General features: G+C 70.0%; 85 protein-coding genes and 7 pseudogenes. 62 read left to right on the top strand and 30 right to left on the bottom strand.

Annotated features, from left to right (window positions below; genetic code table 11):
* A pseudogene (locus ACWD4J_RS12245) lies at positions 1-120 on the top strand (electron transfer flavoprotein subunit alpha/FixB family protein); the annotation flags it as partial.
* 97 nt (positions 121-217) lie between these two features.
* On the opposite strand, the gene ACWD4J_RS12240 reads toward ACWD4J_RS12245, so the two are convergent.
* Positions 218-1,402, bottom strand: coding sequence for a thiolase family protein (locus ACWD4J_RS12240; RefSeq protein ID WP_451395254.1), 1,185 nt, complete (start codon positions 1,400-1,402; stop codon positions 218-220).
* A gap of 144 nt (positions 1,403-1,546) precedes the next feature.
* Between ACWD4J_RS12240 and ACWD4J_RS12235 the strand changes: the two genes are divergently transcribed.
* The 4 genes and pseudogenes from ACWD4J_RS12235 to ACWD4J_RS12220 form a co-directional block, all read left to right on the top strand.
* Complete coding sequence (locus tag ACWD4J_RS12235) at positions 1,547-2,311, top strand: helical backbone metal receptor (protein WP_451395253.1); 765 nt, start codon at positions 1,547-1,549, stop codon at positions 2,309-2,311.
* Positions 2,312-2,479: 168 nt separating this feature from the next.
* Entirely contained in the window at positions 2,480-5,707 is a 3,228-nt protein-coding gene (gene icmF, locus ACWD4J_RS12230; RefSeq protein WP_451395252.1) for a fused isobutyryl-CoA mutase/GTPase IcmF, read from the top strand.
* The gene (locus ACWD4J_RS12225; RefSeq protein ID WP_451395251.1) at positions 5,704-6,222 is read left to right on the top strand and encodes a thioesterase family protein; all 519 of its coding nucleotides are present in this window, start codon (positions 5,704-5,706) and stop codon (positions 6,220-6,222) included. Before icmF ends, ACWD4J_RS12225 begins: the two co-directional genes overlap by 4 nt.
* A gap of 52 nt (positions 6,223-6,274) precedes the next feature.
* Positions 6,275-6,404, top strand: a pseudogene (locus ACWD4J_RS12220) (IS982 family transposase); the annotation flags it as partial.
* On the opposite strand, the gene ACWD4J_RS12215 reads toward ACWD4J_RS12220, so the two are convergent.
* Positions 6,398-7,381 (bottom strand): D-2-hydroxyacid dehydrogenase, encoded by a 984-nt coding sequence (locus ACWD4J_RS12215; protein ID WP_451395250.1) that lies wholly within the window; start codon positions 7,379-7,381, stop codon positions 6,398-6,400. The pseudogene ACWD4J_RS12220 and the gene ACWD4J_RS12215 overlap by 7 nt on opposite strands.
* Before the next feature lie 513 nt (positions 7,382-7,894).
* On the opposite strand from ACWD4J_RS12215, the gene ACWD4J_RS12210 reads away from it, so the two are divergent.
* The 6 genes and pseudogenes from ACWD4J_RS12210 to ACWD4J_RS12185 all read left to right on the top strand — a co-directional run bounded on the left by ACWD4J_RS12210 (position 7,895) and on the right by ACWD4J_RS12185 (position 14,178).
* Positions 7,895-9,247: an MFS transporter gene (locus ACWD4J_RS12210; protein ID WP_451395249.1), complete on the top strand. Its 1,353-nt coding sequence runs from the start codon at positions 7,895-7,897 to the stop codon at positions 9,245-9,247.
* Between the two features lie 30 nt (positions 9,248-9,277).
* Complete coding sequence (locus ACWD4J_RS12205) at positions 9,278-9,943, top strand: haloacid dehalogenase type II (RefSeq protein WP_451395248.1); 666 nt, start codon at positions 9,278-9,280, stop codon at positions 9,941-9,943.
* A gap of 45 nt (positions 9,944-9,988) precedes the next feature.
* A complete protein-coding gene (locus ACWD4J_RS12200; protein ID WP_451395247.1) occupies positions 9,989-11,383 on the top strand; it encodes an NAD(P)/FAD-dependent oxidoreductase in 1,395 nt (464 codons plus the stop codon).
* A 234-nt stretch (positions 11,384-11,617) separates the two neighbouring features.
* Positions 11,618-13,213 (top strand): PucR family transcriptional regulator, encoded by a 1,596-nt coding sequence (locus ACWD4J_RS12195; RefSeq protein WP_451395246.1) that lies wholly within the window; start codon positions 11,618-11,620, stop codon positions 13,211-13,213.
* A gap of 28 nt (positions 13,214-13,241) precedes the next feature.
* A pseudogene (locus tag ACWD4J_RS12190) lies at positions 13,242-13,514 on the top strand (sporulation protein); the annotation flags it as partial.
* Between the two features lie 208 nt (positions 13,515-13,722).
* Positions 13,723-14,178, top strand: a complete 456-nt coding sequence (locus ACWD4J_RS12185; protein ID WP_451395245.1) for a tellurite resistance TerB family protein — start codon at positions 13,723-13,725, stop codon at positions 14,176-14,178.
* Positions 14,179-14,264: 86 nt separating this feature from the next.
* On the opposite strand, the gene ACWD4J_RS12180 is transcribed toward ACWD4J_RS12185, so the two are convergent.
* Together ACWD4J_RS12180 and ACWD4J_RS12175 are read right to left on the bottom strand one after the other, a co-directional pair.
* Complete coding sequence (locus tag ACWD4J_RS12180; protein WP_451395244.1) at positions 14,265-15,197, bottom strand: M56 family metallopeptidase; 933 nt, start codon at positions 15,195-15,197, stop codon at positions 14,265-14,267.
* A 6-nt stretch (positions 15,198-15,203) separates the two neighbouring features.
* The gene (locus tag ACWD4J_RS12175) at positions 15,204-15,593 is read right to left on the bottom strand and encodes a BlaI/MecI/CopY family transcriptional regulator (RefSeq protein ID WP_451395243.1); all 390 of its coding nucleotides are present in this window, start codon (positions 15,591-15,593) and stop codon (positions 15,204-15,206) included.
* A gap of 200 nt (positions 15,594-15,793) precedes the next feature.
* On the opposite strand from ACWD4J_RS12175, the gene ACWD4J_RS12170 reads away from it, so the two are divergent.
* Positions 15,794-16,060 (top strand): GlsB/YeaQ/YmgE family stress response membrane protein, encoded by a 267-nt coding sequence (locus ACWD4J_RS12170; RefSeq protein ID WP_451395242.1) that lies wholly within the window; start codon positions 15,794-15,796, stop codon positions 16,058-16,060.
* Positions 16,061-16,193: 133 nt separating this feature from the next.
* On the opposite strand, the gene ACWD4J_RS12165 is transcribed toward ACWD4J_RS12170, so the two are convergent.
* The 3 genes from ACWD4J_RS12165 to ACWD4J_RS12155 all read right to left on the bottom strand — a co-directional run bounded on the left by ACWD4J_RS12165 (position 16,194) and on the right by ACWD4J_RS12155 (position 21,031).
* Complete coding sequence (locus ACWD4J_RS12165) at positions 16,194-18,008, bottom strand: ABC transporter ATP-binding protein (RefSeq protein WP_451395241.1); 1,815 nt, start codon at positions 18,006-18,008, stop codon at positions 16,194-16,196.
* A gap of 388 nt (positions 18,009-18,396) precedes the next feature.
* On the bottom strand, positions 18,397-20,193 hold the full coding sequence (locus tag ACWD4J_RS12160; RefSeq protein ID WP_451395240.1) for an acyl-CoA dehydrogenase: 1,797 nt from the start codon (positions 20,191-20,193) through the stop codon (positions 18,397-18,399).
* Positions 20,194-20,260: 67 nt separating this feature from the next.
* Positions 20,261-21,031 carry an SDR family oxidoreductase gene (locus tag ACWD4J_RS12155; RefSeq protein ID WP_451395239.1) on the bottom strand — a complete coding sequence of 257 codons (771 nt, stop codon included), beginning with the start codon at positions 21,029-21,031 and terminating at the stop codon, positions 20,261-20,263.
* Between the two features lie 290 nt (positions 21,032-21,321).
* Between ACWD4J_RS12155 and ACWD4J_RS12150 the strand changes: the two genes are divergently transcribed.
* Positions 21,322-22,257 (top strand): peptidoglycan-binding protein, encoded by a 936-nt coding sequence (locus ACWD4J_RS12150; RefSeq protein WP_451395238.1) that lies wholly within the window; start codon positions 21,322-21,324, stop codon positions 22,255-22,257.
* 97 nt (positions 22,258-22,354) lie between these two features.
* On the opposite strand, the gene ACWD4J_RS12145 is transcribed toward ACWD4J_RS12150, so the two are convergent.
* From ACWD4J_RS12145 to ACWD4J_RS12135, 3 genes are all read right to left on the bottom strand, one after another.
* Positions 22,355-23,539, bottom strand: coding sequence for an NADH:flavin oxidoreductase (locus ACWD4J_RS12145; RefSeq protein ID WP_451395237.1), 1,185 nt, complete (start codon positions 23,537-23,539; stop codon positions 22,355-22,357).
* Positions 23,540-23,692: 153 nt separating this feature from the next.
* Positions 23,693-24,607, bottom strand: coding sequence for an SDR family oxidoreductase (locus tag ACWD4J_RS12140; RefSeq protein WP_451395236.1), 915 nt, complete (start codon positions 24,605-24,607; stop codon positions 23,693-23,695).
* 23 nt (positions 24,608-24,630) lie between these two features.
* Positions 24,631-25,407 carry an SDR family oxidoreductase gene (locus ACWD4J_RS12135; protein ID WP_451395235.1) on the bottom strand — a complete coding sequence of 259 codons (777 nt, stop codon included), beginning with the start codon at positions 25,405-25,407 and terminating at the stop codon, positions 24,631-24,633.
* 79 nt (positions 25,408-25,486) lie between these two features.
* Here ACWD4J_RS12135 and ACWD4J_RS12130 point away from each other — a divergent pair, with 79 nt between their 5' ends.
* From ACWD4J_RS12130 to ACWD4J_RS12115, 4 genes are read left to right on the top strand one after another with little or no spacing between them, the layout of a single operon-like run.
* Positions 25,487-26,242: an enoyl-CoA hydratase family protein gene (locus tag ACWD4J_RS12130; RefSeq protein ID WP_451395234.1), complete on the top strand. Its 756-nt coding sequence runs from the start codon at positions 25,487-25,489 to the stop codon at positions 26,240-26,242.
* Between the two features lie 23 nt (positions 26,243-26,265).
* A complete protein-coding gene (locus tag ACWD4J_RS12125; RefSeq protein ID WP_451395265.1) occupies positions 26,266-27,114 on the top strand; it encodes a CoA transferase subunit A in 849 nt (282 codons plus the stop codon).
* Positions 27,111-27,881, top strand: coding sequence for a CoA-transferase subunit beta (locus ACWD4J_RS12120; protein WP_451395233.1), 771 nt, complete (start codon positions 27,111-27,113; stop codon positions 27,879-27,881). Before ACWD4J_RS12125 ends, ACWD4J_RS12120 begins: the two co-directional genes overlap by 4 nt.
* The gene (locus ACWD4J_RS12115; protein ID WP_451395232.1) at positions 27,878-28,942 is read left to right on the top strand and encodes an NAD(P)H-dependent flavin oxidoreductase; all 1,065 of its coding nucleotides are present in this window, start codon (positions 27,878-27,880) and stop codon (positions 28,940-28,942) included. Before ACWD4J_RS12120 ends, ACWD4J_RS12115 begins: the two co-directional genes overlap by 4 nt.
* A gap of 56 nt (positions 28,943-28,998) precedes the next feature.
* Here ACWD4J_RS12115 and ACWD4J_RS12110 read toward each other — a convergent pair whose 3' ends face one another.
* Genes ACWD4J_RS12110 through ACWD4J_RS12095 form a run of 4 tightly spaced genes read right to left on the bottom strand, consistent with a single transcriptional unit; the run spans position 28,999 to position 32,800 of the window.
* On the bottom strand, positions 28,999-30,156 hold the full coding sequence (locus tag ACWD4J_RS12110; protein ID WP_451395231.1) for an acetyl-CoA C-acetyltransferase: 1,158 nt from the start codon (positions 30,154-30,156) through the stop codon (positions 28,999-29,001).
* Positions 30,157-30,200: 44 nt separating this feature from the next.
* Positions 30,201-30,788: a TetR/AcrR family transcriptional regulator gene (locus ACWD4J_RS12105; RefSeq protein WP_451395230.1), complete on the bottom strand. Its 588-nt coding sequence runs from the start codon at positions 30,786-30,788 to the stop codon at positions 30,201-30,203.
* A 51-nt stretch (positions 30,789-30,839) separates the two neighbouring features.
* Complete coding sequence (locus ACWD4J_RS12100) at positions 30,840-31,634, bottom strand: SDR family oxidoreductase (protein WP_451395229.1); 795 nt, start codon at positions 31,632-31,634, stop codon at positions 30,840-30,842.
* Positions 31,631-32,800, bottom strand: a complete 1,170-nt coding sequence (locus ACWD4J_RS12095) for an acyl-CoA dehydrogenase family protein (RefSeq protein WP_451395228.1) — start codon at positions 32,798-32,800, stop codon at positions 31,631-31,633. Before ACWD4J_RS12095 ends, ACWD4J_RS12100 begins: the two co-directional genes overlap by 4 nt.
* A 316-nt stretch (positions 32,801-33,116) precedes the next feature.
* On the opposite strand from ACWD4J_RS12095, the gene ACWD4J_RS12090 reads away from it, so the two are divergent.
* From ACWD4J_RS12090 to ACWD4J_RS12080, 3 genes are read left to right on the top strand one after another with little or no spacing between them, the layout of a single operon-like run.
* Positions 33,117-34,286 (top strand): acyl-CoA dehydrogenase family protein, encoded by a 1,170-nt coding sequence (locus tag ACWD4J_RS12090; protein ID WP_451395227.1) that lies wholly within the window; start codon positions 33,117-33,119, stop codon positions 34,284-34,286.
* A complete protein-coding gene (locus ACWD4J_RS12085) occupies positions 34,286-35,275 on the top strand; it encodes an acyl-CoA dehydrogenase family protein (RefSeq protein WP_451395226.1) in 990 nt (329 codons plus the stop codon). The genes ACWD4J_RS12090 and ACWD4J_RS12085 overlap by 1 nt, the downstream gene beginning before the upstream one ends.
* 16 nt (positions 35,276-35,291) lie before the next feature.
* Positions 35,292-36,371, top strand: coding sequence for an acyl-CoA dehydrogenase family protein (locus ACWD4J_RS12080; protein ID WP_451395225.1), 1,080 nt, complete (start codon positions 35,292-35,294; stop codon positions 36,369-36,371).
* Between the two features lie 31 nt (positions 36,372-36,402).
* On the opposite strand, the gene ACWD4J_RS12075 is transcribed toward ACWD4J_RS12080, so the two are convergent.
* From ACWD4J_RS12075 to ACWD4J_RS12060, 4 genes are all read right to left on the bottom strand, one after another.
* Positions 36,403-37,425: a TolB family protein gene (locus ACWD4J_RS12075; RefSeq protein ID WP_451395224.1), complete on the bottom strand. Its 1,023-nt coding sequence runs from the start codon at positions 37,423-37,425 to the stop codon at positions 36,403-36,405.
* Positions 37,422-38,690, bottom strand: a complete 1,269-nt coding sequence (locus tag ACWD4J_RS12070) for an MFS transporter (protein WP_451395223.1) — start codon at positions 38,688-38,690, stop codon at positions 37,422-37,424. Before ACWD4J_RS12070 ends, ACWD4J_RS12075 begins: the two co-directional genes overlap by 4 nt.
* Before the next feature lie 5 nt (positions 38,691-38,695).
* Positions 38,696-39,583, bottom strand: coding sequence for an alkaline phosphatase family protein (locus ACWD4J_RS12065; RefSeq protein WP_451395222.1), 888 nt, complete (start codon positions 39,581-39,583; stop codon positions 38,696-38,698).
* Positions 39,584-39,894: 311 nt separating this feature from the next.
* On the bottom strand, positions 39,895-40,116 hold the full coding sequence (locus ACWD4J_RS12060; protein ID WP_451395221.1) for a type A2 lantipeptide: 222 nt from the start codon (positions 40,114-40,116) through the stop codon (positions 39,895-39,897).
* Between the two features lie 489 nt (positions 40,117-40,605).
* Here ACWD4J_RS12060 and ACWD4J_RS12055 point away from each other — a divergent pair, with 489 nt between their 5' ends.
* A complete protein-coding gene (locus ACWD4J_RS12055) occupies positions 40,606-41,826 on the top strand; it encodes a GAF domain-containing protein (RefSeq protein ID WP_451395220.1) in 1,221 nt (406 codons plus the stop codon).
* A 116-nt stretch (positions 41,827-41,942) separates the two neighbouring features.
* On the opposite strand, the gene ACWD4J_RS12050 is transcribed toward ACWD4J_RS12055, so the two are convergent.
* Entirely contained in the window at positions 41,943-42,782 is an 840-nt protein-coding gene (locus tag ACWD4J_RS12050; RefSeq protein WP_451395219.1) for a helix-turn-helix transcriptional regulator, read from the bottom strand.
* Between the two features lie 176 nt (positions 42,783-42,958).
* Between ACWD4J_RS12050 and ACWD4J_RS12045 the strand changes: the two genes are divergently transcribed.
* The gene (locus ACWD4J_RS12045) at positions 42,959-43,660 is read left to right on the top strand and encodes an alpha/beta fold hydrolase (RefSeq protein WP_451395218.1); all 702 of its coding nucleotides are present in this window, start codon (positions 42,959-42,961) and stop codon (positions 43,658-43,660) included.
* A gap of 563 nt (positions 43,661-44,223) precedes the next feature.
* Here the strand turns inward: ACWD4J_RS12045 and ACWD4J_RS12040 are convergent.
* From ACWD4J_RS12040 to ACWD4J_RS12030, 3 genes are all read right to left on the bottom strand, one after another.
* A complete protein-coding gene (locus ACWD4J_RS12040; protein ID WP_451395217.1) occupies positions 44,224-44,601 on the bottom strand; it encodes a nuclear transport factor 2 family protein in 378 nt (125 codons plus the stop codon).
* A 63-nt stretch (positions 44,602-44,664) separates the two neighbouring features.
* The gene (locus ACWD4J_RS12035) at positions 44,665-45,414 is read right to left on the bottom strand and encodes an SDR family oxidoreductase (protein ID WP_451395216.1); all 750 of its coding nucleotides are present in this window, start codon (positions 45,412-45,414) and stop codon (positions 44,665-44,667) included.
* Positions 45,415-45,868: 454 nt separating this feature from the next.
* Positions 45,869-48,355, bottom strand: a complete 2,487-nt coding sequence (locus ACWD4J_RS12030; RefSeq protein WP_451395215.1) for a hypothetical protein — start codon at positions 48,353-48,355, stop codon at positions 45,869-45,871.
* Positions 48,356-48,865: 510 nt separating this feature from the next.
* Here ACWD4J_RS12030 and ACWD4J_RS12025 point away from each other — a divergent pair.
* The 4 genes and pseudogenes from ACWD4J_RS12025 to ACWD4J_RS12010 form a co-directional block, all read left to right on the top strand.
* A pseudogene (locus tag ACWD4J_RS12025) lies at positions 48,866-49,255 on the top strand (alpha-amylase); the annotation flags it as partial.
* An 87-nt stretch (positions 49,256-49,342) separates the two neighbouring features.
* Positions 49,343-50,563, top strand: a complete 1,221-nt coding sequence (locus ACWD4J_RS12020) for a metallophosphoesterase (protein WP_451395214.1) — start codon at positions 49,343-49,345, stop codon at positions 50,561-50,563.
* Between the two features lie 228 nt (positions 50,564-50,791).
* Positions 50,792-51,247 (top strand): annotated as a pseudogene (locus ACWD4J_RS12015) (formylglycine-generating enzyme family protein); the annotation flags it as partial.
* A gap of 33 nt (positions 51,248-51,280) precedes the next feature.
* Positions 51,281-51,460, top strand: a pseudogene (locus ACWD4J_RS12010) (MmyB family transcriptional regulator); the annotation flags it as partial.
* Positions 51,461-51,587: 127 nt separating this feature from the next.
* On the opposite strand, the gene ACWD4J_RS12005 reads toward ACWD4J_RS12010, so the two are convergent.
* The gene (locus tag ACWD4J_RS12005; protein ID WP_451395213.1) at positions 51,588-52,607 is read right to left on the bottom strand and encodes an aldo/keto reductase; all 1,020 of its coding nucleotides are present in this window, start codon (positions 52,605-52,607) and stop codon (positions 51,588-51,590) included.
* A gap of 27 nt (positions 52,608-52,634) precedes the next feature.
* A complete protein-coding gene (locus ACWD4J_RS12000) occupies positions 52,635-53,534 on the bottom strand; it encodes a helix-turn-helix transcriptional regulator (protein WP_451395212.1) in 900 nt (299 codons plus the stop codon).
* A 305-nt stretch (positions 53,535-53,839) separates the two neighbouring features.
* Here ACWD4J_RS12000 and ACWD4J_RS11995 point away from each other — a divergent pair, with 305 nt between their 5' ends.
* From ACWD4J_RS11995 to ACWD4J_RS11950, 10 genes are all read left to right on the top strand, one after another.
* Positions 53,840-54,067 (top strand): hypothetical protein, encoded by a 228-nt coding sequence (locus tag ACWD4J_RS11995; RefSeq protein ID WP_451395211.1) that lies wholly within the window; start codon positions 53,840-53,842, stop codon positions 54,065-54,067.
* Entirely contained in the window at positions 54,064-54,510 is a 447-nt protein-coding gene (locus ACWD4J_RS11990; RefSeq protein WP_451395210.1) for an MFS transporter, read from the top strand. Before ACWD4J_RS11995 ends, ACWD4J_RS11990 begins: the two co-directional genes overlap by 4 nt.
* Before the next feature lie 7 nt (positions 54,511-54,517).
* A complete protein-coding gene (locus tag ACWD4J_RS11985) occupies positions 54,518-55,507 on the top strand; it encodes an MFS transporter (RefSeq protein ID WP_451395209.1) in 990 nt (329 codons plus the stop codon).
* Positions 55,507-56,391, top strand: coding sequence for an aldo/keto reductase (locus tag ACWD4J_RS11980; RefSeq protein ID WP_451395208.1), 885 nt, complete (start codon positions 55,507-55,509; stop codon positions 56,389-56,391). The genes ACWD4J_RS11985 and ACWD4J_RS11980 overlap by 1 nt, the downstream gene beginning before the upstream one ends.
* 39 nt (positions 56,392-56,430) lie before the next feature.
* A complete protein-coding gene (locus ACWD4J_RS11975) occupies positions 56,431-57,498 on the top strand; it encodes an NAD(P)-dependent alcohol dehydrogenase (protein WP_451395207.1) in 1,068 nt (355 codons plus the stop codon).
* A 137-nt stretch (positions 57,499-57,635) separates the two neighbouring features.
* A complete protein-coding gene (locus ACWD4J_RS11970) occupies positions 57,636-58,007 on the top strand; it encodes a DUF2255 family protein (protein ID WP_451395206.1) in 372 nt (123 codons plus the stop codon).
* A gap of 41 nt (positions 58,008-58,048) precedes the next feature.
* Entirely contained in the window at positions 58,049-59,083 is a 1,035-nt protein-coding gene (locus ACWD4J_RS11965; protein ID WP_451395205.1) for a zinc-dependent alcohol dehydrogenase family protein, read from the top strand.
* On the top strand, positions 59,080-59,484 hold the full coding sequence (locus tag ACWD4J_RS11960) for a nuclear transport factor 2 family protein (protein WP_451395204.1): 405 nt from the start codon (positions 59,080-59,082) through the stop codon (positions 59,482-59,484). The genes ACWD4J_RS11965 and ACWD4J_RS11960 overlap by 4 nt, the downstream gene beginning before the upstream one ends.
* Positions 59,485-59,675: 191 nt before the next feature.
* Positions 59,676-59,834, top strand: coding sequence for a hypothetical protein (locus tag ACWD4J_RS11955; RefSeq protein WP_451395203.1), 159 nt, complete (start codon positions 59,676-59,678; stop codon positions 59,832-59,834).
* Positions 59,812-59,949, top strand: a complete 138-nt coding sequence (locus tag ACWD4J_RS11950) for a hypothetical protein (RefSeq protein ID WP_451395202.1) — start codon at positions 59,812-59,814, stop codon at positions 59,947-59,949. The genes ACWD4J_RS11955 and ACWD4J_RS11950 overlap by 23 nt, the downstream gene beginning before the upstream one ends.
* 70 nt (positions 59,950-60,019) lie before the next feature.
* Here ACWD4J_RS11950 and ACWD4J_RS11945 read toward each other — a convergent pair whose 3' ends face one another.
* Together ACWD4J_RS11945 and ACWD4J_RS11940 are read right to left on the bottom strand one after the other, a co-directional pair.
* Positions 60,020-63,394, bottom strand: coding sequence for a pyruvate carboxylase (locus ACWD4J_RS11945; RefSeq protein WP_451395201.1), 3,375 nt, complete (start codon positions 63,392-63,394; stop codon positions 60,020-60,022).
* Between the two features lie 196 nt (positions 63,395-63,590).
* On the bottom strand, positions 63,591-64,478 hold the full coding sequence (locus ACWD4J_RS11940; protein WP_451395200.1) for a LysR family transcriptional regulator: 888 nt from the start codon (positions 64,476-64,478) through the stop codon (positions 63,591-63,593).
* Between the two features lie 74 nt (positions 64,479-64,552).
* Between ACWD4J_RS11940 and ACWD4J_RS11935 the strand changes: the two genes are divergently transcribed.
* From ACWD4J_RS11935 to catC, 24 genes are all read left to right on the top strand, one after another.
* Positions 64,553-65,215: an RraA family protein gene (locus ACWD4J_RS11935; RefSeq protein ID WP_451395199.1), complete on the top strand. Its 663-nt coding sequence runs from the start codon at positions 64,553-64,555 to the stop codon at positions 65,213-65,215.
* Between the two features lie 17 nt (positions 65,216-65,232).
* On the top strand, positions 65,233-65,907 hold the full coding sequence (locus tag ACWD4J_RS11930; RefSeq protein ID WP_451395198.1) for an RraA family protein: 675 nt from the start codon (positions 65,233-65,235) through the stop codon (positions 65,905-65,907).
* On the top strand, positions 65,904-66,530 hold the full coding sequence (locus ACWD4J_RS11925; protein WP_451395197.1) for an RraA family protein: 627 nt from the start codon (positions 65,904-65,906) through the stop codon (positions 66,528-66,530). The genes ACWD4J_RS11930 and ACWD4J_RS11925 overlap by 4 nt, the downstream gene beginning before the upstream one ends.
* A complete protein-coding gene (locus ACWD4J_RS11920; protein WP_451395196.1) occupies positions 66,527-66,931 on the top strand; it encodes an aminotransferase class I/II-fold pyridoxal phosphate-dependent enzyme in 405 nt (134 codons plus the stop codon). Before ACWD4J_RS11925 ends, ACWD4J_RS11920 begins: the two co-directional genes overlap by 4 nt.
* A 30-nt stretch (positions 66,932-66,961) precedes the next feature.
* Positions 66,962-67,912, top strand: a complete 951-nt coding sequence (locus ACWD4J_RS11915; protein WP_451395195.1) for an AraC-like ligand-binding domain-containing protein — start codon at positions 66,962-66,964, stop codon at positions 67,910-67,912.
* A 176-nt stretch (positions 67,913-68,088) separates the two neighbouring features.
* On the top strand, positions 68,089-70,017 hold the full coding sequence (locus ACWD4J_RS11910; protein WP_451395194.1) for a primary-amine oxidase: 1,929 nt from the start codon (positions 68,089-68,091) through the stop codon (positions 70,015-70,017).
* Positions 70,010-70,489 carry a hypothetical protein gene (locus tag ACWD4J_RS11905; RefSeq protein WP_451395193.1) on the top strand — a complete coding sequence of 160 codons (480 nt, stop codon included), beginning with the start codon at positions 70,010-70,012 and terminating at the stop codon, positions 70,487-70,489. Before ACWD4J_RS11910 ends, ACWD4J_RS11905 begins: the two co-directional genes overlap by 8 nt.
* A 51-nt stretch (positions 70,490-70,540) precedes the next feature.
* Positions 70,541-71,125: a TetR/AcrR family transcriptional regulator gene (locus tag ACWD4J_RS11900; RefSeq protein WP_451395192.1), complete on the top strand. Its 585-nt coding sequence runs from the start codon at positions 70,541-70,543 to the stop codon at positions 71,123-71,125.
* 341 nt (positions 71,126-71,466) lie between these two features.
* Complete coding sequence (locus ACWD4J_RS11895) at positions 71,467-72,948, top strand: APC family permease (RefSeq protein ID WP_451395191.1); 1,482 nt, start codon at positions 71,467-71,469, stop codon at positions 72,946-72,948.
* Positions 72,949-73,030: 82 nt separating this feature from the next.
* The gene (locus ACWD4J_RS11890) at positions 73,031-73,501 is read left to right on the top strand and encodes a nuclear transport factor 2 family protein (protein ID WP_451395190.1); all 471 of its coding nucleotides are present in this window, start codon (positions 73,031-73,033) and stop codon (positions 73,499-73,501) included.
* 49 nt (positions 73,502-73,550) lie between these two features.
* Positions 73,551-73,847: a hypothetical protein gene (locus tag ACWD4J_RS11885; protein WP_451395189.1), complete on the top strand. Its 297-nt coding sequence runs from the start codon at positions 73,551-73,553 to the stop codon at positions 73,845-73,847.
* A 6-nt stretch (positions 73,848-73,853) separates the two neighbouring features.
* Positions 73,854-74,516, top strand: coding sequence for a response regulator transcription factor (locus tag ACWD4J_RS11880; RefSeq protein ID WP_451395188.1), 663 nt, complete (start codon positions 73,854-73,856; stop codon positions 74,514-74,516).
* 35 nt (positions 74,517-74,551) lie between these two features.
* On the top strand, positions 74,552-76,066 hold the full coding sequence (locus tag ACWD4J_RS11875; protein ID WP_451395187.1) for an ATP-binding protein: 1,515 nt from the start codon (positions 74,552-74,554) through the stop codon (positions 76,064-76,066).
* Between the two features lie 115 nt (positions 76,067-76,181).
* Positions 76,182-77,342 carry an acyl-CoA dehydrogenase family protein gene (locus ACWD4J_RS11870; RefSeq protein ID WP_451395186.1) on the top strand — a complete coding sequence of 387 codons (1,161 nt, stop codon included), beginning with the start codon at positions 76,182-76,184 and terminating at the stop codon, positions 77,340-77,342.
* Positions 77,343-77,373: 31 nt separating this feature from the next.
* Positions 77,374-77,742 (top strand): hypothetical protein, encoded by a 369-nt coding sequence (locus ACWD4J_RS11865; protein ID WP_451395185.1) that lies wholly within the window; start codon positions 77,374-77,376, stop codon positions 77,740-77,742.
* On the top strand, positions 77,739-79,013 hold the full coding sequence (locus tag ACWD4J_RS11860) for an aromatic ring-hydroxylating oxygenase subunit alpha (protein WP_451395184.1): 1,275 nt from the start codon (positions 77,739-77,741) through the stop codon (positions 79,011-79,013). The genes ACWD4J_RS11865 and ACWD4J_RS11860 overlap by 4 nt, the downstream gene beginning before the upstream one ends.
* Positions 79,003-79,527, top strand: coding sequence for an aromatic-ring-hydroxylating dioxygenase subunit beta (locus ACWD4J_RS11855; RefSeq protein WP_451395183.1), 525 nt, complete (start codon positions 79,003-79,005; stop codon positions 79,525-79,527). The genes ACWD4J_RS11860 and ACWD4J_RS11855 overlap by 11 nt, the downstream gene beginning before the upstream one ends.
* Positions 79,524-80,303 carry an SDR family NAD(P)-dependent oxidoreductase gene (locus tag ACWD4J_RS11850; RefSeq protein WP_451395182.1) on the top strand — a complete coding sequence of 260 codons (780 nt, stop codon included), beginning with the start codon at positions 79,524-79,526 and terminating at the stop codon, positions 80,301-80,303. Before ACWD4J_RS11855 ends, ACWD4J_RS11850 begins: the two co-directional genes overlap by 4 nt.
* A 45-nt stretch (positions 80,304-80,348) precedes the next feature.
* Positions 80,349-81,302 (top strand): PDR/VanB family oxidoreductase, encoded by a 954-nt coding sequence (locus tag ACWD4J_RS11845; protein WP_451395181.1) that lies wholly within the window; start codon positions 80,349-80,351, stop codon positions 81,300-81,302.
* A 58-nt stretch (positions 81,303-81,360) separates the two neighbouring features.
* The gene (locus ACWD4J_RS11840; protein ID WP_451395180.1) at positions 81,361-81,885 is read left to right on the top strand and encodes a flavin reductase; all 525 of its coding nucleotides are present in this window, start codon (positions 81,361-81,363) and stop codon (positions 81,883-81,885) included.
* A 105-nt stretch (positions 81,886-81,990) separates the two neighbouring features.
* Positions 81,991-83,175: an amidase gene (locus ACWD4J_RS11835; RefSeq protein ID WP_451395179.1), complete on the top strand. Its 1,185-nt coding sequence runs from the start codon at positions 81,991-81,993 to the stop codon at positions 83,173-83,175.
* A complete protein-coding gene (locus ACWD4J_RS11830) occupies positions 83,172-84,275 on the top strand; it encodes a mandelate racemase/muconate lactonizing enzyme family protein (protein ID WP_451395178.1) in 1,104 nt (367 codons plus the stop codon). The genes ACWD4J_RS11835 and ACWD4J_RS11830 overlap by 4 nt, the downstream gene beginning before the upstream one ends.
* A 37-nt stretch (positions 84,276-84,312) precedes the next feature.
* Positions 84,313-85,170 (top strand): catechol 1,2-dioxygenase, encoded by an 858-nt coding sequence (gene catA, locus ACWD4J_RS11825; RefSeq protein WP_451395177.1) that lies wholly within the window; start codon positions 84,313-84,315, stop codon positions 85,168-85,170.
* Between the two features lie 91 nt (positions 85,171-85,261).
* Complete coding sequence (gene catC / locus ACWD4J_RS11820) at positions 85,262-85,540, top strand: muconolactone Delta-isomerase (protein ID WP_451395176.1); 279 nt, start codon at positions 85,262-85,264, stop codon at positions 85,538-85,540.
* A 177-nt stretch (positions 85,541-85,717) separates the two neighbouring features.
* On the opposite strand, the gene ACWD4J_RS11815 is transcribed toward catC, so the two are convergent.
* Entirely contained in the window at positions 85,718-87,163 is a 1,446-nt protein-coding gene (locus ACWD4J_RS11815) for an aldehyde dehydrogenase (protein ID WP_451395175.1), read from the bottom strand.
* Between the two features lie 268 nt (positions 87,164-87,431).
* On the opposite strand from ACWD4J_RS11815, the gene ACWD4J_RS11810 reads away from it, so the two are divergent.
* Positions 87,432-89,138, top strand: a complete 1,707-nt coding sequence (locus tag ACWD4J_RS11810; protein WP_451395174.1) for an acyltransferase — start codon at positions 87,432-87,434, stop codon at positions 89,136-89,138.
* Positions 89,139-89,509: 371 nt separating this feature from the next.
* Here the strand turns inward: ACWD4J_RS11810 and ACWD4J_RS11805 are convergent, their stop codons facing one another.
* Both ACWD4J_RS11805 and ACWD4J_RS11800 read right to left on the bottom strand, forming a co-directional pair.
* Positions 89,510-89,659, bottom strand: a complete 150-nt coding sequence (locus tag ACWD4J_RS11805) for a hypothetical protein (RefSeq protein ID WP_451395173.1) — start codon at positions 89,657-89,659, stop codon at positions 89,510-89,512.
* 554 nt (positions 89,660-90,213) lie between these two features.
* Positions 90,214-91,281, bottom strand: a complete 1,068-nt coding sequence (locus ACWD4J_RS11800) for a substrate-binding domain-containing protein (protein WP_451395172.1) — start codon at positions 91,279-91,281, stop codon at positions 90,214-90,216.
* A gap of 581 nt (positions 91,282-91,862) precedes the next feature.
* Here ACWD4J_RS11800 and ACWD4J_RS11795 point away from each other — a divergent pair.
* Complete coding sequence (locus ACWD4J_RS11795) at positions 91,863-93,368, top strand: arabinofuranosidase catalytic domain-containing protein (protein ID WP_451395171.1); 1,506 nt, start codon at positions 91,863-91,865, stop codon at positions 93,366-93,368.
* 81 nt (positions 93,369-93,449) lie between these two features.
* On the opposite strand, the pseudogene ACWD4J_RS11790 reads toward ACWD4J_RS11795, so the two are convergent.
* Positions 93,450-95,278: pseudogene (locus tag ACWD4J_RS11790) on the bottom strand (putative PEP-binding protein); the annotation flags it as partial.
* Positions 95,279-95,526 lie beyond the last annotated feature (248 nt).

Raw genomic sequence — 95,526 nt, 5'->3', positions numbered from 1 at the left:
GTGGCGATCAACAAGGACGCCGAGGCCCCGATCTTCGACCTGGTCGACTACGGCGTGGTCGGCGACCTCTTCGAGGTCGTCCCGCAGCTGACCGAAGAGGTCACGTCCCGCAAGGGCTGACAGCCACCACGGGCCGATCGACGACATCGCCGCCGGCGGCGGATACAGCCGGGGCGGGGCCAACGGTGGCCCCGCCCCGGCCTACGGCGAACCGGACTCACCGCACCCGTCGGAAGAGCGCGGCCAGCGCCTGCCCGCCGCCGATGCACATCGTGACGACCCCGAGCTCGAGGTCCCGACGGAGCAGGTCCTTGGCCACCCGCAGGGACAGGATCGCGCCGGTCGCGCCCACCGGGTGGCCGAGCGCGATCGCGCCGCCGTAGGGGTTGGTCTTCTCCGGGTCCAGCTCGGCGTCGCGGATCACGGCGACGGCCTGGGAGGCGAACGCCTCGTTCAGCTCGATCGTATCGATGTCGCTGGGTGTGGTGCCGGTCTGCGCGAACAGCTTCTGGAGCGCCAGCACCGGCGCGTAGCCCATCAGTTCGGGCTCCATGGCCGCGGTCGCCACGGCCTCGAGCGACACCAGGCCGGTCAGCCCGCGGTCCCTGGCCACCGACTCCCGGGCCAGCACCACCGCGGCGCCGCCGTCGTTGATGCCCGAGGCGTTGCCCGCGGTGACGGTGCCGTCCTTGGTGAACGCCGGCCGCAGCCTGGCCAGCGTCTCCAGCGTGGTGCCGGGCTTGGGGTGCTCGTCCTCGGTCACCGTGAACGGCTTCCGGCCGCCGACCTCGACCGGCACGATCTCCTCGGCGAACGCGGCCTTCGCGGCCTCCGTCGCCGCGCGCCGCTGGGACTCCACCGCGAACTCGTCCTGCTGCAGGCGCGATACGTCGTACTTCGCGGCCACGTTCTCCGCGGTGACGCCCATGTGGATGTCGTTGAACGGGTCGGTCAGCATCATCACGGTGCCGTCCACCAGCTTGCGGTCGCCGAGCTTGTAGCCCGAGCGCGCGCCGAAGTCGTAGAACGGCATCCGGGTCATCGACTCGTCCCCGCCGGCCAGAGCAAAGTCCACCCCGCCCCAGCGCATCTGCATCGCCGCAGACCAGATCGCCTGGAGGCCGCTTCCGCAGAGCCGGTTCACCGTGTAGGCGGGCACGTTCCTCGGCAGCCCCGCCGCGATCGCCACGCGGCGGGCGTTGTAGGCGTCCGGGCCGACCTGGCCGATGCAGCCCATCACGACTTCGTCGATGTCCTCGGCGGCGACGCCTGCGCGCCGCAGCGCCTCCTTCGAAGCGGTGGCGCCGAGCTCGAAGCCGGGCACGTCCTTGAACACCCCGCCGAATCCCCCGACGGGGGTCCGGGCCCCGTCGAGGATGACGATCTTCTCTGCATCAGCCATGTCTGCACCCAATCTGCGCGCCGTCCGAGAGCCGACGGCGGCGAGAGTTGACGGTCTCACGCGGAACCACGGAATACTAGGACGTCCAACTACCGGACTGCCACGACAGATCCGTCACACCGAGGGAAACCGAGGGAAGCTGCAATGCCGCCGCTGCACGACGACATGGGAACCGCCGTGGACCTGGCTCATCCGCCGCGACGGGTGGTGTCCCTCGTACCGTCGCTGACGGAGGCGATCGCCGCCGGCCGTCCGGACATCCTCGTCGGGGCGACCCAGTGGTGCACCCATCCCGGCGACCTCGACGTGGTACGGGTGCGCGGCACGAAGAATCCGGACCGTGACGCGATCGTGCGGCTGCGACCTGATCTCGTGATCGCGAACAAGGAAGAGAACCGCGAACTCGACGTCGCACGGTTGCGCGCCGCGGGGGTGCCGGTGTGGGTCACCGTCATCGAGACCGTCCCACAGGCCCTGGACTCGCTCGAGCGGATGTTCACCGAGGCTCTGGACACCTCGGTCCCCGACTGGCTCGTCGCGGCGCGAGCGCTCTGGTCGGGCCCGCTTCGCGACGTCGCCGCCACCGCGGCGGTCCCGATCTGGCGGGACCCCTGGATGGTGGTCGGGAGGTCCACCTTCACCGGCGACCTGCTGCGCCGGGCCGGCCTCGCCAATGCGTTTGCCGAGCACCCGGACCGCTACCCGCACAGGGCACTGGAGGAGATCGACCGGCCGGACGTGGACGTCGTACTGCTGCCGGACGAGCCGTATGTGTTCAGCGAAAACGACGGCCCGGAGGCGTTCCATCGCGTGCCGACCCGACTGGTGAACGGCCGGCTGATCACCTGGTACGGCCCGTCGCTGCTGCCGGCGCACGACATGCTGCGGCAGCTCGTGGCGACGCTGTGAGCACCGCCGCAGCACCGGCAGCCGACAAATAGGACACCCTCACTCCTCCCCTGTGCTTCTACTCACACCACCACCCCGCAAATTACTAGGACGTCCTACTATCAATTAGTAGGACGTCCGACTATCTCTCCAACTAGCTCTTTGCCGACGTGTTTTGGGAAGGCCTCCATGAGCGATCTGCACCGTCCCGTGCATCCTGTCCGCCTGGTCACTGCTTCTGCCCTGTTCGACGGACACGACGCGTCGATCAACATCATGCGGCGGATATTCCAGTCCCAGGGCGCCGAGGTGATCCATCTCGGGCACAACCGGTCGGTGCAGGAGGTCGTGGACGCGGCGCTCGAGGAGGACGTACACGGGGTGGCGGTCTCGTCCTACCAGGGCGGGCATGTCGAGTACTTCGAGTACCTGGTCCAGTCGCTGCGCGAGCGGGGAGCGGAGCACATCCGTGTGGTGGGCGGCGGCGGGGGCGTGATCGTGCCTGAGGAGATCGCCCGGCTGCGCAACAGCGGGGTGACCATTTTCTCCCCCGAGGACGGCCAGCGTATGGGCCTCGCCGGGATGGTCAACTCAGTGGTGAAGGACTGCGACTTCGACCTCTGGGACAGCAAGCCGACCGATGCCCCCGCCGTAAGCGCCGGCGATCGGTTCGCGGTGGCCCGCGCCGTCACCGGCGCCGAACTCGGCAAGCTGCCCGCGGACCTGCTGGGACAGGTACGCGCCGCCGCGGCGTCCCGGGTCACCCCGGTCCTGGGCATCACCGGCACCGGCGGCTCCGGAAAGTCGTCACTGACCGACGAACTCGTGCGCCGGTTCCGTGTCGACCAGCAGGACAAGCTGCGGATAGCGGTGATCGCGGTCGACCCGACCCGCCGCCGTGGCGGCGGCGCGCTGCTCGGCGACCGGATCCGCATGAACTCCCTCGACGGGGACCGGGTCTTCTTCCGGAGTCTGGCCACCCGCGGCAGCCACGAGCTGCCCGAGCACCTGTCCGATGTGATCGACGTGGTCAAGGCCGCCGGGTTCGACCTGGTGATCGTGGAGACGCCGGGCATCGGCCAGGGCGATGCGGCGATCGTGCCGTTCGTCGACGCCTCGATGTATGTGATGACGCCGGAGTTCGGGGCCGCCTCGCAGCTGGAGAAGATCGACATGCTCGACTTCGCGGACGTCGTCGCGATCAACAAGTTCGAGCGGCGCGGGGCCAAGGACGCGCTGCGCGACGTGGGCCGCCAACTGGTCCGCAACCGTGAGGCGTTCCACAGCAGGCCCGAGGAGATGCCGGTGTTCGGCACCTCGGCGGCGACGTTCAACGACGACGGGGTCACCGCGCTCTACCAGCATCTGAAGACCACCCTGGCCGAGAAGGGGCTGCGGCTGTCCGAGGGCACGCTGCCGCGCGTCGACGTACGCCACTCCTCCGGCATCCAGCAGGTGGTGCCCGCGGACCGGGTCCGCTACCTCGCCGAGATCACCGAGACGGTCCGCAGGTACCACCACGAGACCGGGCGGCTCGCCGACGCGGCCCGGCGGGTCCAGCGCCTGGATGTCGTCAGGGGCGAGCTCGTCGAGGCCGGGTCCGACCCGGGGGACGTGGATTCGCTGCTCGAGGGCGCCCGCAAGCAGCTTCCGCACGACATCACGGAGCAGATCGAGAACTGGCCCGCCGTCGTTGCGTCCTACTCCGGTGACGAGCAGGTCGTGAAGGTCCGCGACAGGGAGATCCGCACCAAGCTGACCCGGGAGTCCCTGTCGGGCAACAAGGTCCCCCGCGTGGCGCTGCCTGCGTTCACCGACCACGGGGAGCTGGTCCGGTTCTGGCGTCGCGAGAACCTGCCCGGCTACTTCCCGTTCACCGCCGGGGTCTTCCCGTTCAAGCGCGACGGCGAGGACCCGGCGCGGATGTTCGCCGGCGAGGGCGATCCGTTCCGCACCAACCGGCGGTTCAAACTGCTGTCCGAGGGCCAGCCGGCCACGAGGCTGTCCACCGCTTTCGACTCGGTGACGCTCTACGGCCGCGACCCCGGCGAGCGTCCCGACATCTACGGCAAGGTCGGCACGTCGGGCGTCTCGGTCGCGACGCTGGACGACATGAAGGCGCTCTACGACGGCTTCGACCTGGTTGCGCCGACGACATCGGTGTCGATGACCATCAACGGCCCAGCGCCCACCGTGCTGGCGTTCTTCCTCAACACCGTCATCGACCAGCAGGTCGAAAGGTTCCGCGATGCCGAGGACCGCGCCCCCTCCCCCGCCGAGGCGGCCGAGCTGCGCGCACGCGCGCTGACGAACGTGCGCGGCACGGTGCAGGCGGACATCCTGAAGGAGGACCAGGGCCAGAACACCTGCCTGTTCTCCACCGAGTTCTCCCTGCGGATGATGGCCGACATCCAGGAGTGGTTCATCGCCAACAAGGTTCGCAACTTCTACTCGGTGTCCATCTCGGGTTACCACATCGCCGAGGCGGGTGCGAACCCCATCAGCCAGCTCGCCTTCACGCTCGCCAACGGCTTCACCTACGTCGAGGCCTACCTGGCGCGCGGCATGCACATCGACGACTTCGCGCCCAACCTGTCGTTCTTCTTCTCCAACGGCATGGATCCCGAGTACTCGGTACTGGGCCGGGTCGCCCGCCGGGTCTGGTCCGTCGCGATGAAGGAGAAGTACGGCGCCAACGAGCGTTCACAGAAGCTGAAGTACCACGTGCAGACCTCCGGCCGCTCCCTGCACGCGCAGGAGATGGACTTCAACGACATCCGCACCACCCTGCAGGCACTGATCGCCATCTACGACAACGCCAACTCACTGCACACCAACGCCTACGACGAAGCCGTCACCACTCCCTCCGAGGAATCGGTACGACGCGCGCTGGCCATCCAGCTCATCATCAACCGCGAGTGGGGCCTGGCGATGAACGAGAACCCGCTGCAGGGCTCGTTCATCATCGACCAGCTCACCGACCTCGTCGAGGAGGCGGTGCTCGCCGAGTTCGACCGGATCAACGAACGCGGCGGCGTGCTCGGCGCGATGGAGACCGGCTACCAGCGTGGCCGTATCCAGGACGAGTCCATGCTGTACGAGCAGCGCAAGCACGACGGCTCACTGCCGATCATCGGCGTGAACACCTTCCGCCGGCCCGGCGGCGACACCGAGCCCCAGGCGCTCGAACTCGCCCGCGCCACCGAGACGGAGAAGGAGTCCCAGCTGGGGCGCGTCCACGACTTCCAGAACGCGCACAGCGAGGAGGCCGGGCAGGCGATCGCCCGGCTGAAGGATGCCACCATCAACGGCGACAATGTCTTCGAGGTCCTCATGGACGCCGCCAGGGTCTGCTCGCTGCAGCAGGTCACCGAGGCGTTCTTCGAGGTCGGTGGCCAGTACCGGAGGAACGTGTGACAAACCAGATGAACCAGCTGCCCATACCGTCGTTCGACCAGGTGATGGAGCTGCCCGCCTGGATGAACGCCACCGTGACACCGGACTTCATCGACCAGAACGGCCACATGAACATCCGCCACTACCTCGAGCTGGACGCGCGCAGCACCTCGCTGCTGTGCGAGGAGGTCGGCATCGACGACAGTTACCGGGCGAACCGGCGCATGGGCGTCTTCACCGCGGAGCATCACCTGCGGTACTACAGCGAGATGCACGAGGGCGAGAAGCTCTCGGTGCACACGCGCGTGCTGGCGAGGTCGTCCAAGGCGGTGCACATGATGGCGTTCCTCCTCGACCGCACGCATGACCGCCTGGCCAACACGCTCGAGCTGGTGCTGGTCCACGTCGACCTGGACACCCGCCGGGCGACTCCCATCCCGGACGACATCGTCGCCGGGTTCGACTGCCACATCGCCGAGGACTCCCGCCTCGGCTGGCCGGCACCTGTCTGCGGCGTCATGGGCGTCAGGAGCTGACCCACCGCACTCGACCGCAGCAGACAGGCGAAGGGCGCCCGTGGGCCTGAGTGTGACTTCCGACCTGGACGCCCTTACTGGCGGCACTGTACGTGTTCATCGACGACCATGTGACTCCCTGTCACCGGATCGGGCGACCGCCAGAGCCGGCGGATGCGGAACTGTTGTGTCGGGCCTACGCCCCAGCGCAGGACTCCCTCACATAGCCGCGCTCCTTGTCGACGACGTTGCGCAGGGGGCGGCCCTCCTTCCTACGGGTCAGGTTCTCCAGGAACAGGTCGGCGAGGTCGTCGCGCCAGCCGGTGACCTCGCCCGCCGTGTGTGGGGAGACGATCACACCCGGCATGTCCCACAAGGGCGAGCACGTGGGCAGCGGCTCGTGTGCGAAGACGTCCAGGGCCGCCCCGGCAAGGCGCCCGTCGGCCAGGTGACGGACGAGTGCCTCCTCGTCGACGAGTCCGCCCCGGCCCACGTTGACGAGCCGGGCGCCCGGCTTCATCGCGGCGAAGACGGATGCGTCGACCATGCCACGGGTGGCCGCGGTGAGCGGCGCAGCCAGCACCACGTAGTCCGCTTCGGCCAGCGCCGGGCGCAGGCCGGCCGGGCCGTGCACCGTGCCGAAGTCGGGGTCGTCCTCGCGCCGCGTACGTCCTGCGCCGCTCACCCGCATGCCGACGACGCGCAACAGGCGGGCCACGGCACGGCCGATGGGTCCCGTACCCCAGACCAGGACGGTCCGTCCCGCGATGCGCTCGCTGTCCCGCGGCCGCCACTCATGGCGCCGCTGGTGCTCCCACGTGCCTGGGAAATCCTTGGCCAGGGCGAGGATGAGTCCGAGTACGTATTCGGCGATGGGCTGGTCATAGACGCCGCGTGAATTGGTCAGCACCACGCGGGGGTTGTCGACCAGGGCCGGGAACAGCAGGGAGTCGACCCCGGCGGCGGCCACATGGACCCAGCCGGGTGCCCGCGACGGGTCCTCCGGCCAGGCCGCTTCGACGGCCTGGGTGACGGAGTGCCAGCAGAAGAGGACATCCGCGGTGGGCAGGAGGAGCGGCAGTTCCTCCTCGGTGGCGTAAACGGTGTCCGCGAACCGTTCGATGCTCGCGGCGTTGGGCGGCAGTTGGCCGCGGTGCAGGACGACGAGCCGGTCAGCCACGGCGGTCCGCCGCGGGGATGGCGACGTATTCGTGGTCCAGGGACGTCAGGCGTGCGGCCCGGCGCAGGGGCTCGGACAGTTGATCCATACGGCTGCTCTCCCGCGCGAGACGCTACGAGTTGGGCGGTGGGACGGGACGTCTCTCACCCTGTGGGCGGTTCAGCGGGAGGGTCAACGGCCACGTTGTTCGTCAGCGAGGGTCTCTGTGGACGGTGTGTCAACCGGACAGCGGCCGCAGAACAGACTGTCCATTGCGCGTTGCCCAAGCGAACACCCTGTTCATTGACGGTGGCCGCGCGCTGAACCAAGGTGATGGCCAACCCCGGACCGCCTCACCCGGCCACCCGGTGAACACCGGCGCGGCGGCCCCGGTGACCACCGGTCCGTACCGCGTACGGCCGGTCCGTACCGCGTACAGCGCTGTACGCATCCCAATGCTTGACGCAACTCAGCCTCCGCTCCGGTCCCCCTGCCGGCGCGCCCCCCGCATCCCGCGTCCCCAGGAGCTCAAGCATGTCCGTCACCTCAGCCACCGGAGGCGCGTCGTCACTCGACGACGCGCCCGTCACCCCCTTCCACCGCCGGATCATGGCGGTCGCCATGGGCGGCCCGTTCTGCGACGGCTATCTGCTCGGCGTGATGGGCGTCGCCCTCGGCCTCATCACGTCCGCGCTCCACCTCGACGCCCTGTGGACCGGCCTGATCGCGGCCTCCGTGCTGGTCGGTGTGTTCCTCGGCGGGGCGGTCTTCGGACCGATCACCGACCGGGTGGGCCGCCATCTGATGTACGTCCTCAACCTGGCCGCCTTCGTGGTCTTCTCGGTGCTCCAGTTCTTCGTCACCGAAGCCTGGCAGCTGCTGGTGCTGCGGCTGCTCATCGGCATCGCCATCGGCGCCGACTACCCCATCGCCTCCGCCCTCACCACCGAGCTGGTGCCCCGCCGGATGCGCGGCCCGGCCCTGTCCGGCCTGGTGCTGGCCTGGTGGGTCGGGTACGGCGTGAGCTTCTGGGTGGGCTGGGCGCTGACCGGACTCGGCGACGACGCCTGGCGCTGGATGCTGGCCTCCGGCACGGTACCGGCACTGGTTTTCCTCTTCTTCCGGGCCGGCATCCCCGAGTCGCCGCGCTGGCTCGCCTCACGCGGCCGGATCGACGAGGCGAAGGCCGTCGTCCGCAAACACCTGGGCCAGGCAGTCAGCGACGACGAGCTGCTCTCGGAGACCCGGCAGCAGCAGCGTGGCGGCTCCGGCCTCGGCAACCTCGTCGAGGTCTTCAGGCGCGGCTACACCGTCCCCGTCGTCTTCTGCTCCGTCTTCTGGATCTGTCAGGTCGCGCCCGCTTTCGCGGTCCGCGCCTTCCAGCCGCAGATGCTGTCCGCCTTCGGGGTGGAGAGCACCCACGCCTCCAGCGCGGTGATCACCACCATCGCGGTGGCGGGCATCGCGCTCGGCCTGGTGGTCGTCAACCGCATCGGCCGCCGTCCACTGCTGATCAGCACCTTCGTGTGCATCAACGCCTCGCTGATCGCACTGGCCGTGCTCCCGCTGCACTGTGCCTTCCTGGTGGTGGCCCTGTTCGCGGCCTTCCAGTTCTTCGAGGCGGCGGGCAGCGGACTCCAGTTCGTCTACCCGAGCGAGCTGTTCCCGACCGATCTGCGGGCCACAGGCGTGGGCATCGCCACCGCCATGAGCCGCGTCGGATCCGCCAGCTCCACCTTCCTGCTCCCGATCGTCACCGCCGACCTGGGGGTGCGCGGCACGCTCGGCATCGCCGTCGCCATCACCATGGCGGGCCTGATCGTGTCGTACGTCCTCGCCCCCGAGACCAAGGACCTGGACCTCGCCGAGGCCAGCCACCGCTCCTGAACGCCCTTCCCACCCCGAGGAGTTCACTCCATGCGTAAGCTCGTCAGCTTCGACTGCTACCGCACCCTCATCAACTTCGACACGCAGGCCGCCACACACGAGATCGTCAAGGACCGGCTGGCCGAGATCGGCGTCGACCCGCGGCAGTTCCACCACGACGCGTACGTCATGCGCTTCCAGGGCGTCCTCGACGAGTACCTCCCCTACCGCGAGGTCGTACGCCGCACCCTGCGCAACGTCATGACGCTGCACGGCCTGGAGTACCGGGACGAGGACGGCGAGGCCCTGATCGAGGCCATCAAGAAGTTCAAGCCGTTCCGCGAGGTCCCGGACGCGCTGCGCCGCCTCAAGAGCGAGTACGACATCGCCATCCTCTCCAACAGCGAGGACGACCTCATCCAGTACGCGGTCGACGAGCTCGGCGTCGAGTGGGACTACGTCCTCACCGCCGAGCAGGCCGGGGCGTACAAGCCGATGCCGCAGGCCTTCGAGTACCTGATGAAGGCCACCGGGCGCGGACCGGAGGACATCATCCACACGGCCCAGGGCTGGGAGTACGACATCATGCCGACGAAGCGCTACGCGGGCATGCGGCGGATCTGGGTGAACCGGTACGGCTTCCCGGGCTCGGCCGCCTTCCAGCCGTACGAGGAGATCAAGGACCTCTCCGAGCTGCCCGGCCTGCTCGGCGTCTGACCCCCTGGTCACCCCGCCCGCCCAGCCGCCGTGAAAGGACACTCCGTGAGCGCGACCACGCTCGGCCATCCCGGCCCGGTCAACGGCCGGATCTCCCACTGGTTCACCGAACTCCCCGCACCACGGCCCGCGTTGCCCGGCGATCGCGATGCCGATGTGTGCATCGTGGGCGCCGGACTGACCGGACTGTGGACGGCGTACTACCTCAAACTGGCCGACCCCGCGCTGCGGATCACCGTCCTCGAGGCCGAGTTCGCCGGGTTCGGCGCCTCCGGCCGCAACGGCGGCTGGGCGTCGGGGCTCGTGCCCGGCGCCCGCGACCGGCTCGCCGGGCAGTACGGCCGCGAGGCGGTACTCGACTACCAGCGCGCCATGAACGAGGCCGTCGACGAGATCATCGCCGTGGCCGAACGCGAGGGCATCGACGCCGACATCGTCAAGGGCGGCACCCTGCGTGTCGCCCGCACCCCCGCACAGGCGACGCGGCTGCGCCTCAAGACCGAGGCCGACCACGAGTGGGGCATCCGGGAAGCGGTGATGCTCACGCCCGAGGAGGCCGCCGACCGTATCCGGATCGACGGGATGACGGCGGCGGCGTGGACGCCGCACTGCGCCCGGCTCCAGCCCGCCGCCCTGGTCCGCGGGCTCGCCGAGACGGTCGAACGGCTCGGCGTGACCCTGTACGAGAAGTCCCCGGTCACGGCCATCGAGCCCGGACGCGCGGTCACCGCGCACGGAACCGTCAGGGCTCCCGTCGTGCTGCGCGCAACCGAGGGCTTCACCGCCTCGCTCAAGGGGCTGCGCCGTGCGTGGCTGCCGATGAACAGCTCGATGATCGCGACCGAGCCGTTGCCGGAGGAGGTGTGGGAGGAGATCGGCTGGGCGGGCCGCGAGACGCTGGGCGACACCGCGCACGGGCACATGTACGCGCAGCGCACGCCGGACGACCGGATCGCGATCGGCGGGCGCGGCGTCCCGTACCGCTTCGGCTCGCGCACCGACGACGCCGGGCGAGTCGACGAACGTACGATCGGCCAGCTCACCGAGACGCTGTACGCGATGCTGCCGCAGACGTCCGGGGCCCGCGTCGATCACGCGTGGTGCGGGGTGCTCGCGGTGCCCCGCGACTGGTCGGCGACGGTGGGCCTCGACCAGGCGACCGGGCTCGGCTGGGCCGGCGGGTACGTGGGACACGGCGTGACATCCACGAACCTCGCCGCCCGCACACTCACCGACCTCGTACTCGGGCGTGACACCCGGCTGACCCGGCTGCCCTGGGCAGGGCACCGGCCCGGTACGTGGGAGCCGGAGCCGCTGCGCTGGCTCGGAGTGCGCGGGCTGTATGTCGCGTACCGGCTGGCGGACCGGCACGAGGCGGGCGGGCGGACCCGTACATCGCCCATCGCCACGGTCGCCGATCTCATCGCCCGGCGGCCCTGACGGGTCGGTTCTCCCTGACGAGTCGGTTCGTCTTTTCGCCGTAGGCCGCCTGTGTGTTGGCCGCTGCGGAGTCGACGTGGTTGCTCGCGCAGTTCCCCGCGCCCCATTCGGAACGCTGACCGCACCGCCTCTGAGCAGCGCAATCACCCCTTGCGCTGCCTCTACCCCACCCCTCAGAGTGGTCCGGTCAGCGTGCCGGACCGGTCGGCACGACGTGTTAGTGGAGCTTGCCCCATGCCGTTCCTCACGGTCGCGGACGTGCTGCGGCTGCCCGTCATCACCGCCGGCCTCCCGCGAGTGGCGGCGGGCGAGGGGCAGTTGTCCCGCACCGTCCGCTGGGTCCACGTCACCGAACTGCTCGACCCCGCCTCCTTCCTGGAAGGAGGCGAACTCGTCCTCACCACCGGCATGCCGTACCCGGCGGACCCTACCCAACTACGCGCTCTTGTCGACCAGTTGGCCGACGTGGGCGCGGCGGGGCTCGTCGTCGAGCTCGGCCGCCGCTACCAGCACGCGCCGAGCGACCTGGTCAGCGCGTGCCGGGAACGCGATCTCCCGCTGATCGTGCTGGCACGCGGGGTGCGCTTCATCGAGGTCACCCAGACCGTGCACGCGCTGATCCTGGACGCGCAGGGTGAACTGCTGCGCCGCGCCCAGCAGGTCCACGAGCTGTTCACCTCGCTCACGCTGCGGCGCGCTGAGCCCGAGGAGTTCGTCCAGGCGGCGGCGGACCTGACCGGCTGCCCGGTGGTCCTGGAGAACCTGGTCCACCACGCGGTGATCAGCCGCACCGCGGGGCACCTCGACGGGAACGTGCTCGAGGCCTGGCCGCGCCGTTCTCGCACCGCGCCGACGCCGGACCGGGCCGCAGCGAGCGGTCCCGAGGGCTGGCTGGTGGCTCCGGTCGAGGAGCAGGGGCAGCGGTGGGGGCGGCTTGTGATGCTCCCCCAGGCTTCCGGTCCGCCCATCGGGCCCGAGCACACCGTGATCCTGGAGCAGGCGGCGACCGCCCTCACCCTGGCCCGGCGGACAGGTCATTCCCGGTGGGACCGGCGCGCCCACAGCTCCGTCCTCCTCGATATCCTCCACTGGCGTTACCGGAGCCGTACCGAGGCCCGGCTCCGTGCCGAGGCGCTCGGACTGCCCACGACCGGCCATCGCCTGATCCCGTTGATCGTCGACCATGGACGGACGGCACTCTCCGGAGCGGACCTGGCGGACCACCTCGCCGCCGAACTGCACACCGCCGGCGTCAAGGCGCTCATCGGCGAACTGGACGCGGACCGGACGGGGTTGCTCCTTGCTTTGGCCCGCGCCACCGCCTGGCGGCCCGTGGTGGAGCGCGTCGGCCGGGCGCTGCACGAGACGTTCGGCAAGGACGTCGTCGTCGCGGTCGGCACGGGAGTCACCGAACTCAGCCGGGTGACACGGTCGTTCCGCGAGGCCGAGGAGATCGCCGACGCCATCGGTCCCGCGTCCCCGTCCCGCCCGTTCCATGTGTCGTCCGACATCGGGCTGCCGGAGCTGCTGTACTCGCTGCGCGACGACATCCGGCTGCAGAAGTACGTGGAACGGCAGCTCGGACGCCTCGTCGAGCACGACGAGCGAAACGGCAGCGACCTTCTGAAGATCCTGCGCGAATACCTTGCCGCGGCAGGCAACAAGTCGATAGCCGCCAAGCAGGCCGGACTCTCCCGGCAAGCCTTCTACCAGCGCCTTCACACCATCGAGCGACTTCTCGGCGCGGACTTGGAATCCGGCGCGCACCGCGCCCAGCTGCATGTGGCGGTCACCGCGCTGGATCTGCTGAACGGGGTGGATCCGGGCTGAGGAACGGGAGCGGCGCTCCCCGGGTCTGGTCGACGGCTGGATCCGGCAGCTGGTCGAGCACCGGGCGTCGTACGGCTCTCATTCCGCGTACGGGCACGGCGCCCCGCACACCGGCGGGCACGGCCACCACGAGCACGACGGGCACCACCGCGGCGAGCACCACTCCGGCCCTGGCATGGGTACCGCAATCGCCGCGGGCGCGGCCGGACTCGCGGTCGGCGTCGTCGGCGGCATGGTCGCTGCCGAAGTCGTCGACGAGATCGGCGACTTCTTCGAAGGCGACGAGGGAGGCGAGGGCTGAGAGTCCAGGGGCGGGCCGTGAACAGGCTCAGCCGCTGAACCGCGGCGCAGGAGGTGACCGGCGCCTTCCGGCTCGCCCTGCCGGCAATCCCCCGGAAATCGCGGGAACTTATGCGCCGAGCCGCTAGTTTCTACGTTGTTGTAGAAGTTTTCGGGCTCGGGCCGCCGTCAGGGTGGGCCGGCCTTCGATCGACCGTTATGGAGTTCTCATGGCCCTGTGGGACCGCATCAAGGAGTCCGCATCGACGATGCAGACCCAGCTCGTGGCGAAGAAGAACGACCTGAAGAGCGGCGCGTTCCGCGACGCGAGCATGGCGATGTGCGCCCTCGTCGCCGCCGCCGACGGCACGGTCGACCCGTCGGAGCGGCAGCGGGTGGCCCAGCTGATCGCGACGAACGAGGTACTGCAGAACTTCCCTGCCGACGATCTGCGCCGTCGCTTCGAGGAGAACCTCGACAAGCTGACCGCCGACTTCGCCTTCGGCAAGGTCAGCGTCCTGCAGGAGATCGCCAAGGCCAAGAAGAAGCCCGCCGAGGCCCGCGCCGTCATTCAGATCGGCATCGTCATCGGGGGCGCCGACGGCGACTTCGACAAGACCGAACAGGCCGTCGTCCGCGAGGCCTGCTTCACCCTCGACCTGCCGCCGCACGAGTTCGACCTCTGATCACGCTGCGACACCGTGCCGGGCGCGCCGCTCACGGGGCCGCCCGGCACGCTGAGGCCCCCCGCCTCGCCCGCCGCCCTGCGAGCTCACAGCGGCGTCGCCGCGTGCAGGATGAGCACCATCGTCACCGCCGAGTTCGCGGAGGACAGCGCGGATACGGCGGTCCCCGCGGCGGCGCCCCAGGCGGCCAGGCCCACGGTCGTGAACACGGAAGGCCAGCTGCGCACCGGAGGCGCCTGGCAGAGCAGGGCGGCCACCCGGCGCGGCACCGGGCCCGGCGCGGCGAAGCCCGCGAGCGTCGGTGCCGGGGTGCCCTGGGAGACGAGTGCCGCCTTGCCGATCGCGCACGCCACGTCCCTGCGGCTGCCGACCGTCTGGGCCGCATCCTCGTCCGCCCACCGCTCAGCCGTGTAGGACACAGCCGTACGCAGCGGCAACAGGAACGGATTGGCGCGTGCGGACAGCTGCACGGCGAGCAGGAACCGATGATGCCGGGCGGCGAGGTGGGCGCGTTCATGGGCGAACAGGGCCCGGCGCTCGGCCGGTTCGAGGCAGGACAGCAGAGCGGTGGTCACGACCACGCGGTCGCGGCGTCCTCCGGGCAGCGCGTAGGCGTACGGCGCCTCATCGGGCAGTACCGCCACCTCCGCGCCCGGCAGGCCCGCCAGGGCCCGGTGGGCGAGGCGGCGGACCCGCCCATGCCGCCACAGCGCCCTGCCGCAGGCCAGCAGCACCACCAGCAACGCGGGAATGGCCGCCTTCCCGGCGACCTCGTCGTACGGCACCGCCTCGCGCACCTCGGGGTCCGACCAGGCGTCGGGCAACGGGTTGCCGGGCAGCTGTGCCGTCCCGACCACCATCAGCAGCGCCAGGCACACCGTGCTGCACACCGCCATCACCACGGCCACGCCGGTCAGCAGCCGCGTCGCGGTCCGCGGATGCAGCCGCTGCTCGGCAAGGCGCGCGATCGGCCATGCCGTCAACGGCAGGACCAGCGGCAGAAAGACGAAGACCCCCATGAGGCTTCAGTCTTCCCCTTCGCCCCTGGCCTGACCCAGCAGTTCCCTCAGGAGCCGCTCGTCGTCCGGTTCCAGGGAGGTGAAGAAGCTGGCAAGCACCGCTTCCCGGTCGCTCTCGGCGTCCAGTACCTTGCGCATCTTGCGGGCTGCCAGGCCCGCCTGGTCCGACGCGGGAGTCCACACGAAGGACCGTCCCACCCGCTCGCGGGTCACCGCGCCCTTGGCGTGCAACCGGGTCAGGATCGTGATCACGGTCGTGTAGGCGAGGCCGCCGCCCAGGCGTTCCTGCACCCACCCCGCGCTCGCCGGGACGTCCGCATCGCGCAACGCGGACAGCACGAGCGCCTCGAGCTCGCCCTGGCCCCGCCGCCGGGGACGTTGCCGGTGGTCCGTCACGCCCTGTCTCCCTTCCGGTCACTCCGAATTCACGGGAGTCCCATCGTATAGACGCTCCACGGCCGGTCACCGCCGGCCGCAGCCCCCATCGCCGCAACCGAACCCCCATCACAGCATCTACAGAACTGTAGAAGATACGCTGCCCGGACGGGTACTTCCATGCCCCGCCAACGGCATCGACACAAGGAGAGACGTAAGACATGGGCGTCATCGCATGGCTGGTTCTGGGGCTTCTCGCCGGGGCGATAGCCAAGGCAATCCTGCCCGGACGTGATCCGGGCGGACTCATCGGTACGACGTTCATCGGCATCGCGGGGGCCTTCCTGGGCGGCTGGCTCTCCGCGCGGTTCCTCGACCGGCCGGTGCAGCGGGAGTTCTTCGACGCCGCGACATGGGGTTCGGCCATCGTGGGCGCACTGGTGCTGCTGATCGGCTACCGCATCCTCTTCGGCAACTCCCGCGACTGAGCCGCCACGTCGCCGCGACCGCCCTCACTCAGCCATATATGGCGCGGCCGCTTCCCAGCGGCCGCGCCGCCCGCCCCACAGCGCGAGCATGGCTGCGGGCGGCGGCTCGGCCGCGCCCGCAGCGCAAGCGCGTTCAGTGCAGGTCCACCCGCGCGGGGCTGTCGTCGAGGAAGCCGCCCGACTGGTGCTGCCACAGCTTCGCGTAGGCGCCGTCCGACGCGAGCAGCTCCTGGTGCGTGCCCTGCTCGATGATCTGCCCGCGGTCGAGCACGACGAGCTGGTCCATGCCTGCCACCGTGCTCAGCCGGTGCGCCACCACGAGCGCCGTCCGCCCCTCCATGAGCCGCCACAGCGCCTCCTGGACGAGGATCTCGCTCTCGGAGTCCAGCGCGCTGGTCGCCTCGTCGAGCAGCAGGACCGGCGCGTCGCGCAGGATCGCCCTGGCGAGGGCGACCCGCTGGCGCTGGCCGCCGGACAGCTTGACACCGCGCTCGCCCACCATCGTGTCGAAGCCGTCCGGCAGCGCGTCGGCGAACTCCGTGACGTGCGCCGCCTCGGCCGCACGGCGGATCTCGGCCTCGGTGGCGTCCGGCCGGGCGAACGCGATGTTCTCCCGCAGCGTGCGGTGGAACATCGCCGGGTCCTGCGGCACGTAGGAGATCAGGCTCCGCAGGTCGGCCTGGCGCAGCCGGCTGATGTCCTGACCCCCGATCAGGATCCGGCCTGCGTCGATGTCCGTCATCCGCAGCAGCAGCCGGGTGAGCGTCGTCTTGCCGCCGCCGGACCGGCCGACGAGACCGATCTTCGTCCCGCTGGACACGGCCAGGTCGAGGCCCTCGAAAAGCGGCTTCCCGCCCCCGTGGGCGAAGGTCACCTGCTCGAAGCGGACGTCGGCGGCCCCAGGCAGCAGCGGCTCCGGGGACGCCGGGTCGACCACGGTGGGCGGTGACCTCAGCAGTTCGGTGAACTGCGCGGCCTCCGTCATCGAGCTCTCCAGACGGCGGTAGATCTGGTTGAACTCGAACATGATCCGCGTCGCGTTGGAGTAGTACGTGAAGGCGACGATGATCGCCTCCACGCTGTGCGCGCCCCCGCTGAGAGTGACCGCGAGCAGCAGGCCCAGCGCGTTGGTCAGCACGGACATCGGCGCGACCAGCGTGTCGATGCGCAGGTTGCCGTAGTCCCACGACCGCAACGTGAGCCGCCGCGACGTCGCGACACGGGACCGGTGCTCGGCGGCCTCGCGTTCCTCCGCGGCGAACGCCCGGACCGTGTCCATGTTCATCAGGCTGTCGGCGACGTGGCCCGACACCCGTGCGATCGCCTCCTCGCGCTGGTCGACGAGCTCCTGGCGGCGACGGATGAGGGGCCCCACGCACAGCGCCGTCAGCGCGATCATCGTCATGAGCCCGACGACGAGCAGCGGCTCGTAGCGCCACAGCACCACCGACCCGAACAACAGCGGCACGAGGCTGCCCACGACCTGGAACGTCAGCGTGTCGACGAACTCCTCGAAGCGGGAGGCGAAGCTCAGGACCCGCTTGGTCAGCGACCCGGCGAAGTTGTCGTGGAAGAACGCGGCGTCCTTGGCGAACAGCTCGTCCATGCCGATCACGTACAGGTTCTCGATGCCGCGGGCATCAAGGCGGTTCAGGCAGTGGAAGCCGATACGCCACAACAGCTCCGCGAGCAGCAGTACGCCGGCGAAGCCGAGGACGTAGGGCAGCGTCGCACCGATGGCCATACCCGCATCGTCGGCGATCCGGCCGACGAGCTTCGCGACGACCAGCGGTGCGATGTAGTTGATGCCGGTGGAGCCCAGCGCCGGCAGCAGCATCGCCGGCACCGTCAGCCACCGGAGCCGGGACAACTCCCGTCCGTAATATCGAAGCGCGAGGAGCACCGAGCCCTTGCCAGGCCGGCCCTCGCGCGATTCAGGCGATCCCATCACAACCCTGTGTTGTCGTGCGGCAGCCCGCCGCGTGCTTCTCCCGGGACATACCGTCGCCCTCGATGTCCGTGTGGAGCTTCGGTTCGAGTGAGTGCCCTGCTCGGGTCGTCCTCCGACAGGCGGGGCACGACGACGGAGCCCCCCGCGCAGCTCGCGGCGACGCAGGTGTGCGAGTACGGGGAGGCCAGGAATCGCAGTGTCCCGCGACGGCGTCCGCCGGGTCCAAGCGTTTTTCTCGGCCGGCGGCACTCATGCGCCCGTCGCATGAGTGCCGGCGCACCGGCCGTCGAGCACCGCGACGGGTCGGTCGTCTACGGCCTCGACCGTGCGGGGATGTGCCCGCCTTCCTGCAGGGATGGGGATGACAGGAAGGCGGGCCGGTGGATCAGAACCACTCGGGCCGGCTGTCCGCCGCGGTGCGGTCCAGACTGTCGAGGAGGTCGAACTGCGGCGCCGTCCGAGGAAGTTCCACCCGGAAGAAGTAACGGGCCGCCTGTCGCTTGCCCTCGTGGAAGTCGTCCGCGTCGTCCCCCAGCGCGAGGAACTGCTCCAGCCAGATCCAGGCCAGCACCACGTGGCCGACGGCCTCCAGGTAGACGGAGGCGTTGGCCAGGGCGGTCGCCGGATCTCCGGTCGACCAGAGCTTGACCGTGGTCCGCTCGACACGGGCCGCGGCCTGCTCCAACCGGGTGGCGAGCTCCGCCACCTCTCCGCCGACCGCCGTGGCCCGGGCGGCGGTAGCCGCGAGCGTCTCAAGGAGGAGCCGCAACCCGGCGCCGCCGTTCATGACGACCTTGCGGCCGAGCAGGTCCAGTCCCTGGATGCCGTGGGTGCCCTCGTGGATGGGGTTGAGGCGGTTGTCCCGGTAGAACTGCTCGACGTTGTACTCACGGGTGTAGCCGTAGCCGCCGTGCACCTGGATGGCGAGGTCGTTGGCGGCCAGGCACCACTGCGACGGCCAGCTCTTGGCGATGGGCGTCAGGACGTCGAGCAGCAGCCGGGCGCGGGCGCGCTCGGGCTCCTGTTCGGCAGTGCGCTCCACGTCGAGCAGGCGGCTGCAGTAGAGGCTGAGCGCGAGGGCGCCCTCCACGTAGCTCTTCTGTGCCAGCAGCATCCTGCGTACGTCGGCGTGCTCGATGATGGGGACCTGCGGGGCGCCGGCGTCCTTGCCCGTCAGCGGGCGGCCCTGCGGGCGGGTGCGGGCGTAGTCGAGCGCGTGCAGATAGCCGGTGTAGCCGAGCGCCGTGGCGCCGAGTCCGACGCCGATGCGGGCCTCGTTCATCATGTGGAACATGTACGCGAGCCCGTGGTGGGCCTCGCCGACCAGGTAGCCCACCGCGCCCGGGGCGCCGCCCGGGGTGTGCCGGCCCTCGCCGAAGTTGAGCAGGGTGTTGGTGGTGCCGCGGTAGCCCATCTTGTGGTTGAGGCCGGCCAGCACCACGTCGTTGCGCTCGCCCAGGGTGCCGTCCGGCCCGACGAGGAACTTGGGCACGATGAACAGCGAGATGCCCTTCACGCCCGCCGGACCGCCGGGGATCTTGGCCAGCACCAGGTGGACGATGTTCTCGCTGAGCTCGTGGTCGCCGCCGGAGATCCACATCTTGGTGCCGGTGATCCGGTACGTACCGTCGTCCTGCGGCACCGCCCGGGTGGTGATGTCGGCCAGCGAGGAGCCTGCCTGCGGCTCCGAGAGGCACATGGTGCCGAAGAAACGGCCCTCGATCATGGGCCGGACATAGGTGTCGACCTGCTCCTTGCTGCCGTGCGCCTGGAGCAGGTTGGCATTGCCGACGGTGAGGAACGGATAGGCGGCGGTGCCGACGTTGGCGGCCTGGAACCAGGCCATGCAGGCGTTGGTGACCACGCTGGGCAGCTGCTGCCCGCCGACCTCGTAGTCCATGGCGGCGCCGGTCAGGCCGGACTCGGCGAAGACCCGCAGGGCCTCCTTGACCTCCGGGATGATGTGCACCCGCTCGCCGTCGAAGCGGGGCTCCTCGGCGTCGTTCTTCTTGTTGTGCGGGGCGAAGTGCCGGGTCGCGATGGCCTCGCTGAGGTCCAGCACCGCGTCGAAGGTGTCCCGGTCGTGGTCGGCGTAGCGGGCGCGGCGGGTCAGGGCCGTGACATCCAGCCAGTCGTGGAGCAGGAAGTCCAGGTCGCGGCGGGAGAGCAGCAGGGAGTCCATGGGCGCGGTTCCGATCGGGGAGGGCGGCGGAGACGGGAACGGGTGCGTGGTCGTGTCCGGGGGCGGATCAGACGGTGGTGCCGATGCCGCCGTCGACGGGGATCACGGCGCCGGTGACGTACGCTCCGGCCCGGCTGGACAGGTAGACCGCCACACCGGCCATGTCGTCAGGGCGTCCGATCCGGCGCAGCGGAGCGGACTGGGCCACGGCGTCGCCGTGCGCCTCCAGGGTGGCGGCCATCATCTTGGACTCGAACGGGCCGGGCGCGATCGCGTTGACCGTGATGCCCTGCGGGCCGAGTTCCTTGGCCAGGACCCGGGTCAGGTGGTGCAGCCCGGCCTTGCTCGCCGCGTAGGGGTAGGTGCCCAGCGGGCTGACGTGCAGGCCGTCGATGGAGCCGATGTTGATCACGCGTGCCGGGTCGTCGTGGGAGCCGGCCTTGCGCAGCTGCGGCAGCAGCGCCTGGGTCAGCAGGAAGGGGCTGCGCAGGTTGAGGTCCATCACCTTGTCCCAGCCGCTGACCGGGAACTCGTCCAGGGGCGCGCCCCAGGTCGCGCCGGCGTTGTTGACCAGGATGTGCAGACCGTCCTCCCGTTCGGCGATCTCCGCGGCGAGCCGGTGGCACTCCTCCTCCCGCGACAGGTCCGCGGGCAGTGCGATGGCCTCGCCGAGCGCCGAGAGCTCGCGCACGGCCTCTTCGCAGGCCGCCGCCTTGCGGGAGCTGACGTAGACCCGGGCACCGGCTTCGACCAGACCTCGGGCGATCATCAGGCCGATACCACGGGAGCCTCCGGTGACCAGGGCGGCTTTGCCGGAGACGGAGAAGAGTGAGGTCACGGGGGACTCCAGGGGCGGTGATCGGGCAGGCGGGCGCAAACCCAACCGGATACTAAGCGGTTGCTTAGCGCACGTCAACCGGTCCGTCTTCGGCGCCGGCGGTCCGCCGACCCGGCTCACGGCGGGCGAAGAAGCACGGCGGCGGAACCACTCACGTCCCTTCCGTCATCTTGCTCAACAGCCGTAGGCGTGAAGGCGATCGGGCAGCGCTCTCCTTGATCGCTGTTCTTGATCGCTGTTCTTGATCGACCTGCGGACCCTGTGAGAACACCAAGCCCTGGAGGCAGCAGTTGACCACCAAGACAGGACCCCAGCGTTTCCCGGGCGCGAGCCGTGCCAACTGGTACCAGGACGACTTCGGCGGCGACGCGATGGAGGTCAATGTCGTCGTTCTGCACACCACCGAAAGCCGCACCCTGCCCGGCTACGACGGTGGCTCCATGGCCCCGAACCTCACAGCGGTGCCCGACCTGGGTGCCAAGAAACTGAAGTGGTACCAGCACTTCGACATCGAGACCTCGTCCAGAGCGCTGGTCAACCTGCCAGGCGGCGTCGAGACGAACACCCTCAACGTGTGCCAGATAGAGATGGTCGGCACCTGCGACCCCAAGACGCACGCGAAATGGCAGGCCGCCGGCCAGGACCACATCTACTGGCCGGACGCCCCCGACTGGGCGCTGCAAGGCATAGCACGGTTCCTCGCGTGGATGCATGAGGAGCACGGCGTTCCGCTGTCCGGCCCGAAGCAGTGGCCGCCGTACCCGGCGTCGTACGGGAACGCCGACGGCCAGCGGATGACCGGCGCCGAGTGGACGGCGTTCAAGGGCGTGTGCGGGCACATGCACGTGCCCGAGAACGAACACGGCGACCCGGGAGCGATCGACTTCTCCAGGATCGTCAAGTACGCCAAGGCCGAACTGGATCTCGGGGACGACGCCCCGCAGGACCCCACACCCTCGACACCGTCCAAGCCGTCCACGCCGTCTGTCCCCGCCTTCCCCGGCCGCAAGTACTTCCAGGACGGGGCCTCGAACAAGTACGTCCTCCAGCTCGGAAAGCAGCTGGTGAAGCGGGGCTTCGGCGACCACTACAAGGTGGGCCCGAGCAGCACATGGGGCGACGCCGACCGGCTGAACGTGCGGGACTTCCAGAAGTCCCGCACGGAGCTGCGCGGCGACGCCGACGGTCACCCGGGCCCGCTGACCTGGCGCCTGCTGTTCTCCTGAGACAGAGGGTCTCCTGAGACAGGGGGTCTCCTGAGACAGGGGGCGCCGAGCCCCCGTCGGAGTCACAGCCCGACGGGGGCTCAGTCGGCCACAGCCCTCAGGTCGCCAGTGGGCAATGGGTGCCGGTGTAGATGGTGGGCATGCAGCGGTTGCAGTGGATGCACTGCGAGGTGGTGTCCCGGTCGCGGGCGATCCGCGCGATCAGGTCCGGTTCGCGCAGCAGCGCCCGTCCCATGGCGACGAACTCGAAGCCCTCCGCCATGGCCTGATCCATCGTCTCCCGTCTGGTGATGCCGCCCAGCAGGATCAGTGGCAGGTCCAGCGCCTCGCGGAACCGCCGGGCCGACTCCAGCAGGTACGCCTCCTCGTACGGATAGCTGCGCAGGAACCGCTTGCCCACCAGCCGGATGCCCAGCCGCTGGGGCCAAGGGAAGTTCGCCGCGAACTCCTTGACCGGCGCATCGCCGCGGAAGAGGTACATCGCGTTCAGCAGGGAGCTGCCCACGGTGAGCTCCAGCGCGTCGACCGAGCCGTCGTCCTGGAGCCAGCGGGCGACCTGGAGGCTCTCGTCGATCCCGAAGCCACCCGGGACACCGTCCTCCATGTTGAGCTTGGCGGTGATCGCGATCCGGTCGCCGACCTCGTCGCGGACGGCCCGCGCGACGCCGCGGGCGACCTTGGCGCGGTTGGCGAGGCTCCCGCCGTAGCCGTCCTTGCGGCGGTTGAGCAGCGGGCTGAGGAAGGCGCTGGACAGGTAGTTGTGGCCGAAGTGGAGCTCCACGGCGTCGAATCCGGACTCGATCGCGAGGCGTGCCGCGTCGGCGTGGGCCCGGGTGACGCGGGCGATGTCCGCCTCGGTCGCCGGCTTCGTCACGCGCATGCTGATCCCGTTGAACAGGCGGCCCGGCGCCAGCGCCGGCAGTCCGTTGGACTTGGCGTCGGCGACCGGCCCTGCGTGCCCGATCTGGGCGGAGACGGCCGCGCCCTCGGCGTGGATCGCGTCGGTCAGCCGCCGCAGCCCCGGCACCGCCTCGGGCCGCATCCAGATCTGACGGCGTTCGGTACGCCCCTCCGGCGCCACGGCGCAGTAGGCGACGGTCGTCATGCCGACGCCTCCGGCGGCCGGGCGCCGGTGGTAATCGATGAGCTCGTCGGTGACGAGGGCGTCCGGCGTCACGCCCTCGAAGGTGGCCGCCTTGATGATCCGGTTGCGCAGGGTGAGGGGGCCCAGGCGGGCCGGTGCCAGCACGTCGGGGACGAGCGGAGCTGCAGAGTCGCTCATGGAACCTCCCGCTGTCGGGTCGGGTGTACGTGGTGTCGAGCCGGCGGTACGTGATGTCACGTCAGGAGCAGCAGGACGTGTCGAGTCCGAGGTGCGCGGTGCCACTGCAGGCGCCGCAGGCACCTATGGCGGGCTCGGCAGGGCCGACGGCTCCTACCGCGCCCCGTACACCGGCTGCGGCGGCTCGGACTCGGCGAGCAGCTTCAGGGCCGTATCGCCCGCCTCCGCCGGGGTCCAGCGGGCGCCCTTGTCCACGGTGGGGCCCGGCCGCCAGCCCTCCATGACGGTGATCCGCCCGCCCTCGGCCTCGAAGACCCGGCCGGTCACCCCGGCCGAGGCCGCGGAGCCCAGCCAGACGACGAGCGGGGAGACGTTCTCCGGAGCCATGGCGTCGAAGCCGCCGCCCTCGGGCACGGCCATGGTCTCGGCGAAGGTCTGCTCGGTCATCCGGGTCCGGGCGGACGGGGCGATCGCGTTGACCTGGACGCCGTAGCGGCCCATCTCGGCTGCGGCGACGAGGGTCAGGCCGACGATCCCGGCCTTGGCGGCGGAGTAGTTGCCCTGGCCGACGCTGCCGAGCAGCCCTGCCCCGGAGCTGGTGTTGACGACCCGGGCCTCCGGCCTCCGGCCGGCCTTCGCCTCGGCGCGCCAGTGCGCTGCTGCGTGCTTCAGCGGCAGGAAGTGGCCCTTGAGGTGGACGCGCATGACGGCGTCCCAGTCGTCCTCGTCGAGGTTGACGAGCATGCGGTCGCGCAGAAATCCGGCGTTGTTGACGAGGGTGTCGAGGCGGCCGAAGGTGTCCAGCGCGGTGGCGATGAGGGAGGCCGCGCCCTCGGCGGTGGCGATGTCGCCGCCGTGGGCGACGGCCTCGCCGCCGGACGACCGGATCTCGTCGACGACCTTTTGCGCGGGCCCGGCGTTCCCTCCGCTGCCGTCGAGTCCGACGCCCAGGTCGTTGACGACGACCCGCGCGCCCTCGGCGGCGAAGGCGAGGGCGTGCGCGCGCCCGAGCCCGCGACCCGCCCCGGTGACGACGGCGACGCGTCCGGTGCAGATTCCGGTGGTCATGGGTGTGTGCCCTTCCTTTGGCGTCAGTTGTTGACGGTGGCGGCGTCGAGGAACGCCGGGCGCTCCCCGCCTCCGTGGACGTGGAGGCTCGCGCCGCTGATGTACGAGGCCCGGTCGGAGGCCAGGAAGACGCAGGCGTCGCCCACCTCGGCGGGGTCGGCGAGCCGGCCGAGCGGCACGGTGCTGCCGATGGCAGCGATGCCGTCCTCGTCGCCGTAGTGCAGATGGGACAGTTCGGTGCGGACCATGCCGAGGACGAGCGTGTTGACCCGCACCTTCGGCGCCCATTCCACGGCCATGGAGCGGGCGAGGTGCTCCAGGCCCGCCTTCGCGGCTCCGTACGCCGCGCTGCCCGGTGACGGACGGGCCCCGCTCACGCTGCCGATCATCACGATGGACCCGCCCGCGCTCTGCCGGCGCATCACCTCGTACGCGGCGAGCGAGGCGGTCAGCGGCGCGAGAAGGTTCAGCTCGACGACGCGGGCGTGCCGCTCGGCTGCGCCGTCGCCGAGCATCCGGAAGGGAGTCCCTCCGGCGTTGTTGACCAGGGTGTCCAGCCGCCCGTACTCGCTGTGCACCCGGGCGAAGAGCCCGCCGACCGCCTCCGTGTCGCGCAGGTCGACGGGGAGGAAACGGGCCACGCGCCCCGCCGCCTCGACAGGCTTGTCCGGGGGCCGTCGAGCGCAGGTCACGACCTGCGCGCCGGCTTCGAGCAGGGATCGGGTGATGCCGGCGCCGACGCCCCGTGTGCCGCCGGTGACGACGGCGACGGAGCCGGACAGATCTATGATCGCTGCCACTTCGCACCTCCCGCAGCGCGTTGTCCGCTGCTACCTTGCGACCTAACAAATGTTTGGTGGAAAGGTAGCTGATCCGCTCATGGGTGTCTCCACCTCCGCCCCGGAAGAGGGCATCGCGGTCGTCACGGTCGACTTCCCACCGGTCAACGCCCTCCCCGTACAGGGCTGGTACGACCTGGCCGCCGCCGTGCGCGCAGCGGGGGCCGACCCGAAGGTGCGCTGCGTGGTGCTCGCCGCCGCGGGTCGCGGCTTCAACGCCGGCGTCGACATCAAGGAGATGCAGCGCACGGACGGGCACGGCGTCCTCATCGGCGCCAACCGAGGCTGTTTCGAGGCGTTCGCCGCCGTCTACGACTGCGAGGTCCCGGTGGTCGCGGCCGTGCAGGGCTTCTGCCTGGGCGGCGGCATCGGCCTGGTCGGCAACGCCGACGCGATCGTCGCGAGCGACGATGCGACGTTCGGCCTGCCGGAGCTGGACCGGGGCGCGCTCGGCGCGGCCACCCATCTGGCCCGACTGGTCCCCCAGCACCTGATGCGCACTCTGTACTACACCTCGCGCACCGTCACCGCCGAGGAGCTGCATCGGCACGGCTCGGTGTGGGGGGTCGTCCCGCGCGAGCAACTGATCGACGCGGCGCTTGAGTTGGCTCGCGAGATCGCCGCCAAGGACAGCTACCTCATCCGTCTCGCCAAGGCCGCGATCAACGGAATCGACCCGGTGGACGTCCGCCGCAGCTACCGCTTCGAGCAGGGCTTCACGTTCGAGGCGGGCCTCAGCGGGGTCGCCGACCGTGTGCGCGACACCTTCGGCAAGGAGAAGGAGCGGCAGTCGTGAGCAGGAACAGCGGGGGCAAGACGATGACCGCCGACGAGGTGGTCGGCCGCCTCGAGAGCGGCATGACGATCGGCATCGGCGGCTGGGGCTCGCGGCGCAAGCCGATGGCACTGGTGCGCGCACTGCTGCGCTCGCACGTCACCGACCTGACCGTCGTCTCCTACGGCGGCCCCGACGTCGGGCTGCTCGCCACGGCAGGGAAGATTCGCAGGCTGGTCGCGGCCTTCGCCACCCTCGACTCCATCCCTCTCGAGCCGCACTTCCAAGCCGCCCGGCAGCGCGGCGCGTTCGAGATGACGGAGCTGGACGAGGCCATGTTCATGTGGGGCCTGACCGCCGCCGCCCACCGGCTGCCCTTTATGCCGATCCGGGCCGGCCTCGGCTCGGATGTGATGAGCGTCAACCCGTCCCTGCGCACGGTCACGTCCCCGTACGAGGACGGCGAGGAGCTGGTCGCGGTCCCCGCCTTGCGGCTGGACGCGGCACTCGTGCACCTCAACCGGGCCGATGCGCACGGCAACGGCCAGTACCTGGGCCCCGACCCGTACTTCGACGACCTGTTCTGCGAGGCTGCCGACGCCGCGTACGTGTCCTGCGAGCGGATCGTGGACACCGCGGACCTGCTGAAGGACTCCGGACCTCAGTCGCTGCTGGTGAAGCGCGCGTTCGTGACCGGCGTCGTGGAGACCCCGAACGGCGCGCACTTCACCTCCTGTGTCCCCGACCACGACCGCGACGAGGCCTTCCAACGCGCGTATGCCCAGGCGGCCCGCGACCCCGAGGCCTGGCGAGCCTTCACCGGGCGGTTCCTGTCCGGCGACGAGGACGCGTACCAGGCCGCCGTGACGGCGTTCCACGAGGAGGAAGCGTGAGCAGGGGGACAACGACGGCGACGCGGGCCGAGTACTGCGTGGTGGCGTGCGCCGAGGCCTGGCGGGACGCAGGCGAGGTGCTGGCCAGCCCCATGGGCACCGTCCCCACGATCGGGGCCCGGCTGGCGAAGCTCACCTTCTCGCCCGACCTGCTGCTGACCGACGGCGAGGCGCTGCTGATCGGCGACGTGCCCGCGGTGGGCACGAAGTCCCAGGTGGTGGAGGGGTGGCTGCCGTACCGCCAGCACCTGGCGATGGTGGCCACCGGGCGACGGCACGTGATGATGGGGGCCAGCCAGCTCGACCGTCACGGCAACCAGAACATCTCCTGCATCGGCGACTGGGCCCGGCCCAGGCGGCAACTCCTCGGGGTGCGCGGCGCACCCGTCAACACCCTCAACAACCCCGCGAGTTACTGGGTGCCGCGGCACTCGACGCGGGTCTTCGTCGAGAAGGTCGACATGGTGTCGGGTGTGGGGTACGACCGAGCCGCCGCGGCCGGCCCCTCCGCCAGCCGCTACCACCGCATCCCGGACGTCATCAGCGACCTCGGCGTCCTCGACTTCGAGACCCCGGACCGGACGATGCGGCTGCGCTCGCTCCACCCCGGTGTCACGGTCGAGCAGGTCGTCGAGGCCACCGGCTTCGCGCTCACGATCCCCGACGAGGTGCCGTACACCCGCGAGCCGACGCCCGAGGAACTGCGGCTGATCCGCGAGGTGATCGACCCGGACGGGCTGCGCGACCGCGAGGTGCCGGCGCCATGAGCGACGTCACCATCGCCACCCCGCTCACCGAACTGGTGGGCGTGCGCCACCCCATCGTCCAGACGGGCATGGGCTGGGTGGCGGGCCCCCGTCTCGTCTCCGCCGTCGCGGCCGCCGGGGCGCTGGGGATCCTCGCCTCCGCCACCATGACCGTCGAGCAGCTCCGCTCCGCCGTACGGGAGGTGAAGTCCCGTACGGACGCGCCCTTCGGGGTCAACCTGCGGGCGGACGCCGGGGACGCCGCGGAGCGCGTACGGATCATCGTCGACGAGGGCGTGAAGGTCGCGTCGTTCGCGCTCGCGCCCTCCCGGGAGCTGATCGGGCGCCTCAAGGACGCGGGTGTCGTCGTCATCCCGTCCATCGGCGCCAGGCGGCACGCGGAGAAGGTCGCCGCGTGGGGCGCCGACGCCGTGGTGGTGCAGGGCGGGGAGGGCGGCGGGCACACGGGGAACGTGGCCACCACCGTGCTGCTCCCCCAGGTCGTGGACGCCGTGGAAATCCCGGTCGTCGCGGCGGGCGGGTTCCACGACGGGCGCGGCCTGGTAGCCGCGCTGGCCTACGGCGCCGCGGGGATCGCCATGGGCACCCGCTTCCTGCTCACCTCCGACAGCACCGTCCCGGACGCGGTCAAAACGAAGTACCTGGGCGCGGCGGTGGGGGACGTCACGGTCACCACCAAGGTGGACGGGCTCCCGCACCGGATGCTGCGCACCGAGCTGGTCGACGCGCTGGAGCACTCGGGCCGGGCAGCCGCGCTGCTGCGGGCCGTCCGCCATGCAGCGGCCTTCAAGCGCGAGACCGGCATGAGCTGGGCACGAATGGTCCGCGACGGGCTGGCCATGAAGCACGGCAAGGAGCTGACCTGGAGTCAGGTCCTGCTGGCCGCCAACACCCCGATGCTGCTCAAGGCCGCGATGGTCGACGGCCGCACCGACCTCGGCGTGATGGCCTCCGGCCAGGTCGCGGGACTCATCGACGATCTGCCGTCGTGCACGGAGCTCGTCGACCGGATCATGGCCGAGGCGCACGTTGTGCTCCGGAACCTGCCCCTCAACGGCTGACGGTCCGTGCCCGCCCGCGGTCAGCCAGCAAGCCGGCCGCGGACGGATGCCGTGTCTCAGAGGCGCTCGATGATCGTGACGTTGGCCTGGCCGCCGCCCTCGCACATCGTCTGCAGGCCGTACCGCCCGCCCGTGCGCTCCAGTTCGTGCAGCAGCGTGATCATGAGCTTGGCGCCGGTGGCGCCCAGGGGGTGGCCGAGGGCGATGGCGCCGCCGTTGACGTTGACCTTCTCCGGGTCGGCGCCGGTCTCCTTGAGCCACGCCAGCACCACGGACGCGAACGCCTCGTTGATTTCGACGAGATCGATCTCGTCGAGCGTCATCCCGGACTTCTTCAGTGCGTACGCGGTCGCCGGGATCGGCGCGGACAGCATCCGGATCGGGTCCTCGCCGCGCACCGAGAGGTGGTGGATCCGGGCCCGCGGAGTCAGCCCGTGCTCCCGTACGGCGCGTTCGCTCGCGAGCAGCATGGCGGAGGCGCCGTCGGAGACCTGCGAGGAGAGGGCGGCCGTCAGCCGGCCGCCGTCCATCAGCGGTTTGAGGCCGGCCATCTTCTCCAGGGTGGTGTCGCGGCGCGGGCCCTCGTCGGTCGTCACATCCCCGTACGCGACGAGCTCCCGGTCGAAGCGGCCCTCGTCGATGGCGCGGATCGCGCGCTGGTGGGAGCGCAGCGCGTACTCCTCCATGTCACGGCGGGATATGTCCCACTTCTCGGCGATGAGCTCGGCGCCGTGGAACTGGTTGACCGCCCGGTCGCCGTAGCGGGCCCGCCATCCCTCGGAGCCTGCGTACGGGCCCTCGGTCAGCCCGAGCGGTTCGGCGGCCTGACGGCTGGCGTAGGCGATCGGGATCATCGACATGTTCTGCACGCCGCCCGCGACCACCAGGTCCTGGGTGCCGGACATCACTCCCTGGGCAGCGAAGTGCACGGCCTGCTGCGACGAGCCGCACTGCCGGTCCACGGTGGTGCCCGGCACCTCCTCGGGCAGCCCGGCGGCCAGCCAGCAGGTGCGGGCGATGTCGCCGGCCTGCGGGCCGACGGTGTCCAGGCAGCCGAAGACGACGTCCTCGACGGCCGCCGGGTCGGCGCCCGAACGCTCCATCAGCGCCTTCAGCACATGGGCGCCGAGGTCGGCCGGGTGCACGGCGGCGAGGCCGCCGTTCCGCCTGCCGACCGGGGTGCGTACCGCTTCGACGATGTATGCCTCGGCCATGGCCACTCCTTCTCGATGTCTCCAGTGTCATGCGCGAAGAGCTGTCATTCGCGGAGCGCGATGCCCTCCAGCACCATCGACAGGTACTGGCGGGCGATCTCCTCCGGGCTGTGCTGTCCGCCCGGCCGGTACCAGGACGCGGCGACCCACACGGTGTCGCGCACGAAGCGGTACGTGAGGCGGATGTCCAGGTCTGCGCGGAAGATCTTGGCGGTCACGCCGCGCTCGAGGGTCCCCAGCCACGCCTTCTCGAACTTCACCTGCGACTCGGCGAGATAGCCGAAGCGCGGCTGGGTCTGGAGGTGCTTGGACTCCTTCTGGTAGATGGCGACCGCGGCGCGATGCCTGTCGATCTCCCGGAAGGACTCGGTGACGAGGGCCTCGATGGTCTCCCTGGGGCCGAGCCCGGCGGCGAGCACGGTGTCGTACCGGCCCCACAGCTCGTCCAGGAAGGTGGAGAGGATCTCGTCGAGCATCGACTCCTTGGAGTCGAAGTGGTAATAGAGACTGCCCGCGAGCATCCCCGCCGCGTCCGCGATCTTGCGGACGGTGGTGGCGTTGTACCCCTGTGCGGCGAACACCTCGGCCGCCGTGGCCAGGAGTTCCTCGCGCCGCTCGGGTGACGGGCTCATCGCGGTCTTCTTACTGCTACTGCTGATTTTCGGCACCTGGCCATTCTTGCCTCACGCGTGCTGGCTGCTGACGGACAGGACCTCGCCCGTCATGTACGAGGAGTAGCCGCTGGCCAGGAAGACGATGACGTTGGCGACCTCCCACGGCTCCGCGTAGCGGCCGAACGCCTCGCGGGATGTCAGCTCCTGAAGCAGTTCGGGCGTCGTGACCTTCACCAGGTGCGGGTGCATGGCCAGGCTCGGCGACACGGCGTTGACGCGTACCCCGTACTCGGCGGCCTCCAGCGCGGCACAGCGGGTGAGGGCCATGACCCCGGCTTTGGCGGCGGCGTAGTGCGCCTGGCCCTGCTGCGCGCGCCAGCCGATCACCGAGGCGTTGTTCACGATGACGCCCCCGCCGCCCGCGGCCTTCATACGGCGCAGGGCGGCGCGGGTGCAGCGGAAGGTGCCGTTCAGGGTGACGTCGAGGACCTTGTTCCACTGCTCGTCGGCCATGTCGACGAGGTCGGCCGTGCCGCCGAGACCGGCGTTGTTGACGACGATGTCGAGGCGTCCGTGCAGCTGCTCGGCCAGGTCGAACAGCGCGCCGACCTGCGTCTCGTCGGTCACGTCGCAGGGCAGCGACGCGACCCGGTCCGTACCGAACTGTGCGGCGAGCTGCGCCTCGGACTCCTTGAGCCTGCGGGCGTGGGCGTCGGAGATGACCACGCTCGCGCCCTCCTCCAGGAGCCGCTTCGCGGTCGCGCCGCCGATGCCGGCTCCCGCGGCGGCGGTGATCACGGCGGTGCGGCCGGCGAGCAGGGCGTGGCCGGGAACGTACGGCGGGGGCGTGACCGGTGCGCTCACGGGCGGGCCTCCTTCGGCAGGCCGAGCACCCGCTCGGCGATGATGTTGCGCTGGATCTCGTTCGATCCGGCGTAGATGGTGTCCGAGCGGGAGAAGAGGAAGAGCCGCTGCCAGTCGTCGAGGTCGTACGGCTCTCCCGCCGCGAGCATCCCGGCGGCGCCGCACACGTCCATGGCGAGCTCGCCGAGCTCGCGGTGCCAGGTCGCCCAGAAGATCTTGCCGATGGACGCCTCCGGGCCGGGTGCCCCGGCGGCGACACCCTCGAGCATCCGCAGCGCGTTGCAGCGGATGATCTCCAGACCGATCCAGGCCTGCGCGATCCGGTCGCGGATCAGCGGATCGGCGGCCGCGCCGTTGCGCCTTGCCAGCTCGATGACCGCCTCCAGCTCGCGGCGGAAGCCGACCTGCTGGCCGAGGGTGGACACACCCCGTTCGAAGCCGAGCGTGGCCATGGCGACCTGCCAGCCCTCGCCCGGCGCTCCGACGATGTTCGACACGTGGGTGCGGGCGCCGTCGAAGAAGACCTCGTTGAACTCGGAGGTGCCGGTCAGCTGGGTGATCGGCCGGACCTCCACACCGGGCTGGTCCAGTGGCACCAGCAGATAGGACAGCCCCTGGTGGCGCGCGGACCCGGGTGCGGTGCGGGCGAGCACGAAGCACCAGTCGGATTCATGCGCGAGTGAGGTCCAGATCTTCTGCCCGGTGACCACCCACTCCTCGCCGTCGAGCTCGGCCCGGGTCCGTACGCCTGCGAGGTCCGATCCCGCGTCCGGCTCGCTGTAGCCCTGGCACCACAGCTCCTCGACGGCGACGATCGGCGGGAGGAAGCGCTCGCGCTGCTCCGGGGTGCCGAATGCGATAAGGGTGGGCCCAAGCAGCTGCTCGCCGATGTGGTTGACGCGCGCGGGGGCGTCCGCGAGGGCGTACTCCTCATGGAAGGCGACCTGCTGCTCGAGCGTGGCGCCACGGCCGCCGTACTCCTTCGGCCAGCCCACACAGGTCCAGCCCGCGGCGGCCATGTGCCGCTCCCAGGCGAGGCGTTCGGGATACGCCTCGTGTTCCCGTCCGGGGCCGCCGCGCCCGCGGAGGGCGGCGAACCCGCCGGTGAGGTTGGCCCGCAGCCATGCGCGGACCTCGGTGCGGAACTCCTCCACGCTGCTGCTCATTGGGCGGCTCCGGACACATCGCGACGGACGGACTCTCGACCTCTCGACTCCTCGAACTCAAGGCCCCTCGGCCTCCCGACTCCTCGGCCTCTCGGCGGCGGGACGGCTCGGCCGCCTCGACGGCCGAGGGCCCGCACGCTAACCTACCAAACAATTGTTAGGGAAGGAGGGGGCGGATGTCTGCTGCCCGCACGACGTCCACGGCACCGGTCCGATACGAAAGCCGCGGCCCCGTCGCAGTCGTGACGATGGACCGGCCCGATCACTGCAACGCCCGCGCGATGACGGAGGCCGGTGCGAAAGGGGCCGGGACCTGATGGACCTGGATTTCACGGCGGCACAGGACGCGTTCCGCGCCGAGGCCCGCGACTGGCTCGCCGCCCACGTACCCGCCACGCCCCTGCTCTCGCTGGAGACCGCCGAGGGCTTCGCCGCGCACCGGGAGTGGGAGCGCACGCTGTTCGCGGACCGCTGGTCGGTGGTCTCCTGGCCCGCGGACCACGGTGGCCGGGGCGCCTCGGTCCTGGAGTGGCTGATCTTCGAGGAGGAGTACTACGCGGCCGGTGCGCCCGGGCGCGTCAGCCAGAACGGCATCAACCTCCTCGCTCCCACCTTGTTCGAGCACGGGACCGGGGAGCAGCGCGCCCGCATCCTGCCGCCGATGGCGAGCGGCGAGGTGATCTGGGCCCAGGCCTGGTCGGAGCCGGAGGCGGGATCGGACCTCGCCGGCTTGCGGTCCACCGCCGTACGGACCGACGGCGGCTGGCTGTTGAGGGGGCAGAAGACCTGGTCGTCGCGTGCAGCGTTCGCCGACCGCGCCTTCGGCCTCTTCCGCAGCGACCCGGACGCCGGCAAGCCGCACCACGGTCTGACGTACCTGATGTTCCCCCTCGACGCGGACGGCGTGACCGTACAGCCCATCAGGCGGCTCGACGGCAAGCCGGCCTTCGCCGAACTCTTCCTCGACGACGTCTTCGTGCCCGACGAGGACGTCATCGGCGAGCCGGGCCAGGGCTGGCGGGTCGCGATGAGCACGGCGGGAAACGAACGCGGGCTGACCCTGCGCAGCCCCGGACGCTTCATGGCCGCCGCCGACCGGCTGACCGCCCTGTGGCGCGCGCAGGCGGACCCTGCCGACAGCGCCCTGCGCGACCGGGTGGCCGACGCGGCGATCGGCGCCCGCGCCTACCAGCTGTTCACCTACGCCAACGCCTCCCGCATCGCCGCAGGGGGTTCCATCGGCGCGGAGTCGAGCCTCAACAAGGTCTTCTGGTCCGAACTGGATATCGCCCTGCACGAGACGGCCCTTGACCTGCTCGGCCCGTACGGCGAACTCGCCGACGTCGCCGAGGAGGCACCCGCGCACGGGAGTTGGGCCGAGGGGTACACCCTCTCCCTCGCCGGGCCCATCTACGCCGGCACCAACGAGATCCAGCGCGACATCATCGCCGAGCGGCTGCTCGGCCTGCCGAAGGGACGCCGGTGATGCGGTTCCTCCTCGACGACGAGCAGCGGGAGTTCGGCCGCACCCTGGACGGCATGCTGACGGCGGCCGACACCTCCGCGGTCGTACGGGCCTGGGCGTCCGGGGACACCGCTCCCGGCCGTGCCCTGTGGGCGCGACTGGCGGAGACCGGGGTCTTCGCCCTCGCCGTCCCGGAGCAGCACGACGGCCTGGGCGTACTATCGGTCGAACTGACCGTCGCCTTCACCGAACTGGGCCGTCACGCCGTACCCGGCCCGCTGGTGGAGACCGTGGCCGCGGCCGCCCTCCTGGACCGCCTCGGCGACGCGGCGGCGGCCGCCGCCTGGCTGCCCGGCATCGCCTCCGGCAAGACCGCCGCCTCCCTGTGCCTGCTCTCCCCCGGCAGTCCGTACGCCCTGGACGCCGACGCCGCCGACGCGGTCTTCGTGGTGGATGGCGACACCGTACGCCTGGCGGAGTCGGCCGGCCCCGTTCAGCCGTCCGCCGACCCGGCGCGGCGGCTGTCCCGGCCGCTCGGCGGCACCGTCCTGACGAAGGGGCCCGAGGTCGCCGCCGCAGCCGCGCACGCGGCGGATGTCGCCGCCCTGACCACGGCGGCCCAGGCCCTCGGGCTGGGCCGCACCCTGCTGGCACGCACGGTCGAATACGCGAGGCAGCGCACGCAGTTCGGAGTCGCCATCGGCTCGTTCCAGGCAGTGAAACACCGTCTGGCGGACGCGTTGATCGCCTTGGAGTTCGCCCAGCCGCTGATCCACGCCGCGGCACTGGCTTTTGCGGCGGACGCCGCGTCCACCGGCCGGGAGATCGCCGCGGCGAAGGTGAGCGCGTGCGAGGCCGCGTACACCGCCGCCCGCACGGCCCTGCAGCTCCACGGAGCCCTCGGCTACACCGAGGAACTGGACCTCTCCCTGTGGATCCGCAAGGCCCGCGCGCTGCGATCCGCCTGGGGCACGCCCGCAGTCTGCCGCGCCCGCGTGCTCGCCCCCTGACGGAAGGAGCAGATGGATGAGGCTGACGGAGGAGCAGGAGCAACTGCGGTCCGCCGTACGGTCCTTGCTCGGGCGTCACGAGGGCGCGGCGGCCTGGCGGCCACTGGCCGAGCAGATCGGCGTGGCCGGGCTCGCCGTTCCGGAGGAGTACGGCGGCGCGGGCTGCGGAGCCCTGGAGGTCCATGTCGTCATGGAGGAGTTGGGACGGGAGCTGAGCCCGGTGCCCTGCCTCGGGTCCGCGGTGCTCACGGTGCAGGCACTGCTCGCCTCAGGCGACACCGCGGCGTGCACGGAACTGCTGCCGCCGCTCGCCGAGGGCCGGGCGGTGGGGGCCCTGGCATGGGCCGAGCAGGGATCCTGGGACCCGGCGGCGATCCGGGCCGAAGCCGCGCCGGCCTCCGGACCGGGCGGGACCTGGCGGATCAGCGGTACCAAGGAACACGTCCTGGACGGAACCGGGGCCGAGGTGCTGCTCGTGGCCGCCCGGACCGGTGCAGGGATCTCGCTCTTCCACGTGGCCGCGGACGGAGCGGGAGTACACCGCGAGGCGGTGGTCACGATGGACCAGACGCGGGCGCAGGCACGCGTGGTGCTGGACGGGGCCGCGGGCCGGCTCATCGGCGAGGAGGGCGACGGCGGCCGGATGCTGCGGCACGTCCTGGATGTGGCCTGCACGGCGCTGGCCGCCGAGCAGGTCGGCGCGGCCGAACGCTGCCTGGAGCTCACGGTCGCCTACGCCAAGGACCGTGTGCAGTTCGGCCGGCCCATCGGCTCCTTCCAGGCCCTCAAGCACCGGCTCGCGGACGCGTACGTGCTGGTGGAGTCCGCGCGCTCGGCCGCGCTCGGTGCGGCCTTCGCCGCCGCCGCGGGCTCGCCGGAGCTGTCCCGCTCCGCAGCCATCGCCAAGTCCGCCTGCTCGGAGGCCTTTTCGACGGTGGCGGGCGAGATGATCCAGCTCCACGGCGGCATCGGCATCACCTGGGAGCACGACGCCCATCGCTACTTCAAGCGCGCTCACGGCACGGGCCGCCTCTTCGGCCCGCCGGCATGGCACCGCGGCCGCCTGGCGGCAGATCTGGGCCTGACACCGGCCTGACCGCGCAATCCGCCCAGCGGCGGCACGGCGTTCATCCCAGATAGGCAGGGGCGAGGGCGGAGGCCATCATCCGGCGGGCCGCGCCGGTGCCGTCGGCGGGGACGCTCCACAGGTCCGAGCCGTAGTCGCCGGGCAGGGCGTAGACGAGGGTCGAGTCGTCCGCCCACAGCGCCTGGTCGTCGATGTTGCGCTGCTCGGCGGTCGCGGTCTCCTTCATGGTGCGCAGATCGAGGACGTACAGCCGCCAGGGGGCGTCGGGTGAGGCCCCCTCGACGCGTTTCTTGTACGCGATCCGGGTCCCGTCGGGCGAGAGCGAGGGGCATTCGACGTTGCGGTGCAGCGTGGTGAGGGTGCGTTCGGCGACATCGCCCCGGACGAGGTAGGTCTGGCCGCCGGTCGCCAGTGTGGCGTAGAAGCGGTTGTCGTCGGCGAAGGTGACACCCCAGATGTTGGTGTCCGCGGCGTGGTAGGGCTTGCCGTCCTTGATGACGCGGAAGGTCTCCAGGTTGTCGTTGATCGCCCAGGTGCGGGTGTCGACGATGGCGGTGCGGGTGGAGAAGTGCGTGCCGGCGTACGAGTCTCCGCTGACGAAGACCGTCCAGGCGACCATGTGGCCGGAGGGCGAGACCCGCGCCCGGGTGGGGATGCCCGGTGCCGGGAAGCGGTGCAGCTCGTGCAGGTGCGAGTCGAGCACCACCGCCCGGTAGGTGTCCTCCAGTGCACCGTGCACCGCCTGCAGGCAGATCCCCGTACCGGCTGCCGCGTGGAAGCGCAGGCACTTGACGCCCGACACGGTGCGCGGCCCCTGCGGACGGCCGGCGGGCACGGTGGCGATCTCGTCGCGGTGCGGGCCCCAGGCCAGGTTGCGGAACAACAGCAGACGGCCGGACGTCGGCCGGAGCGAGACGGCACCGGCCTTCACGGTCGGGCCGTTCGCCTGCTGCTCGTCCCGCATGCCCGACCGATGGGCGGCGTGCAGCACCGCCCCGGTACCGACCGCCCCGAGCATCAGGACAGCGGTCAGCAAGATCACCAGGCGGGTGGTTCGGGTCATGCGGACACCTCATCGGCACTTCGGAGGACGAACGAGGCCGCGACGGCGCTGACGGCCAGCGCGGCGGCGGTGACGGCGAGCGCGGTCCGCCCGCCCCACAGGCTCCAGGCCGCGCCGAACGCGAGCGAGCAGGCGAACCGGGCCAGCGCCTGGCCGGTGCCCACCAGCGCCTGGCCGGCACCCTGGTGCTGCGCCGGGACGGCCCCGGCGGTGGCGGCCGCGAGCACCCCGTCGGTGGCCGCGTAGAAGGAGCCGTGCAGCACCAGGACGGCGACCACGGCCGGGACACCGTGCCACGGGGAGAGCACCAGGCCGTAGCCGAGGAGCAGGACGCCGTGGCCTGCCAGGAAGAGCCTGCGGCGGCTGACGCGGTCGGCAAGCGCGCCGAGCGGGACAGCGAGCAGCAGGAAGACGGCGGCCGTGCCCAGCGGCAGCAGCGGGAACAGCTGGGCGGGCACGCCCTCTTCGCGCTGAAGCAGCAGATAGAGGAAGGAGTCGCTGACGGTGGTGAGGCCGAGCAGGGCGGCGCACAGGGTGAGCCGGCGCAGCTCGGGGCGGCGCAGCAAGCCGAGCGAATCGCGCAGGGCCGGCCGGGCCGGCTCGGGCAGGCGTACGGCACCGGCCGAGTGGATGTGGCGGGGCACGAAGAGCACCAGCACCAGGACCCCGAGGGCGGCGACGCAGCCGCTGATGGTGAAGACCGCGTCGTAGCCGTCGACGGTGGCCCGCAGTACGGCGAAGGCGACGAGCGGGCCGAGCAGCGCGCCGGTGGTGTCCATGGCACGGTGCACGCCGAACGCCCGTCCCCGATGCTCGGGTTCGGTGGCCAGCGAGATCATCGCGTCCCGTGGTGCGGTGCGCAGGCCTTTGCCGGTGCGGTCGGCCGCGAGCACGGCACTGATGACGGGGAGGGTGTGGGCGAGCAGCAGCAACGGCTTGCACACGGCCGACAGGCCGTAGCCGAGGCCTGCCACCACCTTGTGCCGCCGGCCTCCGCGGTCGGCGAGGTGACCGCCGGCCAGCCGGACCAGAGCGCCGACGCCGTTGTTGATGCCGTCGAGCAGCCCGAATCCGAGCGGCGACAGGCCGAGGCCCGCGACCACGTAGAGCGGCAGGACGGCCGTGACCATCTCCGAGGAGACGTCCGTGATCAGGCTGACCGCACCCAGGGCCAGCACGGTGCCGGGCACAGCGGCCGGCCGCCGCCCCGGACGGGAGTCCGGGACGACGGCGGCCTTGGTGCTGCGGGAGTCCGCGAGATACACGGGCGTCAGTTCCAGATGCCGGAGATGTCGGATGCCGACGCGGCGTTGCCCGCGTGCGCGGTCAGACCGGCCAGGTCCTCGACCGTGCGCAGGACGTTGTAGTGGTTGTAGGTGGTGGAGCTGGAGCTGCCGGGCGTGACGTGCTGCCCGTAGAAGACGGTGGGGATGCGGTTCCCGGACTGCTTGTTGTCCTCGTCGAAGGTGACGGCGAGGATGCTGTTGTGGGTCTGCGCCCAGGTGGCGTAGGCACCCAGGTTGTTCTTGATCCAGGTGTCGCCCGTGGAGACCGAGCAGTCGTGCATGTCGCTGCACAGGTTCGGCGTGACGAAGGAGACCTTCGGCAGGGTCGTGTAGTCGGTCGGGAACTGCGCGAAGGTCTTCGCGGTGCTCGTCGGCACGTTGGAGAAGCCGAACCACGGGTTGTGCTTCTGCGCGTAGTTGCCGCTGCTGCAGGTCGTCGAACCCTGGCTCGGCAGCGACTCGTTGTAGCTCGCCCAGGTCTTCCCGGCGGCGATCAGCTCGGAGGCGAGGTTGGGCGCGGAGATGGAACCGACCGAGACGCAACTGTCGTCGGTGCGGCCCTGGTTGGAGCCCGAGAACAGCATGTAGTAGTTCGGCTCACTGGGGTGGGTGAGGCCGTACGACTGGGTGAGGTTGGCGCCACCCGCCTTGAGGGTGTTGTTGATGTACGGGGCGCTGGAGCTGCCGATCACCTGCGAGTAGGCGTGGTTCTCCATCACCACGACCACCACGTGGTCGGGGGTCGGAAGGGCGGCGGCCTGAGCCGAGCCCGCGGTGGCCCACAGGCCGATCGACGCGGCGGTGAGGGCGGCAGCCCCGGCCAGTGCGGCGAGGGGACGTCGGTTGCGCTTGGGAGCCTTGACGGCGGTCATGACTGTCCTCCGGACAGAAGTGACGGGTGTGGGGGGCGGGGAGCGCCGTAAATCTAGAAGCCGCCACGTGCACGCGTCCGCACGTCGTGAGTGAAGAACAAGAGAACGATGGCTCTGCCAGGCAAAGCCCAGGTCAAGCAGTCACCAAGCCGCTGTAGTGCACTGCACTGCACTACACCGAAAATACCGCTTGGCCCGGACCCTGTGAGGTCCGGGCCAAGCGGCGGTCTGCCGGTGCAAGGAGGAACCGGCAGACCGCGGTCACTGCTCGTGCCTGTGCCGCGTCGCGGCGCACGATCGGTTCGATCCGCTCACAGGGTCGGGATGAGACCCGTGATGGCCGAGGTGTCGATGCCACCGGAACCCTGGCCGGTCAGAGTGAGCTCGGCCGGGACGAGACCGCTGACGCCACCGGAGACCCAGGCGCCCTTGCTGTCGATGCCTGCGGAGAGCCAGGCGCCGTCTCCGCCGGACACGTTGTCCAGGTCGGTCTCGGAGATTTCCTGCGTCGCAATCTGGGGGATGGAGCTCATGATGTGAGGTTCCCTTCACGTGGCGTTGAGCGATGGATACGGCCCGCCCGGCCGACAGGCGTGCACACGGTGCAGGCCGCGGTAGCGGGAGTCGGCGCAGCGCCAAGTGCCCGGTAACGGCACCTTTCGTACGACTTCCGCGCCGCGAAAAGGAAAGCATGCGCGCTACCTGCAAAGCCAACGAAGCCGTCTCCGCTTGTGAAGCGTTTCGCTGCCGGAGTGCACAATGTGCTGGCATATCCATGAACTTGTAGCCGGTTCTTCACCCGAACGAAGGTGTACTTTCCGCGAGCTTTGCAGCCCGCCGTAGCGAACAAGGCAAACCACCCCAAGGGAGTTGCCGACTGTCCCAGTGTGGCGGGGAGACTCGGAGAGAGTGTGCCGTCAGCGTCACCTGTGTGCAGATTCGCTGCAGGCTTGCCGGCCCAGGCCGCCCGAAGCCGCACCGGGAATGCCTGAGTCGTCGTCAGCTGACGGCAGGGGAGGGACATGTCACAGCGCAGTGACCTCAGGCGTCGCAGGGCCGAGCTGGAGGACGAGTGGTCCCGGTGGGTGCCTTGGATGAAGACGGCCCGCTGGTCCCCGGCCGGTGCCGGGGCTCTGCGGTCCGAGGTCTCCGAGTCGTGGGTGCGCTCTCTCGTCAGCGTCGACCCCGCCCGTGACAGCGCGCCCGTCTCCGACGGCGACGCGCTGCGTCAGCGCTGGGCGGTCTCACCGCTGCGCCGGCCGGTCGACGACCTGGCCGACGAGCTGCGCAGCATCGCCGAGGACGCGGGATTCGTCACCGCTGTCACCGACGAGTCGGGAACCATTTTGTGGACGTGCGGCGGCCGCACCATGCGGCGCCGGGCGGAGCAGGTCGACTTCGCGCCGGGCGGGCGCTGGGACGAGGAGGCCATGGGCACCAACGCCCTCTCGCTCGCGCTGCGCACCGGCCGTCCCAGCAGCGTCTTCTCCGCCGAACACCTGGTGACGGCGCTGCACGGCTGGGTCTGCTACTGCGCGCCGGTCCACTCCCCCGACGGACGGATCCTGGGCGTGCTCGACCTGTCCACGACCTGGGACCGCTCGCATCCGCCGGCCGTGTCCACGGTGCGGACGCTGGTGTCCACGATCGAGGCCAGGCTCCGCACCGAGCTGCCCGGACAGGGCCACCGGGACGCCGCCCCGGTCCGGCTGACCTGTATGGGCGCGGAGGAAGCCGCCCGCGAGGGCCGGCTGCTGGCGCTGCGTCCGCGCCAGCTGGAGATCCTCGCGCTTCTCGCGCTGGAGCCGAACGGCCGAGGGTGCGGAGTTGGCCGTGGTGCCGCTGGGCACCGAACTGGCCAAGGACCCGGCCGTGACCGGTGCGAAGGCCGCCAAGCCCGGCACAGACCGCCGTTACGGGACTGCCCGTGCTCCCCTGATTCGTCTGGTGCCCGCCGAGCGCGCGCCCGCGGCGCCCGCCGGAGTGGATGCGGTGCGTTCCGCCCGGCGGGCGCCGGCCGACGCGGACGGGCAGGAGCGACCGTTGGCGACGCGCTCCTCCTCCACACGTTCCGTATCCGCCACAGCTGGTACAGCAGCGCGAACCGGCTTTCCTGGTCGGCGACCGGGTGTCGAACGACTCGCACCACAGCTGACTCCGCGGCGCTGGCGGGGTGCCTCCGGTTCACAGCATCGGGCGGGCGATGGCGTCCGGCCCGGAGCGGCACGTGTGAGCGAGGCTGACCGCCGAGGCTAACGACGCGGGGCCGCGCCGGGACCCGACCCCGGTCCCAGGTGACCTCGGAAGATTGGCCTAAGCCTCGTCACGCGTTTCCGTTGCCGACGCTGGATACGCGGGCTCAAGGGGTGAGCTGCTGGTGCCCTATGACGGAGAGCAGTTCGAGCTTGCTGTGGCTCTCCGTGCCGGGGCGGGTGGTCAGCACCACCAGGATCTGGGCGCGGTTCTCGGTGAACAGGACCTGGCCGTCGACATCGATACGGCCGAGTTCGGGATGAACGACGGTCTTGCTCTCGTCGTAGCGCTGGGCAACCTCCTGGAGATCCCACAGCCGGACGAACTCAGGGCTGTTTTCCTGGAGTTCGGCGAGGATCCGAGCGGCTCGGGAGACATCGCTGCCGGATGCCAGTGCGGCCCGCAGGCGGGCTGCCTGGGCGCGGCCGTGGCGTTCGTGATCTTCCTCGGGGTACACCAGGCGCTCGGCGGGGTCCAGGAACCAGCGGTAGTAGGCGCTGCGGGCCAGGCCGCTGTGGCGGGTCTGGTCGCCGAGCAGCGCGATGCCCAGCGGGTTCATCGCGAGCGTGTCGGCCATGTCGGTCACCACCAGGGCCGGGGAGTCGTCCAAGCGGTCCAGGACCCGCATCAGCGTCGGGCTGACGTGCTCGGAGCGCTGGAGGCGGGCCGGGGCGTTGTGGCCGATGAGGACGAAGAGATGGTCGCGTTCGTCCAGGGTCAGCCGCAGCGCCCGGGCGAGGGCGGCGGTGATCTGGATGGAGGGCTGCGGGGCGCGCTGCTGTTCCAGACGGGTGTAGTAGTCCGTGGACATGCCGGCGAGCTGGGCGACCTCCTCGCGGCGCAGCCCCTGGGTGCGCCGGCGCGGACCCTCGACCAGCCCGACATCGCGCGGGCGCAGCGACTCACGCCGCCGACGCAGGAATTCCGCCAGTTCCTTCTTGTCCATACCCACCATCGTCGCCGCTTCCCGCCCAGCTATCCAGAGACCGCCGATCCATGGATAAACCGTCCTCTCCCGCCCGCCCGCGGCGCTTGTACGGTCGACGCCGCGGGCGCTCACAGCGATATGAGCCACGTCACACCGCCGACGACCCAGCCCCCACCGAGTGAACGGAAGAACGGATGACCATTTTCAGCGATCACAGCATCGAGCTTTCACGGCTTACTTTTCATTATCGCGAGGCGGGTGATCCGGATGCGCCGCCAGTCGTTCTTCTGCACGGACTCATGTACGACGCGCGAGACTGGGACGAGATGGCGAGCTTTCTCGCCGAGCGCTATCGCGTCCTCGCCCTCACTCAACGCGGCCATGGCGAAAGCGCCTGGCCCGGTACGTATTCCTTCGAGCTGGGGTCCGGTGATATCGAAGCGTTCACCGATGCGCTTTCACCAGGCCGCTTCACGTTGATCGGCCACTCGATGGGCGCACGGGCCGGATGCATCTTCGCGGAGAAGTGGCCTGAGCGGATTGAGCGGATGGTGTGGGAAGACACCGCTCCCATCGACGTGGACTTCCCGGAAGATTCCGGAGAAGTGCCCGGTGCCGTGCCTTTCGATTTCTCTGCGGCCACCTCGCTGGTGCACCAGATCCACAACCCCGATCCGTCCTGGTGGAACGACCTTCCCAAGATCACCGCCCCGACGCTCATCATCGGAGGAGGGTCCACCAGCTACACCCCCCAGGAAGGACTGGCTGAGGCTGCTCGCCTCCTCCCTGATGGCCGGCTGGAGACGATCGAGGGCGCCGGGCACATGGTTCACCGTACTCGCCCAGAGGAATACAAGGAGCTGCTGCGGAAGTTCCTTGTGGAGAACGGAAAATAGAAGATCTTTCGCCGACACGGAGCCGACGACCCACCCTCTCGCTGAACGACCTTCTCAGTACCTGGTCGACAACATGTTCCCCGTCGACTGCCCCTAAGAAGCCACTGCCCAGGCCGTCGACTCTCTGTATGCCCTGCCGCTGAGAATGTGGTCGACATCGCGGTGCACGCCGAATCGCCCGTTCCTATAGCGGAGCTGGTGGAGGTGACGGGCCGGTGGTGCGCGGATTTCGCGGTTCGCGGGGATCGTCGCGAGGATCGAGGTACCCGTCCACTACGAGCCGGCCGGGCATGACCGGTTCTGGCACAGCAGCGACGAAACAGTCGCCGCCTTCGGGAAGGCTTTCACCGCTGCCCCCTCGGTGACCGCGCGGCGCATCCCGGGCGGTGGCCACAACACAGCCCGATGCGGTCGGGAGAGCAGGCGGGGCGGCGGAGCTGAAGCTGCCGGAACAAGCTCAGCGACATCGCTGAGCACGGTCAGGACATCGTCGTAGGAGCCGTAGGCCTCTGCGCAGAGGACTCAGGTTCTTGGATCGGGGCCGAAGCAGGCGAACTCTGTGGTCACTTGACCTGTATGACCCGCTTGGAAATCCGCCATCCGTCATCGGTACGCCGCAGTTCGTCCGCGTAGACGACGCTGGCGACGGTGCCGCCGTTCACGACGCCCAGGCCCTTGGAACGGACCCGGACCTCGTCGCCCGGCCCCTCCGACACGACGATGTTCGTCGTGTGATGAGCGCTCGCGTGCCCGTCGGCACTCAGGACGGAAGTGATCGCGTCCAGTCCGACGACCGGCTCGAAGTCGAACACACTTCCGTCCCAGACCGCGTCCTCGGTGAGGACTTCACCGAGGCGGCCCAGCTCGTGGTCGTCCATGATGTGGCCCCACAGCGCCAGGACCCGTGCTATTTCGACGGTGTCTTCGTTGGTGATTTTCACGTCGGCCCTTCCTGTCTCTGACTGTCTCTGCACGGATTGAGAACGAATTGGCCGGGACGTCCCTCAGCGACCGCTGAGCATGGCGAGGGCCTCGTCGTAGGAGCCGTTGGCCACCGCGTCGCGAACGAACCGGGCACGCTCCACGACAAGCTCCTTGGCGTCGGGCTTCTCACGCAGCAGGCCGAGGGTCTCGGTGAGGAAGTCCTCCAGCGGCATCGAGCTCTCGTCGTCCTGCTGGCCCAGCAGGGTCGTGCGCACGCCCGGCGGGGCCACCTCGATCACCTGAACGCCGGCGTCCGCCTGCGCGAGCTGCACGCGCAGGCTCTCGGAGAAGGAGTGCAGCGCGGCCTTGGTCGCGTTGTAGGTCGGGGTGATCGGCAGCGGTACGAACGCCAGCGCGGAGGTGACGTTCATGACGACCGCGTCGTCCTTGCCCAGCAGCTGCGGCAGGAAAGCGTACGTCATCCGGATCGTGCCGAGCAGGTTGACCGTGACGTGGTCCTCGGCGACCGGGAGCGAGGCCGGGTCGAGGAGGTTCTCCCGCAGCATGATGCCGGCGTTGTTGACCAGGATGTTCAGCTCCGGATAGCTCCGCGCCACCGTCTCGGCGACGCGGGCGATCGACGCCGGATCGGCAACGTCGAGGACGAGCGCGTCGATGCCCGGGTGCTCGGCCGTGATCTCGTCGAGGAGCTCCTTGCGCCGCCCGGCGACGATCACCTTGTTGCCGGCCTCGTGCAGACGCAGGGCCAGGCCGAGCCCGATGCCCGAGGTGCCGCCGGTGATCAGGATCGTGTTGCCGGTCATCTTCATGGGGGATCTTCTCTCCTTCGCTGGCTACGGGCCGGTGAGCGCCCGCAGCCTCGACCGTAGGAGCGCCTGCGCAGGGGCGGGAGAGGAAGGTTTATCCATGGATCGGCGGTCCGTGCCTGATGAAGCCCGGATTGCCTGCCTGTCACGCAGTACGAGGAGCTCAGCGCACCGCGCGGCCCAGCGACGTGATCACCGCCCAGCCGGGCCTGTCGGCGGTGCGCGTCAGACTGGTGCTGCTCCATGCGGCCGCCGACCAGATCGTGGCCGCCCGCGGCATAGCCCCGACCGAGGCACGAAAGACTGAGCGGCGGCGGGGCTCGAGTTCACACCTGGACCGCGGCGCAGGAGCGGCTGATGCCTGCCTGCTCCGTCAGGCAGCGTCGAGCCATGGCCCGTGCCGGACGGCCCAGCGGCCGCCCGGCACGGGCGCTATCGACTCCGGGAGAAGGACGGTTCACTCACCGGCGGCACACACATCGCCCTGCGGACCGGGTACGTCGGCGGCGTCGCCGTCGTCCTCGACAACGGTGAAGGTGCCGAAGGCGTGGCTTCCCATGACCGCGTGGGACGGGTTGGTCGCCGATACTTTGAACGAGGTCGAGGCCGAGGCGCCCGCCACGGTGTCCCCGTACGTCGGGACCGGAACAGCGACGCAGGTACGGCCCGGTGCGAAGGTCACCGCCTGCACCGTGTCACGGGCCGTGCCGACGGCGGCGCCGAAGACGCTGACGTACGCGGTGACGGGGCGGTTCTGCGGCTTCGAGAGGGTCACGGCAACCTGCGCGGTGCCCGGCCCGTCGCCCTCAGCCACGGTTGCGGGGACGACGTCCACGGTGGCCTGCCGCTCGGGCACGCGGGCGCCGGTCGACGGGCTCTCCGCGGTCAGATCGGAGAGATAGACACCACCGGCCGGGGTGGCGCCGGTGAGACGGATCTCCCTGATGTTCTTCACGTCCACATGCTCGGCCAGCGTGGCCACGGGCACGTTCACCTGCTGCAGGATCACCTTGCTCAGCCACGGCGACGTGGTGCCTGGCAGGCGGCTGACGGCGGCGGGGTTGAGCGCGGAGACCGGCGACGACCAGGTGCGGCCACGGCCGTCCACGACGGTGAAGGCCAGGTCGGTGGAGTGTGCCACGTGCTCGTCGGCGGCTGTCTTGAAGGTGAGCCGGACGCTGTGGCTCAGGTCCCGGTCCTTGTTCGGCACGGCGACCGAGACGCCGCCGCCCTCCGTGTCCCAGGTGAGGTGGAGCATGGAGGAAGAGGGGATGTTCCACGCCCACTGTGCGGGCGACCAGTGCGGTACGGCGGCCTCGTTGAGCCCCGTCGAACAGAACGGCAAGGTCTGCGGAAGGGTCACGCCGCCGGTGCCACCCATGCTCGCGCAGATGGTGGAGGTGGCGCCGCCGACGGTCGAGACGACGGGGTCCGCGGCCTCGAAACTGGCCAGGTCGGTGCGGTCACGCTCCGGCTGAGTGGCCGCGGAGGTGACGGTGGCGAAGGACGCCACGGACGGGGCGATCACGTTCTCGCCGTCGAACAGAGGCAGGAACTTCTGTTCCCCGCCGAGCACCATACGGAAAAAGCCGGAGATGTACGCGGTGCCGACCGCGACCTGTTCGTTGGGTGTGAGCCGGGTGGTGTCGGCCGCCTCCGGGTCGCATACCGGGTCGCTGGTGGCCGGTGCGTAGGACCAGTCGTCACTTGTGCCCGAGGGCCAGCCGCCGGGCGTCCATATCGTGTTGAAGTAGTTGTGGTTCGCGCCCTGCACCAGCACCGCCGAGCGGAGCACGTTGTCGTCGAAGGAATGGCGGGAGTCGTCGACGATGTGCTGCCCCATCAGGTTCTCCACGTCGCCGTCGCAGTACGGCAGTACGGTGGCGGTCACTGTGTTGGGCAGGGAGAACCGGTCGTAGTCGACGGGGGCGAGCGGCAGCACGGCGCGGATGCCGAACTGCTCGCGCACCGGGCGGGCATCGTTCAGGGTGGCGGCGGCGACAACGCCCTCACCGCCGCGGGAGTGCCCCATGATTCCGACGTTGTTCAGGTCGAATTGGCCCACCAGGTCGGCCGAAGACAGACCATGCCCCGCCAGAGCGTCCACGAGGCTGACGTCCCTGTCGGTGAACGCGTCGTGACGCACGGCGGATCTGCCCTCGTCGGCCTCCTTCAGCAACTGAAGTGTGTCGAGGACGAGTTGGCCGCGCGCTTGGGCGCCGTAGTCCGCGGCGCGCTGGTTGTCGGTGGCGTTGATGGCGTTGGCCGAGATGGAGACCACCGCGTAGCCGTTGCTCGCGAGGGCGCGGGCGGGTGCGTCGTAGCCGAGGTAGCTGGGTATCGGGTTACGGTCCTCGGTGCTGTCCGGCGAGGTGCGGCAGGGCCAGCCCGCCGGGTTGGAGCGGCCCGATCCGTAGCAGGAGCTGTGGCGGCCGTGCAGGAACACCACGACGGGGTGGTCCCCGCCGCCCGTCGGCAGGTAGATCTTTCCTTCGAGCTCACCTCGGGTGCCCCCGATGTTGAGCAGTGGGACCGCCTCGTCGCCGTATGCGTAGATGCCCTCCTTCACCACGTACGGACCCGGCGCGGCGGGGTCGGCGGCCAGGGTCTGCGGGGTGGCGGGGAGTTGGGTGACGGCGCCGTCCGCGGTGGCTTCCTGTGGCCCGGGAGCGTCGGCGGTGACGCTCTGTGCGGTCACTACGGAGGGGTCGGTGGTGACGAGGCTGAGCCGCATGCCGTCGGCCGACTCGGTGGCGGGGCCGAGGGATGTCCCGTCGGCGGTGAGCGTGGGCGCGTCGGCGGTGGCGGGGAGCGGCTTCGGCAGGTCGAGGGTGACGCGGAAGCCACCCGCGACACGTTCGACCTTCCAGTTGTCATGCGGTGCGGAGGCGGCAGCGGCTGGGCTCTGCGGCAGGCCGAGGGCGGCCAGGCCGGCCAAGGCCAAGGCCGCAGCGGCGCGCGCGGTACGTCGGGGGGGGCTTGACAAGGTTGGTGTCCCTTACATGCTGTGCGGTGAATTGCGGACCTGCGTTCGATGCCTGGCACAGTAGGAACGCCGCGTTTACTCCCGGAGTCGATCTTGTTTCTGGCGTATCCCGCAGTGAGGGAAGTGATTTCTTGAGGTGACCCATCCCGCTTTGCCCTGATATCCACGGCGAGTTCAGTAGCTCGTGTACGAGCAGATCGGCCGCGCCTCCGGCAGCCGCGATGCGTGGCGCCGACCGAAGGTGAAGTACGTCAGCGCCCCGGAACGTCACCACCGAGAGCCTCGCGCGCATCTCCCCGTACCCGACTCAGCACATCCGGCGCTTCGGTGAATGCTCCACGCACGAACTCGGCCTCCAGCCCGAGGCGTACGACCCGCGCCTTGACACCGACTCAGCCTGCTGCGCGGCGACGCACCACCCGGACCCCAGGGGCATTGCGTGACGGAGATCGGCCAGGTTCACCAGGTTCCGACGACGTACAAGCCGCCCTGGACCAGTACCACTACGAGGAGACGCAGGGACCGGCGGGCCAGCCCACGTCGGACAACGCCTTCCTGAGCGGCAACAGGTACCACACTCCCGACCACAGCCGGTTCAGCGGCATGGACATCATCGACATGCGGATGCACAACAACTTCAGCTACGCGTCCAACGCCTTCAACAACGGCAAGGACTCCGACGACGCCACCTACAACGTCGTGTACGTCTACAGCCACGACTACGGCCTCAACAAGTCCAGCACCCGCTACAGCGGAGGCACCGACGCCTGGGCGGAGAACATGTCGCTGATGTGGCCCTTCCGCGGCATCCCGACCCTCTACTACGGGTCCGAGATCGAGTTCCAGGCCGGCAAGCAGAGGCCGCGCCCATGAACGCCGGTCCAGCCGACCCGAGGGCGACCGGATACAGTGCGCGAGACGGCAGCCTGGTCAGGGAGGGGAAGCGTGACCGCCACCAGCAACATCCGACCCGCCGACGGTGAAGCGCGACCGCCGCGGCAGAGCCGACTGCACCGCCTGATGCGCTACATCCCCCTGATCGCCCCCGTCCTGCTGTGGGCCGTGCCCTGCTGGGTGCTCCTGCACAGCGGCCAGCACTGGCCGCTGCCCGTCACCCTGGTCGGCACCGCCCTGTTCACCCTCGGCCTCATCGGTATGCCGCTCGCGATGGTGCGCGGCCACGGCCGGCGCCAGCAGGACCGGGCGGCGATCGTCGGTGACACTCTGCTGGGCACCAGCTGGGTTCTGTTCACCTGGTCCGTTCTGCTCGGGGTCCTGTTGCGGCTCGCCCTGACCGTGGCCGGCGTCGGCGAGAGTCAGGACCGGGCCCGAATCGTCACTTGGGCCGTCCTCGGCGTAACCGCCGTACTGCTCGGCTGGGGGTACGCCGAGGCGCGCCGCGTGCCACGCGTGCGCCGCCTCGACGTGAAACTCCCGCGACTGGGTGCCGGGTTGGACGGCATCCGCGTCGTCCTCATCACCGACACCCACTACGGCCCCCTCGATCGCACTCGCTGGTCGGCACGGGTGTGCGAGAGGGTGAACACCCTGGAAGCCGACCTGGTCTGCCACACCGGCGACATCGCGGACGGCACGGCCGAACGCCGCCGCGCCCAGGCCGTCCCACTCGGTACCGTGCGGGCCACCCGGGCCCGTGTATACGTCACCGGCAACCACGAGTACTACAGCGAGGCCCAGGGCTGGGTCGACCTGATGGACGAGCTGGGCTGGGAGCCGCTGCGCAACCGCCATCTGCTGCTCGAACGCGGAGGCGACACCCTCGTGGTCGCCGGCGTGGATGACGTCACCGCCGAGTCCTCCGGCCTGGCAGGCCACCGCGCCCACCTCGCCGGAGCCTTGAAAGGCGCCGACCCCGACCTGCCCGTCCTGCTCTTGGCACACCAGCCCAAGTTCGTCGACCGGGCGGCAGCCGAAGGCATCGACCTCCAACTCTCCGGCCACACCCACGGCGGCCAGATCTGGCCCTTCCACCACCTGGTCCGCATCGACCAGCCCGCCCTCGCCGGCCTCAGCCACCACGGCGCCCGCACCCTCCTCTACACCAGCCGCGGCACCGGCTTCTGGGGCCCGCCGTTCCGCGTCTTCGCCCCCAGCGAGATCACCCTGCTCGTACTCCGCTCTCCGCACCTGCCCACCTCGCCGTAGCACTGGGCGGGCCGACACCCCCGCTTGGAGGTGTCCTCAAGCTGAGGGGTGCGGCGGCAACAGACGACCAGGCTCGTCTCGCCGAGGACAAGATCCGGACCATTCCCGCGCCGACGGCTCCAACGAGCCATACGTGGCCAGTCTGAGTCTCGGGGCCGACTCGAGGGCCGGGGGCCTTCGCGCGGTGGGGCCCGTCTCGCCTCCGGCTGTGCGCCGGTTCGCCCTTGAGCGTGGGCGGGCCGCCGCCTGCCCACCGAAGCCGAATGGGAGTACGCGGCCCGCGGCGGTCTCGAAAGCCGCCGCTTCGTCTGGGGCGACGAACTAACCCCCGAAGGGCGGTGGTCGTGCAACATCTGGCAAGGTCCGTTCCCCTACGCCAACACGGGCGACGCCGGCTGGCTGGCGACCGCGCCAGTACGCACGTACCCGCCCAACGGTTTCGGCCTGTACGAGGTCGCCGGGAACGTGTGGGAGTGGTGTGCGGACTGGTTCGCCCCCGACTACTACGCGCACTCCCCCGCCACCGACCCCCAATGCCCCCGCAACGGAGAGCGCCGCGTCATGCGCGGCGGCTCCTACCTGTGCCACCCCTCCTACTGCCACCGCTATCGGGTGGCCGCCCGCTCGGCCAACACCCCCACCTCCAGCAGCGGCAACTGCGGGTTCCGGACGGTCAGCGCGTGACAGGGCGCCGCCCTGGGATCACCGGGTCGGCCCCACGAGGCCGTCGGAGACATCACCCTCGCCTACGAGGGCCTGGAGATGGCGGCCGAACCCGGCCTCGCCGTCACCATCTACACCGCCGAACCCGGCTCACCCTCTGAAGAGGGCCTGCGCCTGCTCGCCTCCTGGGCCGCGACACAGGAAGCCCTCGCCGGGTGGCCGCGAGAGAACTGACCTCCCTCCCCGCGGCGCACCCGCAGCCTCGGAAAGTGGCGACGCCTCTTCCAGGGAGCCAGAGCCGGCAAGGAGGCAGAGGTCATTCCGGAAGCGATCGGGCCCCGGGCCTCCGGGGCGGATCGTGTCAGCGTCGCCGCTGGTCAGCCCGCAGCTCGAAGTCGCCGTAGCTGTTGTCGACCGGGTTGACCGTGACTCCGGGGGCGACAATCTCGTCGATGGCGTCGAGCACGTCGGAAGACAGCGTGACGTCGGCGGCGGGCAGGAACGCCTCCAGCTGCTCCATGGTGCGCGGGCCGATGATCGCCGAGGTGACGCCCGGGTGGTTGATGACGAAGGAGACGGCCAGCTCGATCAGTGTGAGGCCGGCCTTCTCCGCCAGGACGGCGAGCTGTTCGACGGCGTCGAGCTTGCGCTGGTTGGCGGGGGTGCTCATGTCGAAGCGGGCCTGGGGGCGCGCCGCGGAGGCGGGGCCCTCGGAGGCGTTCTTGCGGTAGCGGCCCGAGAGCCAGCCACCGGAAAGCGGACTGTAGGTGAGCGTGCCCATGCCGTGACGGCGCACGGTGGGGAGCACATCCTCCTCGATGCCCCGGACCAGGATCGAGTACGGCGGCTGCTCGGTCACGAACCGCTCCAGGTGCCGCTCCCGCGAGGTCCACTGAGCCTCGACGATCTGGGAGCCGGAGTAGGACGAGGAGCCGATGTAGCGGACCTTGCCCTGGCGCACGAGGTCGGTGAGGGCGCCGAGGGTCTCGGCCACGTCGGTGTCCGGGCTCGGGCGGTGTACCTGGTAGAGGTCGATGTGATCGGTGCCCAGGCGCCGCAGGGAGTTCTCGACCTCGCGGATGATCCAGCGCCGCGAGCCGCCTCGCTGGTTGGGGTCGTCCTGGTCCATCGGCATGAAGAACTTGGTCGCGAGGAAGACGTCGTCGCGGCGGTCCTTGAGCGCCTTGCCGACGATCTCTTCGGACACGCCGGCGGAGTACACGTCAGCGGTGTCGACGAAGTTGATGCCCGCGTCGAGGGCGCGGTGGATGATCCGCACCGAGTCCGCTTGGTCCTCGTTGCCCCAGGGGCCGAACATCATCGCGCCCAGGCACAGCGGGCTGACCTTGACGCCGGTGCGGCCGAGTGGTCGGTATTGCATGAAGTGGTTCTCCTCGATCGATGGTGGTCAGTCGTTCCGGGAGGGCACGACGGTGCCGGCGCCCGCCCAGCTGGCGAGCAGGCCGAGTGCCTCCCGCTCCCGGGAGTCCGGTTCGGGCGTGTAGAAGTTGAGGCGGAGGCCGGGGTCGGACGGCAGGTCCATCGCCTCGTAGGGCAGGGCGAGATCGCCGACCAGCGGGTGGTGCAGGTGCTTCACGCCGGAGCGGTGGAACTTCACGTCGTGGCGTGCCCACCGGCGGGCGAAGTCACTGCTCCTCGTCGTCAGCTCTCCGATCAGATCGGTCAGCGCCTTGTCGTGCGGTGCCCGGCCCGTCTCGGTCCGCAGGAAGGCCACTGCGTCGTCGGCGCCCTTGTCCCAGTCGACCCAGAATTCCCTGCTCGCGGGGTCCAGGAACATGAAACGAGCGCTGTTGACCGGCCCGCGCTGGGCGAACAGCGGTGAGTCGAAGACGGGGGCGTACAGCGCGCGGCCCAGCCCGTTGGAGGCCAGGATGTCGAACCGTGCGTTGCGGACGTACGCCGGTACGTCGGTCATGGAGTCGAGCAGCCGCAGGATCGTGGGCCGCACCCGGGAGGCGGTCACTGTTGGCCGCTGGCCTGAGGGAGTGGCCGCGCGGGCCAGGTCGTAGAGGTGGGTGCGCTCGGCCTCGTCGAGCTGCAGAGCATGCGCGAGGGCTTCGAGGACCGAGTCTGACGCTCCACTGAGGTTTCCGCGCTCCAGCCGGACGTAGTAGTCCACGCTCATGCCCGCCAGCAGAGCGACCTCTTCACGGCGCAGGCCCGCGACACGGCGTTTCCCGCCGTAGACGGGCAGCCCGGCCTGCTCTGGAGTGATTCGAGCGCGCCGGGTGCTCAGGAACTCGCGGACCTCGGCGGCCAGGTTCTTCTTCTTGTCACTCTCAGCCATGGTCAGACCTCGGGAGCTTGATGGGCAACGCGTCGGCGGGCGTGCCTTCGGACCGGTCGGCGTCGAACGTGGGGTGGGTGAAAGCTTTGGCATGGGCGGCCAAGGGCACGGGGACCTCCTCTCGCTCGGGCGGTGTGGATCTGGCCTGCACCCTCACGGTAGGTGCGTCGGCGAGCGCCTGCGAGGTACTGCCATTACCTGGAAAAGGAGTGACTCCCACCTGCGCGTCCGCCCGCGGTTGTCTGGAGAAGGCCAAGGGCTGCAAGTCCTCGATGGGCCCGATGAAACCGACCTGAAGGAACACCGTGCGCGCAGCACTCATGTACAAAGCCGGCGACGTCCGCGCCGGGCATGGCGCCGACCCGTACCTCAAGGAAACGCAAGGCCCTGAAGGTGCTGGTGCGGCTGTGAACAGGCAGCCTGTGATCAGCACGGCGGAAGCCTCCGCGCGCCTCGGCGGCGCATCGTCCGCCGCGTGGGCGATCACCGGAACCGACGGCGGGACGCTGACGATGGGGCTGGTGACGCGATGACCACCACCACACAGCGCGTGGCGGCACCTGCGGCAGCGCGATCCCACGGGACTCCGGTCCACGCGACGCTGATCCTTACGATCATCTGCGTCAGCTACTTCATGGTCATCCTCGACAACTCGATCGTCTTCACCGGGCTGCCGCAGATCCGCTCCGACATGGGATTCTCCGAGACCGGCCTGTCCTGGATCACCAACGCCTACGTCCTGGTCTTCGGCGGACTGCTGCTCCTGGGGGCCCGGGCCGGTGACCTGTTCGGACACCGCAGGGTGTTCCTGCTCTCCCTGGTCGTCTTCTCACTGACCTCGCTCCTGGTGGGCGCAGCGCAGACCCAGTGGTGGCTGATCGGCGCCCGCGCGCTCCAGGGCATCGGGGCTGCGGTGCTGGCCCCGTCCGCGCTGTCCCTTCTGACGCGCAGCTTCGCTCGAGGGCCGGGCCCGTAACCGGGCGATGGCCGCCTACAGCGCCGTCGCCGGTCTCGGCGCCGCTTTGGGGCTGGTCGTCGGAGGTCTCGTAGCAGATCTGGTGTCGTGGCGGGCCGGGTTCTTCCTCAACGTCCCGATCGGCGTCGTGATGATGGTGCCGGCCCTGCGGTTGCTGCCCGGGACCGAACGCCGGCAAGGCCGCTTCGACATCACCGGGGCAGTGCTGGCGACACTGGGTTCAACCGCGCTGGTTCTCGGCATCGTGGACGCCGCCGACTTCGGCTGGACCGCCCCCCTGACCCTGGTGCCGCTGGTGGCCGGCGTGTTGATGCTCGGGCTGTTCGTCCGCGTGGAGCGGCGGGCCGCGCAGCCGATCGTGCCGCTACGGCTGTTCGCCGGCCGGGAACGCAGCGGCGCCTACCTCACCCGGATGCTCTACATGGGCGCGATGATGGGCTTCTTCTTCTTCACCGCGCAGTTCGTGCAGAGCGTCTACCACTGGACACCGCTGCAGGCCGGCCTCGCGTTCCTGCCGATGACGCTGGTCAACTTCGTTCTCGCTGTCCAGGTCCCGCGGCTGCTGGAACGGGCGGCCCGGCCGCTCGTGCTCCTGACCGGGGTTGTCCTGACCACGGTGGGCATGGCGTGGCTCAGCCGCCTCGGCCTGCACACCCCCTACCTGACGGGCGTGGCCCTGCCCATGGTGCTCATCGGCGCCGGCCAGGGCCTGACGCTGGCCCCGCTGACCTCCAGCGGCGTCGACGGCGTCGCCCCCGCGGACGCGGGGGCCGGCTCGGGCCTGGTCAACACCGTGCACCAGATCGGCAGCGCACTGAGCCTGAGCGTCCTGACCGCTGTCGCCGCCTCCGTCTCCACCGGGCACTCGGCCGCAGACATCGCCGCCCGCTCGGGAACGGCCCTGACCGGCTCCGCCGTCCTGCTCGCGCTGGCGGTCGTGACCGTCCTCGCCCTCATCGTGCCCGCACGGGCTACTCACAACGAAAGGTCCCTGTGATGCAGACCCTCACCCTCAACAACGGCGTCGAGATGCCCGCCCTAGGACTCGGCGTCTTCCAGACCCCGCCCGACGAGACCCAGGCCGCTGTCAAGGCCGCGCTCGACCTCGGCTACCGGCACATCGACACTGCCGCCGCCTATGGCAACGAACGCGAGGTCGGCCAGGCCCTCGGCGACTCCGGAGTGCCGCGCGACGAGATCTTCATCGAGACGAAGATCTGGATCAGCGACTACGGCTACGACGAGACCCTGCACGGCTTCGAGAAGAGCGCCGCAAAGCTCGGGGTGGACCGGATCGACCTGCTGATCCTGCACCAGGCCCTGCCGTCCGATTTCGACAAGACCCTCGCCGCCTACCGTGCCTTGGAAAAGCTCCTGGCCGACGGCAAGGTGCAAGCCATCGGCGTCAGCAACTTCATGGTCGACCATCTGACCACGCTGCTGGACGCCACCTCCGTCGTGCCGGCGGTCAACCAGCTGGAGATTCACCCCTACTTCCAGCAGCGTGCCGTGCTCGAATTCGACGACCAGCACAACATCCTCAACCAGGCGTGGTCCCCGATCGGAGGGATCACCTTCTACCCGGGCTATGGCGAGGACCGCAAGAGCGTCCTCGAGGACCCGGCCGTCACCCGCATCGCCGAGGCGCACGGCAAGAGCCCGGCCCAGGTGCTGCTGCGTTGGGGTCTGCAGCAGGGCCGCTCGGTCATCCCCAAGTCCACCAAGCGCACCCGCATCGCCGAGAACATCGACGTCTTCGACTTCGAACTCACCGCAGACGAGCTCACTGCCCTGGACGCGTTGGAGACCGGCCGGCGCGGCGGCCCCGAACCCGAGAACGTCACCCTCGCCGCCTACGGCCGCGCCATCCCCGAAGCCTGACCCGCCCCCCTCAGCACAACTCCGCTCGAAGGATTCACCGTGTCCACCACCGTCAAGGCGTTCGGCGCCCACGACGTGCGTCAGCCGCTCGTTCCCCTCACCATCGAGCGCCGCGACGTCGGCCCCCACGACGTCAAGCTCGACATCTTGTACTGCGGCATCTGCCACTCCGACATGAACTTCGTCGGCGGCGAGTTCGGCCCGCTGCCGACCAGCCCGCTCGTTCCCGGCCACGAGATCGTCGGACGGGTCACCGAGACCGGATCCGAGGTCACCCGCCACCAGGTCGGAGACCTCGTCGGCATCGGCTGCATGGTCAACTCCTGCCGTCAGTGCGAGAATTGCCGGGCCGGGCAGGAGCAGTACTGCCTGGGCGGCCACACCCTGGTCTTCGGCAGTCCCGACCCCGTGGAGCCCGGCGCCCACACCCAGGGCGGCTACGCCGAGGCCATCGTCGCACCCGAGGACTTCGTCGTCCGCGTTCCCGACACCCTCGACCCGGCCGCCGCGGCGCCGCTGCTGTGCGCGGGCATCACCGTTTACGCGCCGCTCAAGCGCTACGGCGCCGCGCCGGGCACCAAGGTCGCGATCGTCGGCCTCGGTGGCCTTGGCCACCTCGGCGTCAAGATGGCCAAGGCCATGGGCGCCGAGGTCACCGTCCTCTCGCAGTCCGACCGCAAGCGCAACCCCGCCGCGGCCCTCGGCGCCGACCACTACGCCGTCACCGGCGACGGGTCCGCCTTCACCGACCTGGCCAACACATTCGACATCATCCTCAACACCGTCAGCGCACCGATCTCCCTGAAGAACTACCTGGGGATGCTGCGTCTGCACGGCACCATGGTCAGCGTCGGTGTGACCACACAGCCGATGCCGCTCGATGTCTTCCCCCTGTTGCAGAACGGCCGCGCCTACGCGGGCTCGCTGTTCGGCGGCATCGCGGAGACACAGGAGATGCTCGACTTCGCCGCCGAGCACGGCGTGAGCGCCGACATCGAACTGATCGGCGCCCAGGACATCAACACCGCCTACGAGCGGATCCTCGCCTCCGACGTCCGCTACCGGTTCGTCATCGACGGAGCGACCTTCGCCCAATTGAAGGCTTGAGCCACCGTCCTGGGGGTGGTCTGCCCCAAGGCAAACCACCCCCAGGACGCCCGGCAGATGCGGCGAACGCGGACGCCGGCCCAGCACCGTCCTCGGACACCCACCCCGAGGCCCGTGACCAGCCTGGAGGAATGACCATGACGCACTGGAACGACACGGACCTGACCAAGGTCGGTGCCGCGGAAGAGCTGGACCTGGAGTCCGAGCGCGCCGACGGCACCCTGCGCGACCGCGTGACCATGTGGGTCGTCCGCGTCGGCGACCACCTCTACGTCCGCTCCGTCAAGGGCACCGCCGGCCCCTGGTACCGGGGCACCCAGTCCCGCCACCAGGGCCGCATCGACGCCGGCGGCGTACAGCGGAACGTCACCTTCCGCGAGGCCGATCCCGCAGAGCACGCGGCCGTGGACGCCGCCTACAGGGAGAAGTACGGGCGGTACACGAGCATCGTCGAACACGTCCTGACCGACCGGGCCCGCGAGTCCACCCTGCACCTCGAACCACGCTGACCCCTCCTGCCCGCCCCTATCCCCTCCGAGGAGATCCGCTCATGCGAGCCACCCTGATGTACGCGGCCCAAGACGTACGCGTCGAAGACGTCGCCGACCCCAAAATCCAGCAGCCGACCGACGCCGTCGTGCGGATCGTGCTGTCCTGCGTCTGCGGCAGCGACCTGTGGCCCTACAAGTCCCTGGCACCCACAGACAACCCCCGCCACATGGGCCACGAGTTCCTCGGCGTCGTCGAGGAAGTTGGCTCCCAGGTACGCACCCTCAAGCCCGGCGACGTCGTCGTGGCCCCCTTCGTCTGGGCTGACAACACCTGCGCGTACTGCCGCGAGGGCCTGCAGACCTCCTGCCCGCACGGCGGACAGTGGGGCGTGAACGGGGTCGACGGCGGACAGGGCCAGGCCGCCCGCGTTCCGCAGGCCGACGGCACCCTGGTGAAGATGCCCCTCAGCGAGGACTCCGAACTGCTGCCGGACCTGCTGACCCTCTCCGACGTCCTGTGCACCGGCTACCACGCCGCCCACACCGCCGGCGTACAGCGCGGCGACACCGTCACCGTCGTCGGCGACGGCGCCGTGGGCCTGTCCGCCGTCATCTCCGCCCGGCTGCTGGGCGCCGAGCAGATCATCCTGATGGGCCGCCACCGCACCCGCACGGACCTGGGCCGCGACTTCGGCGCCACCGACGTGGTCGCCGAGCGCGGCGACGAAGGCGTCGCCAGGGTCCGCGAACTGACCGGCGGCGAAGGCACCCGCAAGGTCCTCGAATGCGTCGGGCTGAAGGACGCGCTCGTGCAAAGTTTCGGCGTCGTACGCGACGGCGGCACCATCAGCCGGGTCGGGGCGCCCCAGTTCACCGACGTGCCGTTCGGGTTCGCCGACTTCATGCGCAACATCACCCTCACCGGCGGCGTCGCACCCGCCCGCGCCTACATCGAAGAACTGATGCCCCACATCCTCGACGGTACGATCCGGCCCGGCCGCGTCTTCGACCGCACCGTCAGCCTGGAGGACATCGCCGACGGCTACCAGGCGATGAACGACCGCGACGCCCTGAAGGTGCTGATACGCCCGTGACCGCCCGCAAACCGAACACTGAACCGGCTGCAACCGCCGGTCACGCCGGGGCGGTCTTGGCGTACCGCGCCTACCTCCAGGCGATGGCCGAGGACGACGCTGAAGCCCTCGACGCCCTGCTCGGCGACGAATTCACTTTGACGCATATGACCGGCTACGTGCAGCCCAAGGCCGAATGGCTTTTCCAGATGCGCGGCGGGCAGTTCGTCTACCACAACATCGAGGAGAAGGGCCTCGATGTGGACACCGGCGGCGCCGGCGCGGTCCGGCTGGTTGGCCGCACGCTGACCGACGCGACGGTCTACGGCACACGCGCCGAGTGGCGGCTGCGTCTGGCCGTGGACTTCGCGCAACACGACGACACCTGGACTGCTCTGCGGACCGTCGCCACCACCTGGTGACCGCCCCTCCCCTCCGTACCCAGCCGCGGCAGCCGCCCACGCTCCCGGCGCCTTGGACGGGGCCTGCGACGAGGCGAACATGCCGCTGGACCAGGAACCGGCACACGTAGGCGAAGACCTCGCGGCAGTTCGCAGCCGTTCTTATGCCCCCCCGTGACACCACGAGCTCGAACTGAGGGAGGAGCTGAGGGGTGCACAGCCTGGAGTTCGTCGTCATCCTCGGTCTCGCAGAGCTGACGGGCGGTGTCCTGGCCCACAGGCTGCGGGTGGCGGCGCCCGTGGTGCACCTGACCACGGGAGTCCTGCTCGGCTCTGTGCCCTCTCTGCGTGAGGCAGAGCTACCCCCGTGACGTGCTGCTGCTCGTCTTCCTGCCGTTGCTCCTGTACTGGGAGAGCGTGACCACCGCGCTGCGGGCTATCCGCCGGGACCTGCGCGGCCGCCGCTCGCGACCAGTGCCGAAGTGACGGAGTGATCTCGCGGGCCGGCGGGGCAGGACACCCAGGTGTCCTGCCCCGTGCTGCCGCGCGATGCGGATCAGCCGATCTCGACGAGGAGGTCGCCGCCCTCCACCTGCTGGATCTGGTTGATGGCCAGCCTGGCCACCGTCCCGGCCTTCGGTGCGGTGATCGCGGCCTCCATCTTCATCGCCTCGATGGTGGCCACCGTGGCCCCGGCCGCCACCTCGTCCCCCTCGGCGACCGCGAGCGTCACCACTCCGGCGAAGGGCGCGGCGACATGGCCGGGGTTGGCCCGGTCGGCCTTCTCGGTCACCGGGATGTCGGAGGCGGCCGCGGTGTCGCGTACCTGGATGGGGCGTAGTTGGCCGTTCAGGGTGGACATCACGGTGCGCATGCCGCGTTCGTCGGCCTCGCCGACGGCCTCCAGCTCGATGAGCAGCCGGACGCCGGGTTCGAGGTCGACGGCGTACTCCTTCCCGGGACGGAGCCCGTAGAAGAAGTCCTTGCTGTCCAGCACGCTGGTGTCGCCGAACGCCTGACGGTGCGTCTCGAAGTCACGCGTCGGCCCGGGGAACAGGAGCCGGTTGAGCGTCCCGCGGCGCTCCTTCGCGAGCCCCGTACGGTCGTCCGCGGAGAGTTCCTGCGGGGTCTTGGGGTCGGCGCGGCCCTCCAGCGCCTTGGTGCGGAACGGCTCCGGCCATCCCCCGGGCGGGTTGCCCAGCTCGCCGCGCAGGAAACCGATGACGGAGTCGGGGATGTCGAACCTGTTCGGTGTCGCCTCGAAGTCCTCCGGGGACACCCCGGCGCCCACCAGGTGCAGCGCGAGGTCGCCGACCACCTTCGACGAGGGGGTGACCTTCACGAGCCGGCCGAGGATACGGTCGGCGGCGGCATACATCGCCTCGATCTCCTCGAAGCGCTCGCCGAGGCCGAGCGCGATCGCCTGGGTGCGCAGGTTGGAGAGCTGTCCGCCGGGGATCTCATGGTGGTAGACGCGACCGGTCGGCGAGGCAAGGCCCGCCTCGAAGGGGGCGTAGACCTTGCGGACGCTCTCCCAGTACGGCTCGAGGTCGCCGACGGCCTGGAGGTCGAGGCCGGTCGGCCGCGCGGAGTGGTCGGTCGCCGCCACGATCGCCGACAGCGACGGCTGCGAGGTGGTGCCCGCCATCGACGCCACCGCGCCGTCCACCGCGTCCGCACCCGCCTGGATCGCGGCGAGGTAGGTGGCGAGCTGGCCGCCCGCGGTGTCGTGGGTGTGGATGTGCACCGGCAGGTCGAACTCCCGGCGCAGGGCCGATACGAGCGTCGCGGCCGCCGGGGCGCGCAGCAGCCCCGCCATGTCCTTGACGGCCAGGACATGGGCGCCCGCGCCCACGATCTGCTCGGCCAGCCGGAGGTAGTAGTCCAGGGTGTACAGCCGCTCGGACGGGTCGGACAGGTCGGAGGTGTAGCACAGCGCGACCTCGGCGACGGCCGTTCCGGTCTCGCGCACGGCGTCGATGGCAGGCCGCATCTGCTCGACGTCGTTGAGCGCGTCGAAGATGCGGAAGATGTCGACGCCAGTGGTGGCGGCCTCCTGCACGAAGGCGTCGGTCACCTCCGTCGGGTACGGGGTGTAGCCCACGGTGTTGCGGCCGCGCAGCAGCATCTGCAGGCAGATGTTCGGCACGGCTTCGCGCAGTGCCGCGAGGCGCTCCCAGGGGTCCTCGGCGAGGAAGCGGAGCGCGACGTCATAGGTGGCGCCGCCCCAGCACTCCAGGGACAGCAGCTGCGGCAGGGTCCGCGCCACCACCGGCGCGACCGCGAGCAGGTCCTTCGTACGGACCCGGGTGGCGAGCAGCGACTGGTGGGCGTCCCGGAACGTGGTGTCGGTGACGCCGATGGTCGGGGACTCGCGCAGCCACCGGGCGAAACCCTCCGGGCCGAGTTCAGCGAGGCGCTGGCGGGAGCCGGCGGGCGGCTCCGCGGCCGGCAGCGGTGGCAGTTTGGTGATCGGGTCGAGCAGCTCCGGCCGCTCACCGTGGGGCTTGTTCACCGTGACGTCGGCGAGGTAGGTGAGCAGCTTCGTGCCGCGGTCGGCGGAGTGACGGGCGGTGAGCAGGTGCGGACGCTCTTCGATGAACGACGTGGTGACCCGTCCGGCCCGGAAGTCCGGGTCGTCGAGGACGGCCTGCAGGAACGGGATGTTCGTGGCCACACCGCGGATGCGGAACTCGGCCACGGCACGCCGGGCGCGGCCGATCGCGGCCTGGAAGTCCCGTCCGCGGCAGGTGAGTTTGACCAGCATGGAGTCGAAGTGCGCGCTGATCTCCGTACCGGCGTGGGTGGTGCCGCCGTCCAGACGGATGCCCGAGCCGCCCGGCGAGCGGTAGGCGCTGATCCTGCCGGTGTCCGGGCGGAAGCCGTTGGCCGGGTCCTCGGTGGTGATACGGCACTGCAGTGCGGCGCCACGCAGCGTGATCGTCTCCTGTGACAAGCCGAGATCGGCCAGCGTCTCGCCGGCGGCGATGCGCAGCTGCGACTGCACGAGGTCGACGTCGGTGACCTCCTCGGTCACCGTGTGCTCGACCTGGATGCGCGGGTTCATCTCGATGAAGACGTGGTTGCCGTCGCGGTCGAGCAGGAACTCCACGGTGCCCGCGTTGCGGTAGCCGATCTCCCGGGCGAAGCGCACGGCGTCGGCGCAGATCCGGTCCCGCAGGGCCGGGTCGAGGTTGGGTGCGGGCGCGAGCTCGATGACCTTCTGGTGGCGGCGCTGCAGCGAGCAGTCGCGCTCGAAGAGATGGATGACATTGCCCTGCCCGTCGGCGAGGATCTGCACCTCGATGTGGCGGGGATCGACGACGGCCTTCTCCAGGAAGACCGTGGAGTCGCCGAACGCGGACGCCGCCTCACGCGCCGCCGCCTCGATCGACTCGCGCAGCAGAGCCGGCTCCTCGACGCGGCGCATACCGCGCCCGCCGCCGCCCGCGACGGCCTTGACGAACACGGGGAAGCCGATCTCCTCGGCGGCACGGACCAGTTCGTCCACGTCTGTGGAGGGCTGCGACGAGCCCAGCACCGGTACGCCGGCCGCGCGGGCGGCGGCCACCGCGCGCGCCTTGTTGCCGGTCAGCTCCAGGGTCTCCGCGCTCGGCCCGACGAACGTGATGCCCGCCTCCTCGCACGCGCGCGCCAGGTCGGGGTTCTCGGACAGGAACCCGTAGCCCGGGTACACCGCGTCCGCCCCCGCCCGACGCGCCGCGCGGACGATCTCCTCGACCGAGAGGTAAGCCCGCACCGGGTGTCCCGGCTGGCCGATCTCATAGGCCTCGTCGGCCTTCAGCCGGTGCAAAGAATTGCGGTCCTCGTGCGGGAAGACTGCGACCGTTCTCGCGCCCAGCTCATAGCCGGCACGAAACGCCCGAATCGCGATCTCACCACGGTTGGCGACCAGCACCTTGCGGAACATTCCCGATCCCTTTCGCCTGCCGGTGTCGCGCACCATGCTGTCGGCGACGCCTCTTCGATGCCATATGAGCCGCGCCACTCATGTGGATGACCCCGGCGGGCGGAGCGTCGGACGGACCGGGCCCGGCGTCGGTACGCGCGGCTGCGGAGTCGAGATCGAAGGCTGATTCACATCCAGTGTGCACGGCCCTCGCTCTTCACACCTGTTCGGTCGCGATACGGAGGAACTCCCGTACCAGCGGCTCCTGTTCGCCGTCGCGGGAGACCAGGGACAGCTCGACGATGTCGGCACTGTCGGTGAGGGGACGGTAGGCGGTGGGCGACTGGAGTGAACGCGCGGTCACGTTCGGCACCAGGGTGACGCCCAGGCCGCAGGCCACCATCGCGAGCTGGGTCAGGATCGAATGGGCAAGGTGGCGGGCATCGGGGCTGAAGCCGGCCCGGCGGCACGTGGCCATGAGCTGGTCGTGGTAGTCGGGTGAGGCGTCCCGGCGCAGCCATACCCAGGGTTCCTGGGCGAAGCGAGCGAGGTCGACCGGTTCCGTGGTGCCGTCGGCCAGCGGGTGGCCGGGGGGCAGTGCGATCACGAACTGGTCGTGGCGCCAGGGCAGGCTCCGCAGGCCGCGGACCGGGGTGCTCGGCCGGATGACGGCGATGTCGATCTCGTGCCGGAGCAGCGCCTCCTGCCCCGACGCGGTGTCCACTTCCGTGGTCCGCAGCTCGACGCGGGGGCGGACGTTTCGGAAGGCGGCGAGCGTGCCGAGCAGGGGTTCGCCGAGGGCCGAGGTCACCACGCCGATCCGCAGGGTGCCCACGAGGCCGGCATCCGCCTGGGTGGCGACCTCCTCGGCGTGCTGCGCGGCGGCCACAACCTTGCGGCACTCGGCCGCGAAGACCCGGCCGGTCTCGGTGAGGCTGACGCGGCGTCCCGTCCGGTCGAACAACCGCACACCGAGTTGGCGCTCCAGCTGCAGGATCGCCTGGCTCAGGGGCGGCTGTGACATGGCGAGCTGTTCGGCCGCGCGACCGAAGTGAAGAGTCTCCGCGACGGCCATGAAGTAACGGGCCTGGCGAACCTCGATCATCAGTCGCTCCGCATATGAGAGGAAGAGGGAATCAGACCTTCACTATATGAGTCGGTCTTGTTTGAGTGGAGGGCATGACAGCTGATGCAATCTTGCTGGCCCAGTTCGCGGCCCTGGACACCGCCACCGTGTCCGACGCCCTCGACGCCTGCGGTCTGCCACCCGGACAGGGCGGCCTGCGGCCGATGTGGGGCACACCGAAGGTGGCCGGTTACGCGGCGACCGTCGAACTCGAACCGCTGAGCGGGGAGCACGGGGGCTCCCACATCCTCACGGACGCGATCGCGCAGGCCGGTCCCGACGACGTCATGGTGGTCGCCAACGGAGGCCGTACGGACGTGTCGTCCTGGGGCGGCATCGTCAGCGTCGGCGCAACCGTGCGCTCCATCCGCGGTGTGATCACCGACGGCGCCTGCCGGGACGTGGGCCAGGCCCGCGAACTCGGATTCCCGGTGTTCGCCCGGGCCCAGGTGCCGGTGACGGCACGCGGCCGCCTGCGGCAGAAGTCGTACGGCGAACCGGTCGCCCTCGGGACTGTGACCGTGAACCCGGGCGACCTGGTGCTGGCGGACGAAGGCGGAGTCGCGGTCGTCCCCCGCGGGCAGGCCGTCGACGTTCTCCGGTCCGCTCAGCGCCTGGCCGACCGGGAGGCGGCCATCGAGGCGGAGGTCCGGGCCGGCATTCCCCTGCCGAAGGCGATGCGGGACGCACGCCTGGCCGGAACTGAGGACCACTGATGACAACCCGCCGAGACGTGACAACCCATGAAAACGGACACCACGACATCACGGACAGGCTTCGCGCACTGCCCACTGCGGCGGTCTCCGACGCACTCGACAGGGCCGGGCTCCCCGGCGCCCTGCACGATCTGTCCCCGCTGTCGAACGGCTTCCGCGCGGTGGGCCCGGCCTTCACCGTGCGCTATGAACCCATCGGCGACACCACGGGCGGCACGGTCGGTGACTTCCTGGACGACGTCCCACCCGGCGCGGTCATCGTCATCGACAATGACGGGCGCACCGATGTCACCGTGTGGGGCGGGATCATGACCGAGACGGCGGCGGCACGGGGCATCGCCGGAACGGTCATCAACGGTGTCTGCCGTGACGTCTCCACCTCTCTGACGCACAGTTACCCGCTCTTCAGCCGCGGCAGGTTCATGCGCACGGGCAAGGACCGGGTGCGCCTGGCCGCCGTCGGCGAACCCGTGACGGTGTCGGGCGTGGAGATCCGGCCGGGCACATTCGTCTGCGCCGACGCGGACGGCGTGGTCACCGTGCCCGCTGACATGGCGGATCACATCGCCGGGACCTCCGAGCGCATCGAGCGCATCGAGAGCGACATCGCCGCGGCGGTACGGGGCGGCAGCACGCTGCGCGCGGCCCGCGAGAAGTTCGGTTACCACAACCTCCAGACGAGGCGGTCATGACAGACGCAAGCCGCGGACACAGCTCCGCCACCCTCTACGAGGCGTCCGCCTCCGCCGCACGCGCCTGCGACCCCGCCCTGCGCGCCGCCTGGCCCGGGGCGCGGGTGGCAGGACCGGCGTTCACCGTGCAGGGCATCGGCGGCGACAACCTCGCGCTGCACCGCGCCGTCGCCACCGCTCCGGCGGGCAGCGTGCTCGTGGTGGACCTGCAGGGCGCCCGGCACGGCCACTGGGGAGAGATCCTCGCCGTCGCGGCCCAGCAGCGCGGCGTCGCCGGACTGGTCGTCGACGGCGGAGTGCGGGACGTCGCCGAGCAGGCGGCGCTGGGCTTCCCGGTCTTCGCGCGCCACATCACCGTGGTGGGCACCGCCAAGGAGCACCCCGGCCACCTCGACGTCCCCGTCCGCGTGGGCGGTGTCGTCGTCCGCCCAGGTGATCTCGTCGTCGGCGACGCCGACGGTGTCGTCGTCGTACCCGGTCAGGCGGTGGAGGAGACCCTCGACCGGTCCGATGCCAGGATCGCCGCCGAGCAGCAGGCCCTCGCCGCCATCAGGGCCGGGGCCACGACCCTGGAGTACTACGGCCTCTCGGCCGGGCCGTACGCTGCGGAACGGCGGGCATGAACCACGACCCCATCTTCGCGATCAGGGACCGTGCCGACGAGCTGCGGGCGGCGGGGAAGGACGTCATCGGCCTGGCGGCCGGAGAACCCGACACGCCCACCCCTGACCACATCGTCGAATCCGCGATCCGTGCCGTCCGGAACCCCGCGCACCACCGCTACGGCCCGGCGGCCGGCACAGCAGCCCTCCGGGAGACCGCGGCCGAACGTCTCACCACCGGCACGGCCCAGGCGTGGACCCCCGACGACATCCTCGTCACCTTGGGCGCCAAGCACGCCCTCTTCCTCGCCTTCAACGCGATCCTGCGCGGGCCGGAGGAGACCGTGCTGCTGGCCGCGCCGGGCTGGCCCGGCCACCGTGCCGCCCCGCCTTCCCTCTACGGGATGTTGAAGCTACCGTGAGCTGGCAACTTCGACAGGTGGAGCGAATCCATGCAAACCGTCGTGACCACCGAGCACGTTCCCCCAAGCGAACGCTTCGGCTTCTGGGCTGATGAGATAGCGCGCCAGATGTTCGTCTCCCTGGACGCCCGCCCGGATATGGCAGCCGCCTTCCACGGCACGGCCGCCGCCGGCCAGGTCGGGGCCCTCCAGCTCAGCTCGCTGAGCGCGGCGCCGCTGCGGGTGCGCCGTACGACGGCGTTGGCGGCACAGCACGAAGAGGACTTCTACAAGATCAGCCTGCAGGTTTCCGGAACCGCACTGGTCGAGCAGGACGGTGTCCGCGATCGGCTGGCCCCGGGCGACCTCGTCGTCTGCGACACGTCGCGTCCCTACTCGTTCACGTACGAGAGCGATTTCCGCACTGCGCTGGTGCTGCTGCCGCGCCCCCTCATCCCCCTCCGGCCGGACATGCTGCGAGCAGTGACCGGGCGGCGCATCGCGGCCGGCGACGGCATCGGCGCTGTGGTCGCTCCCTTTCTTCGCTCGCTGGTCGATCAGAGCGGGAAGTGCGCCGGTCCCGCGACTGCCCGGCTGGTCGACGGTGCCGTCTCGCTGGTCACTGCGTTGCTCTCCGAGCGGCTCGACCGTACGGCGTCGGCGACACCCCACCAGGCGATGACGCTCCGCATCCGTGACTACATCGAGCGCAGGCTCTCCGATCCCGATCTCTCCCCGGACGCCATCGCCGAGGCGCACGGCATTTCACGGCGCTACCTGTTCAAGCTGTTCGCGGCGGAGGAGACGACGGTTGCCGGGTGGATCCGCACCCGGCGGCTGGAGCGCTGTGCGCGCGACCTGGCCGACCCGGCACTCAAGGATCAGTCCGTCGCCGCGGTCGCCGCGCGGTGGGGGCTGCTGGACGGCCGCCACTTCGCCAGGGCCTTCAAGGCCGTCTACGGCCACACTCCGCGGGATTACCGGCGCCAGGCACTCCTGTAGCAGGAGACGATGCTCCATTCCGTGCACCGTCATGAGTCACGCCGTGCACGACATCCGCGGATCTCGTCATCCGCCGGGTAGGAACGCCGCCGAAGGTCTGGACGTGGCATGGGCCGGTCTTCTTTCATCTACGTCTGTAGAAAAAAGGCGGCGACCCCTCGGAAAGAGACCCAGTGATGACCTCCCATGCCCACCCCCTCGCACCGCTCACTCCGGACGAGATAACGACTGCCCGCGCCATCCTCACCGAAGCCGGACTTCTCTCCGAGACCAGCCGGTTCGCGTATCTCGGTCTGGCAGAGCCGGAGAAGGACCTCCTGATCACCTACGTCTCCGGCGACGCGGTCGACCGCCGCGTACGGGTCCTGCTGCACGACACCGCGGGCGCGCCCGCCCGTGATGTCGTCCTCTCCCTCACCCGCCGGGCGATCGACTCCGATCGGGCGCTGGATGCCACCCAGGACGGTCAACTCCCGATTCTGGAGGAGGAGTTCGGCCTGATGGAAGAGATTCTGGCGGTCGACGAGCGGTGGCTGACCGCGCTCAAGGCCAGGGATCTCGACGTGGCGAAGGTGCGGGTCGCGCCGCTCTCCGCCGGCGTGTACGCCGACGAGTACCCGGAGGAGTCCGGCCGCCGCATCCTGCGCGGGCTCGCCTTCGTTCAGGAACACGACAAGGACCACGCCTGGGCCCACCCCGTCGACGGCCTCGTCGCCTACGTCGACGTGCAGAACAAGACCGTCGACCGCATCATCGACGCCGGTCCCGTCCCGGTCCCCGCCGAGTCCGGCAACTTCGACGACCCCGCGGTCACCGGTCCCGCGCGTACCACGCAGAAACCCCTCGAGATCACCCAGCCCGAGGGTCCCAGTTTCACTCTCGACGGCAACCTGCTTCGCTGGGAGAACTGGTCGCTGCGTATCGGCTTCGACGCCCGCGAGGGCCTGGTTCTCCACCAGATCGCCTTCCACGACCGGGCCAAGGGGCGTGAGCGCCCGATCATCCACCGGGCCTCGATCGCAGAGATGGTCGTCCCGTATGCGGACCCGTCGCCTGTGCGGTCCTGGCAGAACTACTTCGACACCGGCGAGTTCCTGATCGGCAGGTTCGCCAACGCGCTGGAGCTGGGCTGCGACTGCCTCGGCGAGATCACCTACCTGAATGCCGTCATCGCCGACGAGTCCGGCGCCCCGCGCACCCTGACGAACGCCATCTGCCTCCATGAGGAGGACTACGGGATCCTCTGGAAGCACACCGACCTGTGGGCCGGCTCCGCCGAGACCCGCCGCCAGCGGCGCATGGTGCTCTCCTTCTTCACGACCGTCGGCAACTACGACTACGGCTTCTACTGGTACCTGTACCTCGACGGCACCATCGAGTTCGAGGCCAAGGCCACCGGTGTCGTCTTCACCTCCGCCCACCCGGGCGGGGACTACCCGTACGCCACCGAACTGGCTCCCGGGCTCGGCGCCCCGTACCACCAGCACCTGTTCTGCGCCCGCCTGGACATGGCGCTCGACGGTACGACGAACCGGGTCGAGGAAGTCGACGTCGTACGCGTACCGGTGAGCGAGGAGAACCCCCGCGGAAACGCGTTCGCCTACCGGCGCACACCACTGACGACCGAGTCCGAGGCCCAGCGCACCGCCGACATGAGCGTCGACCGGGTCTGGCACATCTCGAACCCGGAGTCCCTGAACGCCCTGGGCACTCCGGTGGGCTACGCACTTCACCCCGAGGGCAAGCCGACGCTGCTCGCGGACCCCGGTTCGTCCATCGCCGCGCGCGCCGCCTTCGCCACCAAGCACCTGTGGGTCACCGCGTACGACGCAGCTGAGCGCTACCCCGCCGGCGACTTCGTCAACCAGCACCCTGGAGGCGCGGGACTGCCCGCCTACGCTGCCGCCGACCGTGATATCGACGGCCGCTCGCTCGTCCTCTGGCACACGTTCGGCCTCACCCATGCGCCACGTCCCGAGGACTGGCCGATCATGCCGGTCGACTACACGGGCTTCAAGCTGAAGCCCGTCGGCTTCTTCGACCGCAATCCCACGCTCGACGTCCCGGCGAGCCGCCAAAGCTCGCACGGCTGTTGCGATGCATGAGCTGCTCGCGGTGACCGGCCTGGCGGCAGCCGCCTTCTGCCTGGCCGGTCACCTTCCGGGTCCGATGCGCGGCTGGGGACCGCACGCGGCGGCCGCCGGCGTGATGCTGCTGATGGTCCTCCCGAGCGGGCGATCGCACCAGGTGCTTCTGGCCGGTGCGGCCGCCGTGGCCGCCGCCTCCGTGTGGCGGGTGTGCACCGGATGTCCGGGCCACGGCAGGGCCTCAGAAGCAGTGGACCTCGCTGCGATGGCCCTGCTGACGGGGGTGTCCGCCGGGACGGGAATGTCCATGGCGCACCACCATCCCGACTCCGCCACGAGCGGTCTTGGACTGCTCGTGGCGGCCTGCTGGGCCCTCACGCGGGCAGGTGGGGTGCTGTTCGCCCAACTCCGAGGCAGAGTCGCCGAGGCACGAGCCGACGACGCCGGGGCTCTGGTCATGGTGGCGGTCATGACCGCCATGGCCCTCTGAACTGCCCTTTAGGGTGAGCCGAGCAGATGACGAGGACGGAGATGTACACCTGTGCCGAAGATCGTCGACCATGACGCGCGGCGCCGCGAGATCGTCGCGGCGGTCTGGGCACTGATCGCCCGTCGCGGCCTCGGTGCCGTCACCATGCGGGACCTCGCCGCCGAGGCCGGGTACGCCAACGGCGCTCTCGCGCCGTACTTTCGCAACAAGGACGAGATTCTGCTTGCGGCCTTTCAGTACGCCTGTGAGAGCACCAACCTCCGTGCGGAGAGGGCCATCGGCGATGCCACCGGGCTCACCGCGCTGCGCCGCCTGTGCCACGAGATCATGCCGCTCGACGAGACGCGGCTGCTGGAAGCCCGGGTGGTCGTCGCCTTCTGGGACCGTGCCCTGCACGACGAGCAGATGGCGGCTGTCCACTCGAGGGCGATGGACCAGTGGCGGCAGTGGATGATCCGTTGCCTGGCAGAGGCCCGGGCAGCGGGTGAGACAACGGGCGCGACCCGGGACGAGCAAGCTGTCGACTCTCTGCTCGCCGCACTGACTGGCTTTCAGGTCAACGCGCTGCTCGCCCCGCACGCCACCACGGCAGTCCGGCAGAAGGCCGCGCTCGACGGCGTTCTGGCGGGCTTGTGAAGTCGACTGCCGGGCCTTCCGGCGCCGGTGCCCGACGCGAGCGCAGCCACAGGTGTCCTCGATCAGCAGGGGCAACACCCTCCTCGTGCATGCAGTGGCGGAAACAAGTGCACCCAATGGCACCCCAGTCCACCTCGGGCGAGGCCACAGTGCTGCTCACCACGTGATGCGGGTCCGGACGCAGACACCGCATGCGGGCACCTGCACGACTCAAGGGCCCTTCAACAGCAACCCCGACAACCGACTTCGGCAGCCGGTCGGCATGGGCGTCGCCGGCCGGGACAGCCGACGGCACGCACACGTCGCGCCCGGCCTCTCGCCGCTTCCCTCAGGAGTCACCAATGACCGAGCAACCTCAAAGCCCGGGGCACCGTACCGATCTTCGCCGCGGGGCGGTCGGCGTCGCCGGCATCGTCTTCTTCGTCCTGTCCGCGCAGGCCCCGCTGACCGGTGTCGCGGGGACGCTCCCGGTTCCACTGGGGCTCGGCAACGGCGGTGGCGCGCCGGCCGCGTACCTGCTGGTCGGAGTCATGGTGGGCCTCTTCGCGGTCGGTTTCATCGCCATGAGCCGCCATGTCACTGACGCGGGCGCCTTCTACGCGTACGTCACCCGTGGGCTGGGCCGCCCCCTCGGCGTGGGCGTGTCCCAGGTCGCCGTTCTCTGCTACGGCGCGACGCAGGCGGCCATGTACGGGCTGTACGGGGTCGTGGTCTCGGGGCTCTTCCAGCAGTACGCCTCGATCGACCTGCCCTGGTGGTTCTGGTCGGTGGCCACGATGTTCCTGGTGCAGCTGCTGGGCTCCCTGAACATCGAGTTCGGCGCCAGGCTGCTGGCCGTTCTCGTCGTCGCCGAGACCTCGCTTCTGCTCGTGTTCGCGGTCCGCGAGCTGGTCGCCGGCGGCGGCCCCCAGGGCCTCGATCCGCTGGGCACGTTCAGTGCCGACGCCTTCTTCTCCGGAGCCCCGGGCGTGTCCCTGACGTTCGCCATCGCCTCGATGCTCGGCTTCGAATCGACGGCCATCTACGCCAAAGAGGCCAAGGACCCCGAGCGCACCGTGCCCCGCGCCACCTATCTCGCCGTCGCGGTCATCTCGCTCTTCTTCACCTTCGTCACATGGATGGTGGTCAGCTTCTACGGCGCGGACCAGGTCGGTGCCGCGGCCCTGAAGGCGCTGCAAGGCGGTGACGCCACCTCGGTGGTCTTCGATCCCGTCACCCGCACCCTCGGCGCCTGGGCAGCCGATGTCATGGGCGTGTTGCTCGCCTCGTCACTGCTGGCGGGCATCCTCGCCTTCCACAACGGGATCAACCGCTACTTCCACTCCCTGGGCGGCACGGGCGTACTGCCCAGCCGGCTGTCGCGCACCAACCGTCAGGGCGCACCGTACGCGGCGAGCGCGCTGCAGACCGTCCTGGCCCTCTGCATGGTCGTCCCTTTCGCCTTCACCGGCCAGGATCCTGTGCTGACCCTGCTCACTTGGGGTGGCGGGGTGGCGGTGCTTGCGCTCATGCTGCTGTACGTACTGACGTCCATGTCCGTGGTCGTCTTCTTCCGCAGGACCAGGCTGGACACGCGTCGGTGGAACACCCTGGTCGCTCCGCTGATCTCGGTGGTCCTGCTCCTGGGCGGAACCGCACTGACACTGCGCAATTTCACCACGCTGATCGGAGCCTCGGGCAGCACTGCCCTGGTCCTCGAACTGTCAGTGGTCGTCGTATTCGCAGGCGGTGTGGTGCTGGGATACGCGCGGCGCGGCAACGTGGCGGGCAGTACGCGATCGGCAGCCGCAGCCGACGCCGAGGAGGTTCCCGCCTCCGCCTGAGAGCAGACCGGGTGCACGGATGGGAGAAACTTCGTGCATCTGGTGCCGCATGGCCCCGTACCACTGGTCCTAGCGTTCCGACATGCCTGCACTCACCGATCCGACCACCGCGGCGACAGCTCGGGCCGTGGCATGCCTGACCCGCTATCTGCGGTTGTGCGACGTACCTGCGCCCGATACGCCTGACGCAGTCCTGGCCGAGCTGGGCGTGCTCTTCACGCAGGACGCCGTATGGGCCGGGGGCGGTGGGGAGTACGCCGAGAAGTTCGGCCGTGTCGAGGGCCGGGCGGAAATCGTCCGGATGCTGGCCGGCTATCTCCCGCCCCAGGAGCACTTCACTGCCAACGTCCATCTGCTGATGCCGGGCGCCGTCGAACACGACGGTCCGGTCATCAAGGGAAGCTGGCCCATGCAACAGCTGTCGCGCTACGCGGACGGCGGTAGCGAGATCATCGTCGCCCGCCTCGATGTCGCCTTCCACACCGGTGAGGGGCGGACGCAGATCCACGAGTTCCGTACCGAGCGGCTTTTCAGCGCTCCGCTCGGCGGCTGACATCACGACACAAGGAAACGACGACACAAGGAAAAAGGAGCCAGGAGCAATGACCGTCAGGGCACAGGCCGCCCCCCGTACTCACGAGGCGGCACCCTCCCTCTCGCTGACGTGTTACGCCGACACCCATGGCTACGGCTGGCACCACGTGGACCTCTTCATGCACGACAGCGAGGGCAACGAGCTCAACTGGGTTCACTGGCAGGTCGAGCAGGACGGTCCCGAAGGCGCGGACACCGCGACAGCGAAGGCCGAGCCCAAGCTGCGCCGCACCTCCGACTGGCGCCGCGGCGTCAGTGCCGACGGCAGCGAGTACTGGACCGCGTCGGCTGCCTGGGAGGAGTGAGCGACCGTGGGCACGACGACGGCCGAGGGGTCCCCGGTGGCACGGACGGACCGGCGTGGAGTCGTCTACATCCTGGATGACGATGAGCAGCTGTGTTCCTCACTGGCCTGGCTGCTCGACTCGGTCGACATCCAGGCGCAGAGCTTCACCGATGCCGCCTCCTTCCTCTCCGCGTTCGATCGGGACCGTCCCGCCTGCCTGATCCTCGACGTGCGGATGCCGGAGGTGGGCGGATTCCAGGTGCAGGAGTTCCTCAATGCCGAAGGGGTTCCGATCCCGGTGGTCTTCGTTTCCGCCCACGGTGACATCCGTATGTCGGTGCGGGCGCTGCAGCAGGGCGCGGTGGACTTCCTGGAGAAACCGTACGATCCCCAGCACATGCTCGAGGTGGTGCAGCGTGCTCTGAGCACCGCACGGGAGCATTACGCCGAGCGGGAGGAGCGGCGCGCGGTCGAGGCCCGTCTCGCCGCGCTGACCCCGCGGGAACGGGAGATCCTGCGGATGGTCGCCGTCGGCGTTCCCAGCAAGTCCATCGCGCCCCGGCTGGGCATCAGCCTCAAGACCGTCGACGCACACCGGGCCCGCATCAGGGAGAAGACCGGGGCCGAGACCTTGGGCACCCTGGTGGGGGACGTGCTCCGCTGCGGGCTGCGGCTGCCTGAGATGTGACAACCGCCAACGGACCGTGTGCTGGAGGACGCCCCATGGCCGACATCACGCTTGCCGACTTCGGACGGCTCTTCACCTCGCTGCACTACTGCGTTCTGGTGCACGACGCGGAGACGAAGGACATCCTCTGGGCCAATCATGCCGCCTGTGACGTCCTCGGCTTCACGCTCGACGAGCTGAAGCCGCTGAAGGCGCCCGACATGAGTTCCAACGCCCGCCAGTACGCGCGCGAGATCGGCGTGAGCTGGTTGCAGCGAGCCGTCGACGAGGGCACCAGCGCCATCGAATGGTGCTACCGGTCCAAGACCGGCGTGGACATCCTGACCGAAGCCGTCGCCGTCCGGGTGGACCTGGCAGGAGGCCCGGTGGTGATGGTGCAGTTCCGCGACATAGCCGAGGAGAAGGCCACCCGGCGCGACCTGTTCCGCACGGAGGGGCGGCTGCAGGCCTTCCTGCGCAACCTCGACGAAGGCATCGTCGTGCTCGACGACGACGGGCGGATCCTGTTCGCCAGCGAGTCGGCGGGCGCGCTGCTGCACACCGACGCCGGACTGCTCACCGGCGAGGCCTTCACGCGATTCCTCGACCCGGAATCGGGCGCGGTGCTGCGCGAGGTCCTCGACACCACGTCGCAGGGCGGGTTGCCGATGAATTCACGCCTGCGCCTGAGCACTGCGGGCAGCCAAGCCGAATGGTTCGCTGCCCGGTGCCAGTACATCGACATCGAGAACGACCTTCGCGGCTGTCTCCTGCTCTTCCACGACATCACCGACCGGGTCCGTGCCGAGGAGGAGCACCACCGCGACGTGCAGTACCTCAACTACCTGGCCCGTTACAACGCCATGGGTGACATGGCGATGGCCATCGCCCACGAGGTGAGCCAGCCCATTGCCGCCGCGCACAACTTCGTTGCCGGTGCGCGGAGCCGGCTGGACTCGGGCAGGACAGAGACCGAGCCCCTGAGCTGGGGGTTGAAGAACGCCACCCTGCAGATCGACCGGGCGGCGCAGATCCTGTCGAGTCTGCGGCAGTACGTCGTACGCCTCGAACAGTCGGACCAGACCGTCGACCTGAACGACATCGTCGACGACTGCGCCTATTTCATCGAAGTAAAGGCCCAGCAGAACTCGGTGACCTTGCGCTGGGAGCCGTCGGTCGAAAGGCTGCTGGTGCGTTGCGAGAAGGTCCTCATCGGCCAGGTCGTGATGAACCTGGCCTTCAACGCCATCGAGGAGATGGCGCAGTGGCCTGTCGAACAACGAACCGTGACGGTGACGATGAACCGGAATGGCGCGTATGCCGAACTCGCCGTGCGGGACGCGGGCCAGGGATTGCAGGCGTTCCCGCCGGGCCAGATCTTCGAGGGAGCCTTCAGCTCGAAAGCGAACGGCAACGGCATCGGCCTGGCGCTCAGCCACCGCATCATCACACGCCACGGCGGCAGTATCCACGCAGTCGAGAACGCGCCCCGTGGCGCGGTGTTCACCTTCCGGCTGCCGCTGCTCGCCGACGAAACCGCGAGTCGACGGCACGGCGACGGCCACGCATAGGGGAAATCCCCTAAACAGTTCATCCAATCCCCGATTGTCGGCCCCCACTTCACCCGCATAGCTTTGGAAGCAAGGCGGGAGAGCAACCGCCCGGCAGTGCGAGGGAGAAATTCTCATGACGCAGACGCTGGATTCTCCGGCTCCACCCGAAGGCGATTCGCTTTCTGAGTCGAAATTTGACCGTGTTCTTGCTGTAGTAGCGGAACGGCGAGCTGAGTTCGAGGAGAAGCGGCACGTTCCTCCGGATGTGATCGCCGAGTTCAAGAAGGCGGGCATCTACCGGGCCAGCGCCCCCCAGCGGTTCGGGGGCGACGCCCTGCCACCGGCCGAATTCCTGCGCCTCATCGAGCGGATATCGACGGTCGACGCCTCGGCCGGCTGGGTCGCCAGCTTCGGATCATCCCTCGTCTACCTGGCCGCGCTTCCGCTCGAGACCCAGGCCGAGCTGTACGCCGACGGGCCCGATGTGGCCTTCGCCGGCGGCTTGTTCCCGGTTCAGCCGGCCGAACCCGTCGAGGGCGGCTACCGGGTCTCGGGCCGGTGGAAGTTCGCCAGCGGCTGCAAGGGAGCGGACATCCTCGGCGTGGGCATCAAGGCCGGGCAGGAGAAAGCCGGTCGTCCCCTGACCGCCCTGCTGCGGCCGGAGCAGCTGGAGATCGTCGAGAACTGGGACGTCATCGGCATGCGCGGCACCGGCAGTCACGACCTGGTGGTCGACGCAGCGGTGGTTCCCCAGGAGTGGACGTTCGTCCGTGGCGGCGAGCCCACCGTCGACGAACCGCTGTACCGCTACCCGACCGTCCCGTACGCCGCGCAGGTACTGGCCGTCGTAGGCCTGGGAGCCGCACGCGCCGCGCTCGACCAGGCGATCGCGAACGGCGGCCGCGCCGGCTACACGGGCGCTCCCAAGCCCGCCGAACGCGCCACCTACCGCATCTCGGTCGGCCAGGCGGAGGCCCAACTCCGTTCCGCCCGTGCCTTCTTCTACGAGACCACTGAGGAGGTGTGGGGCACGGTGGAGGCGGGCGATCCCGCGAGCGCCGGACAGGCCAGCCTCCTGCGGCTCGCCTCCACCCATCTCGCGAAGACCTCCTTCGAGGTCGTCCGGGCCGCCTACCAGCTCAGCGGCATCGCAGCCATCACCGACGGCAGCCCCATGCAGCGCTTCCTGCGTGACGCCTCGGTCGTCCCGCAGCACGCCTTCCTCCAGGAAGGCATGTACGACGGCGCCGGCGCCGTACTCATGGGCGTCGAGCCCTTCCCCGGCTACCTGTGACCCCCACCCCCGCGAATGGCAGGAATCCTTCATGTCCGACTCCCCCAACGCACCGCTGAGGGTGCTGTTCTGCATCGGCGTCAACCAGAACTTCTTCGACCTGCCCACCGGCCAGGGCAAGGCGGTCTGGGACGGCTTCATGAGCATGCTCACGCAGCTCCACGAGCTGCCCGGGGTGACCGTCCTCGGCACCCTCGACGACGACCAGCACATGGTCGGCCCCTCCGACTCCTGGCCCTGGACCAGTTACGTCCTCGCCGACGTGGTCGACCAGCCGACGGTCGCCGCGGCCTGCAACCTCTTCCGTACCGTCCAGGTCGGCGAGCACGGCCTGTGGCGCTACATGAAGATCGAGGCGCGCCTCGGCCGTCCGCTGCCGCAGCCGGAGGTCGCCCGATGACCGTGCTTCCGAAGACCCCCGGCACCTCCGCCCTCGTCGAGGACGACCGCGTCGCCGGCACCCTCTACACCAGCCCGGAACTCTTCGAGCAGGAGATGGACCGGATCTTCCACCGCACCTGGGTGTGGGTCGCCCACGAGAGCGAGATAGCGAAGCCCGGTGATTTCAAGATGGCCTGGGTGGGCCGCCGCCCCGTCATCGTCAGCCGCGACCGCAAGGGCGGCATCAACGTCCTGCTCAACCGCTGCCGTCACCGGGGCGCCAGCGTCTGTGAGATCCCCAAGGGCAACGGCAACGGCTTCACCTGCCCCTATCACGCCTGGTCGTACGCCCTGGACGGCACCCTGCGCGGCATTCCGTACCCCGAGGGCTACGAGGGCGTCACGGAGAAGAAGGACCTGCCCCTGCAGCGACTCAAGGTCGGCACGTACGCGGGAATGATCTTCGCGAGCTTCGACCACGAGATCGAGCCTCTGGAGGACTTCCTCGGCGGGGCGCGTCTGTGGATCGACCGCTTCATGAAGCAGGGCGCCGGCTACCCGATCAAGGTGCAGGGCGAGCACAAGTTCCGCTTCCAGGGCAACTGGAAGATCCAGCTGGAGAACACCACCGACTGGTACCACTTCCCGATCGTGCACCGCTCGTGGATGTCCTCGGTGGACGCCGAGACGGCGAGCATGCTGTCGATCATGACCGACGAGACGGCGGTCACCCACGCCCTCGGCAACGGCCACAGCGTGTCCATCTCCGTCGCCGAGCATGCGGACCTGGACGTCGACGACGGTACGGAGAAGCTCCAGGACCGCTTCAGCCACATCGTCGAGGAGCTGTCGAAGGACATGCCTCCGGAGAAGATCCGGCGGATCGTCCGCTCGCTGCACGGTGCGGGATTCAACCTCAACCTGTTCCCGAACGTGGCCATGTCGATGTCCTTCTTCCGCGTCCTGCGGCCGGTCTCGGTTGCGGAGACGGAGATCCGCCATGTGGCGCTCGGCCTGGCCGGCGGCCCCGACATCGTCAACCGCGAACGGCTGCGCATCCACGAGCACTTCCAGGGCCCCTTCGGCTTCGGCAGCCCCGACGACGCCGAGGCATGGAACCGCGTCCAGCGTGGCGTCGCAGGCGAGGCGGACATGCCGATCCTGGTCAACCGCGGCCTCGGCCGGGAGAAGCCCAACGACCTGGGACAGGCCACGTCCCACGCGACCGACGAGACCGGCATGCGGGAGGCGTACGCCATGTGGAAGAGGATGATGACCGATGGCAAGTGACGTTCTGAGCACAGCTGTTGTGGACACCGGACTGCCGCTGGACGACCCGCGCGCCCTCGCCGCCGTGTCCCTGATCTGGCGCGAGGCCCATCTGCTGGACGCGCGGCGGTACGAGGAGTGGGACGGCCTGTGGGCCGAGGGCGGCGAGTACGTCGTCCCCATCGACCGCGAGACGACCGACTTCGCCTCCACCCTCAACCTCGTCTACGACGACGACCGGATGCGCCGGATGCGTATCGAACGCCTCACCGGCGGCTTCTCGATATCGGCCGCGGCCGCGGCCCGCACGGTCCGCACCGTCTCCCGCTTCGTCGTGACCGACCGCGAGGAGGACGCGATCGAGGTCTGCTCGGCGCAGGTCCTGGTCGGTTACAAGCGCGAGGAGACCTTCGTCCTTGCCGCCGACGTCACCCACCGGATCACCTTCGGTGCGGACGGTCCCCGCATCTCCCGGAAGATCGTGCGCCTGGTCAATTCCGAGGACGCGGTCACGGCATCGGGGTTCCTGCTGTGAGCCCGCTGGGAACCGCCGAGACCTGGGAGGACGATGCCCATCGCGTCGCCGTCGTCACCGGCGCGGCACGCGGCCTGGGCGCATGCATCGCGGGACGGCTGTACGACCGGGGTTACCGCGTGGCCCTGACCGACCTCGACCAGGAGGCCGCCGTGAAGGCGGCGGCAGCCCTTGACCCGGCCGGGCAGAACGCGATCGGCCTCGGCCTGGACGTACGCGACAAGCAGGCGTTCGTACGGGTGCGGGACCAGCTCGTCGAGCGTTGGGACGCGATCCACGTCCTGGTCAACAACGCCGGATACTCCAAGGTCGAACCGCTCATGGAGATCGGCCCCGACAGTTTCTCCTCGGTGGTGTCGACGAACCTCAACGGCACGTTCTTCGGCTGCCAGGTCTTCGGCGCCTACTTCGCCGAGCGCGGCTACGGACGCGTCGTCAACATCGCCTCACTCGCCGGCCAGAACGGCGGCACGGCGACCGGTGCGCACTATGCGGCGGCCAAGGGTGGAGTGGCCACGCTGACCAAGGTGTTCGCCCGCGAACTCGCCGCGCACGGGGTCACGGTCAACGCCATCTCCCCGGGGCCGCAGGACCTTCCAGTGGTCCGGGAAACGGTCGCCCCCGACAAGCTCGCCCAGATCGAGGCATCGATTCCGGTGGGCCGACTGGGCCGCCCCGGGTTCATCGCGGACATGGCCGTGCTGCTCGCCTCCGAGCACGCGGACGCGGTCACCGGGGCGTGCTGGGACGCCAACGGCGGCCTGTACATGCGCTGACAGCCCCCTCATTCCAGTGCCATCCCCGAACGTGAAGGCAGTCAGATGTTCACTGTCACCGTCACCGAGACCGCCCGGGAAACCGACGCGGTCAAGGTCTTCCGGCTCGAGCGTCCCGACGGCACCGCGCTGGCCCCCTATCCCGCCGGTGCGCACATCGACGTGACCGGGCCGACCGGGATCACCCGCCCGTACTCGCTGTGCGGCCCACCGGACGACACCGGCGCCTACACCATCGCCGTCAAACGCGAACAGGACTCGCGCGGTGGCTCCCAGGCGCTGCACGACAAAGCCGACCGGGGCACGCAGCTGCACATCGGCGCACCCAGGCAGCTCTTCGGCCTTGCCCCGGAAGCGGGTGAGCACCACTTGGTGGCGGCCGGCATCGGCATCACTCCACTGCTGGCGATGGCGTACGAACTGCACGGCACAGGTGCGAAGTTCCGGCTGCACTACGTGGCGCGGAGCCGGGCCGAAGCGGCCTTCGCCGGACTGCTCGAAAGCTGCCCCTTCGCCGACCGGGTCGTCTTCCACTTCGGGCTCGGCCGGGAGGCGGCAGCCCGGGTACTTGCCGGAGAACTGGCGACGCTCCCGGCGGACGCCCACGTCTACTCCTGCGGCCCCCAGGGCTTCATGGAGCAGGTCACCGCCCTGGCGACCCGCAGCGTGCCCGAGAACCAGGTGCACTTCGAGCTGTTCCAGGCAGGCGGCCGGCCGGACGCCGAACCCGGTGACAGCTTCGAGGTCGAACTGGACACCGGCGAGGTGTACATCGTGCCGCCCGACCGCAGCATCGCGGAGGTGCTGGAGGACAACGGCGTTCCCCTGGACACCTCGTGCCGTGAGGGCATCTGCGGAACGTGCGTCCTGCGGGTCGTCGAGGGCGAACCCGACCACCGCGACCACTGCCTGTCCGCCGCGGAGAAGGCAGCCGGCGACCAGATCGCCGCCTGTGTCTCACGCGCGAAATCGCCCCGCCTCGTGGTGGAGCCGTGGTGAGCGGGTCCGTCCCGCGACCATCCGCGCCACGAGCCGGCGCAGAGAGGAACAACCAGTCGTGACCATCAACGAAGCCGCAGGCAATCCCTCACAGGCCGAATTCCGGGAGGCGATGGCGCACCTTCCGGCAGCGGTCAACATCCTGACGACGGACGGCCCGAACGGCCGCTGCGGCATCACCGTCAGCGCGGTGTGCTCGGTGACCGACGACCCGCCGACCGTCCTGGTCTGCGTCAACCGCAAGAGCGCCATGCACGACGTATTCAGCGCCAACGGCCGCGTGTGCGTCAACGTCCTCGGCGGCGACCAGCAGGAGCTGGCGATGCACTTCTCCGGAGCCACCAAGGTGTCCATGGCCGAACGGTTCACCTGGGACGTCTGGGACAGCACCTGGGACGTGCCGGTCCTCAAGGACGCCCTGGTGACGGCGGTCGGCACGATCAAGGACACCAAGCCCATGGGATCCCACACCGTGCTGTTCGTCGACATCGACCAGATCCGTACCCGCTCGGGCGGCCAGAGCCTCGTCTACTTCAACCGCAGCTTCCACCGCCTGGACTCCACACCGCCGCTGGCCTGCTGAGCACTCCAGCCCAGCCCTCGAACGAAACGAAAGCAGGTCGACGTGCCCTCATCCCTGTCCGTCCACGAATCCCCACCCGAAGCGATCGACAGAGCTTTGGGGCGTGTGGCGGAGACCGAGGCGAGACTCCAGGCCTGGACCCTGGTGGACGCGGAGGGTGCACGCGCAGCAGCCCGTCGGACGGCCGACGGTCCCCTCAAAGGTGTGCCGTTCGGCGTCAAGGACATCATCGACGTCGCAGGACTGCCCACCGAGTGCGGATCCCCACTGCGCCAGGGGAGGATCGCCGAGAACGACGCCTGGCTGGTGGACCGGCTGCGCCGGGCGGGCGCCGTCCCGCTGGGCAAGACGGTCACGACCGAGTTCGCGTACTTCCAACCGGGACGCACGCGCAATCCGCACAACCCGACCCACACCCCGGGCGGTTCCTCCAGCGGCTCGGCGGCAGCGGTCGCGGCCTGCGTGGTGCCCCTCGCGCTCGGCTCGCAGACAGCAGGCTCCCTGACCAGGCCGGCCTCCTTCTGCGGTGTCGCCGGTTACGTCGCCCCGGTCGGCGCCTGGTCGACCCGCGGTATCACCGGCCTCAGCCCGAGCCTGGACGCGCCGGGGCTGATCACCGCCCACGTCGACGGCCTGGCACAGGCGGTGGAGGCCATCGACGGTACGAGCACCGAGGAGACTGTGGGGCCCTTCCGGGTGCTGGTCTGGCCAGGCACCGAGCTGGCCGACATCGCCCCGTCCATGCTCGATGCCCTGGACCACACCGAACAGGCACTGACGGCAGCCGGGGCGTCGACCGACGACCTGGGCCGCCAGGTCCGCACGGCCGAACTCGCCGACACCCATGCCACCGTCATGGCCTACGAAGCCGCACGGTCCCTGGCCGCCGAAGCAGAGCATCCGGACGCGCTGAGCGCACCGCTGCGCGCGCTGTTGGCAGACGGACGCCGGACGGCCGAGAGCACGTACGGGTCAGCGCTGGAAACCGCTCGCACCGCTCGCGCACACGTTCTCGAGCTGCTCTCCCAGGTCGACGTCATCCTCGGACCAGCGGCCCCCGGCCCCGCCCCCCACGGACTGGACGCCACAGGCACGCCCGTGCTCAGCCGCCCGTGGCAACTGCTCGGACTGCCCGTCGTCACCATCCCCGGCCACCGCGACCCGTACGGCATGCCCCTGGGGCTGCAACTCATCGGTCACCCCCACCGCGTGGGCCGCCTCCTCGGCATCGCGCAGCAGGTGGAGGCACTCGTCCTTCAGGCCGTCGGGAGCGTCGGGAGCGTCCGGTGAAGATCACGAAGATCGAGACGATCCCCTACGCCATCCCGTACACCAAGCCCCTGCGCTTCGCGAGCGGCGAGGTGCACACAGCCGAGCACGTCCTCGTACGCGTCCACACCGACACTGGGCTGATCGGCATCGCCGACGCACCGCCCCGCCCCTTCACCTACGGTGAGACGCAGCAGTCGGTGATCGGTGTCATCGACAAGATCTTCGCACCGCAGCTGGTGGGCATGGACGTCTTCGCCCGCGAGCAGGTCCACGCCAGGATGCACCGAACAGTCGGCAATCCCGTCGCCAAGTCAGCGGTGGACATGGCGCTGTGGGACATCGCCGGGCAGGCCCTCGGGCAGCCCGTCAGCCATCTCCTGGGGGGCTACACCGACCGTATGCGCGTGGCGCACATGCTCGGGTTCGACGCCCCGGAGCGGATGGCTGCCGAAGCCGAGCGCATGCGGGACACGTACGGCATCACCGTCTTCAAAGTGAAGGTCGGCCGCCGCCCCGTCCGGCTCGACCTCGACGTATGCCGGGCATTGCGCGAAGCCCTCGGAACCGAAGCCGAGTTGTACGTGGACGGCAACCGCGGATGGACGGCTTCGGAGTCCGCCGCCGCGCTGCGGGAGCTGGCCCAGCTCGAGATCACGCTCGCCGAGGAGCTGTGCCCCGCCGACGACGTCCTCGGCCGCAGGTGGCTGGTCCGGCACAGCCCTGTGCCCTTCGTCGCGGACGAGTCCGCCACGACCCCCGCCGAGGTGACCCGCTCGCTGCTCGACGGCGCCGCGACCGCCATCAGCATCAAGACGGCCCGCACCGGCTTCACTCACTCCCAGCGCGTGCTCTTCCAGTGCGAGGGCATGGGCGCGGAGGTGGTGATGGGCAACCAGATCGACGGCCAGCTGGGGACGGTGTGCACCGTCGCCTTCGGCGCCGCCTACGCCGCCGCGTCCCACCGCGCCGGTGAGCTCTCCAACTTCCTCGACATGAGCGACGACTTGCTCGCCGAGCCGATCGCCATCACCGACGGCACTCTCGCGGTACGGGACCGACCAGGTCTGGGCGTCGATATCGACCCGGACAAGCTCACCCGCTACCGCCAGGACCGCTGAGACACACCACACCAACCGGCAAAGGAGCCGCCCCGTCATGCCCGAAACCACTCTCAAGGCCACAGCAGCCGCATCCGGCGCCTCCGCCACGGAGCGCTTTCTGACCGACAAGACCGGCGCGTCAGGTCAGGGCGCCGACGCCGAACGCGTCAACACCCTGGCCACCGAAGTGCTCACGGCCATCCACGATGTCATCCGCCGGCAGGCGGTGACCTACGAGGAGTACAACGCCCTCAAGGGGTGGCTGATCTCCGTCGGTCAGGACGGCGAGTGGCCCCTCTTCCTGGACGTGTGGGTCGAACACGTCGTCGAGGAGGTCGCCACTGCCGCCCGCAAGGGCAGCAAGGGCACCATCGAGGGCCCCTACTACGTGCCCGGCGCCCCCACTTTCCCCAGTGTCTGCACCCTGCCGATGCGGGAAGGCGAAGCCGGCACTCCGCTCGTCTTCCAGGGCCAGGTCACGAGCGTCTCGGGCGAGCCCCTGGCCGGCGCCGTGCTGGAGATGTGGCAGGCCGACGACGACGGCTTCTACGCGCAGTTCGCGCCCGGCATCCCCGAGTGGAACCTGCGCGGCACCGTCGTCACCGACGACGAGGGGCGGTTCGCGGTGACCACCATCCAGCCCGCCCCGTACCAGATCCCCACCGACGGCTCGTGCGGCAAGCTCATCGCCGCCGCCGGCTGGCACGCCTGGCGTCCGGCGCATCTCCACCTGAAGGTCTCCGCACCGGGTCACGACCCGCTCACCACGCAGCTGTACTTCAAGGGCGGCGAACACATCACGGACGACGTGGCCCAGGCCGTCAAGCCCGAACTCGTCCTGGACCCGAAGCCCGTCGGGACCGGCGGCAACCACCAGGTCACCTACGACTTCGTCCTCGATCCCGCCTCCTGACCCCGAGCTGAGGGGCCGGAAGAGAGCCGAGGCTCCCTTCCGGCCCCTCACGTCAGCCACCTCGCCGCACCATCGTCGACGGGACACCGCCATGCTCTTCGCCGTCCACATGACCGTGAACCTGCCCCATGATCTCGATCCCGCCGTCCGCGCCTCGACCATCGCCGCCGAGAAGGAGTACGCACAGAAGCTCCAGCGGTCCGGTGAATGGCTGCACCTGTGGCGCTGCGCCGGCCAGTACTCCAACATCAGCGTCTTCGACGTCGCCGACAACGACCGGCTCAACGAACTCCTATGGGGCCTGCCGCTCTTCCCCTACATGGACATCACCGTGACCCCACTCGCCCACCACCCCTCCGCGATTGGCTGATCTACGCCTCCGTCCCCTTGAGGAAGCCTGCTGTCGGTCCGGTCCGGTTCCGGTCGTGGGGAGTTACTCATGAAGGGCGCTCGGCCAGGACTTCCTGGCCGAGCGCCCTTCGCAGTTGTGCAACGTGGCTCAGGCACCATGGCGCAGCCCCGCCCCGTTGCGGGGCTCCTCTGCTTGTCAGCGGTAGATCGACTGGGTCCGCAAGTATGCCTGCAGGCCTTCCGGGCCGAGCTCGCTCCCCAGTCCGCTGGCCTTGACCCCTCCGAAGGGGGCCACCGGGTCAGGCAGGTAGCGGTTCACTCCGATCGTGCCGGTGCGCACCCGGCGGGCGACGGCTGCTCCCTGCTCAGGGTCCGCGGTCCACACCGTGCCGCCCAGGCCGTAGTCGGAGTCGTTGGCGATGCGGACGGCCTCGTCGACGCCGTCGTACGGCAGCACGCACAGCACCGGGCCGAAGATCTCCTCCTGCGCGACGACGGAGCGGTTGTCCACGTCTGCGAAGACTGTCGGCTCGACGAACCAACCCTTGTCCAGACCCGCGGGGCGGCCGCCACCGATGGTCACCCGCGCCCCCTCGCTGCGTCCCTTCTCGATGTACGCCTCCACCCGCTCCCGTTGCTGCGCCGTGGCCATCGGTCCGATGACGGTGGTCTCGTCGAGCGCGTTGCCGACGGGGAGACTGCGGACGAGTTCGGTGAGGAGATCGACGGCCTCGGCGTAGCGACGCCGCGGAGCCAGGATGCGGGTGCTCAGGAAGCACGTCTGGCCGTTGTTCGCCATTGTCGCGGCCACCAGGTCCTGTGCGATCTTCCCCGGGTCCAGAACGGCGTCTTCCAGGATGATGCCGGCGGACTTGCCACCCAGTTCCAGGGTCACCGGGCGGAGCAGGCGCCCGCAGGTCTCGGCGATGGCGCGGCCGGCTGCCGTGGATCCGGTGAAGGCCACCTTGTCCACCTGGGGGTGCGAGACAAGGTGCGCCCCGGCCTCCCGGCCGCCCGGAACGATGTTGATCACGCCGGCCGGAATTCCGGCAGCGTCCGCGGCCTCAGCGACCAGGAAGGAGTCGAGCACGGCCTCAGGGGACGGCTTGAGAACCACCGTGCACCCCGCCGCCATCGCCGGCGCGATCTTGAACATGGACAGCACCTGCGGGAAGTTCCAAGGCACGATGGCCGCGACGACCCCGACCGGCACGCGGCGCACCTCGGCTGTGCCCCCGAGCAGTCCGGTACGGATGTCGCGGAAGGACGCCTCCCGGGCCATCCCGGCGTAGTAGCGCAGCACCGTGGTCGGATAGCCGGTCTCCAACTGCCGGGCGATCGAGATCGGCATTCCGTTCTGGCTGCTGACCCGGACAGCGATGTCCGCAGCTCGCGCGTCAAGCTCGTCAGCGAACCGGTCCATCACCGAAGCCCGGCGCTCCGGCTCCCACTCCGCCCAGCCACCCGGCTCGTCGAAGGCCCGCCGCGCCGCACCCACCGCCGCGTCGATGTCCTCCTCCACCGCTTCGGGCACGCTGCCCAGCGGGAGCTCGGTGCTCGGATCGACCGGGACAATGACAGCGTCGGTGGCCGGCCGAACCCACTCACCGCCGATGTAGAACTTTTCGTGGCGACAATCCATCAGCGAACTCCTCACGGTCCAAACCCGCTTGGTCATCGGACGCGGGTCTCGCCGCAACTGTCGCCGGAACCGATTGCCACAAGTCACCACGAGGTGCATGAGAAACCGCCAGGCGATGCACCCATCACTCGATCCGTGCTTGCCGCGAGGACCGGTTGAGTCGACCGGCCGTGGAGGTGCGGCAGCGGAACGAGCGCATGGCCCCTCAAGAACACCCGGGACCCGAGGACCCTTTCCGCAGAGTGTTCGCCCGACTAGCGTTCGCCCCGTGGATCAACAGCAGCAGCAAGATGTGCGGCACTTCGATCACTGCCCCTGGCTGTTCGCCCAGGAGGCGACCGAGGAACAGCGCGTCGCTCAACGGGAGCGGCAGCGGGAGATCGGTGGAGACAGCGACGTCGGTGAGCGGTGCTATGTCGCCGAGTCCGCCGCGGTGTTCCCGGACCTGCTGCGGCTCGGCGACGACTCCTACATCGCCGCTCATGCCTATGTCACCGGGGAGTTGACCACCGGAACGGACTGCACGCTGAACCCGTTCGCCACAGTGCGGGGCACCGTCACCCTGGGCAACGGCGTACGGATCGGCGCGCACACGTCGTTGCTCGGCTTCAACCACTCCATGGCACCCGACCGTCCTGTCTTCCAACAGCCCCACACCAGCCGGGGTATCACGATCGGCGACGACGTGTGGATCGGCTCGCAGGTAGTCGTGGTGGACGGCGTGACCATCGGCGATCACTGTGTGATCGGTGCCGGTGCAGTGGTGACCAAGGATCTCCCCGCCTGGACGGTGGCGGCCGGGAATCCGGCACGCCCGCTGCGCGACCGCCGAGGCGCCAAGGCAACTCTTGCGGCCCACGGCGCAGACCCTCTCACGCGGTTCGCCGACACCGCCCGCGCCCAGGCCGCCGACATCCTCGCCCGGTGCTGGGAGAGCGACCGGTATGTCGACCACCCCGGGGCCACACCGACGATACGGGCGCACTGCGACGCCGTGGAGATCGCCGACCTGCTGCTGCGCTCGGCACCCGAGCAGTTGACCGCCGACGACCACGGCAAGCGGCTGTGCGCCTCCCAGGACCCGGAAACCGGGCTGGTGCCCGAGTTCGGCGAGCCGCTGCCGGCGCCCGACGACGACGGTTTCATCGGCGAGGGACCCGCGCTCTACCACATCCTGTCCGTCGGCTACGCCCTCGACCTGCTGAGCCTCTCCTTCCCCCATCCGGTACGCGGCGTACGAGAGATGACAGCTCGTCAACTGACCGCGCGGCTGGACGGACTACCGTGGCGGGGCGGTGCATGGGGAGCCGGGGCCTGGATCGACGCATGGGCCACCGCCGCGCACTGGAACCTGCGGCACGCCGGAGACGACGGTACGCAGCCGGGCACGCGGGAGGCGCTGTTCGGCTGGCTCCTGACCCGGGCCGACCCGTGGACGGGGATGTGGGGCAGCCCCTCCCCCGAGACCGGTCGCCTCCAGGTCGTCAACGGCTACTACCGGCTCACCCGCGGCTCGTTCGCCCAGTTCGGGCTGCCGGTTCCGCATCCGGAACGGGTGGTGGACGCCGTCCTGGACCATGCCCGCGATCCCCGGCACTTCGGCAGTGGCCGGGACAACGCGTGCAACGTGCTCGACGTCGCCCATCCTTTGTGGCTGTGCACCCGGCAGCTCGGAACCGGGGACCGTGGCGACGGTTACCGTATGGCGGACATACGCGCCTGGGCCGAGCGCCAACTGGCCGCGGCCCTGCCCCGCTGGCAGAACGGCCGGGGTTTCGGCTTCGGTTCCGGGCCGGCGGGCCCGGGTCCGGAGCCGGGGCTCCAGGGCACCGAGATGTGGCTCGCCATCATCTGGTACCTCGCCGACCTCCTGGGCCGCGCCGACTCCCTCGGCTACCGCCCACGCGGCGTCCACCGCCCCGAGCCGGCCCGGTCCTCCGTACGGGGCACCACTGCGGCATCGACCACACAGTGACCCGCGGCAAGACCGGGTTCACCGGCACGGGTCCGGAACCGTGGGCGCCGGTGGCCCTCACATCCGGCGCCCACTCGCCCCTGTCCGTGGAACTGGCGCCCGATCGCTGTCTCAGCTGCGAGACGATGATTCTGACGCTCTGGCGCTTCTTCAGGCGGTAGCGGCCCCCGATGACGGTGTCCTCGAGAACGGCCTCGGTCAACGGCACCCTGGGACGGATTGAGTTCGCGCGCGACTTCTTCCATGCGCCTCCGGGACCGGGGCCCGGTTCGGCGGGGTCTCGAACAACGAGGCGTTCACCGCGACCTGGTGGATCACTGCCGGTCGACGCAGGCCCGTTGCCCCTTCTGAGCGTCGCGCGCTGTTGGAGCTCAGGCGCGGGACTCGGGTGCAAGGACCGCCGTGAAACCCGTGTCGATGTCGCCCAAGCCCTTGATGGCGGTGCTCAGGTGCCGACCGGGTGCGCGGTCGTCGCGGACGGCATGGGCGTCCCGGCGCGCGTAGCGCAGCAGGCGTTGCATCCGCCTGGGCCGGGTGTGGCCCGCCTCTTCAGGAATCCACACAACCCCCGGTGATCACGCGGTGGCCGTACCCCTTCCCAGCCGGGCCCGACGCAAGATCGCGAAACCAGAGTGGAGTACCAGGCGTGTCGGGTCGGTGTGTCGGGTCGGGAAGAACCCACGGCCGGAAGCGGAGGTGGGTACGTCGGGGACGGCTGGAACGGACACCCGTCCGTGGTCCGGCCTGTGGGCATGCCGATGCCGGGGAGGCGGGCACAAGGTGTGGGGGCCACTCGGGTGCGGTACGTGGCGGAGGGCGCTGTTGTCGCCGAGCGGGGGGCCGATCGTGGTGAGCGCGGCGAGGGCACCGATGCACAGATGCCTGATGGTGAGTCAGGACTTGGAAGCCGACCGCTCGGGGCGGTGGGCCGGGGCGGAGCCGTCGCGACCCGTGGACGTCACGGCCGATCGCTTGAGGTCGGCGCATCACTCCGTAACGGCACGCCGCTGGCAACGGCGCCTGGTGATCGGGGTGTTGGTGACGCGGTGGTGATCGCGGCCGGATCGTTCCAGGGTCACGCCAACTGGCGGCTGTCATCTCGGACTTCCTGTTGGTGCCGCGGGCGGGTCGCCGAGGTCCGCACCACAAGACTGGGCGGTATGACGATGTGGGGTGTCTTGCCGGACTTCGGGATCCCGGCGTCCGGATCACCGACGATCTCGATCAGCGCACGCAGGGCACGCCGGCCGAGTTCGTCGAAGTCCTGGCGGACGGTGGTCAATGACGGGCCGAAGTACTCGGCCTCCGGCATGTCGTCGAAACCGACGACGCTGATGTCCTCGGGCACCCGGCGCCCGGCCTGTTGCAGGGCCCGCAGCAGGCCGAGGGCCATGTGGTCGTTGGCGCAGAACACCGCGGTGACCTCGGGGTCGGCGGCGATCCGCTGGCCGTGCTCGTATCCGGTACGGGCCGTCCAGTCGGCGCCGGCCAGCGGTTGGACCACGGGAGCCCCCCGCTTGTGCAGGGCGCTGCGCCAGCCGGCCTCGCGCTCCTGCGCGTCGAGCCAGGAACGCGGCCCGACCAGGTGGTGCACCGTGCGATGGCCGAGATCGAGCAGGTAGGAGGTGGCGAGCTCGGCACCCGCCTCGTTGTCCACGGCGACCGAGACCAGCGCGGTGTGGGTGCCGCAGCCGACCGCGACCAGCGGCACGTCCGCCGGCACGTTCGCCAGTGCGCCCACCGCGGCGGTCTGCGGCGCGATGACGACGATCCCCTCCACGCCCTGGTTCCGCAGCCGGTCGACGGCATCCAGCACCGACCGCCGGTCGAGCGCGCCGACAGCCGCCACGGTGACGAAGTACTCGTACTCTCTGGCCGCCTGCTCGATGCCGTAGAGCATGCAAGCCGGGCCGTACAGCGTGGTGTTGAAGCTGATCACACCCAGGGTGCGGGTCCGGCGCGTCGCCAGGGTGCGGGCGGCGGCGTTGGGCCGGTAGCCGAGTTCGCGAACGGCGGCGAGCACCCGCTCCCGGGTGTGGGGCCGCACGCTCGGGTGGTCGTTGAGGACCCGTGAGACGGTCTGGTGCGAGACGCCCGCGATCCGGGCCACGTCCGCCATCACCGGCGCGCGATCGCCGTCCATGCTCCACCTCCTCACGCGCCGTCGTGTTGTACCGATCGGGTGCTTCTCCGGTGGGAGCAGCACGCCGTGACGGATTGTTAGCGCACACATTCCGCGGGGGTCAAGACTGCTCCGGCCCTCGACTTTCGTGCTTTCCCGACCGCGCCGCGCGCACCGAGACCTTTTTGACCTGGCGTAACCGCCGTATGGAAGGTCCCTTCCGGCACGGCCGGTCACCCGAGTAAACAGATTGCACAGCTTTTGTTTCCGCACTCTTGACTGTTCGACAGTGTTGACCGGGTATTCATCCCGCCGTAAAAAGACGGAGCCGCGACAGCGGTCGTTCACGCGCCGACCACGCGAGAACGGCATGCGCAATAGTCCCCCCAGTCCGGGCCAATTCGCCGCTCTGACCTGCTGTGACGCTCTCGACAACGCCGCTCGATCAGCACAGCACGCAGTCCGGCCCTCCCCCATCGCCCTCCCGTGCAGCTCGAATGAGTGACGGCACCCGAGGGCCTGCGATGTTAACGCCCACATCCTTGTCTCCCGGAGCACGCGGCGCCGGATGAGAGAGGAACGAACGACGGAAGAGGTTCACCGTGATAGGTCGATTGACAGACCGACACCTGAGAGGGCTCCTGCTGACAGTGGGCGCGGTCCTCACCCTCCTCGGGGGAATCCTGGCCGGGGTCGTCGGCACCGCGGGCACGGCCCAGGCCGCTTCGACCCTGCCCTGCGACATCTACGCCTCCGCGGGGACACCGTGCGCCGCGGCACACAGCACCACGCGGGCGCTCTACGCCACTTACAACGGCGCTCTCTACCAGGTCAAGCGCGCCTCGGACTCCGCCACCACCAACATCGGCGTACTCAGCGCCGGCGGCTATGCCAACGCCGCCGCGCAGGACTCCTTCTGCTCCGGCACGACCTGCGTCATCACCGAGATCTACGACCAGAGCGCAAACCACAACGATCTGACCATCGAGGGGCCCGGCGGCAACGGCGGACAGGACGTCGGCGCGATCGCCGACGCCCTTCCGGTCACGGTCGGCGGCCATGCGGCGTACGGCGTCTTCGTGTCCGCCGGCGTCGGCTACCGCGACAACAGCACCACGGGCATCGCCACCGGCAGCTCCCCCGAGGGCGCGTACATGGTGACGAGCGGCCACCACGTGAACAACCGGTGCTGCTTCGACTACGGCAATGCCGAGACGTCCGGCAATGACACCGGCAACGGCCACATGGACGCGATCAATTTCGGCACGGAGTGCTGGTTCTCCCCCTGCTCGGGTTCGGGGCCGTGGGTCCAGGCCGACCTGGAGAACGGCCTGTTCGCCGGCGGCAACGGCTCGAACACCAACAACAAGGGCAACTCCAGCGAGTACGTCACCGCCATGGAGAAGAACAACGGCACCACCACCTACGCGATCAAGGGCGGCAACGCGCAATCGGGCTCATTGACCACCTGGTACAACGGAGCCCTTCCCAACCTCGGCGGTTACACCCCGATGCACATGGAGGGTGCCATCGTCCTCGGTACCGGCGGTGACGACAGCAACGGGTCCGACGGCTCCTTCTTCGAGGGCGTCATGACCTCCGGCTACCCGACCGACGCCGCCGACAACGCCGTACAGGCCAACATCACCTCCGTCGGCTACACCACCCCGGCCGCGACCTTCCCCGTCGCCGGCACCGCCTACCGCCTGACCAACACCAACTCCGGCAAGGTCCTGGACGCGGTCAACTGCGGTACCGCCAACGGGACTTCGATCGACATCTGGGCCTCGCTCGGCAACACCTGCCAGCAGTGGAAGTTCGCCAGTGCGGGCAACGGCCACTACACCATCACCAACGTCAACAGCGGCACGGTCCTGGACGACAAGAACTGCGTGCAGAGCAACGGCACGGCCGTCCAGCTGTGGGCCTCGCTCGGCAATACGTGTCAGCAGTGGGACGTCACCAAGGTCGGCAGTCACTACACCATCACCAACGTCAACACCGGCATGACGCTGGACGTAGCGAACTGCGGAACGGCCAACGGCACCGTGGTCCGCCAGTGGCAGCAGCTCGACAACACCTGCCAGCAGTGGAACATCGCCCCCTGACCGAACGACCGACTCACCGACGGCCCGTCGGCCGTCCCCACCGACGGGCCTGTCCTCGCACCACACCCACCCCACAGAAGGGCTCCGCCCCGTCTCCAGGCGCGCGACCGGGAGACGGAAGGGTGAGCAGGAGACGTAGTCCAGGCCGGCGCCGTGGAAGAAGTGCACCGACTCCGGGTCTCCGCCGTGCTCACCGCACACACCGATCTTCAGGTCCGGCCGGGTGGCGCGGCCCTCGGCGACCGCAATCTCCACCAGACGGCCGACGCCCTCACGGTCGATCGTCTCGAACGGGGAGACCTTGAAGATGCCCTGCTCGAGATAGGCGGAGAAGAACGCCGCCTCGACGTCGTCCCGGGAGAAGCCCCAGGTGGTCTGGGTGAGGTCATTGGTCCCGAAGGAGAAGAACTCCGCCTCCTGCGCGATCCGTCCCGCCGTGAGCGCGGCCCTGGGCAGTTCGATCATGGTGCCCACCGGGCAGTCGACGGCCGCCCTTGTCGCCTGGGAGACCTCGGCGAGTACGTGTTCCACCTCCGCGCGGACGATGCGGAGTTCCTCGACCGTGTCGACCAACGGGACCATGATCTCCGCACGAGGATCACCGCCCGCCCGCCTGCGCTCTGCGACGGCCTCCGCGACGGCCCGTACCTGCATGGTGACCAGGCCGGGCACCACCACGCCCAGACGGACCCCGCGCAGGCCCAGCATCGGGTTCTCCTCATGCATCCGGTTCACGGCCGCGAGCAGCTCGGTCTCGTGCGGGTCCGGGGTGTCGCCATGCGCCTCGGCGGTTGCGACACACACGGCCAGTTCCGTGCGGTCGGGCAGGAACTCGTGCAGCGGCGGGTCGAGGAGGCGGATGGTGACCGGCAGACCGTCCATCGCGGCGAGTATCCCCACGAAGTCCTCGCGCTGGAGCGGCAGCAGCGCCTCCAGCGCACGGTCGCGTTCGACGTCCGTACGAGCCAGGATCATAGCCTCGACGAGGTGGCGGCGCTCGCCCAGGAACATGTGCTCGGTGCGGCACAGCCCGATGCCCTCCGCGCCGAACCGGCGCGCGCGGGCGGCGTCCTCTGGGGTGTCGGCGTTGGCCCGTACGCCCAGCCGCCGCACGCTGTCGGCGTGCGCCATCATCCGGTCCACTGCGCCGACCACCGGCTGTGTCGGCTCGTCGGGGAGTCGGCCGCCGCCTTCGAAGTACTTCATCACCGCCGAGGCGACCAGCGGAACCGGACCGAGATGGACCGCACCCTCGGTGCCGTCCACGGAGATGACGGTGCCCTCGGTCACGGTCGTGCCGTTCGCCGTGAACCGCCGTGCCCCAGGGTCCACGGTGAGTTCCTCGGCCCCGCACACGCACACCTTGCCCATGCCCCGGGCGACCACGGCCGCGTGGCTGGTCTTGCCGCCGCGGCTGGTCAGTACGGCTTGTGCGGCCACCATGCCGGGCAGGTCGTCCGGAGCGGTCTCCTGCCGTACAAGGACGACCTTCTCCCCGGCCGCGGCGCGTCGTACGGCCTCGGCGGAGTCGAAGACCGCGGCCCCGACGGCGGCGCCGGGCGAGGCCGGAATGCCGTGGGCCAGCGGCGCGCCGACCGCGGTGGTGTCGAAACGGGGGAACATCAACCGGGCGAGGCCCTCGCCGCCGACCCTGGCGAGCGCCTCGTCGAGGGTGATCAGACCCTCGTCCACGAGTCCGGCGGTGATGGTGAAGGCCGCCTCGGCTGTGCGTTTGCCGATCCGGGTCTGCAGCATCCACAGCTTGCCGCGCTCGATGGTGAACTCGATGTCGCACAGATCGCGGTAGTGGGCTTCCAACGTCCGCATGTGTGCGCCCAACTCCTGGTACGCATCGGGGTTCAGGCCCTCAGCTCGAGCAGCGGAACAGCGTTGCGGATGCCGGCCACGACCCTCGTCGAGGTCCTGCCGGGTGCCGACGATCGAGCCGATGACCGAGGTGCCGCCCAGCACAGTGTCGAAGATCGGGACACGGATCGTGCCGCCCGCCGGGAGGGCGACCATGACCAGCTTGCCGCCGCGCCGCAGTCCGCCGTAGACGTCCTCGAACGTCTGCTCGTTCACCGCGAGGGCGAGGGCCGCGTGTGCGCCACCTGGCCTCGACCGCCTGTACCACGGCGAGTAACACCCTCGCGTCCCG

The organism is Streptomyces sp. NPDC002577, from assembly GCF_053594815.1.
Note: the sequence above shows the minus strand (reverse complement) of the source record. Positions and strands in the feature narration are given on the sequence as shown.

Excerpts from the sequence above, each read along its gene's own strand:
- ACWD4J_RS12240 (WP_451395254.1), bottom strand. The coding sequence starts at position 1,402 with ATGGCTGATGCAGAGAAGATCGTCATCCTCGACGGGGCCCGGACCCCC.
- ACWD4J_RS12235 (WP_451395253.1), top strand. The coding sequence starts at position 1,547 with ATGCCGCCGCTGCACGACGACATGGGAACCGCCGTGGACCTGGCTCAT.
- icmF (WP_451395252.1), top strand. The coding sequence starts at position 2,480 with ATGAGCGATCTGCACCGTCCCGTGCATCCTGTCCGCCTGGTCACTGCT.
- ACWD4J_RS12210 (WP_451395249.1), top strand. The coding sequence starts at position 7,895 with ATGTCCGTCACCTCAGCCACCGGAGGCGCGTCGTCACTCGACGACGCG.
- ACWD4J_RS12205 (WP_451395248.1), top strand. The coding sequence starts at position 9,278 with ATGCGTAAGCTCGTCAGCTTCGACTGCTACCGCACCCTCATCAACTTC.
- ACWD4J_RS12195 (WP_451395246.1), top strand. The coding sequence starts at position 11,618 with ATGCCGTTCCTCACGGTCGCGGACGTGCTGCGGCTGCCCGTCATCACC.
- ACWD4J_RS12185 (WP_451395245.1), top strand. The coding sequence starts at position 13,723 with ATGGCCCTGTGGGACCGCATCAAGGAGTCCGCATCGACGATGCAGACC.
- ACWD4J_RS12180 (WP_451395244.1), bottom strand. The coding sequence starts at position 15,197 with ATGGGGGTCTTCGTCTTTCTGCCGCTGGTCCTGCCGTTGACGGCATGG.
- ACWD4J_RS12170 (WP_451395242.1), top strand. The coding sequence starts at position 15,794 with ATGGGCGTCATCGCATGGCTGGTTCTGGGGCTTCTCGCCGGGGCGATA.
- ACWD4J_RS12165 (WP_451395241.1), bottom strand. The coding sequence starts at position 18,008 with ATGGGATCGCCTGAATCGCGCGAGGGCCGGCCTGGCAAGGGCTCGGTG.
- ACWD4J_RS12160 (WP_451395240.1), bottom strand. The coding sequence starts at position 20,193 with ATGGACTCCCTGCTGCTCTCCCGCCGCGACCTGGACTTCCTGCTCCAC.
- ACWD4J_RS12145 (WP_451395237.1), bottom strand. The coding sequence starts at position 23,539 with ATGAGCGACTCTGCAGCTCCGCTCGTCCCCGACGTGCTGGCACCGGCC.
- ACWD4J_RS12140 (WP_451395236.1), bottom strand. The coding sequence starts at position 24,607 with ATGACCACCGGAATCTGCACCGGACGCGTCGCCGTCGTCACCGGGGCG.
- ACWD4J_RS12130 (WP_451395234.1), top strand. The coding sequence starts at position 25,487 with ATGGGTGTCTCCACCTCCGCCCCGGAAGAGGGCATCGCGGTCGTCACG.
- ACWD4J_RS12125 (WP_451395265.1), top strand. The coding sequence starts at position 26,266 with ATGACCGCCGACGAGGTGGTCGGCCGCCTCGAGAGCGGCATGACGATC.
- ACWD4J_RS12115 (WP_451395232.1), top strand. The coding sequence starts at position 27,878 with ATGAGCGACGTCACCATCGCCACCCCGCTCACCGAACTGGTGGGCGTG.
- ACWD4J_RS12110 (WP_451395231.1), bottom strand. The coding sequence starts at position 30,156 with ATGGCCGAGGCATACATCGTCGAAGCGGTACGCACCCCGGTCGGCAGG.
- ACWD4J_RS12105 (WP_451395230.1), bottom strand. The coding sequence starts at position 30,788 with ATGAGCCCGTCACCCGAGCGGCGCGAGGAACTCCTGGCCACGGCGGCC.
- ACWD4J_RS12095 (WP_451395228.1), bottom strand. The coding sequence starts at position 32,800 with ATGAGCAGCAGCGTGGAGGAGTTCCGCACCGAGGTCCGCGCATGGCTG.
- ACWD4J_RS12090 (WP_451395227.1), top strand. The coding sequence starts at position 33,117 with ATGGACCTGGATTTCACGGCGGCACAGGACGCGTTCCGCGCCGAGGCC.
- ACWD4J_RS12085 (WP_451395226.1), top strand. The coding sequence starts at position 34,286 with ATGCGGTTCCTCCTCGACGACGAGCAGCGGGAGTTCGGCCGCACCCTG.
- ACWD4J_RS12080 (WP_451395225.1), top strand. The coding sequence starts at position 35,292 with ATGAGGCTGACGGAGGAGCAGGAGCAACTGCGGTCCGCCGTACGGTCC.
- ACWD4J_RS12075 (WP_451395224.1), bottom strand. The coding sequence starts at position 37,425 with ATGACCCGAACCACCCGCCTGGTGATCTTGCTGACCGCTGTCCTGATG.
- ACWD4J_RS12065 (WP_451395222.1), bottom strand. The coding sequence starts at position 39,583 with ATGACCGCCGTCAAGGCTCCCAAGCGCAACCGACGTCCCCTCGCCGCA.
- ACWD4J_RS12060 (WP_451395221.1), bottom strand. The coding sequence starts at position 40,116 with ATGAGCTCCATCCCCCAGATTGCGACGCAGGAAATCTCCGAGACCGAC.
- ACWD4J_RS12055 (WP_451395220.1), top strand. The coding sequence starts at position 40,606 with ATGTCACAGCGCAGTGACCTCAGGCGTCGCAGGGCCGAGCTGGAGGAC.
- ACWD4J_RS12050 (WP_451395219.1), bottom strand. The coding sequence starts at position 42,782 with ATGGACAAGAAGGAACTGGCGGAATTCCTGCGTCGGCGGCGTGAGTCG.
- ACWD4J_RS12045 (WP_451395218.1), top strand. The coding sequence starts at position 42,959 with ATGACCATTTTCAGCGATCACAGCATCGAGCTTTCACGGCTTACTTTT.
- ACWD4J_RS12035 (WP_451395216.1), bottom strand. The coding sequence starts at position 45,414 with ATGAAGATGACCGGCAACACGATCCTGATCACCGGCGGCACCTCGGGC.
- ACWD4J_RS12005 (WP_451395213.1), bottom strand. The coding sequence starts at position 52,607 with ATGCAATACCGACCACTCGGCCGCACCGGCGTCAAGGTCAGCCCGCTG.
- ACWD4J_RS12000 (WP_451395212.1), bottom strand. The coding sequence starts at position 53,534 with ATGGCTGAGAGTGACAAGAAGAAGAACCTGGCCGCCGAGGTCCGCGAG.
- ACWD4J_RS11990 (WP_451395210.1), top strand. The coding sequence starts at position 54,064 with ATGACCACCACCACACAGCGCGTGGCGGCACCTGCGGCAGCGCGATCC.
- ACWD4J_RS11985 (WP_451395209.1), top strand. The coding sequence starts at position 54,518 with ATGGCCGCCTACAGCGCCGTCGCCGGTCTCGGCGCCGCTTTGGGGCTG.
- ACWD4J_RS11980 (WP_451395208.1), top strand. The coding sequence starts at position 55,507 with ATGCAGACCCTCACCCTCAACAACGGCGTCGAGATGCCCGCCCTAGGA.
- ACWD4J_RS11970 (WP_451395206.1), top strand. The coding sequence starts at position 57,636 with ATGACGCACTGGAACGACACGGACCTGACCAAGGTCGGTGCCGCGGAA.
- ACWD4J_RS11965 (WP_451395205.1), top strand. The coding sequence starts at position 58,049 with ATGCGAGCCACCCTGATGTACGCGGCCCAAGACGTACGCGTCGAAGAC.
- ACWD4J_RS11945 (WP_451395201.1), bottom strand. The coding sequence starts at position 63,394 with ATGTTCCGCAAGGTGCTGGTCGCCAACCGTGGTGAGATCGCGATTCGG.
- ACWD4J_RS11940 (WP_451395200.1), bottom strand. The coding sequence starts at position 64,478 with ATGATCGAGGTTCGCCAGGCCCGTTACTTCATGGCCGTCGCGGAGACT.
- ACWD4J_RS11935 (WP_451395199.1), top strand. The coding sequence starts at position 64,553 with ATGACAGCTGATGCAATCTTGCTGGCCCAGTTCGCGGCCCTGGACACC.
- ACWD4J_RS11925 (WP_451395197.1), top strand. The coding sequence starts at position 65,904 with ATGACAGACGCAAGCCGCGGACACAGCTCCGCCACCCTCTACGAGGCG.
- ACWD4J_RS11920 (WP_451395196.1), top strand. The coding sequence starts at position 66,527 with ATGAACCACGACCCCATCTTCGCGATCAGGGACCGTGCCGACGAGCTG.
- ACWD4J_RS11915 (WP_451395195.1), top strand. The coding sequence starts at position 66,962 with ATGCAAACCGTCGTGACCACCGAGCACGTTCCCCCAAGCGAACGCTTC.
- ACWD4J_RS11910 (WP_451395194.1), top strand. The coding sequence starts at position 68,089 with ATGACCTCCCATGCCCACCCCCTCGCACCGCTCACTCCGGACGAGATA.
- ACWD4J_RS11905 (WP_451395193.1), top strand. The coding sequence starts at position 70,010 with ATGCATGAGCTGCTCGCGGTGACCGGCCTGGCGGCAGCCGCCTTCTGC.
- ACWD4J_RS11895 (WP_451395191.1), top strand. The coding sequence starts at position 71,467 with ATGACCGAGCAACCTCAAAGCCCGGGGCACCGTACCGATCTTCGCCGC.
- ACWD4J_RS11890 (WP_451395190.1), top strand. The coding sequence starts at position 73,031 with ATGCCTGCACTCACCGATCCGACCACCGCGGCGACAGCTCGGGCCGTG.
- ACWD4J_RS11885 (WP_451395189.1), top strand. The coding sequence starts at position 73,551 with ATGACCGTCAGGGCACAGGCCGCCCCCCGTACTCACGAGGCGGCACCC.
- ACWD4J_RS11875 (WP_451395187.1), top strand. The coding sequence starts at position 74,552 with ATGGCCGACATCACGCTTGCCGACTTCGGACGGCTCTTCACCTCGCTG.
- ACWD4J_RS11870 (WP_451395186.1), top strand. The coding sequence starts at position 76,182 with ATGACGCAGACGCTGGATTCTCCGGCTCCACCCGAAGGCGATTCGCTT.
- ACWD4J_RS11865 (WP_451395185.1), top strand. The coding sequence starts at position 77,374 with ATGTCCGACTCCCCCAACGCACCGCTGAGGGTGCTGTTCTGCATCGGC.
- ACWD4J_RS11860 (WP_451395184.1), top strand. The coding sequence starts at position 77,739 with ATGACCGTGCTTCCGAAGACCCCCGGCACCTCCGCCCTCGTCGAGGAC.
- ACWD4J_RS11855 (WP_451395183.1), top strand. The coding sequence starts at position 79,003 with ATGGCAAGTGACGTTCTGAGCACAGCTGTTGTGGACACCGGACTGCCG.
- ACWD4J_RS11845 (WP_451395181.1), top strand. The coding sequence starts at position 80,349 with ATGTTCACTGTCACCGTCACCGAGACCGCCCGGGAAACCGACGCGGTC.
- catA (WP_451395177.1), top strand. The coding sequence starts at position 84,313 with ATGCCCGAAACCACTCTCAAGGCCACAGCAGCCGCATCCGGCGCCTCC.
- catC (WP_451395176.1), top strand. The coding sequence starts at position 85,262 with ATGCTCTTCGCCGTCCACATGACCGTGAACCTGCCCCATGATCTCGAT.
- ACWD4J_RS11815 (WP_451395175.1), bottom strand. The coding sequence starts at position 87,163 with ATGGATTGTCGCCACGAAAAGTTCTACATCGGCGGTGAGTGGGTTCGG.
- ACWD4J_RS11805 (WP_451395173.1), bottom strand. The coding sequence starts at position 89,659 with ATGCAACGCCTGCTGCGCTACGCGCGCCGGGACGCCCATGCCGTCCGC.
- ACWD4J_RS11800 (WP_451395172.1), bottom strand. The coding sequence starts at position 91,281 with ATGGACGGCGATCGCGCGCCGGTGATGGCGGACGTGGCCCGGATCGCG.